108 protein-coding genes and 1 pseudogene (2 of these 109 only partly in view) are annotated in these 113,033 nt (G+C 57.0%); 64 read left to right on the top strand and 45 right to left on the bottom strand.

The window, feature by feature from the left end; all coding sequences use genetic code 11:
• Both ABEA08_RS07030 and ABEA08_RS07025 read left to right on the top strand, forming a co-directional pair.
• Nucleotides 1-307, top strand: partial view of an aryl-sulfate sulfotransferase gene (locus ABEA08_RS07030; RefSeq protein WP_345334583.1) — the 3' portion only. 1,493 nt of this gene lie to the left of the window's left edge; only the last 307 of its 1,800 coding nucleotides appear in the window; its start codon lies off the left edge, out of view; it ends in the stop codon at nt 305-307.
• A 363-nt stretch (nt 308-670) separates the two neighbouring features.
• Nucleotides 671-1,372, top strand: a complete 702-nt coding sequence (locus ABEA08_RS07025; protein ID WP_345334582.1) for a TetR/AcrR family transcriptional regulator — start codon at nt 671-673, stop codon at nt 1,370-1,372.
• A gap of 135 nt (nt 1,373-1,507) precedes the next feature.
• On the opposite strand, the pseudogene ABEA08_RS07020 reads toward ABEA08_RS07025, so the two are convergent.
• The 4 genes and pseudogenes from ABEA08_RS07020 to ABEA08_RS07005 all read right to left on the bottom strand — a co-directional run.
• Nucleotides 1,508-1,781, bottom strand: a pseudogene (locus ABEA08_RS07020) (transposase); the annotation flags it as partial.
• A 12-nt stretch (nt 1,782-1,793) separates the two neighbouring features.
• On the bottom strand, nt 1,794-2,366 hold the full coding sequence (locus ABEA08_RS07015; protein ID WP_345334581.1) for a transposase: 573 nt from the start codon (nt 2,364-2,366) through the stop codon (nt 1,794-1,796).
• 148 nt (nt 2,367-2,514) lie between these two features.
• The gene (locus tag ABEA08_RS07010; RefSeq protein WP_345334580.1) at nt 2,515-3,081 is read right to left on the bottom strand and encodes a hypothetical protein; all 567 of its coding nucleotides are present in this window, start codon (nt 3,079-3,081) and stop codon (nt 2,515-2,517) included.
• Nucleotides 3,082-3,789: 708 nt separating this feature from the next.
• Nucleotides 3,790-5,214, bottom strand: coding sequence for a sulfatase family protein (locus tag ABEA08_RS07005; protein WP_345334579.1), 1,425 nt, complete (start codon nt 5,212-5,214; stop codon nt 3,790-3,792).
• A 415-nt stretch (nt 5,215-5,629) separates the two neighbouring features.
• Here ABEA08_RS07005 and ABEA08_RS07000 point away from each other — a divergent pair, with 415 nt between their 5' ends.
• Both ABEA08_RS07000 and ABEA08_RS06995 read left to right on the top strand, forming a co-directional pair.
• Nucleotides 5,630-7,015: a sulfatase family protein gene (locus tag ABEA08_RS07000; RefSeq protein WP_345334578.1), complete on the top strand. Its 1,386-nt coding sequence runs from the start codon at nt 5,630-5,632 to the stop codon at nt 7,013-7,015.
• Nucleotides 7,016-7,388: 373 nt separating this feature from the next.
• The gene (locus ABEA08_RS06995) at nt 7,389-8,042 is read left to right on the top strand and encodes a cupin domain-containing protein (protein ID WP_345334577.1); all 654 of its coding nucleotides are present in this window, start codon (nt 7,389-7,391) and stop codon (nt 8,040-8,042) included.
• A gap of 299 nt (nt 8,043-8,341) precedes the next feature.
• Here the strand turns inward: ABEA08_RS06995 and ABEA08_RS06990 are convergent, their stop codons facing one another.
• The 3 genes from ABEA08_RS06990 to ABEA08_RS06980 all read right to left on the bottom strand — a co-directional run bounded on the left by ABEA08_RS06990 (nt 8,342) and on the right by ABEA08_RS06980 (nt 11,608).
• Nucleotides 8,342-9,826: a sulfatase-like hydrolase/transferase gene (locus ABEA08_RS06990; protein ID WP_345334576.1), complete on the bottom strand. Its 1,485-nt coding sequence runs from the start codon at nt 9,824-9,826 to the stop codon at nt 8,342-8,344.
• 353 nt (nt 9,827-10,179) lie between these two features.
• A complete protein-coding gene (locus ABEA08_RS06985; RefSeq protein WP_345334575.1) occupies nt 10,180-10,416 on the bottom strand; it encodes an RNA recognition motif domain-containing protein in 237 nt (78 codons plus the stop codon).
• 445 nt (nt 10,417-10,861) lie between these two features.
• Nucleotides 10,862-11,608: an HAD-IIA family hydrolase gene (locus ABEA08_RS06980; RefSeq protein WP_345334574.1), complete on the bottom strand. Its 747-nt coding sequence runs from the start codon at nt 11,606-11,608 to the stop codon at nt 10,862-10,864.
• Between the two features lie 457 nt (nt 11,609-12,065).
• Between ABEA08_RS06980 and ABEA08_RS06975 the strand changes: the two genes are divergently transcribed.
• Nucleotides 12,066-12,359: an energy transducer TonB gene (locus ABEA08_RS06975; RefSeq protein ID WP_345334573.1), complete on the top strand. Its 294-nt coding sequence runs from the start codon at nt 12,066-12,068 to the stop codon at nt 12,357-12,359.
• A gap of 737 nt (nt 12,360-13,096) precedes the next feature.
• Here the strand turns inward: ABEA08_RS06975 and purN are convergent.
• Nucleotides 13,097-13,744 (bottom strand): phosphoribosylglycinamide formyltransferase, encoded by a 648-nt coding sequence (purN, locus tag ABEA08_RS06970; protein WP_345334572.1) that lies wholly within the window; start codon nt 13,742-13,744, stop codon nt 13,097-13,099.
• Between the two features lie 41 nt (nt 13,745-13,785).
• A complete protein-coding gene (gene purM / locus ABEA08_RS06965) occupies nt 13,786-14,823 on the bottom strand; it encodes a phosphoribosylformylglycinamidine cyclo-ligase (RefSeq protein ID WP_345334571.1) in 1,038 nt (345 codons plus the stop codon).
• 248 nt (nt 14,824-15,071) lie between these two features.
• Here purM and upp point away from each other — a divergent pair, with 248 nt between their 5' ends.
• The 5 genes from upp to ABEA08_RS06940 all read left to right on the top strand — a co-directional run bounded on the left by upp (nt 15,072) and on the right by ABEA08_RS06940 (nt 19,518).
• Entirely contained in the window at nt 15,072-15,698 is a 627-nt protein-coding gene (upp, locus tag ABEA08_RS06960; RefSeq protein ID WP_345334570.1) for a uracil phosphoribosyltransferase, read from the top strand.
• An 84-nt stretch (nt 15,699-15,782) separates the two neighbouring features.
• Nucleotides 15,783-16,991, top strand: a complete 1,209-nt coding sequence (locus tag ABEA08_RS06955) for a uracil-xanthine permease family protein (RefSeq protein ID WP_425557342.1) — start codon at nt 15,783-15,785, stop codon at nt 16,989-16,991.
• 86 nt (nt 16,992-17,077) lie between these two features.
• The gene (locus ABEA08_RS06950) at nt 17,078-18,136 is read left to right on the top strand and encodes a DUF2066 domain-containing protein (RefSeq protein WP_345334568.1); all 1,059 of its coding nucleotides are present in this window, start codon (nt 17,078-17,080) and stop codon (nt 18,134-18,136) included.
• 49 nt (nt 18,137-18,185) lie between these two features.
• Nucleotides 18,186-18,893 carry a DnaA inactivator Hda gene (hda, locus tag ABEA08_RS06945; RefSeq protein WP_425557341.1) on the top strand — a complete coding sequence of 236 codons (708 nt, stop codon included), beginning with the start codon at nt 18,186-18,188 and terminating at the stop codon, nt 18,891-18,893.
• A gap of 82 nt (nt 18,894-18,975) precedes the next feature.
• On the top strand, nt 18,976-19,518 hold the full coding sequence (locus tag ABEA08_RS06940) for a TrmH family RNA methyltransferase (protein ID WP_345334567.1): 543 nt from the start codon (nt 18,976-18,978) through the stop codon (nt 19,516-19,518).
• Nucleotides 19,519-19,546: 28 nt separating this feature from the next.
• Here ABEA08_RS06940 and ABEA08_RS06935 read toward each other — a convergent pair whose 3' ends face one another.
• Nucleotides 19,547-20,272 carry an HAD family hydrolase gene (locus ABEA08_RS06935; RefSeq protein ID WP_345334566.1) on the bottom strand — a complete coding sequence of 242 codons (726 nt, stop codon included), beginning with the start codon at nt 20,270-20,272 and terminating at the stop codon, nt 19,547-19,549.
• Between the two features lie 142 nt (nt 20,273-20,414).
• Here ABEA08_RS06935 and ABEA08_RS06930 point away from each other — a divergent pair, with 142 nt between their 5' ends.
• Nucleotides 20,415-21,203 carry a class I SAM-dependent methyltransferase gene (locus tag ABEA08_RS06930; protein WP_345334565.1) on the top strand — a complete coding sequence of 263 codons (789 nt, stop codon included), beginning with the start codon at nt 20,415-20,417 and terminating at the stop codon, nt 21,201-21,203.
• A 68-nt stretch (nt 21,204-21,271) separates the two neighbouring features.
• On the opposite strand, the gene ABEA08_RS06925 is transcribed toward ABEA08_RS06930, so the two are convergent.
• The 4 genes from ABEA08_RS06925 to bepA are packed head-to-tail and all read right to left on the bottom strand — an operon-like array spanning nt 21,272 to nt 25,476.
• Complete coding sequence (locus tag ABEA08_RS06925) at nt 21,272-23,176, bottom strand: hypothetical protein (RefSeq protein ID WP_345334564.1); 1,905 nt, start codon at nt 23,174-23,176, stop codon at nt 21,272-21,274.
• Nucleotides 23,177-23,230: 54 nt separating this feature from the next.
• Nucleotides 23,231-23,635, bottom strand: a complete 405-nt coding sequence (locus tag ABEA08_RS06920; protein ID WP_345334563.1) for a DUF2069 domain-containing protein — start codon at nt 23,633-23,635, stop codon at nt 23,231-23,233.
• Nucleotides 23,632-23,985 (bottom strand): arsenate reductase (glutaredoxin), encoded by a 354-nt coding sequence (gene arsC, locus ABEA08_RS06915; RefSeq protein ID WP_345334562.1) that lies wholly within the window; start codon nt 23,983-23,985, stop codon nt 23,632-23,634. The genes ABEA08_RS06920 and arsC overlap by 4 nt, the downstream gene beginning before the upstream one ends.
• Before the next feature lie 27 nt (nt 23,986-24,012).
• Complete coding sequence (gene bepA / locus ABEA08_RS06910; protein ID WP_345334561.1) at nt 24,013-25,476, bottom strand: beta-barrel assembly-enhancing protease; 1,464 nt, start codon at nt 25,474-25,476, stop codon at nt 24,013-24,015.
• Nucleotides 25,477-25,618: 142 nt separating this feature from the next.
• Here bepA and ABEA08_RS06905 point away from each other — a divergent pair, with 142 nt between their 5' ends.
• On the top strand, nt 25,619-25,828 hold the full coding sequence (locus tag ABEA08_RS06905; RefSeq protein ID WP_345334560.1) for a sulfurtransferase TusA family protein: 210 nt from the start codon (nt 25,619-25,621) through the stop codon (nt 25,826-25,828).
• A 24-nt stretch (nt 25,829-25,852) separates the two neighbouring features.
• Nucleotides 25,853-26,926 carry an AI-2E family transporter gene (locus ABEA08_RS06900; RefSeq protein ID WP_345334559.1) on the top strand — a complete coding sequence of 358 codons (1,074 nt, stop codon included), beginning with the start codon at nt 25,853-25,855 and terminating at the stop codon, nt 26,924-26,926.
• Between the two features lie 359 nt (nt 26,927-27,285).
• On the opposite strand, the gene ABEA08_RS06895 is transcribed toward ABEA08_RS06900, so the two are convergent.
• From ABEA08_RS06895 to ABEA08_RS06835, 13 genes are all read right to left on the bottom strand, one after another.
• Nucleotides 27,286-30,000, bottom strand: coding sequence for an SH3 domain-containing protein (locus tag ABEA08_RS06895; RefSeq protein ID WP_345334558.1), 2,715 nt, complete (start codon nt 29,998-30,000; stop codon nt 27,286-27,288).
• Between the two features lie 5 nt (nt 30,001-30,005).
• Nucleotides 30,006-31,781, bottom strand: coding sequence for a VWA domain-containing protein (locus tag ABEA08_RS06890; protein ID WP_345334557.1), 1,776 nt, complete (start codon nt 31,779-31,781; stop codon nt 30,006-30,008).
• Nucleotides 31,778-32,833 (bottom strand): VWA domain-containing protein, encoded by a 1,056-nt coding sequence (locus ABEA08_RS06885; RefSeq protein WP_345334556.1) that lies wholly within the window; start codon nt 32,831-32,833, stop codon nt 31,778-31,780. Before ABEA08_RS06885 ends, ABEA08_RS06890 begins: the two co-directional genes overlap by 4 nt.
• Nucleotides 32,830-33,687, bottom strand: coding sequence for a hypothetical protein (locus ABEA08_RS06880; RefSeq protein WP_345334555.1), 858 nt, complete (start codon nt 33,685-33,687; stop codon nt 32,830-32,832). Before ABEA08_RS06880 ends, ABEA08_RS06885 begins: the two co-directional genes overlap by 4 nt.
• Entirely contained in the window at nt 33,680-34,582 is a 903-nt protein-coding gene (locus tag ABEA08_RS06875; protein ID WP_345334554.1) for a DUF58 domain-containing protein, read from the bottom strand. The genes ABEA08_RS06880 and ABEA08_RS06875 overlap by 8 nt, the downstream gene beginning before the upstream one ends.
• 2 nt (nt 34,583-34,584) lie before the next feature.
• Nucleotides 34,585-35,583 carry an AAA family ATPase gene (locus tag ABEA08_RS06870; protein WP_345334553.1) on the bottom strand — a complete coding sequence of 333 codons (999 nt, stop codon included), beginning with the start codon at nt 35,581-35,583 and terminating at the stop codon, nt 34,585-34,587.
• Between the two features lie 536 nt (nt 35,584-36,119).
• Nucleotides 36,120-36,629: a DUF3299 domain-containing protein gene (locus ABEA08_RS06865; protein ID WP_345334552.1), complete on the bottom strand. Its 510-nt coding sequence runs from the start codon at nt 36,627-36,629 to the stop codon at nt 36,120-36,122.
• Between the two features lie 9 nt (nt 36,630-36,638).
• Nucleotides 36,639-37,889: an ABC transporter permease gene (locus ABEA08_RS06860; RefSeq protein WP_345334551.1), complete on the bottom strand. Its 1,251-nt coding sequence runs from the start codon at nt 37,887-37,889 to the stop codon at nt 36,639-36,641.
• A complete protein-coding gene (locus tag ABEA08_RS06855; protein WP_345334550.1) occupies nt 37,883-38,590 on the bottom strand; it encodes an ABC transporter ATP-binding protein in 708 nt (235 codons plus the stop codon). Before ABEA08_RS06855 ends, ABEA08_RS06860 begins: the two co-directional genes overlap by 7 nt.
• Nucleotides 38,590-39,351 (bottom strand): ZrgA family zinc uptake protein, encoded by a 762-nt coding sequence (locus ABEA08_RS06850; protein WP_345334549.1) that lies wholly within the window; start codon nt 39,349-39,351, stop codon nt 38,590-38,592. The genes ABEA08_RS06855 and ABEA08_RS06850 overlap by 1 nt, the downstream gene beginning before the upstream one ends.
• Before the next feature lie 35 nt (nt 39,352-39,386).
• Nucleotides 39,387-39,686 (bottom strand): hypothetical protein, encoded by a 300-nt coding sequence (locus ABEA08_RS06845; RefSeq protein WP_345334548.1) that lies wholly within the window; start codon nt 39,684-39,686, stop codon nt 39,387-39,389.
• A 3-nt stretch (nt 39,687-39,689) separates the two neighbouring features.
• A complete protein-coding gene (gene bcp / locus ABEA08_RS06840) occupies nt 39,690-40,148 on the bottom strand; it encodes a thioredoxin-dependent thiol peroxidase (RefSeq protein ID WP_345334547.1) in 459 nt (152 codons plus the stop codon).
• Between the two features lie 89 nt (nt 40,149-40,237).
• Entirely contained in the window at nt 40,238-40,771 is a 534-nt protein-coding gene (locus ABEA08_RS06835; protein ID WP_345334546.1) for a glycine cleavage system transcriptional repressor, read from the bottom strand.
• Nucleotides 40,772-40,941: 170 nt separating this feature from the next.
• On the opposite strand from ABEA08_RS06835, the gene dapA reads away from it, so the two are divergent.
• The 4 genes from dapA (at nt 40,942) to ABEA08_RS06815 (ending at nt 47,306) form a co-directional block, all read left to right on the top strand.
• Nucleotides 40,942-41,820 (top strand): 4-hydroxy-tetrahydrodipicolinate synthase, encoded by an 879-nt coding sequence (gene dapA / locus ABEA08_RS06830; RefSeq protein ID WP_345334545.1) that lies wholly within the window; start codon nt 40,942-40,944, stop codon nt 41,818-41,820.
• Between the two features lie 9 nt (nt 41,821-41,829).
• On the top strand, nt 41,830-42,912 hold the full coding sequence (gene bamC, locus ABEA08_RS06825) for an NlpB/DapX family lipoprotein (RefSeq protein WP_345334544.1): 1,083 nt from the start codon (nt 41,830-41,832) through the stop codon (nt 42,910-42,912).
• A 237-nt stretch (nt 42,913-43,149) separates the two neighbouring features.
• On the top strand, nt 43,150-44,214 hold the full coding sequence (locus tag ABEA08_RS06820; RefSeq protein WP_345334543.1) for an efflux RND transporter periplasmic adaptor subunit: 1,065 nt from the start codon (nt 43,150-43,152) through the stop codon (nt 44,212-44,214).
• Complete coding sequence (locus ABEA08_RS06815) at nt 44,214-47,306, top strand: efflux RND transporter permease subunit (protein WP_345334542.1); 3,093 nt, start codon at nt 44,214-44,216, stop codon at nt 47,304-47,306. Before ABEA08_RS06820 ends, ABEA08_RS06815 begins: the two co-directional genes overlap by 1 nt.
• 105 nt (nt 47,307-47,411) lie before the next feature.
• On the opposite strand, the gene ABEA08_RS06810 is transcribed toward ABEA08_RS06815, so the two are convergent.
• Nucleotides 47,412-47,768 carry a RidA family protein gene (locus ABEA08_RS06810; protein ID WP_345334541.1) on the bottom strand — a complete coding sequence of 119 codons (357 nt, stop codon included), beginning with the start codon at nt 47,766-47,768 and terminating at the stop codon, nt 47,412-47,414.
• Nucleotides 47,769-48,062: 294 nt separating this feature from the next.
• Between ABEA08_RS06810 and ABEA08_RS06805 the strand changes: the two genes are divergently transcribed.
• The 5 genes from ABEA08_RS06805 to ABEA08_RS06785 all read left to right on the top strand — a co-directional run bounded on the left by ABEA08_RS06805 (nt 48,063) and on the right by ABEA08_RS06785 (nt 58,293).
• Complete coding sequence (locus ABEA08_RS06805; protein ID WP_345334540.1) at nt 48,063-49,145, top strand: efflux RND transporter periplasmic adaptor subunit; 1,083 nt, start codon at nt 48,063-48,065, stop codon at nt 49,143-49,145.
• Nucleotides 49,142-52,267, top strand: a complete 3,126-nt coding sequence (locus ABEA08_RS06800; protein ID WP_345334539.1) for an efflux RND transporter permease subunit — start codon at nt 49,142-49,144, stop codon at nt 52,265-52,267. The genes ABEA08_RS06805 and ABEA08_RS06800 overlap by 4 nt, the downstream gene beginning before the upstream one ends.
• Nucleotides 52,268-52,453: 186 nt before the next feature.
• Complete coding sequence (locus ABEA08_RS06795; RefSeq protein ID WP_345334538.1) at nt 52,454-53,773, top strand: sulfatase-like hydrolase/transferase; 1,320 nt, start codon at nt 52,454-52,456, stop codon at nt 53,771-53,773.
• Nucleotides 53,774-54,082: 309 nt separating this feature from the next.
• Nucleotides 54,083-55,171, top strand: a complete 1,089-nt coding sequence (locus ABEA08_RS06790; RefSeq protein ID WP_345334537.1) for an efflux RND transporter periplasmic adaptor subunit — start codon at nt 54,083-54,085, stop codon at nt 55,169-55,171.
• Nucleotides 55,171-58,293: an efflux RND transporter permease subunit gene (locus ABEA08_RS06785; RefSeq protein ID WP_345334536.1), complete on the top strand. Its 3,123-nt coding sequence runs from the start codon at nt 55,171-55,173 to the stop codon at nt 58,291-58,293. Before ABEA08_RS06790 ends, ABEA08_RS06785 begins: the two co-directional genes overlap by 1 nt.
• A gap of 67 nt (nt 58,294-58,360) precedes the next feature.
• On the opposite strand, the gene ABEA08_RS06780 is transcribed toward ABEA08_RS06785, so the two are convergent.
• From ABEA08_RS06780 to ABEA08_RS06765, 4 genes are all read right to left on the bottom strand, one after another.
• Nucleotides 58,361-58,561 carry a hypothetical protein gene (locus tag ABEA08_RS06780; protein ID WP_345334535.1) on the bottom strand — a complete coding sequence of 67 codons (201 nt, stop codon included), beginning with the start codon at nt 58,559-58,561 and terminating at the stop codon, nt 58,361-58,363.
• Nucleotides 58,562-58,814: 253 nt separating this feature from the next.
• Nucleotides 58,815-59,021, bottom strand: coding sequence for a DUF2897 family protein (locus tag ABEA08_RS06775; protein ID WP_345334534.1), 207 nt, complete (start codon nt 59,019-59,021; stop codon nt 58,815-58,817).
• Nucleotides 59,022-59,050: 29 nt separating this feature from the next.
• Complete coding sequence (locus ABEA08_RS06770) at nt 59,051-59,635, bottom strand: cysteine hydrolase family protein (RefSeq protein ID WP_345334533.1); 585 nt, start codon at nt 59,633-59,635, stop codon at nt 59,051-59,053.
• Nucleotides 59,636-59,646: 11 nt separating this feature from the next.
• Nucleotides 59,647-60,006 (bottom strand): hypothetical protein, encoded by a 360-nt coding sequence (locus tag ABEA08_RS06765; RefSeq protein ID WP_345334532.1) that lies wholly within the window; start codon nt 60,004-60,006, stop codon nt 59,647-59,649.
• A 307-nt stretch (nt 60,007-60,313) separates the two neighbouring features.
• On the opposite strand from ABEA08_RS06765, the gene recC reads away from it, so the two are divergent.
• From recC to ABEA08_RS06745, 4 genes are all read left to right on the top strand, one after another.
• Nucleotides 60,314-63,754 (top strand): exodeoxyribonuclease V subunit gamma, encoded by a 3,441-nt coding sequence (gene recC, locus ABEA08_RS06760; RefSeq protein ID WP_345334531.1) that lies wholly within the window; start codon nt 60,314-60,316, stop codon nt 63,752-63,754.
• Nucleotides 63,755-63,759: 5 nt separating this feature from the next.
• Nucleotides 63,760-67,497 carry an exodeoxyribonuclease V subunit beta gene (gene recB, locus ABEA08_RS06755; protein WP_345334530.1) on the top strand — a complete coding sequence of 1,246 codons (3,738 nt, stop codon included), beginning with the start codon at nt 63,760-63,762 and terminating at the stop codon, nt 67,495-67,497.
• Complete coding sequence (gene recD / locus ABEA08_RS06750; RefSeq protein ID WP_345334529.1) at nt 67,487-69,535, top strand: exodeoxyribonuclease V subunit alpha; 2,049 nt, start codon at nt 67,487-67,489, stop codon at nt 69,533-69,535. The genes recB and recD overlap by 11 nt, the downstream gene beginning before the upstream one ends.
• A 116-nt stretch (nt 69,536-69,651) precedes the next feature.
• A complete protein-coding gene (locus tag ABEA08_RS06745) occupies nt 69,652-70,098 on the top strand; it encodes a hypothetical protein (RefSeq protein WP_345334528.1) in 447 nt (148 codons plus the stop codon).
• Here ABEA08_RS06745 and ABEA08_RS06740 read toward each other — a convergent pair.
• On the bottom strand, nt 70,074-70,460 hold the full coding sequence (locus ABEA08_RS06740; protein ID WP_345334527.1) for an MAPEG family protein: 387 nt from the start codon (nt 70,458-70,460) through the stop codon (nt 70,074-70,076). The genes ABEA08_RS06745 and ABEA08_RS06740 overlap by 25 nt on opposite strands.
• 632 nt (nt 70,461-71,092) lie before the next feature.
• Between ABEA08_RS06740 and ABEA08_RS06735 the strand changes: the two genes are divergently transcribed.
• The 6 genes from ABEA08_RS06735 to queE all read left to right on the top strand — a co-directional run bounded on the left by ABEA08_RS06735 (nt 71,093) and on the right by queE (nt 77,243).
• Nucleotides 71,093-72,016 carry a polyprenyl-phosphate transporter gene (locus ABEA08_RS06735; RefSeq protein ID WP_345334526.1) on the top strand — a complete coding sequence of 308 codons (924 nt, stop codon included), beginning with the start codon at nt 71,093-71,095 and terminating at the stop codon, nt 72,014-72,016.
• Between the two features lie 1,122 nt (nt 72,017-73,138).
• On the top strand, nt 73,139-74,026 hold the full coding sequence (locus tag ABEA08_RS06730) for an aspartoacylase (RefSeq protein WP_345334525.1): 888 nt from the start codon (nt 73,139-73,141) through the stop codon (nt 74,024-74,026).
• 194 nt (nt 74,027-74,220) lie between these two features.
• The gene (gene htpX / locus ABEA08_RS06725; RefSeq protein ID WP_345334524.1) at nt 74,221-75,096 is read left to right on the top strand and encodes a protease HtpX; all 876 of its coding nucleotides are present in this window, start codon (nt 74,221-74,223) and stop codon (nt 75,094-75,096) included.
• Nucleotides 75,097-75,263: 167 nt separating this feature from the next.
• The gene (locus ABEA08_RS06720; RefSeq protein WP_345334523.1) at nt 75,264-75,578 is read left to right on the top strand and encodes a cytochrome c3 family protein; all 315 of its coding nucleotides are present in this window, start codon (nt 75,264-75,266) and stop codon (nt 75,576-75,578) included.
• A 588-nt stretch (nt 75,579-76,166) separates the two neighbouring features.
• Nucleotides 76,167-76,463 (top strand): cytochrome c3 family protein, encoded by a 297-nt coding sequence (locus ABEA08_RS06715; RefSeq protein ID WP_345334522.1) that lies wholly within the window; start codon nt 76,167-76,169, stop codon nt 76,461-76,463.
• 108 nt (nt 76,464-76,571) lie between these two features.
• A complete protein-coding gene (gene queE, locus ABEA08_RS06710) occupies nt 76,572-77,243 on the top strand; it encodes a 7-carboxy-7-deazaguanine synthase QueE (RefSeq protein ID WP_345334521.1) in 672 nt (223 codons plus the stop codon).
• A gap of 57 nt (nt 77,244-77,300) precedes the next feature.
• Here queE and queD read toward each other — a convergent pair whose 3' ends face one another.
• Nucleotides 77,301-77,663 carry a 6-carboxytetrahydropterin synthase QueD gene (queD, locus tag ABEA08_RS06705; RefSeq protein WP_345334520.1) on the bottom strand — a complete coding sequence of 121 codons (363 nt, stop codon included), beginning with the start codon at nt 77,661-77,663 and terminating at the stop codon, nt 77,301-77,303.
• A gap of 206 nt (nt 77,664-77,869) precedes the next feature.
• On the opposite strand from queD, the gene ABEA08_RS06700 reads away from it, so the two are divergent.
• From ABEA08_RS06700 to ABEA08_RS06680, 5 genes are all read left to right on the top strand, one after another.
• Complete coding sequence (locus ABEA08_RS06700) at nt 77,870-78,088, top strand: hypothetical protein (RefSeq protein WP_345334519.1); 219 nt, start codon at nt 77,870-77,872, stop codon at nt 78,086-78,088.
• Nucleotides 78,089-78,168: 80 nt separating this feature from the next.
• Nucleotides 78,169-79,071 (top strand): bifunctional methionine sulfoxide reductase B/A protein, encoded by a 903-nt coding sequence (locus tag ABEA08_RS06695; protein WP_345334518.1) that lies wholly within the window; start codon nt 78,169-78,171, stop codon nt 79,069-79,071.
• A gap of 99 nt (nt 79,072-79,170) precedes the next feature.
• Nucleotides 79,171-79,710 (top strand): heme NO-binding domain-containing protein, encoded by a 540-nt coding sequence (locus tag ABEA08_RS06690; protein WP_345334517.1) that lies wholly within the window; start codon nt 79,171-79,173, stop codon nt 79,708-79,710.
• A complete protein-coding gene (locus ABEA08_RS06685) occupies nt 79,707-81,404 on the top strand; it encodes a response regulator (protein WP_345334516.1) in 1,698 nt (565 codons plus the stop codon). Before ABEA08_RS06690 ends, ABEA08_RS06685 begins: the two co-directional genes overlap by 4 nt.
• A gap of 711 nt (nt 81,405-82,115) precedes the next feature.
• Complete coding sequence (locus ABEA08_RS06680) at nt 82,116-84,425, top strand: NACHT domain-containing protein (protein WP_345334515.1); 2,310 nt, start codon at nt 82,116-82,118, stop codon at nt 84,423-84,425.
• Between the two features lie 226 nt (nt 84,426-84,651).
• On the opposite strand, the gene ABEA08_RS06675 is transcribed toward ABEA08_RS06680, so the two are convergent.
• The 7 genes from ABEA08_RS06675 to ABEA08_RS06645 form a co-directional block, all read right to left on the bottom strand.
• Entirely contained in the window at nt 84,652-85,770 is a 1,119-nt protein-coding gene (locus ABEA08_RS06675) for a tyrosine-type recombinase/integrase (protein WP_345334514.1), read from the bottom strand.
• Nucleotides 85,763-85,990, bottom strand: coding sequence for a hypothetical protein (locus ABEA08_RS06670; RefSeq protein WP_345334513.1), 228 nt, complete (start codon nt 85,988-85,990; stop codon nt 85,763-85,765). The genes ABEA08_RS06675 and ABEA08_RS06670 overlap by 8 nt, the downstream gene beginning before the upstream one ends.
• A 2-nt stretch (nt 85,991-85,992) precedes the next feature.
• Nucleotides 85,993-86,436, bottom strand: a complete 444-nt coding sequence (locus tag ABEA08_RS06665; protein ID WP_345334512.1) for a hypothetical protein — start codon at nt 86,434-86,436, stop codon at nt 85,993-85,995.
• Nucleotides 86,426-86,680 carry a hypothetical protein gene (locus ABEA08_RS06660; protein WP_345334511.1) on the bottom strand — a complete coding sequence of 85 codons (255 nt, stop codon included), beginning with the start codon at nt 86,678-86,680 and terminating at the stop codon, nt 86,426-86,428. Before ABEA08_RS06660 ends, ABEA08_RS06665 begins: the two co-directional genes overlap by 11 nt.
• A 565-nt stretch (nt 86,681-87,245) precedes the next feature.
• On the bottom strand, nt 87,246-88,025 hold the full coding sequence (locus tag ABEA08_RS06655; protein WP_345334510.1) for a PP2C family protein-serine/threonine phosphatase: 780 nt from the start codon (nt 88,023-88,025) through the stop codon (nt 87,246-87,248).
• Nucleotides 88,018-88,791, bottom strand: a complete 774-nt coding sequence (locus ABEA08_RS06650) for a protein kinase domain-containing protein (RefSeq protein WP_345334509.1) — start codon at nt 88,789-88,791, stop codon at nt 88,018-88,020. The genes ABEA08_RS06655 and ABEA08_RS06650 overlap by 8 nt, the downstream gene beginning before the upstream one ends.
• 345 nt (nt 88,792-89,136) lie before the next feature.
• Entirely contained in the window at nt 89,137-89,820 is a 684-nt protein-coding gene (locus tag ABEA08_RS06645) for a S24 family peptidase (RefSeq protein ID WP_345334508.1), read from the bottom strand.
• Between the two features lie 96 nt (nt 89,821-89,916).
• On the opposite strand from ABEA08_RS06645, the gene ABEA08_RS06640 reads away from it, so the two are divergent.
• From ABEA08_RS06640 to ABEA08_RS06600, 9 genes are all read left to right on the top strand, one after another.
• Nucleotides 89,917-90,141 (top strand): Cro/CI family transcriptional regulator, encoded by a 225-nt coding sequence (locus tag ABEA08_RS06640; protein WP_345334507.1) that lies wholly within the window; start codon nt 89,917-89,919, stop codon nt 90,139-90,141.
• Nucleotides 90,128-90,577, top strand: a complete 450-nt coding sequence (locus ABEA08_RS06635; RefSeq protein ID WP_345334506.1) for a phage regulatory CII family protein — start codon at nt 90,128-90,130, stop codon at nt 90,575-90,577. Before ABEA08_RS06640 ends, ABEA08_RS06635 begins: the two co-directional genes overlap by 14 nt.
• A gap of 153 nt (nt 90,578-90,730) precedes the next feature.
• Complete coding sequence (locus ABEA08_RS06630) at nt 90,731-91,597, top strand: replication protein (RefSeq protein WP_345334505.1); 867 nt, start codon at nt 90,731-90,733, stop codon at nt 91,595-91,597.
• A 2-nt stretch (nt 91,598-91,599) separates the two neighbouring features.
• The gene (locus ABEA08_RS06625; protein ID WP_345334504.1) at nt 91,600-92,247 is read left to right on the top strand and encodes a replication protein P; all 648 of its coding nucleotides are present in this window, start codon (nt 91,600-91,602) and stop codon (nt 92,245-92,247) included.
• Nucleotides 92,235-93,491, top strand: a complete 1,257-nt coding sequence (locus tag ABEA08_RS06620) for a tyrosine-type recombinase/integrase (protein WP_345334503.1) — start codon at nt 92,235-92,237, stop codon at nt 93,489-93,491. Before ABEA08_RS06625 ends, ABEA08_RS06620 begins: the two co-directional genes overlap by 13 nt.
• Nucleotides 93,492-93,531: 40 nt before the next feature.
• Nucleotides 93,532-93,729 carry a hypothetical protein gene (locus ABEA08_RS06615; RefSeq protein WP_345334502.1) on the top strand — a complete coding sequence of 66 codons (198 nt, stop codon included), beginning with the start codon at nt 93,532-93,534 and terminating at the stop codon, nt 93,727-93,729.
• 23 nt (nt 93,730-93,752) lie between these two features.
• The gene (locus tag ABEA08_RS06610; RefSeq protein WP_345334501.1) at nt 93,753-93,986 is read left to right on the top strand and encodes a helix-turn-helix transcriptional regulator; all 234 of its coding nucleotides are present in this window, start codon (nt 93,753-93,755) and stop codon (nt 93,984-93,986) included.
• Between the two features lie 66 nt (nt 93,987-94,052).
• Nucleotides 94,053-95,408, top strand: a complete 1,356-nt coding sequence (locus tag ABEA08_RS06605) for an AAA family ATPase (protein WP_345334500.1) — start codon at nt 94,053-94,055, stop codon at nt 95,406-95,408.
• Nucleotides 95,409-95,422: 14 nt separating this feature from the next.
• Nucleotides 95,423-95,776 carry a hypothetical protein gene (locus ABEA08_RS06600; protein WP_345334499.1) on the top strand — a complete coding sequence of 118 codons (354 nt, stop codon included), beginning with the start codon at nt 95,423-95,425 and terminating at the stop codon, nt 95,774-95,776.
• Nucleotides 95,777-96,034: 258 nt separating this feature from the next.
• Here ABEA08_RS06600 and ABEA08_RS06595 read toward each other — a convergent pair whose 3' ends face one another.
• The gene (locus tag ABEA08_RS06595) at nt 96,035-97,705 is read right to left on the bottom strand and encodes an MBL fold metallo-hydrolase (protein ID WP_345334498.1); all 1,671 of its coding nucleotides are present in this window, start codon (nt 97,703-97,705) and stop codon (nt 96,035-96,037) included.
• A gap of 625 nt (nt 97,706-98,330) precedes the next feature.
• Nucleotides 98,331-99,290, bottom strand: a complete 960-nt coding sequence (locus tag ABEA08_RS06590) for a hypothetical protein (protein ID WP_345334497.1) — start codon at nt 99,288-99,290, stop codon at nt 98,331-98,333.
• A 434-nt stretch (nt 99,291-99,724) separates the two neighbouring features.
• Here ABEA08_RS06590 and ABEA08_RS06585 point away from each other — a divergent pair, with 434 nt between their 5' ends.
• From ABEA08_RS06585 to ABEA08_RS06525, 14 genes are all read left to right on the top strand, one after another.
• Complete coding sequence (locus tag ABEA08_RS06585; RefSeq protein WP_345334496.1) at nt 99,725-99,949, top strand: phage holin family protein; 225 nt, start codon at nt 99,725-99,727, stop codon at nt 99,947-99,949.
• Entirely contained in the window at nt 99,933-100,457 is a 525-nt protein-coding gene (locus ABEA08_RS06580) for a lysozyme (RefSeq protein WP_345334495.1), read from the top strand. Before ABEA08_RS06585 ends, ABEA08_RS06580 begins: the two co-directional genes overlap by 17 nt.
• An 80-nt stretch (nt 100,458-100,537) precedes the next feature.
• The gene (locus tag ABEA08_RS06575; protein WP_345334494.1) at nt 100,538-100,873 is read left to right on the top strand and encodes a hypothetical protein; all 336 of its coding nucleotides are present in this window, start codon (nt 100,538-100,540) and stop codon (nt 100,871-100,873) included.
• On the top strand, nt 100,870-101,076 hold the full coding sequence (locus ABEA08_RS06570; RefSeq protein ID WP_345334493.1) for a hypothetical protein: 207 nt from the start codon (nt 100,870-100,872) through the stop codon (nt 101,074-101,076). Before ABEA08_RS06575 ends, ABEA08_RS06570 begins: the two co-directional genes overlap by 4 nt.
• A gap of 279 nt (nt 101,077-101,355) precedes the next feature.
• On the top strand, nt 101,356-102,030 hold the full coding sequence (locus tag ABEA08_RS22010; protein ID WP_425557340.1) for a phage tail protein: 675 nt from the start codon (nt 101,356-101,358) through the stop codon (nt 102,028-102,030).
• A 164-nt stretch (nt 102,031-102,194) separates the two neighbouring features.
• Nucleotides 102,195-102,698 carry a DUF1441 family protein gene (locus ABEA08_RS06565; protein WP_345334492.1) on the top strand — a complete coding sequence of 168 codons (504 nt, stop codon included), beginning with the start codon at nt 102,195-102,197 and terminating at the stop codon, nt 102,696-102,698.
• The gene (locus ABEA08_RS06560; protein WP_345334491.1) at nt 102,695-104,839 is read left to right on the top strand and encodes a phage terminase large subunit family protein; all 2,145 of its coding nucleotides are present in this window, start codon (nt 102,695-102,697) and stop codon (nt 104,837-104,839) included. Before ABEA08_RS06565 ends, ABEA08_RS06560 begins: the two co-directional genes overlap by 4 nt.
• Complete coding sequence (locus ABEA08_RS06555) at nt 104,836-105,039, top strand: hypothetical protein (protein ID WP_345334490.1); 204 nt, start codon at nt 104,836-104,838, stop codon at nt 105,037-105,039. The genes ABEA08_RS06560 and ABEA08_RS06555 overlap by 4 nt, the downstream gene beginning before the upstream one ends.
• A gap of 7 nt (nt 105,040-105,046) precedes the next feature.
• The gene (locus ABEA08_RS06550; RefSeq protein ID WP_345334489.1) at nt 105,047-106,582 is read left to right on the top strand and encodes a phage portal protein; all 1,536 of its coding nucleotides are present in this window, start codon (nt 105,047-105,049) and stop codon (nt 106,580-106,582) included.
• Complete coding sequence (locus ABEA08_RS06545; protein ID WP_345334487.1) at nt 106,569-108,662, top strand: ClpP-like prohead protease/major capsid protein fusion protein; 2,094 nt, start codon at nt 106,569-106,571, stop codon at nt 108,660-108,662. Before ABEA08_RS06550 ends, ABEA08_RS06545 begins: the two co-directional genes overlap by 14 nt.
• 68 nt (nt 108,663-108,730) lie before the next feature.
• On the top strand, nt 108,731-109,060 hold the full coding sequence (locus ABEA08_RS06540; RefSeq protein WP_345334486.1) for a capsid cement protein: 330 nt from the start codon (nt 108,731-108,733) through the stop codon (nt 109,058-109,060).
• A gap of 33 nt (nt 109,061-109,093) precedes the next feature.
• Nucleotides 109,094-109,408, top strand: coding sequence for a hypothetical protein (locus tag ABEA08_RS06535; protein WP_345334485.1), 315 nt, complete (start codon nt 109,094-109,096; stop codon nt 109,406-109,408).
• Nucleotides 109,405-109,845 carry a hypothetical protein gene (locus tag ABEA08_RS06530; protein ID WP_345334483.1) on the top strand — a complete coding sequence of 147 codons (441 nt, stop codon included), beginning with the start codon at nt 109,405-109,407 and terminating at the stop codon, nt 109,843-109,845. Before ABEA08_RS06535 ends, ABEA08_RS06530 begins: the two co-directional genes overlap by 4 nt.
• A gap of 86 nt (nt 109,846-109,931) precedes the next feature.
• On the top strand, nt 109,932-110,234 hold the full coding sequence (locus tag ABEA08_RS06525; RefSeq protein ID WP_345334481.1) for a hypothetical protein: 303 nt from the start codon (nt 109,932-109,934) through the stop codon (nt 110,232-110,234).
• A gap of 181 nt (nt 110,235-110,415) precedes the next feature.
• Here ABEA08_RS06525 and ABEA08_RS06520 read toward each other — a convergent pair whose 3' ends face one another.
• Nucleotides 110,416-110,781 (bottom strand): helix-turn-helix domain-containing protein, encoded by a 366-nt coding sequence (locus ABEA08_RS06520; protein ID WP_345334479.1) that lies wholly within the window; start codon nt 110,779-110,781, stop codon nt 110,416-110,418.
• Nucleotides 110,782-111,007: 226 nt separating this feature from the next.
• Here ABEA08_RS06520 and ABEA08_RS06515 point away from each other — a divergent pair, with 226 nt between their 5' ends.
• Together ABEA08_RS06515 and ABEA08_RS06510 are read left to right on the top strand one after the other, a co-directional pair.
• The gene (locus ABEA08_RS06515; protein ID WP_345334477.1) at nt 111,008-111,163 is read left to right on the top strand and encodes a hypothetical protein; all 156 of its coding nucleotides are present in this window, start codon (nt 111,008-111,010) and stop codon (nt 111,161-111,163) included.
• Entirely contained in the window at nt 111,163-112,095 is a 933-nt protein-coding gene (locus ABEA08_RS06510; protein ID WP_345334475.1) for a phage tail tube protein, read from the top strand. The genes ABEA08_RS06515 and ABEA08_RS06510 overlap by 1 nt, the downstream gene beginning before the upstream one ends.
• On the opposite strand, the gene ABEA08_RS06505 is transcribed toward ABEA08_RS06510, so the two are convergent.
• Entirely contained in the window at nt 112,092-112,484 is a 393-nt protein-coding gene (locus tag ABEA08_RS06505; RefSeq protein WP_345334473.1) for a hypothetical protein, read from the bottom strand. The genes ABEA08_RS06510 and ABEA08_RS06505 overlap by 4 nt on opposite strands.
• 25 nt (nt 112,485-112,509) lie before the next feature.
• On the opposite strand from ABEA08_RS06505, the gene ABEA08_RS06500 reads away from it, so the two are divergent.
• Together ABEA08_RS06500 and ABEA08_RS06495 are read left to right on the top strand one after the other, a co-directional pair.
• The gene (locus ABEA08_RS06500; protein ID WP_345334471.1) at nt 112,510-112,857 is read left to right on the top strand and encodes a hypothetical protein; all 348 of its coding nucleotides are present in this window, start codon (nt 112,510-112,512) and stop codon (nt 112,855-112,857) included.
• An 8-nt stretch (nt 112,858-112,865) separates the two neighbouring features.
• Nucleotides 112,866-113,033, top strand: partial view of a hypothetical protein gene (locus tag ABEA08_RS06495; RefSeq protein ID WP_345334469.1) — the 5' portion only. 129 nt of this gene lie beyond the right edge of the window; only the first 168 of its 297 coding nucleotides appear in the window; its start codon is at nt 112,866-112,868; the stop codon falls past the right edge of the window.

Genomic DNA, 113,033 nt, shown 5'->3' with positions numbered 1-113,033 from the left:
TGAGTACAAGGTCGACGAGGAGAACATGACTGTTGAGCAGCTCTGGGAGTATGGCAAGGAGCGTGGCTGGGAGTGGTATAGCCCTGTGACTTCCAACGCCGAATACCGCGCCGATCGCGATACTATGTTTGGCTTCGGCGGCTCCATCGATATGTTTGACCCGTCAACACCGACCATCGGCCGAATCAATGAGATCGACTACAAAACCAAAGAGGTCATGGTTGAGATCGACGTCATGACCCTCAAGCCTTTGGATGGTCACTATCGCTCCGTGATTGTTACTCCGAAAACCCTGTTCGGTAAGTAACCGAGTCTTGCACTCTAGCGTCAGCCTGACTGAGACTCTTCAGTCAGGCTATTAACTTCTTATTACACCATCGAAGCCTGAATGAAAAAGAAGATCCATTTCGTCATTGTACTGCTCGCCGTTGCTACCAACCCCTACATCACCTTGAAATATGTCCAACGCAGCAAGAATCTTGATGGCAATTAACACGTCACACTTACATTTGGGCAAATAGTTCTCCTTGGCGTGAATCTTTGTCGCTTCAGTTGGTGTTCAAGGTGGTGAGGTTCACATAAAAATAGCTTGGCTGACACTATGTTGTGAATGAAGCATACGACATGCTATGTATACTTTTTCTAGTATGTAAGCCTATTGGTAAAATTAATGAAGCTACAGTCGTTGTCACCTAAAGAACGTGTTTTAAAGATTGCGGAAAATCATATTAATGAGAAAGGTGTTTGGGATGTTAGTATTAGTGAGGTAATCAAGGAGGCTCATGTATCAAAAAAAGCATTTTACCGATTATTTTATAATAAGCAGTCTATGCTGGTATATCTCTGTGCGAAGAGAATGAAACGTATGACGAACTGCTTAGAAGAATTGTCAAAGCGTGTTGATAACAAAGTGGAAAGAGTCATCGCGCTGGCTATCTTTAGTATTATTTGCAATGAAAGTGATGGCAGCAAAGTCCCCCTCTATTTTTTTGCCAGCAACAAAGCCTTGTGGAAAAATTGTTTACCAGAAAGTGAAAAAGAGTTGGAGCAGGCATTTTGTTCCCTTAACTATGCGTATACTAAATGCATCAATGATATTCTTCCCTTCGCAAAGAGTGAAGAGGAGTTACAAAAGGCTTGGAAGCATGTTGGGAGATATATGAGAGGAACCATAGCCATCAACAATAATGCTATTACAGGCGACCTTAATCTCTGCATGCAATCAATACACGATGAAATCGATAGCCTGATCACGCTACTCCAACCGGCAATAAAGGAGACAATCAAGATTGATAATAAACTTATGGTTGTCAATTGTCGAAGTATTATTGACCAATACAACATCGATTATCGCAATTCGGTTTGCTTCTAAATAACTGTACCGAAATGTAGATCACTGAATGCTCCGATATGGAGGGAGCTGAGGGTGTTCATAACTCTGTGTCAGTAATCTAATTCACAAGTCGATGTATTGAGGGTGTTCATAACTCTGTGTCAGTAATCTAATTCACAAGTCGATGTGTTCGTCCAATCGACCGTCAAAGTGGATCGACAACTGAGACAGCGTCAAATTCCAATTATGGATGGTGCGACCAGCGCTCCGACGCCTTCAATATACCGGCGTAGAGAAGCTTGAGTAAACCGTTCTCGCTGGCAAAACCACCTTTGGTTTTGGTCAACTTCCGAAATTGGCGGTGCACGGCCTCAACAGCATTAGTGGTGTATATGGCTCGTCGCACGTACTCCGGGTATCTAAAGTACGCTGAGAGCAGCGCCCACTCATAGCCTGAACCTTAAGCATTTAGGTGCTCCCAAACGGCCTCCAAACTGTTGGCCTGCTTGGCTTTTGACTGCTGGGCCCGGTGGCAGTTAGTTGCAATGAAATCAATTGCCCAACTCAAGTCAGCCCGTAGCTGACTTAATGATTTGGATGCCAGTGACTTCATCACCGGCTCGAACCAGCCTTGAGTGGACTTGGCAATTTTCAACATGGATAGGCGCATGTTCAGCCGCTGTTGCGCTACGCGGCCAATGAAACGCTTGACCAGCAGGCTCAGCAAACTGGCCCAGGTCAAGCCTCTCACCATGTGCTCCTGGCGGGTGACAAATCGCTTCAGGTTGTTAAAACTTTGCCATTCCTTGAATAGCAACTCGATTTGCCAGCGAACTCGATAGAGCCGCATGATGTCCTCTGTGCTGAACTTTTCGCGGGGAAGGTTGGTCAGCCACCAAAGATAGCGCTTCTCTTTTTGATGCCAGAACAGAACCATTCGGCATTGGTAGTGTGGCCAACTGACATCAACATCGAGCACCGGCGCCCGTCCTCCTCGACGGCTTTGCAGCGCTTTTAGCTTGAGGCCAGCCATAGATTTGATTGGCTTCCCCTTGGCGTTGAGTGCACGGTCGATGGTTGGATTGAGTTGTTAAGTTGAGCGCATCAGATAGTAACCTCCGTGCAGCTCTACATTTGCCATGTGCTCAAGGCCTACATAACCCGCATCAGCTAACAACAGTTTATTTTTCATAGTGTTGGCAGCGGGTGAGATAGTCTCTTTCTGAGGCGGTATCCGCTGAAATCCCCAGCTGCAATGGCTGCTCATCGGTCAGGAACATTGTCATGTGGCACTCTACCGCCGCCGGGGAGCGGCCCTTGAAGCGATTAGGAAAGGTATCAGCTAAGTCCGGGTGCAACGCAAACGACGATCCATCTTGTATTAGGATTTGCTCAAACTGCTGCAACTTAGAAGGAAGTTCTTCGGTTAACTGCTTGCCGAAAACTGCGATTGCCCGACTCACAACGGTCTGCATGAACTCAGCAAACTCTGGCTTACGTAACTGGTTATGGAACGGCTTATAGGCAACGCTTGCGTCAGAGTTCACGCGGATCCCATCGAACGTTCGGTGCAAGTCGGCAATCGCATCCACATTTCCATCTCCAAACGCAGAAACCAGGCTGGAAATCAGTTCCAGCGGTCGAATGTTACGCAAACGCTTGCAGAATCCTTGCTGTTTGGCGGTTTTGTTCAACCATGCTTCATTGAACAGTTGTATCAGTGGCTTGGTCGCGGTGATAATCGGCATCGGCTCTTCGGTTGTTTGATGATTTGGTTTGGCGATTAAATCTGCTCACACCAAGAGCCTTTTTTCTAACTATTTCATGCGCCTACGCTAAAGATCCTGTCTATGACGCCTTATTAAGTGCTTTCACGTCAGCCAGAGCTTAACCAACCTAAGCATCGCAGTCTCGCAGGCTCGCCTTAGGGCTGATAAGGAACATTGTCTGGGGTAGGGCGGTATTAGCGCGTTGTTCAGCGCACGGTGCTGAAAATATGGTGCCATATGATTTCAAGGAAAAGACGGACCGCATTTCAATGCACCATCTCATGGCGGATTACGCGCGCTTCGCGGCTAATGCCGCCCTACTCTCGAAGACCAGCTCGAGGCGTGAGCTGGCGGCCGCTGATGGGCATCATTGTCTGGAGTCGGGCAGTATTTGCGCGGCTCATTGCGCACGGTGCTGAAATGATGCTGCCAAGCGATTTCAAGGAAAAGACGGACCGCATTTTAATGCGCCACCCCATGGCGGGTCACGCTTGCTTCGCGGTTAATGTCGCTCTACGTTAGGCGGTTGCAATGGGGCGTTCGCTGCCCGTGAGGGACAGACTGGCTCTGGACTGTTGACGACGGAGTGCCGAGGCTCGCGTCCTGCGCCAACACGAGTTTGCAGCGACATCCATATTGATGAGTCCTGCCCACGTCACGTGTAATGTGACGCGGGCGGGCGAGGTATTATTGCTGACTGACGAAGTGCGGCCGGGCTTCCTGTTCCATACGCGCATCGAAACGGGCCATCATCGCCTTCATGGTGGCGGCGCGCTCCGGGTGTTTGCTGATCAGGTTGTTCGATTCGGCGATGTCGGTCTTCAGGTTGTACAGCTGGGGGACTTTCGGGCCGTTACGTTCTTCGGCGATCTCCAGATATTTCCAGTCTTCCCAACGCACCCCGGCCATGGTGCCGTGACGGCTCTCATAGAAGTAGATGGCCTCATGAGAGGAAACTTGGGTATCGGGGGAAGTCAGCAGCGGCCAGATATCGACGCCGTCGATGGGCCGGTCGGCCGGTAGGGGGACACCCGCCAGTTTACTGAAGGTGGGCAGCAGGTCCATATTGCTGACGATCCCTTCATGTACTTTGGGGGCGATGAATTTCGGTGCCCAGATCAGGGCCGGGACCCGAAACCCGCCTTCATATTGGCTGCCTTTGCTGCCGCGCAGCGGATCGGCCCGGCCGACGCGGGCATCCGGCGCTTCGCCGTAGCCCCAGGGGCCGTTGTCGGAGGCGTAAACCACTACAGTATTGTCGGCCAGATCGTGCGCTTTGAGCGTATTGAGAATTTCACCCACACTCCAGTCCAACTCTTCCACGGCATCGCCATAGGGGCCGAACGCAGATTTACCTTTAAAGGCCGGGCTGGCATCCACGGGCACATGGGGCATGGGATGGGCCAGATAGAGAAAGAAGGGATCGTTGCTGTCCTGGGTAATGAAGTCGATGGCCCGCTCGGTGAGGCGTTGAGTGAGCATGGATTGATCGGTTGGATACTCAATCACCTCATTGCCCTCCATCAGCACGCCCTGGGGGTTACCGCGTTTTTGGAAATGCACGCCGGGGGCATCATCGGGGCGGCGGACATAGTCCGGGGAGAGGGTGAGCAGGGGACTGAGCTTCATATCGTTGCTGTAGGGCAGGCCAAAGAAGCTGTCGAAGCCTTGGTTTAGCGGCAGCAGTGCGGGTTCAGCGTGACCTAAGTGCCACTTGCCAATGAGCGACGTCCGGTAGCCTGCTTTCTTCAGTTGCTTGGCAATGGTGACTTCGTCAGGGTGCAAACCGTGCTTGTCGCGATCCATCACAACGCGATATTGCATGCTGACCCGCCGAGGGTAGGAGCCGGTGAGCAGGGCGGCTCTGGACGGCGAGCACTTGCCACTCATCACGTAGAAGTCGGTAAAGCGGATCCCTTCATCGGCCATCTTATCGAGGTGGGGAGTTCGGATGTAGGGCGAGCCATAACTGCCCAGATCGTTGTAGCCCTGATCATCGGTGTAGATCACGATGAAGTTGAGGCCTTCTGTTGTCGGCTGAGCGTGTACAGCGGGCGCCATCAGGGAAGCGCACAGGGCTGCGCCGACGGTGAGAGCAGGCAGGGTTCGCATAAAGAGATCCTTTTTCTTTATCTGTTGTTATTGATCACCAATGCCTTGATGGCATGCAATGAAATACACTGCTAAACAGCTAGTGACATTAAGGCTCGAGCAGTATGCCTGAGCCCCAAGGGGGCCAAGTATCGAACGCTTGAAACTGTGAGGTGAGTAAGGCGGGTTTCTGGGGCAGATATGAAGTTCATCGGTTGAGCGTGATTCATGGGTGATGACGCATTGTGGTGGGCTTGGAGCCTGCAGCAGGGCAAATGCTGGTAGTCTGCGTGGGTGTTTAGGGGGGACCCGACGACACGCGGAGTGACAGCGATAATTTCTCACAGGTAGAGTCAGCATGGACAACAGCGCCCCAAGGCATAAAAAAACAATCGGGCTACTCGCCGCTACGGCCATGAGCCTAACGGCACCAGTGATGGCCGAGTCCACACATACCAATTTCATTATCGTCCTAGTGGATGATTTGGGTTACGACGAAGTGGGCTTTATGGGCTCCGATGAGATGTTCAGTCCCAACCTGGATGCACTGGCCGCCGAGGGCACCATTTTCCGCCAGGGCTATGTGACCTCTTCAGTGTGTGGCCCGTCCCGAGCTGGACTGATCTCCGGACGCTATCAGGACCGCTTTGGGATCTGGGGTAATTTTGGCGGTCAGGCCCAGAAGGGCTTTCCGCTCAACCAACCGATGCTGCAGGACACCCTGAAGCAGGCGGGCTACACCACCGGAGCGGTGGGGAAGTGGCACTTTGGCCACGGGGAGGATCACTACCGTCCTTGGCTGCGCAACTTCGACTATTTCTACGGCTTTTTGGCCGGTGGTCATGACTACTATCGAGCCGGCAAGGATTATTCTGGCAAGACGCCGTTGTGGCCTATTCACCGTAATGAAGCGATTGTTGACTATCCCGAGGGCAACTACCTGACTGAGGAGTTCAGCCGCGAGGCGGTGGCATTTATCGAGCGGAATAAAGAGGAGCCGTTCTTCCTCTATCTGGCCTATAACGCGGTGCACCATCCCTGGGTTGCGCCCCAGTCCTATCTCGACCGGGTCGCGCAGATGAAGGAAGGCGAGTTTGAAACCAAAGAGCGCCAGTTGTTGTCCGCCATGTTGCTGGCGGTGGACGATGGCGTCGGGGCGATCCGCGAGACCCTCAAGGCTCATGATCTGGATCAGAACACTGCCATCCTCTTCCTGTCGGATAACGGCTACCAGACTTCGATCCGCCGCACTGAAACTGCCAACACGCTGGACTTCGAGGCGGATCTGCGCGGCTTTAAGGGCGACACCTATGAGGGTGGGATCCGGGTGCCCTTTATGATCCACTGGCCTGAGCAGGTACCGGCCGGTCAGATCTACGATGAACCGGTGATCGCTCTGGACATTGCGCCGACCATCACCCGTTTCCTCGGTCTGGATGACCCCCAAACCGGCTACGATGGCACCAATCTCATTCCCTATCTCAATGGCAGCAAACCGGAAGCACCTCATGAGTGGCTGTTCTTCCGCTACTTCCACGATATTGCCTATCGCAAGGGCGATTGGGTGCTGACCTGGAATGATCAGGAGAAGCGGGCGACAGTGGGGGCCAGCCGCAAACAGCTGAATATGGCGGAGGTGGACGCCATGCTGTTTAACCTGAGTGATGACCCCATTCAGCGCCAGGACGTGCGTCGCCTGTATCCGGAGAAGTTCCAAGAGCTGCACAACGATTATCTGCGGCTGATCGCTGAATTCCCAGAGCCTGCGTTTCCCGCCCTATTTGATACTCCCTACAGCGTGGAGTACGCCGAGGATCTGTAACTGCGCTCGCACTTCTGGCAAGCGCGGCATTGCTGGCGTTTTTTATCGGTCGAGACGGATTAATGGATGCATTGTTCGGGGCTTGAAGCGACGGCACTACATCGATGGTTTACGCCGTCTCGAACGACGGCAGGACCGGGATATTGGCTTTGTTAGTGGACTGGCCAAGTGGTCACTGACTCTCAATTGGGGTGGGCCGGCAGCGTGGGTAAACTGAGCCCGCTTTGATCCTCGTGGGGATCTTAGCGTGCGCCGGTGTGGAGCGTTACGGTAAGGCTCAATACGCTCAGAGCGGAAAATAAATGCAACGAACCGGGATGACGTGCGGTCATACCAACAGAGCATTGAGCAATCAGCATTGGAATTCGTTGAAATGAAAAGTCCCTTGGTGGCGAATGAAGTGGAGGTCGTAACCGGCGATCAGCTGGAGTGGCAGAGCAGCCCTTCGGAAGGCGTGCTGCGCAAGCGTTTACGCCATCTCGGTGGTATCGAGTCTGGCATGGTGACCTCGTTGGTGCGCTATCGTCCCGGCTCGCACTTTCCACGCCATTATCATCCGGACGGCGAGGAGATCTTCGTCCTGGAAGGGGTGTTCTCCGATGAACACGGCGATTATCCGGCAGGCAGCTATCTGCTCAACCCCCATGGCAGCAGCCATCGTCCTTTTTCCCAATCCGGCTGCATGTTGCTGGTCAAACTGCGTCAATACGTCGGAGAGGGGCGCCAGCAGTTGGCGATCGATACCTCGCAGATGGATTGGCAGATCTTGAACATCCCCGGCTTATCCCGCAAACAGCTGTATCGGCAAACGGGTTTTGCCGAGCGCATCAGCTTGATGCAGCTCAAGCCCGGCACGCAACTGCACGATTTTACTCACCCTCAAGGCGCGGAGATCTTTGTGATTGAGGGAGAGGTGCAGGATGGCGAGCAGACGTATGGGCCAGAGACCTTGGTTCGTTTGCCTGCAGGCCACACACACAGTCCGGCTAGCGCGTCGGGCTGTGTGATCTACCTAAAGCAGGGATGAATGTGTGTAAGGAAGCTTGTCGAGAGTGCTCTCGGGCGCGATAAGGTTTGTGCTTGGAATAAGAGCGAGAGGGGAAACCTCTCGCTCTTTTGCGTTACGGCTCTCGTCATTGTGCTGACAAGAACGAGGATGAGTGTTCGGTGCGCCGATGGCTAAAGGCGCATTGCGCTTCGATACCCCTTCGACTGCACAAGGGCAGCAGCGGAGATCGAGCATAGAAAATGCCAGTTGGTGGAACCGACTGGCATTGCGCTTAATGGTTGGGATTGGACCCGATGACTGGGTTGAGCCTATCCGAGTTAGAGTACGCCCAATTGGGAGAGCTGCGGGCGCAGATCCATCGGGTCGTTCATCTTTTTCTGCTCATTCAGTAAGGTCTGTACCATCGCTTTGATCCGGGCCTGCTGTTTGGGCTCATCAGCCCGGTCGTCCAACTCGTGGGGATCGGCAGTCAGATCAAACAGGCGCAGCTTGTCGGCCTGGGGGTAGATCATCAGTTTCCAGCCATCTTCCACCACCATGCGGCTGTTATCGCGGAAGCCGCCATAGATAGGGCGCTGGGCCAACTGCGCCTGCGCTTCAGGCGACTCGGGTAACAGGTTGCTGAAGATCACATCTTGCAACTGCTCAGGCTTGGCGCCAGCGATGGACAGTGCCGTGGGCATCACGTCCTGGATATAGACCCGTTGTTGGCTGGTAACGCCCTGTTCAATGCCGGGGCCTGCGATGATCAGTGGCGCCGCCAGGCTGTGATCGTACATGCTCTGCTTGGTCATAAAGCTGTGGTTGCCGAGGCTCAGGCCATGATCGGCGCTGTAGATCACTATGGTGTTGTCCGCCAGCCCCTGCGCTTCTAGGGAGTCCATGATCCGGCCGATCTGCGTATCCAAGTGACTCACCAGAGCATAATACTCTTTGCGGTGGGTCTTGATGGCGAACTCGGTACGAGGCGTGGGCGCCAGGCCTTCACCGCGGATCCGGGCGATCCCGAGCTCTTCGGTGTAGGGGTAGCTCTCCATGTAAGCCGGTGGCAGAGGGATGTCCTCCAGTGGGTACATGTCCAGATACTCCTGGGGAGACTGGCGCGGATCGTGCGGGGCGTTGAAGGCGATATAGGCAAAGAAGGGCTGGTCTGCGTCGCTGCGTTGCTCAAGGTACTCGATGGCGTCATTGGCGGTGCCGACCGACCAGTGGGTGCCGCCGCGCCAGTAGCCTTGGAGGGATGGATCGGCTGGGTTCCAGGTATCCGGCTGGCCCTGAATAGGACGGTTGTGATCGCCCTTGGTGTTGGGCATACCGCGATCGCGTACCAGGCCGCGTTCATCGAATACGGTCTTGAAGTCGTAAGCCTTCACGTGCCACTTGCCGGTGATATAGGTGTCGTAGCCCAGATCGCTCATGCGCTGGGGCCAAGACGTTGGCAGCTGAATATCGGTACCGTCGTCACGTTGGGCTTCCACCGCTTGCTCATGGTAGCGAAAGGCATCCCATAGCCCTCTACCGGTCATTAACTGGGTGCGGCTGGCAACGCACACGGCACCGGCCCAAGCACCTTGGTTATAGGCGCGCACATAGTGGGTGCCACTTTGCGCCAGCGCATCCAAGTGGGGCGTCTTGACTGCGCTGCCAAGCCTACCCATCGACTCATAGACATGGTCGTCGGCGAAGATAAACAGGATATTGGGTTGGGTTTGGGTGGCTTGTGGCGCACTTGCTGGACAAGGGGCACTGGCCAAGGCACTGCTGGCCATCACAAGGCTCAGCAATGAGTATTTAGCTTTCATTTTATTATCAGTCTTTTGCTAAGGGAACGGGCTGCCGGAAGCATGCCTTTACGCTACGTTACCTGAGCCGAGGACGGAGCCGGTTAGACTTTACGTTTGCTTGCTTTTCGCTGTGAGTTGGGCCCCTTTTATCGAGACTGAAGGTGCTTAGTGATGTGTAGGGAGCTTGGCTTGTGACTTACCGGCGGCAAATCGGGTATTTGTGAAAACCATCGACTGGCGGCATGCCGGTTAAGTTCAGTATTGGCATGAGGCCATCACGTAAACGGTGCCTGCTAGGAGGAAAAATGCCGATCAGCGTGACTGACCGGCATGAGCGCTTGGGCTGAGCTTTGGGATGGTGATGGCTGCGGTTATTCGGCCAATTTTACTCGAATGAGGCTTCCGTTCACCGGCTTGCCGTTCAGTGTCAGCATCGCCTTTTTCGCTTTGTCGTACTGAGGCATCTCAACAAAGCCGAAGCCTTTAGACTCGCCGGTTGCTTGATCCAAGACAAGATCACAGCTGGTGACATCGCCAAACTTCTCAAAAATGGCCTGGAGCTCCTGCTCTGTGGTGGTGCGGGCAAGATTGCGTACTAGCAGTTTCATAAGTGCCTTAAAGGGGGAAGGGGAACTGTATAGAGTACTGCAAGTTGTCAGGAAGTTAGGATATTTCGCCAAGGAACGTCGGCTCACGCCGGTACTGGCCCGTTTCGTCGTTCCCCGACTCGGTCAGTGTGGTCGTCAGCAGCCGAGCTGACGGTGAGCTGCTTTGGGCTCTGACGCTTTGAATACAGAGGGACAGGGAATCGCGGTGGGCAACCGCCTCGCCATTTCCGGCTTCGGGGCTGCAGGGGTCGTGTTTGCTCGTCGTGGAGATATGCGCTTGCAGATCGACGCCAAGGCTGTGAGAGCGCCAACGCCTGCACCAGATCCGTCATTGTCGGTGCCGGTGTGCTCTGCGCCTCAGTGCGCTGCCGATTGGGGCGGGAAAGGGGCGTAAACAGGGGCAAAGCCGGAGGTGTCCGCTTCCGGCTTTTTCCGATATTGCGCCTTAAACGACGTCGATCTCGGCGGCGCAGGGGAAGATGTGATTGGGTCGGAATGGATGTTTGTCCAGATCGGCCATTTTACTTACGCCGGAGAGTACCATCACGGTTTCCAGACCGGCCTGAAAGCCTGCCAGAATGTCGGTGTTGAGGTTGTCGCCAACAATGATGGTGTCGGTAGCGTGGCTGTTCAAGTGGTTGAGGGCAGAGCGGATGATCCAGGCGCTCGGTTTGCCGACATAAAAGGGTTTTTTGCCGGTGATCCGCTCGATGGGGGCGCACAGCGCTCCGCAGGCGGGGCTGTGATTGGGCCCATGGGTGTCCGGGTTGGTGGCGATAAAGCGGGCGCCTTCGGCGACGAAGCGGGCGCCGCGGTGGATCATGTCCCAGTTGTAGCTGCGGGTTTCGCCGACAATAACGAAATCCGGGTTGATGTCGGTGATGGTAAAGCCCTGCTTATAGAGTTCGTGGGTCAGCGCGCCCTCGCCGATGACGTAGGCCTTTTTGCCGTCTTGATGCTTTAAGAAGTCGGCGGTGGCCATGGCGGAGGTGTAGAAGTGCTCTTCGCCCAAAGGCAGCCCGGCGGCGCCGAGTCGATTGGCCAGATCTTTCGCGGTTTGGGCGGGGTAGTTGGTTAGGCAGATCAACGGGTTGCCCTGATCCAGCAAGCGCTGGATAAAGGTGTCGGAGCCGGGGATCAATTTGTTGTCATGCAGCAGTACGCCATCAATATCGCAGATCACACTTTTCATCGGCTCTCCTTGAGCGCAGACATTCCTGACCGTCAACTTAGCGCATTTTAATGACAGAGTGCAGCGTGTTTCTCTGGTCGTTGGGCTGGGGCAAGATCAGAGCTTGCCGGGTTGACGCGACGTTGATGCCAGCGCGGTCGTGGGATTTTAATGCGGCCAATGGGGTGTTGCGATGCTGACTGTTAGCGAATTTGGCTCGAATGTCAATCTGGGTAAAGTGTTGTATTTGGGCGCAACTTTTGCGCCAGAAAGGCGGATCTTGGGGTCTTTTTGTGCGAAAACGACTATCGCGGCTTCGGGACTTGCGGGAGAGATCATGGCGAACTTGACCTTTACGCGTGCCGAGGAAGCAAAAGTTGTCATTGATTTACAATTGGAGAGGTTGATGTTGAGAGCTCTGGTGGTTTTTTTATCTGCGATGAGTCTGATGGGGTGCGCTTCGTTATTCGGAGGTGATGTGTATACCGAATCGGAGGTGAACCGCGCACCGCAATTGCGCGGTCAGGCCCGGTCGGTCAATCTGCCGCCGAAATACGTCCGACACACCAGCAAGGCCGACGCAGTGGTGTCTTTTGTCGTGGACGCAGACGGCCAAGTCAAGTCGCCTAAGATCGTCAGTTCAACGGGTTACCAAGGGTTGGATAAGCAGGCATTGGATACTGTCGAGCGTTGGCGCTTTAGTCCGGGTCGACTGAAGGGTGAGACTGTGGCGGTTCGCATTGAGCGGCCCGTGGAGTTCCGACGCCGATAGTCTCGGGCGGGTTGGGTCGCGCCGCATTGCCAAGCCTAAGAGTCAACGAGAGCCGAAGCCGGTTATGGGCTTCGGCTTTTTGATTTCTAGAGTCGGCAGTCAGCCTGCGCGCAACACCCATGGTTAAGGTTGGGCAAGGGCCACCGCGCGTCGCGATCTTGCCGAGAGCGCTAGGGGCAGTGAGCGCATCGATCCGCCATTAACGCAGTAAGAGATTGTCCCGTTCGGGTAGGGGCGATCACCGCGTTGTCGCTTGCTGCCGCAAGTGAGGTTGGTTTTCTGACTCAGATCGCCGTTTTGTGAACGGGTGTCACTATCATGACGCCGACAAAAAAGTGGCGCCTATCAGCGCTAGGCTGATGTAACGAAGAGCAGAGAGCAGAGGTGAAGGTAGTGATAGCAGTGATCACGATGTTGGTGGCCGTGAGTCTGGTGTGGGGCGTACGGGAACTGTTGGACTGCCGGCGGATACAGGCGCATTTAACAGGAAGCCGAAGTCCCTCTGGTCGGCGGGTTGGGATCATTGCCCAGGAGACCGGGTTGCCGCCTTCGCGGGTAAAAACGCTGTTGGGCCGCTATCGGTTTGGCCGGAAGTAATACGAATACCAATATTAAGACCTATTGTACTGCGTATTTGCTCAGTGCTGCCCATTAGGCTGATGAGGACATTGGTCATGGGATTGGCACTACGAAAAAGGCACCCGTTTGGGTGCCTTGATGCGTTCTTGCCAATGGGCTTACTCGTCGGCAGCGTAGCCGGCAACGGGTAGGATCTGGCCATCCATGATGGCCTGGCCATCGGTCATGGTCACCCGATCTTCGGCAAACCATTTGAGCACCAGCGGGTAGATGCGATGTTCCTGGCTGTGCACGCGCTCGGCCAGATCGTCGGCGTCGTCGCCTTCAAATACCGGTACCTTGGCTTGCAACACGACAGGGCCGCCATCCAGCTCAGGCGTAACAAAGTGGACGGAGCAGCCATGTTCGGTGTCGCCGGCGTCCAGCGCGCGCTGATGGGTGTTCAGCCCGGTGTACTTAGGCAACAAGGAAGGGTGGATATTGAACATCTTGCCTTCGAAGGCCTGGACGAACGAGGCTGAGAGGATCCGCATAAAGCCGGCAAGCACCACCAGATCGATGTTATGTTGGCTTAGCTCGGCCAGCAACCGTTGGTCGTAGGCTTCACGGGCTTCGCCCTGCTCGCTGGCCACAACGATGCTGGGCACGCCGGCTTCACTGGCGCGGGTTAGGCCGTATACGTCGGCTTTGTTGCTGATCACGAGGGCGACGTCGCCGTTGATGTCACCGGATTGGCAGGCATCCAAAATCGCTTGCAGGTTGCTGCCGTTGCCGGAGATCAGTACGGCAATGCGGATCTTTTCCATCGTGCTTCCTTTGTCGAATAAGTCGTTTGTAGCTAGGGATCTTAGTTGATTTCAACCTGGGCTTGATCGCCTTCGCGCTCGGCGATGGTGCCGATCAGCCAGGCGTTCTCGCCTTCGGCGTTAAGCAGGTCAATGGCTTGCTCGGCTTGGTCGGCAGGCAGGGCGATCACCAGGCCGACACCACAGTTGAAGGTGCGGTACATCTCGTGCTCGGTGATGTTGCCGGTTTCCTGCAGCCAGTTGAATACGGCGGGCCACTGCCAGCTGCCACCATCGATGATGGACTTGCAGTTGTCGGGCAATACCCGTGGGATGTTTTCCCAGAAGCCGCCGCCGGTGATGTGAGAGATGGCGTGGATGTCGCACGCTTTCATCAGTTTGAGAACGGATTTGACGTAGATCTTGGTGGGCGCCATCAGGGCGTCGATCAGCGGTTGATCGCCGACGGTCACTTCGGATGGGTTTTCAACCCGCTCCAGCACTTTGCGGATCAGGGAGTAGCCGTTGGAGTGTGGGCCGGAGGAGCCCAGGGCGATCAGCGCGTCACCGGCGGCGGTCTTGCTGCCGTCGATCACTTCGTCCTCTTCGACCACGCCGACACAGAAGCCGGCCATGTCGTAATCGGCGCCTTCGTACATGCCAGGCATTTCAGCGGTCTCACCGCCGATCAGGGCTGCACCGGACAGCACGCAGCCATCGGCGATGCCGGAAACGACGGAGGTAGCCACATCTACATCCAGCTTGCCAGTCGCGTAGTAATCGAGGAAGAACAGTGGCTCAGCACCTTGTACGATCAGATCGTTGACGCACATGGCGACCAGATCGATGCCGACGGTGTCGTGACGGGCATGGTCAATGGCCAGGCGCAGCTTGGTGCCGACGCCGTCGGTGCCGGAAACCAGCAGTGGCTTCTTGTAGTTGGTTGGCAGGCGACACAGAGCGCCAAAGCCCCCAAACCCCCCCATCACTTCCGGGCGCTTGGTGCGCTTCACGGCGGATTTGATGTTGTCGACCAGGGCGTTACCCGCATCGATGTCGACACCAGCGTCTTTGTAGCTCAGTTGGGTAGTAGTAGTCACAGAGGCCTCGTTATGATTTTTATATCAAGTGTAGGGAGGTATTATTTTTGCGCGGCATTCTACCAGTTGTGGCCGACAGGCCCAAGCTTTTGCGCTGCTTGACGAAAAGTGCGGTCAGTGGGCGTGAACCGATCTTCTCGGGATCACATTTTGGAATAAAATCTTTGGTGAGGATCTATCACTAAGCGGCCAATAAGGGCTAAAATCCCGCTAATTTGTCCGATAAAAGCAAGATCTTGGAGATGGCGATGAAAGTCACCGAAGTAAAGCACCCGTTAATTCAACACAAGCTGGGCCTGATGCGCGAAGCTGAGATCAGCACCAAGCGTTTCCGCGAGTTGGCCAGTGAGGTGGCTGCGCTTCTGACCTATGAGGCGACCGCTGACTTCGAAACTGAAGAAGTGACCATCGATGGCTGGAACGGCCCGATCCAGGTCAACAAAATTAAAGGCAAAAAAGTGACCGTGGTGCCTATCCTGCGTGCCGGCTTGGGCATGATGGACGGTGTGCTGGAGCACATCCCTTCCGCCAAGGTGTCCGTGGTTGGGATCTACCGTGATGAGGAAACGCTGGAGCCAGTACCTTACTTTGAGAAGCTGGTCTCCAATATCGACGAGCGTATCGCGTTGGTGGTGGATCCGATGCTGGCCACCGGTGGCTCTATGATCTCCACCTTGGATCTGCTGAAAGCCCGTGGTTGTACCCAAATTAAGGTTCTGGTTCTGGTGGCTGCCCCTGAGGGGATCAAGGCACTGGAAGAAACCCACCCGGACGTAGACTTCTACACCGCGTCGGTTGATGACTGCCTGAACGAACAGGGTTACATCCTGCCAGGTCTGGGCGACGCCGGTGATAAGATCTTCGGTACCAAATAATTAAATGCGTTAAATGAAAGGCGTCGGGTTCGACGCCTTTTTTGTGTGACTTTGAAAAGGATAAAAATAATGAGTGAACTGCAACTGTCGCGGCCAAAGCAGATTTTGGCGGGTAGCCAGATGCTGTTTGTGGCGTTTGGCGCGCTGGTATTGGTGCCACTGCTGACGGGGCTGAGTGTCAGCGTGGCGCTGTTCACCGCGGGGATCGGCACCTTGATCTTCCAGTTGGTGACCAAGGGCCAGGTGCCGGTGTTTGTGGCCTCCTCCTTTGCCTTTATTGCCCCTATCTCCGCCGGCGTGGCGCAGTGGGGTGTATCCGCCACCATGGGCGGATTGATGGCAGCGGGCATGGTGTACATCTTGCTGTCTCAGATCGCGCGGGTTGGCGGCGTTGAGACCATCAACCGTTATCTGCCTCCTGTGGTCGTTGGCCCGGTGATCATGGTGATCGGCCTGTCTTTGGCTCCGGTCGCTGTGGGCATGGCGCTGGGTTACCAGGGCGACGAGCAGGTCTTTTCTACTGCGACCGCGTTGATGGTGGCGCTGCCGACCTTGCTGACGGCGCTGCTGGTCTCAGTGTTTGGGCGCGGCATGTTGCGTTTACTGCCTATCCTGTGTGCCATCATCGTCGGCTACAGCCTGTCGTTGATGATGGGGATCGTGGACTTTGCCCCGGTGCGTGAGGCAGCGTGGTTTGCCCTGCCAGATTTCGTTGCGCCAAGTTTCCATTGGGCGGCCATTTTGTTCATGATCCCAGTGGCGATCGCCCCGGCGGTTGAGCATATCGGCGATATGGTGGCGATCTCCAACGTAACCGGTAAAAATTACCTGAAGAAGCCAGGCTTGCATCGCACCTTGCTGGGCGACGGTTTGGCGACTACGGCGGCGGCCAGCTTGGGCGGTCCACCGAACACCACCTACTCTGAAGTGACCGGTGCGGTAATGTTGACCAAGAACTACGATCCACGGGTGATGACCTATGGCGCTTGTTTTGCGATTGCACTGGCGATGATCGGTAAGTTCGGCGCCTTGCTGATGACCATCCCGACTGTGGTGATGGGGGGGATCATGATCCTGCTGTTTGGCTCGATTGCGGCGGTGGGGATGAACACCTTGGTAAAAAATCAGGTGGATCTGGGTGAGTCTCGCAACCTGGTGATCGTGGCGGTGACCCTGGTCTTCGGGATCGGTGGCATGGTGTTCCCATTTGGTGACTTTAAGCTCGAAGGGATCGCTTTGTGTGCCGTCACTGCGATCCTACTGAATTTGTTGTTGCCTCGCGCCGCTAAGTAAGTACATTCGACAGGGATCGGCTAAGCGATCCCTGTTCATGGGCTGTGGTACACTCAGCCTCTCATTTGCTTGGGTTGGAATTGATGTTGCGTTCGTTACTTTTCGTTTTTGCGCTTTGTCTGGGTTGTACCACTGCCAGTGCGGCCACGGTAAAGGATCTCTATCGCGGTCAGGTCGATGTGGCCTCCCGGAGTAATCAGGATCGGCAGTTGGCGATCCGTGATGCGATGGCGCAGGTGCTGATCCGGATCAGTGGCGATAAGGATATTTTGCAGCATGACGCCAGTCGAAGCATGGTGCGTCAGGCGGATCAGTATCTGCTGTCTTACAGCTATCGCGGCGCGGCACAACTGCAGGTCGATTTCGATAAGGATCGGATCCAGCGGCAGCTGCAGCAAGCTCATCTCCCGGTTTGGGGCGCTCAACGGCCACAGACCTTGGTCTGGTTAGCTGCGGAGGACCCTAGTGGTGAACGTGGTTTGGTCGGGGAAAACGATGAGCTAGGCAGAGCACTGACAGATCAAGCTCAGATCACTGGCCTGCCATTGACGCTCCCCTTGCTGGACCTGGAAGACAGCATGGCGATGCAGTTGAATGATGTGTGGGGGAATTTCCCTAGCCCTGTGCTCGACGCCAGCGAGCGTTACGGTGCCGACTTTATTGTCAGTGGCCGCTTAGCTCAATTCGCCAGTGAGTGGCAGTTCATGCTGTTGTTGTACCCGCCGGCGTCGACGGATGGCAGCTATCGCGCGCCACGGCCGTTGTTGCGTCGCAGTGGCAGCGCCGCAACCGAAACCGAGGCGCTTGAGGCGATGTTGGCTGAGCTGGCCAAGTATTACTCGCAGCGATATGCCGCGGTGGCCAGTGATGAAGCGGGCCATACTCAGTTGGTGTTTGAGCTGGCTGGCGGCATTGAGCAGTTGGTGGCGCTGGAGCGTTACTTGACCAGCTTGACGCCGGTCAAGGCGGTGCAGATCTCGCAAGTGTCGGGCCGTGAAGTGGTTCTGGAGCTGGATCTGATCGGTGGCATCAACGAAGTGGAGCAGCTGATGGCGTTGGATCAGCGGATCTCAACGCTGCCGGTTGACGATGTTCTGAACGAACGCGCCCGCTATCGCTGGCAAGCGCGCAGCTCTCGTCGCTGAGCGTGTTACAATTGAAGCGTTCTATTGATTTGAAGGAAATCCCTCTGCCGTGATCCCGAGCTCGCCGATCCAGCTGTCTTTGGCCGTCCACTTGCCGGATGATGAAACCTTTCAGAGTTATTATCCCGCGGGCAACCAGCAATTGATTGAAAGCCTTAGGTTGGCCGCGGCTGGCCAAGGAGAGCGCATCACCTATCTGTGGGGGGCGGCCAAATCCGGCCGGACCCACCTGCTGCATGCGGCCTGCGCATTGGCCAATGAGCAGGGGCGGCAGGCGTTCTATCTGCCCTTAGGGATCAACGCTTCGATGTCGCCGGACATCCTGGAAGGGCTGGAGAACATGGCGCTTATCTGCTTGGATGATATCGACGAGGTCAGTCGTCATCCGATCTGGGAAGAGGCGCTGTTTGATCTCTACAATCGCGTTGCTGAGAAGGACGATTGTCGCCTGGTGGTGTCGGCGCGCGCTGCGGCCAGTCAGGTGGGTTTTTTGTTGCCCGATCTGGTGTCACGTCTCAATTGGGGCATTCAGTATCAGCTGCATCCGTTACCGGATGACGCCAAGTTGGTGGCGCTGCAGCGCCGTGCCAAGATGCGCGGACTGGAGTTGCCAGAAGATGTGGGACGTTTCATGATGACCCGCTTAGCGCGGGATCTGCGTACGCTGTTCGATGTGCTAGACCGACTGGATAAGGCTTCCTTGGTGGCGCAGCGCAAGCTCACCATTCCGTTCGTCAAAGAGACGCTACACCTGTAAGCGGCTACGATTGCTCAACAAGGCTCAATGGTCTCCACCGTTGGGCCTTTTTATTGTCATTGAAGGTGGGAACCCCAAACCTATGGTTACAAATTTTGCCCTGCTCAACCCCCGCTCCCGGGAGAATATCGCCACCTTGCTGCGCTGCGCGCAGAACTTCGGGGTGGCGTCGGTCGCGGTGATCGGGGGCGCGATCCGGGACAAGTACAAGGGCAACATCCATAAGTTTTCTCATCAGATGGATACCCAGGACGGCCTGTCGCATGTGGCCGTGTACTATTTCGAGACACTGGCCGATTACCTGAAGCATCTGCCAGCGCAAACCACGTTGAACGTGGTGGAAACCGTTGCCGAGGCGGCGTTGCTTGAGTCGTTTGTCCACGCGCAGAACGCCAGCTATTTGCTGGGGCCCGAGTTATCCGGGTTTACTTCGGCGGAGCTGGCGCAGATAGAGCGTCACTTTGCCCAGCTGCACGATGAGATCCCAACCGAGCATCTGGCCAGTACGCGCAAAACGGCGCATCTGCGTTATTTGAAGATCGACACACCGGCGTCATTGAATGTGGCGGTGTGCGGCGCCATTGTGATGTACGACCGCCATGCAAAGGCGCAGGGCGGTCGCTAAGGGCTACTGAGGTGGCTGCTGGCCCGATTTAGCGACGGGGCAAGGCGTCGATGTAAGCCGCAAACTCGGCGGGCGTGGTGACCGCGTGGGTTGGGGTGTGCTCGGTGTCGTTGACCGTGCCGTGGCTGATCCAGAGCGAGGCGATCCCCGAGGCGTTGGCTCCGGCAATATCGGCGCTGAGTGAATCGCCCACATGGAGCGCCTCATGGGCTTCACACTGAGCCAGTGACAGGGCTTTGTGGAAGATACTGACCGCCGGTTTCTGCTCCGGCTCCTGGCCACCGATAAGGATGTGATCGACGTGATCGGGCAGGGCGACGATGTCGACTTTGGCTTGCTGCGAAAAGACCGGGCCATTGGTGATCACCACGAGGGTGTAATGCTGGCGCCATTGGGCCAGTTTGGCTTTGATCCCGGGAAAGAAATCGAAGCGCTGGCTGCGGGTTTGATCGAAGCTGTGTTGCAGTCGTTGCGCGGTATCACGGGCCGGTTGCGTCTGGCCCATCTGCTGCAGGATATCGGCGATCAGTTGCAGGCGGAACGCACCTTCATCGTCGATCGGCAGGTAGCGGGCGCGTTGTTGCTCGCTAAACTGGCGATAGATCCCGCTGAGGTAGCGCTGGGCAAACTGGCTATCATCGATGGTCGGGAACAGGGATCGGGCCTGTTGCGCCATCGCCTGCAGGGCTTGGTTGTTGGCACCGGTGGTGTCGCACAGGGTTTCATCCAGATCGAGCAGAAGGGCTTTGTACATGCAGCGGAGTTCCTTAATCAATGGCTGGCGGCAGTATATCAAATTGGTCACCGCGGCGGTCCCACTCGCGTCCGTCAGGCTGGTTTTTGAGCGATGTAGCTGCTAGCGTCTGCGCACGCACCAGTCTTAGGAGTGACGAGGGATGGACCACCTCACGATGAATCGGCGCGGTTGGGATCAACGCACCGCGATCCATATCGAATCCAAGTTTTACGACGTGGCGGGTTTTGTTGCCGGAAACAGCAGCCTGAATCCGTTGGAGTTGACGCTGCTGGGGGATGTCTGTGGCCTGCGTCTGCTGCACCTGCAGTGCCATTTTGGCTTGGACAGCCTCAGCTGGGCGCGGTTGGGCGCTGAGATCACCGGGGTGGATCTGTCGCCGGTGGCGATCGCGCAGGCCCGGCAACTCAGTGCTCAGATCGGGATCCCGGCGGAGTTTGTGTGTGACGACGTATTGGCGTTTGGTCAGCGCGCCTCGGCCGAATACGATTGGGTGTTTACCTCTTACGGGGCCTTATGCTGGCTGCCGGATCTCGCTCTGTGGGCACAAGGGATCGCCAATGCGTTGAAGCCCGGCGGCCGGCTGGCTTTGGTGGAGTTTCATCCGGCCATCGATCTGCATCAGGGCTACAGCTACTTTCACCAGCGCGAGGCCGATGTGGCGGAGGAGGGCACCTATACCGAGAACTGCCCGGGGGATACGGCTGCGTTTGCGCTCTGGGGTCACAGTATTGGCGAGACGGTCACGGCGTTGTTAACGGCGGGGCTTGTCCTGGAGCAGTTGCAGGAACACGACAGCAGCCCGTACCGCTGTTTTGATGGCATGGTTGAAGCGCGCCCGGGCTGTTTCCAGCTGCTGCAGCAGGGCCATCCGCTCCCCATGCTCTACAGTCTGGTGGCACGAAAACCTGCGCCTTCGCAAGCTCCCTAACCGGTTGGTTAAAGGCGCACGCCCTGCATTGGCAGGGCGTGCTGGTTGTAGCGGTTGCCACGGGGCGTCTAGTGAGGTGTCCTTGGGGCATGGCGCGGTCCGAAGTGGGTCACGCCCTGCAGCGGCTGTGCTGAATGCAGTGCAGCGGGACGGGCCTGATCCGCTGCGGGCTCCAGCTCAAGGTTGTCCCACCAGTTTAACCCCGGCGTCATTGGGATCGGGACGGGCAGATCTTGGCTGAGCTCTGCGAGCTCGGGGAAGAGCTCGTGCAGTACCAGATCCAGTCGGGGTGACAATGCGGCCTCACCGATGCGGCCGCGCTGTCCCTGGGCCACGATGACGTTCTGGTCGGGATCGTCAGAACGATTTGAGCTGACGGCCACATCCCGGCGAATGCCATAGCGGTGTTGCATCATCGCCTCTTCAAACAGCATGGCTAAGTCTTCGCGTGTGCTGGAGTAGCCGTAGTAATCCGATGCTCTATCGTCAAAAAAGAGTTGGGCAACATCCTGCGGCGATAGCGCTTGCTGCGCCGGTGTGACGCTGTTGCCATGGAAGCTGACGCCAGCCAGATCAAACATCGCTTCACTGGCCAGCGGGTAGCTGGCGGCGAGTTGATCCGACGGAAGGCTTTTGGATTGATTCCGTTGCGACCATTCGTCCAGCAGGGTATCGGCGCTAATGCTGCCGTGCAGGCTGCGGGGGAAGTAATCATTGGCGTGGGCCAGTTCGTGATACATCAAGCTGGCCAGATCGGGCGTGATCTGGGTCCAGGGTCGATCCCAATGAGAATGCGGTGGGTAATACAGGCTGGCGTAGTCGTTGCCATCGACGTAGCGCCAGGGGATCAAAAACTGCAGGGCATTGCCAAAGCCGCTGCGATAGTCCGGATCTTCGTTGATGGTGTTGCGCTGCCAGTCCGTCGTCCAGAGGTTTTCTGGATCCAGGTAGATGGCGCCGGTGACCACCCAGTAAAACGAGGGGCGGATATCGTAGCTGAGCACGACTGCGGTGACAGAGGAGAGTAGCTTCAGGAAATCACCGCTGCTGTCTTGTTCGCGCAGAAAGGTCTCAAACTGTTCGCCCATCCATGGGTGGGAGACCAGCACGCGGTCCATCACATCCTCAATACCGGGATCCGGGCTGGTTTGCCCCAACAGTGGCAACTCATCGACCGTACAGGGGTTCGGGTGGGCAATTTGGGTTGAATAAACGCAGCGTTCCATCGCCTCGGCCCAGGGAGAGTTGGCTCGATAGGCCTGCACTTTGGCGATAGGGGTATCGAAATACGCGTTAGCGACCGGCGCTGCTGCCGGTTGAACCACGACATAAACGCTGTCCCGCTCAGTGTTGCCAAAGACCGTCCCAGTCAGTTCAAACTGCAGCAGGGTTGGGCTGTCGACTTCGGGCGCAGTAAAGGTGTACAGCAAAGGATCTTCGTTGCCGACATCGGCAACACTAGGACCTCCTATTTGTTGCCATGCCAGATTGCTAGGTTGGCTGACGGCTCCTGCGTCATCCCAATCCAAAGCTTTGGCTCGTAGGCTGACGCGTCCGCCTGAGACCACTTCATGGTCCCGCAATATCGCGAGTTCCCCGCCTGTTTGGTTGACCACAAACTCGACGGTATCGGTATTGACGAAATTGCCGTTGGAAATGCTGTACTGCAGCACATAGCTACCGGTTTGTTGAACATCAAATGCGGCCACACTGCTGGAAGGGTTGGCGATATTCAGGGTTGGCCCACTAAGTTGTTGCCAAGAGGTTTCCCAGACTGAAGAGGAATTGACCGGAATGATGGCGAACGCGGTGGCGCTATCTGCAAAGACCTCTGTAGCGCCAAATAAATGGAATGACAGGTTTGGATTGGTACCAGGATCTGGCGGTTGAGGGTCACCGCCATTTTCACTTCCTCCACCGCCACAAGCAGCTAAGGCAAGGGTTAACAGCCCACTATAGATCACTCTTTGCATAATAGAGCTCCGTTCTTGTTGTTGTCCGGATCGCCGTCCTCGGATCCGTTGAGTTTAGCTAATTGTCGTTTCCTTGTGCTTTTTCAGGCCAAGGCCCAACTCTCTGCCTCGGTAACGGGCGTAATAGGTGCTGGCCAACAGCCACAGCAGTAAAGTGGCCACCACCAAGCTGGCCATGACGCGTTGGTCACTGTGAACCCACCAGCCGGTAAGGCCCCACAACAGATACAAGCTGGCAATAAAGCCGGACCATGCGTGGGTATAGGGCTTACCGCACAATAACCCAGCCGCCGGGCTTAGCAGCGGCAGAAGTAGCAGCAGTTGAAAGCCTAGTGAGTAGCTCGGCTGGGCTGGGTATAGCCACATCCAAAGCGGGATTAGGGTTAGACTGGCAAGGTATCCAAAACGGGCGGCAAGTAGACAACGCCGGGTATTGGCAGCCATTGTGTTTTGGCTCATGACAGGATCGCCAGTACCGCTTCTGGCGGTCGGCCGATGGCCGCTTTGCCATTGGCCAGCACGATTGGGCGCTCTATCAGCTTGGGCGTATTCAGCATCGCTTGCAGCAAGGTGGCATCGTCGGCCTGAGCGAGCCCTTGAGCCTTGTATTCCGCTTCGCCGGTGCGGATCAGTTGACGTGGGCTGAGGGCCAATAGCCTCAGTACCTGCTCCAGCGCCGGTTGGCTCGGCGGGGTGTCGAGATATTTAATGATCTCAATCGGCTGATCCTGCTGCTCAAGCAAGGCCAAGGTTTGTCGGCTCTTGGAGCAGCGCGGGTTATGCCAAATCTGGATCGGGGTAGGGCTCATAAAAACATCCTTATTTTTAGTTCACTGTTATAGGTTGCGCATCTGTTGCTCGGCGCTGCGAAGCTGCTTGATGCGGGCATCGATCCGGGCCAACTGTAGCGCGTTGCTGCGTGACAGCCGATAGGCGTGTTGCAGCTGATCGATGGCGCGGGGGTAATCGGCTCGCAAGGCCAGGATCTCCGCCTGGATCATGTGACGCTCCGCCGGCATATCCAGCTTCTGATAGGTCTGGGCCAGCAGGTCATAGACCACCAGATCGTCTTTCGACAGCACCAGATGGCGCTCCAGGATCGCGCGGGCTTGCTTCGGCTGGTTCGATTCCAGATAGGCGTTGGCCAGATTGAGATCGATCACCGAATTATTGGGGCGGTTTTTGCGTGCCCGCTCCAAGGTTTCAATCGCGCTGTCGTGACGATCGGTGGCAAGCATGATGTCGGTGTAGGTGTCCAGATAGAACAGGTTCTGCGGCTCCTTGGCGAGCAAGTTGACGATCAGCATTTCGGCTTCGGCAAAGTCGTCCATGCGGAAATGGGCCAGTGCTTTGCCGTAATGGGCCGCGTCTTTGAACGGGTAGGTCGGCTGGCGTAGCTGGCGGTCAAACACGTCCATCGCCCGTTCGGCGCTGTAGTTGGAGAAACGCACCTGCGCGCGCGCCTTGGCCAGTTGGAACATCAGATTGTCTGGGATATTGCGCTGTGGGTAGCGCGCCGCGCGGTTTCGGGTGTCGGCGATCCGTGACTCCGGCAAGGGGTGGGTCATCAGCATCGCTGGCGGCTTGCTGGCAAAGCGGTATTGTGCCGCCAGCTTGCCGAAGAAGCTGGGGGCGGCGTAGGGATCAAACCCAGCGGCCACCATCGCTTGCATGCCGATGCGATCCGCTTCCAGCTCGTTGCTGCGAGTGTAGTTGATCTGGGCCTGTTGCCCCAGCGCCAGGGTGGATTGCAATGCCGCGATCCCGGCCTCCGGGGCCGCCATCGCCAACAGGATGGAGCCAAGTACGCCGGCGAGCGTCGCCGGCGCGTTCTTTTGCTGGGCCTCCATCGAGCGGGCGAGGTGGCGTTGGGTGACGTGGGCGACTTCGTGCGCCAGCACCGAGGCCAGTTCGCTTTCGCTGTCCGCGTGGTGGAACAGGGCGGTATGAACGCCAACGTGCCCGCCGAAAAAGGCAAACGCGTTGATGTCCGAGTTATTGACCAGGAAGAACTTAAACGGGGTTCTGACGTTATTGGAGTTGGCGACGAGCTTGTAGCCGACGTCATTGAGATACTCGTTCATCACCGGATCGCTGACGATGGGGAGTTGGTTGCGCAACACCCGCATGTAGAATCCGCCCACCTCGATCTCTTTTTCGATGGTGAGGGTCGAGACGGCAGCGGTGCCAAGATCCGGTAAGGTGTTGGCACCGGCCACACCCACGGTCGTTGCTGCAGAAAGTATCAGTAATACAGGGGCAATAAGCCGGGCCCGGAGGCGAGTTAAATGCGTTTTCACAAGTACGTTTCTTAGGACAAATCCGCTGTAGTGTATCGCTAAAAAAAACCGTTGTACCAGACGTTTGTGGTTTTGCCTATGGCGGGCAATAATAGGCGCCAACCGCGACTTAGCAAATCGCCGAAGGAGGGCAAGGATGCCAATGTCTGGCGAAACAGTCGATCTGCGTCAATTGCGCTGCCCACTCGCGTTTGTGCACGCCAAACTGGCGATCCAGGCTCGGGCTGACGGCAAGCCATTGACACTCCTGATCTCAGACCCCGGAACCGCAAAGGATGTTCCGCGTTGGCTGGATAAAATAGGATCGCGCTATGAATGGCTTGAAGCGGAGCGGATCTTACGTGTTTATTAATGATTTTTTACGAGAGAAAACAAGATGCTGAATATGGTTCGGGAGTGGTATCAGGAAAAGTTTTCTGATCCCCAGGCGGTCACCTTGGCCGTGATCCTGTTGTCGGGCTTCGCCATCATCTATTTCTCCGGCAAGCTGTTGATGCCGCTGTTGGTGGCGGTGGTTTTGGCCTACATGCTGGATTGGCCGGTTGGCCGCTTGGCGCAGTTCGGGGTGCCGCGAACCGTTGCCGCCAGCCTGGTTCTGATGCTGTTTTTGATGCTGATGACCATTACCGTGCTGGTGATGTTGCCGGCGCTGTGGCATCAGGGCATGGCGTTGGCCGGAGAGTTGCCGGCCATGGTGAGTCAATGGCAGGCGCTGTTGATGACACTGCCGGAAGAGTATCCAAACGTGATCGACGAGGTGCAATTGCGCACCTTGGTATCCAGCTTTAACAACTCCCTGCTTAAATGGGGCCAAGGTCTCCTGTCGATGTCGCTGGCCTCTCTGGTGGATCTGGTGGCACTGATGGTGTACGCGATCTTGGTGCCGCTGCTGCTGTTTTTCTTCCTCAAGGACAAGGCGGAGCTGCTCGACAGCCTGACTCGGTTTGCGCCGGACAATCGGGAGTTGGCGAATAAGGTTGCCAGTGAGATGAATGTGCAGATCGGCAACTACATCCGCGGTAAGGTGATCGAGATCCTGATCATCGGGATCAGCAGCTTCGTGATGTTCTACTTGATGGATCTGCGTTATGCCGCCCTGCTCAGTGTGTTGGTGGGACTGTCCGTGGTGATCCCTTATATCGGTGCTACGGTGGTGACCATTCCGGTGGCCCTGGTCGGTTTTTTCCAGTGGGGGATCTCGCCGGAGTTCGGCTACCTGCTGCTCGGGTACGGGATCATCCAGGCGATCGATGGCAATGTCCTGGTGCCGCTGCTGTTCAGTGAGGCGGTCAACCTGCATCCGGTGGCCATCATTCTGGCGGTGCTGATCTTCGGTGGCCTGTGGGGCTTCTGGGGGGTGTTCTTTGCCATACCGCTGGCAACCCTGGTCAAAGCGGTGATCAATGTGTGGCCGCGCCGTACTGTTGAGGCGGCCTCAGAAGCGATGTAAGTCGGCCGAGCAAGGGTTATCATTTAAAGGCGCCTAGGGCGCCTTTATTGCTGTGTAGTGGTCAACTTCACCCGCGAAGTCGCGTTGGCGACGGCAAGCCATCTTTGTGAAGGCATCTTTGTGGCGGCATCTTTGTGAAACCGTGGGGGGCGAGCCCTCTGCACACTCCCTATCGCTGCGTTTCGCTGTGCCCTCGCTTTGGGTGCGATCCAACAGTCATGCTGAATGCTCCCCCTTACGTCGAGAGGCCAAGGCAGAGGTCAGCCGTTGGGGGCACCGAGATGGCGAGCCTGCTGGGACTTGGCATGAAAAAGGCCCGGAGAGGATCTCCGGGCCTTTGGGGTCGATTGGACTTGGCGTTAACGCTGCGCGTCTTCGTCAAACACCGCGATGGCGCGGTTGGGCAGCCAGCCCTGCAGGCCATTGCTGAGCTGCACCTCGAGCCAGTCGGTTTGCTGTTGCAATAGGATAAACTCGGTGCCCTGATGCAGCGGTGTGGTGAAGGCTGGGGCGAACACCAGACCCGGGCCTTTGCGGCCCACCACTTCCTGACTCATCACCACCCCATCAGCGGTCTTGGGGGTATGACTCAGGTTCAGAGCCTGACTCAGCCCGGCCAACAGCAACAGCGCCGCGGCGACGATCAGGCTCCCGCGCAGACTCAGGGAGACGGTTTCCTGTGGCCGGCGCGTGCCAGTCAGGGCGCGTTTGGCGGACGCCGTGCGCTGCAGCCGATCGGTCAGCCACTGATACAGGGTCCACCAGAATGCCAGATAGATAGCCGCGCAGATCGCCAGCCACAGCGGATGTTGGCTCACTTGATAGAGCGGTGACCACCAGTATGTGCCGAACGCGATAGGCAGCTCATCCACTCGCTCTGCGCGCGCTTCGGCCAGGTTATGGCGGATCCGCTCATCGTTGGGCGCCAGACGTTCGGCCCGGTGCAACCAGAGGATGCTGGTGCCAAGATCGCCGGCGTGAAAGGCGCTGCTGCCGATGTTGTAACGCAGTGACGCCGGATCGAAGGCGGGGTCGTCGACGAAGGAGGCCAGTTTGGCGGCGATCTTGGCGTGCTCGTTGCGGCCCCGTTGTGGGTGCTCTTCGCTCAGGCGCAGCGCTCGCTGATGCTGCTGTTGGACGGACTCCATGCTCAAGGACGCGGGGGCGCTGTCGGCGGCGTCTGCCGTGAGCGGGATCGCCGCCGTGGTCACGAGCAGCAGTGCCAGCGCGAAGGATGTGGCGGATCTGGCCAGGCGTTTATCCAATTGCTTGATCCAATGCAGGAGCTGCGCCGTGTCCGCTTGACCGGCATGGGTTTGCTTGCGATCGGCAAAGCGCTGCTGATCCTGTTCCAGCCACTGGGCTAAGGCTTCACCGGCTTGTGGCGCACTGCGGGCCAACTGCTGCCGCAGGCGATCGGCACTGAGGGTTGAGGGCGCGATCCCCAGACGTTGCTCACAGTAGCGGCTGAGCGCCAAGAGGGGATCCCCCTTGCTCTGCAGTGCGGTCTTGAATTGGATCAAGGGGCGCTGACGTCGGCGCGCCTGCCACTGCTTAAGGTGTGGCTTGGCCAGTAGCGACAGCATCGCCAGCGGGGGCAGCAACAAGATCAGGGCCAGTAACCGCTGAGGCCAAGGGCTGGCGTGCGCGGGCTCGCGTTGAGCGTCGAGCCGGTCGCCCCAACGGTGTGCCCAGATCCCTTCCGGATCTTGCTCGACTCGGTTGGTCAGCTTGATCCCGTCGGCAAACTCCGCATCCGACAGACTAAAGACCTCATTCTCCGTGATCTCGAGTGGGATCGCGTCGATCTGCATCTCGCGGTACGCGTTGTTGGCCGGATCCCAGTAGCTGAGGGTCAGTGCCGGGATGGCGTCGATCTCTGTATGTTTGGCAAACAGGGTTTGCGTCAGGTGTTTGCGGCCGTCGCGATAGCGTGCGGGGCCATTGTTGCTCGCCAAGGTGAAGTCGTTGGTAAAGGCGTACTGGCGGTCCAGCGCGGGCAGTTCGATCGCTTCGATGTCCGGGTGAGCCAAGCTTACGGTATAGGGGATAGGCTCGCCCTGTGACACGCTGTGATGTGGCACGCTGGCCTCGATCACCGGTCGGCCGATGATCCCGCTGAAGTTGTCGGGCGCCGGTTGTGGCAGGGCGTGGACCGTCAGTGTCAGCGGTTGGGCCACGGCCATAATGCGACGGGTGTTGCGGCTGTTGCCATCATCGAAGAAGTCGTTATCAAAGTAGGCCGGGTAGCGTGAGCCGGTGAACCGGCGACGCGGCAGTTTGGCGGTTTCGTTATCCAGACTGGCCATCAGGATCGGCGCTGGGAAGGAAAACTCGCCCGCTTCGGTGGGTTGAATGACCATGCGAAAGCGGATCTGCAGCTGTTCACGATCGATTTGATCCCACTGGGCGATCACCCGGCGGCCGGACACCGGCAGGCCGATGCTTTCTAATGCGTTGTCGTCGGGTCGATCCCACGGCGACAGCACCCGGATGTGATCCTGCTGGAGCTCGGGGAGCAGGATATCGACCGCTTTGAGGGCCTGGATCGGGTAGCTGAAGGTCCAAACGCCCTCCAGACTGATGCTTTGCCCGAGTGGGATCTCAGTGGCGCTGCGGCGGATCTCAAACTGCATCTCCTCCACCAACTCCGGCTGGCTCACCTCGATGCGGTGACTGTCGCTGCTGCGACTGTGCTCGCCCAGCCGCAGTTGCACTGGGGGTAGTGCCAGGGTTTGGGCGCTCAGTGGCGTGAGCTGCAGGGTATAGGCCATGCCGCTGTGGCTTTCGCCGCGAAACGGCACGGGATCGGAGCTGACCAACTGGAAGGCGTCACTTTGTGGTAGCACCAGCTCGACCTCGCCTTCCGGGTGGTTGTGGGACAGTAGCAGCCACTCGCTGGTTTGGCCGAGCCAAAGGGTCTGGCTCGGCGGATCCAGCGTTAGCTGCCAATCGTCTGTCGGTTGGGCGGTCAAAGCCAGCGCCTGTGTCGGCAGCAGTGCACAGCTGCCAAGCAGCAGCGTCATGGCTCGACGTTTTAGCCTGTTGATCATCGCGTTAATGTTATTCTTCATCGTTATTACCAGTCCCGCTCGACCGGAATGGACTCACGTTCCACCGGCTGACGTTGTTGTTGGTCCCGTTGGCGGGCCTGTTCCAGAATGTCTTCTTGAGATGCTGTCGGCGGTGGCAGCTGGGGCGCTTGCTCAGACAGGGTATCGGCTTCGCCTTCTTGATCGCCCTGGCTGTCGCTCTCTTCGGTTTCGCCTTCGCCGTCGTCTTGCTCCGAGTCGTTGTCGTTTTGCTCACTCTCCGAGGTGTCGTCGCCTTCGTTGCCCTGATCGTTCATCTCCATGGCCGCCTGCTCGTTGTCCTCTTGCTCTGTCCGGCGTACGGTCAGCCACTCCAGGTTGCGGGCGCTGCCCTGATGATCCGGGCGTTGGCGCAGCACCAGACGCAGGACCTCGCTGGCTTCGTCAAAATACCATTCCGGCGGGGTGAAAAAGTCGGGATCGTCCGGATCGAACAGGGTGGGATCGATCTCGCCATTTTCATCCAACATGCGCTGTTTGCGCTCCAATTGATGGCCCGCCTGGATCAATGCGGTGCCCAGGTTGTAGTTGGCGGTGATGGCGGTCTCGAGATCCCGCGCGTCGGCGGCAATGATCCGGTAGATCCCCGCTGCACCCAGTGCATCCATGTTGTCGATCCGGGTCAGGGCCAGGGCATGTTGTTCGGTCAGCGACAGCTCGCGCAGTTGCGCGTCACTGAGATAGCCATTGAGATCGGCCGTCGCGCCAGCGTGAAAGCTCAGCAGTAACAGGCCGGCACTGAGGGCACCGCGGCGCAGCAACAGCAACAGTAGGCTGAGCAAGGCCAGCGCCAGCAGCCAAGGGTAGCCCTCGGTGTAGCGTAGGATCTCGCCCTCTTGTCGGTCCGAGCCGGGCCAGAGTAGGCGCAGCTTGGACACCATGTCGGCCAGATCCAGGCTGGCGGTCCCGACCGGAAAGAACACGCCCTGCTCGGCGCCTTGGGCCAAGCTACGTAAGAAGCGGGTGTCCATCCGGCTCCAGTGCTCCTGGCCGTTATCCAGGGTCCAGCCTTCGCCGTCACGGCTTTGTGCGTCGCGTGCGGGAACCCGGGCGCCGCGTTGGCTGTCGCCCAGGCCGATCACCATCAGCCGCACGCCCAGCGCATTGAGCTGCGCCAGGGCATGGTCCTCCTCCCCTTCACCGGCGGGCCGATTGGGATCGCGCTCGGTCAGATCTTCGCCGTCGCTGATCAGGATCAGATCCACCGCCGGGGCGTCCTCTTCTCGACTGATCATGGTGCCGGTGACGGTCAGTAGGGCTTCTTCGATGCTGGTGCCTCCCTGCGCGACCGAGTGAGGGCCCAGCGTATCCAGCAGGTTGTTGAGGAAGCGGCTGTCATTGGTCAGTGGCGACAAAATGGCGGTCTGGCCGGCAAAGACTGCCAGGCCAAAGCGGTCATTGTTGTTGCCGTTGACCGTTTCGCGGATCGCGTGGCGCGCCACCTCGAGTCGATTGGGCCGGGCGTCGGCCGCCAGCATGGAGCGGGAGACATCGAGCAGGAAGATCACGTCGCGGCCCTGCTCATTGATCCCGCTGGGAGACGGGTTCCAGCCGGGGCGCGCCAATGACAGGATCAGCGAGCCCAGGCACAGGGCCAGCAATGCGGTCGTGCGCAGCTGCCACTGGCCGCGGATGGGCCGATCCCGAAACTTGGCCAGATCGCGCTTTTGTTGGCGGCTCTGATAAAGGAACAGGATCCCCAGGGCGGGTAGCAGCCACAGCAGCCACAACCAGGCCGGCGATTGAAAGACGAATGTGTTCATCCGTTGCTCCTTAGCCAGGTGGCACTCAATAATGCCGACAGCACTAAGCTCAGCAGCGCCAGTAAGGCAGCAAACTGAAAATGGGGGATGCGATCCTCAAACAGGACGGTCTGCAGTTGCGAGGTCTCCAGGGCGTCGATGGCGTGATAGACGGTATTGAGCGACTCGTAATCGTGGGCGCGCTGGAACGTACCGCCGGTGGCGTCGGCCATGGTTTGCAGCTCGATGTCCGCCGCCGAGGTGGCGTCGCTCAAGCGGAGGGTGCCCTGCGCACTGTCGATCTCGCTGAGGATGGGATCGCTCAGGCTGATGGTGTAGACCTTGATCCCCCACTCGGCGGCCATGGAGGCGGCCATCAGTGGGCTGTAGTCGCCGGCGTTGTTTTCGCCATCGGTCAGTAGGATCACGATCTTATTTTTGATGCTGTCCGCTTCCAGCTTGAGGATCTCTTCGTACTGGCTCAGCTGCGCCGCGGCCAAGGCGACGGCATCGCCATAGGCGGTGCCGTCTTCACCGGGACGGTGCTCCGGCTCGATGTCGGCAGCGATGGCGGCTAAGGCGCGGTGACTGGTGGTCAGTGGCACCAGCGTATCGGGATAGCGGGCAAAGGTGATGACGGAGATCAGATCGTTGGGGCGACCAAAATGGGTTTCGCCATCGCCCAACACAAACTCCTGTAGCACCCGTTTGGCGCCCTCCATGCGGGAGATCCGCTGCTCACTGGCATCGGATGCATTGTCCATATTGATGTGCATGGAGGTGGAGATATCCACCACCAGCGCAATGGCGATCCCTTGGGCTTGATCCGAGTGAACGGTGTCGAGCTTATAGGGTTGGGCCACGGCGACGATCACGCTGGCGACGGCCAGCAGTTGCAGCGCGGTGGGCAACCAGAAGAAGCGCTGACGCTCACTGTGGGGCAGTCCCTCCAGCAGCGGCAGGTGGGCGTAATCGTGACGCGCATCGCTGTGCTTTAGCCCGTGCCACAGATATGCGGCGAGCGGCACCAGCAGAAGCAGCAGCCACAGCAGGGCGGGGTATTCAACATTCATGATAATCGTGCCTCACACGCTTGGCACAGGCGGATGAACGCCGCTGGGCGTGGTTCGGGGGCGTTGTTATTGGGGCGCGGTGCGGCAAAACGAGCCTGCTGATAACGCTGTAACAGCTCGATGTGCGCTGCGGGCAGGGCGGCGGCCGAGTCGGGCGCGAGCGCTAACGGATCTTGGCCGGTTTGGGCTTGCATCCATTGGCGTAGCGCTTCCCATTGTGGCGTCTGATCGGCCTGGCATTGTCGCGCCAAGTCCGCAGGCGTTGGTGGTGTGATCTCTGCGACAGTGGCGGCGCTGCGGCGGCGAGCGCGCTGCAGGACGGCAAGCGTGATGAGCAAGCCTGCGCCAAGCAGGATGGCAGCCAAGAGCCCTTTGGGCAGTGCGCCCTCGGACGGGATCTCACCTTGCATGCGCATAAGAGGTTGCTCTTGGGCGTCCTGCTCGAAGCTGCTGGCGACGTGGATCTGCGCCGGTGCCAATTGTTGGCGCTGGCGCTGTTCGCCTTCGACGATCTCCACCCACAAGCGGGGCAGAGCATAGTCACCGGCTTCTGGCACCAACAACTGCAGCTCAAACTCCTGGCGCCACACGCCCTGATCCCAGCGGGCGGGGTAGGCTTGGGTTTCGACCAGCTGGAGGGGGCCCCATTCGTTGCGAGGCGGCGCGGTGAACTCGGCATCGGCTTCATCGGCATACTGCACGGTAAAGCGCAGCTGGATCTGCTGGCCTGGGGTGATCTGAGCCGGACTGATCTCAACCGGGATCAACGGTGCTGCGGTGCTTGCCGTGCTCAGTAGCATCAAGAGCAGCAGCACCGAGCTCAGCACTTTGCTGAGCGGGATAGGGTTAGCCATGTTCCTCTCCTTGCGTGCCGCTTTGGCGATGCTGGAAAAAGCTGAGCAAGCTCTCGGCGGGATCCTGCGCCAGTGGATGGATCAGGAGATCGATACCCAGATCGGCAAAGAAGCGTTGGCGCTGTTGCTGTCGCTCGTGGACACGCTGGGTAAACGCGTGATGTACCGGGGCGTGATCGAGATCGATCCAGACACTGCCGCCGCGCTCGGCGTCGGTCAGTTGGATCAGCCCCCCCTCGGCCAGTTGCTGCTCTCGTTGATCGTCCATGGCAATGGCCAAGACCTGATGGCGTTGTGCCAGCATGGCCAAGTTGTCCTGCAGGGTTTGCGAGTTATCCAGATCAAAGAAGTCGGAGATCACCACGATCAGGGTTTTCTTCATCTTCTGCTGATTGAGGAAGGTCAGTGCTTGGTTGAGATCCGTGCCCTGACCGGGCTCTATCGGCGCCAGCAGCTTCGCCAGGCAGCGCATCAGGTGCGGCCGTCCTTTGCTGGCGGGCACATAGGTTTCCAACGTCTCGTTGAAGCGCAATAGGCCGATACGGTCGTTGCTGCGCAGCGCGGCGTTGCCGAGCAAACCGCACAACTGCGCGGCGATCTGCTGTCGTCCCGGGGCCTGACTCGACCAAGCGAAGGAGGCGGAGGCGTCCACCACCAGCATCAGGTTCAATTCACGCTCTTCAATAAAGCGCTTGATGTGCACTTCGCCAGAGCGGGCGGTGACGTTCCAGTCGATGGTGCGGACGTCGTCCCCCGGGGTGTAAGGGCGCACCTCATCAAACTCCAACCCCTGGCCTTTGAACGCCGAGGTGTAGTGACCACTGAGTAGGTGATCCACCTTATGGCGACAATAGAGCTGCAGCTGACTGAGCTGCTGATCCAGTTCGAGCGGCATGATCACTGCTCCGGAATGGCGACGTGTGCTAGCAGCTGCTCGATCAACTGTTCGGAGGTGATCCCGCGGGCCTCAGCCTTATAGGTCAGCGCCACACGGTGGCGCAGCACGTCCGGGGCCAGTGCGCGGATATCTTGTGGCAGTACGTGGTCGCGGCCGTGCAGCACGGCGCGGGCACGAGCGGCCATTGCCAGGCTGATGGTGGCGCGAGGCGAGGCACCGAAGCGGATCAGATCCGCCACATCCAATTGATAGGCCGCAGGATCGCGGGTGGCGGAGATCAGATGAACGATGTACTTCTCCAGAGCGGGGTCCAAGTAGATCTCATCCATGCGGGCAGACAGGGCTTCCAGATCATCACGGCTAAGCACCGAGTTGACGGTGGGCTTCTCCGCCGGCTTGGATTGGCGACGCATCACCTCCAGCTCTTCATCAAACGTCGGGTAGCTGACCTTGAGCTTGAACATAAAGCGGTCGACCTGGGCTTCCGGCAGCGGGTAGGTGCCTTCTTGCTCAACCGGGTTCTGGGTGGCCAGTACCAGGAAGGGGTGTGGCAGCGGGTTGACCGCCTGACCTAAGGTCACCTGCTTTTCCTGCATTGCTTCGAGCAGCGCGGATTGCACCTTCGCTGGTGAACGGTTGATCTCATCGGCCAGCACGATGTTGGCAAAGATCGGCCCTTTTTGGGCGTTGAACTCACCGCTGGCGGGGTTGTAGATCAAGGTGCCGGTGACGTCACCGGGCAGCAGATCCGGGGTAAACTGAATGCGACTGAAGTCTAGGCCGAGCGCACGGGACAGGGTGTTCACCGTCAGTGTCTTGGCCAGACCCGGGATCCCTTCGATCAGGACGTGACTGCGGCACATCAGGGCTAGGATCAGCCCGTCGACCAGATCTTGCTGACCCACGATGACTTTGGCGATCTCCTGGCGCAGCGCCTGGATCTTATCGATAGGTTGGGGCTCGCATTCGGGACTGAGGATCTTGCGCTCTTGCTGCATGGAACAACTCTTCTTATGGGGAACTTATCGAAGCGGCAGTATAGAGAAGGCTTGGGGGAAATTTTGTGCTCTTTATTCTTTTTTACGTTAACTGGATTCGCTTGAAGCTGCTCAAGTTGTGCGGAGAAATGTGACCTGATAAGAAAGTTTATCAAGCGGGGGCTGGGCTGATAAATTGCGCCGACAAAACCTCGCGGTTGCTGGCCGTTTGTGGCCAGCAACCGCCGCGCATTGCGGCCCGGCTCTTTTGCCTTTTCCTGTGTTTGAACATGACCGCCATGGGCGTCAGCGTGGGGATATGTCTGCCTTGCCGATGCGGCTGGCCGCCCGTGCTGTGGCAATGGGGTCGCGCCCCTATGCGTGGCGGCGTGAGGATGGGGCGAGCCGAGCCGTTGCGGGTGCCTCACCATGACAAGGAGTCGGGCTCTGTTGATGTCAGGTGTTTGGCTTATGGCGGAGACAGGAGAACGCGGCGCAGAGGGGAGCAGCAAAAAGGCGAACCTGAGCGGTTCGCCTTTTGTCTTGATATCGCGCCTTTAGCCTTCGTCGTAGGGGTTGGCTAGGGTGGCTTCCATTGAGTAGCCGGCGGTGAAGTCTTCGACGTTGAAGTCGACGGTGCTGATCTTACCGGTAACCCAGACTGCGTCCCAGATGATGTCCAGTGGGATCCCCTCCGGGTAGTTGACGTAGATCAGCTGGTTGGTTGGCGGCGGCGGCACGTGCACGCAGGCGCCAAAGTAGGGCACCAACAGGAATTCGGTCACCTTGGTTTCGTCGCCCTCCAACGGCACGATAAAGCCGGGCAGACGGACGGTTTTGCCATCCAGCTCTGGCACGACCTGACCGATAGGCTGAACCCAATCGGCGGGGGCGCTTTCATCGGCGAAGGGATCGCCCATGTGGGGATTGAGCGGGGCCAGCACGGCGTCGCGCTCGGACTGGGGCCGCAGATCGTCCCATTTCAGGACTTGGACTTCAGCCTGGGCTGGCAGCAGCAGGGCGGGTAGCAGAACCGCGCTTGCCAGGAGTTGTTTAAACCACTTCATTATTGTTCCTTACAGTCTTTGGGTCAGGCCATCGGCCAGGGTGTGACGGTAGGCGCGCCATGCCGGCACGAGTCCGGCCAGTGAGCCGGCGATCTGTACCGCCACCATCATCCAGGCGACGGAGCCTGTGGGCAGGCCCATGCTCAGCACTAGGCCGTATTGTGCCAGTGCTAAGGGGGCGAGCGCCACAATGGTGAGTTGCGCCAAGAGGTAACCCAGCACGGTGCCGAGCAGGGCAAGCAGCGCGGCTTCGCTCCACAGCAGTAAAAAGACGTGGCGCGGGCCGGCGCCCATGGCTCGTAGGATCGCCATCTCCCGGCGTCGCTCATTGAGGCTGGCCAGCAGGGTGGTCAGCATGCCAGTGAGGCCGACGGCGACGACAAAGGCGGCCACGATCGCGAGGGCTTTTTCCGCTTGGTCCAGCAGGGTCCACAGCTCGGCCAGTGCCATGCCGGGCAGCACGGCTGACAGCGGCTCGCTCTTGTTGGTATTGATGGCGCGCTGGACATTGAGCAGCTGGAACTTGCTTTCCAGGCCGACCAAGAAGGCGGTGAGGGTCTTGGGCGTTAGATCAAACTGGTCGATCTGCGCCAGATCGACGCCTTGGGTACGAGTACCGCCCTGCCAGCCGAGGTGGATCGCCTCGATCGCCTCTAACGACACGTGCAGGCTGCGATCCACCGGGGTGCCCGTGGGGGCCAGAATGCCCGTCACGCTAAAGGGCATGTCGTCGTGTTCGGAGAAGCTGGTGGAGCCGCCGGCACCGTGCGACAGCACGATGTGATCGCCCAGTCGATAGCCCAGCTTATTGGCCACTTCGGCGCCGAGCACCACATCAAACAGATCGTTAAACGGCTGGCCTTGGGCCAGTGTCAGCGACTGTTGCCGACCGTATTGGTAGTGGCGGAAGTAGTCCTGATTGGTGCCCACCACCCGGTAGCCGCGGTGGGAGTCGCCTAGCGCTAGGGGGATGGTCCAGGCCACCCCGCGGCTTTGACTTAACCGCTCGTAGGTATCGTAGCCAATGTTGTTGGTGGGGTTGCCGAGACGGAACACCGAGTAGAGCAACAGGTTGATGTTGCCGCTGCGAGCGCCGACCACCAGATCTGTGCCTGAGATGGTGTTGGCAAAGCTTTGCTTAGCTTGAGTTCGCACCAATTCCACGCCGATAAACAGGGCGACGGAGATGGCGATCACGGTCAGGGTCAGGCTGACGCTGGTCAGTCGATTGCGCATGCTGCGCAGCATCAGGCTTAACATGGTCGTACCTCCGTCCCTGTGTCGCTGACGTGAAGCAGGTACTCACTGTCGACCACTTTGGCCAGATCCGGATCGTGGCTGACCAACAGCAGGGCCGAGCCAGCGGCCTGGCATTGGCTGGCCAGCAGGGCCATAAAGCGATCACGGGCGATTGGATCCAGTGCCGAGGTTGGCTCGTCGGCCAGGATCAGCGCCGGGGTGCCGATCAGGGCGCGGGCCACGGCGACGCGTTGCTGTTGGCCGACCGACAGCTCGGTTACCGAGCGGTTGAGCAGGCTCAGATCCAGCTCCATCGCTTGCAGCAAGCGGGCGGTTTCTTGCTTGGGATCGTTGACCCTAGCGCGGCGCTTAGGGGCGAACTTCAGCGGCAGCAGGATGTTCTGCTCCACGCTGAGGTAGGGCAACAGGTTAAATTGTTGAAACACGATCCCCATGGCGTCGGCGCGCAGTTGATCGCGCTTGGCTGCGCTCATCTGTTGCAGCGGCTGACCCAGTAGGGCCAGCTCGCCAGCGTCGGGGGAGAGCACGCCGCTGATCAGGTTGAGTAGGGTGGATTTACCGCTGCCGGAGGCGCCCCGCAGCATGGCGCGCTCGCCGGCACGCAGCGTCAGCTGCGGCACGGTGAGGGTGCGTTCGCCACCGGGCCAGCGATAGCTGAGCCCGGCGATGGTCAATTGGGTTTGGGATGGATTGTGGATCATTACCAGCTCATGGTTGGGTGTTGTGGAGTCAGGGTGGCGCCGCCACTGCCGTTGAGTGTCAGGCGTTGGGCCGTGAGTTTATGCAGTTGTGGGTAGTGTTTGAAGAACTCGACCTTGACTTGGTTTAAGTCGGTCACCTGCTCGCATTGCCAGCGCCAATGGGCTTCGAGCTCCATATGGCCACTGTAGCCTGGGGTGTCCAGCCCTTGCGGTGGGATGATCTCGACGTCTTGTGGCTGGCACTGGGCGCGGCCGCTGAGCGCGAAGAAGCGGTGACCGGCACTGAGCTGGCCCAGCACGCGGCGGATCAAGGCTTCCTCTTCGTCGTTGGCTGGGGCGCGTTCGAAGCCCCACAGGCTGTCGGTGGGGAGGAGCAAGCTGATCTGGACCTGATCTAGATCCTGGATCAAAGTCATCTCCCCTTCGCCATGGACGTGAGCACCATAGCCGCCTTGAGTGGCATGGTCTGAGTCGTGGTCATGCTCGCATTCGTCGCTGTGTTGATGCGCCTCATGAGCGTGGCTGTGCTCATGGTCGTGATCATGGGCGTCATGAGTTGGCGCGTGCTCATGGTGCTGCGCATGACCGTCATGGGACGCCTCGTTGGCGCTTTGAGCACGGAGTGCGCTGGCGTGCGCGGGCTCGGAGGGCGCATGGGCATGATGATCGTGTTGATGTTCGCCACTGCACGCGGACAGGGACAAAGCGCTGGCAACGGCCAGTGCAATTAGGCAGGGCTGGGCTTGGGCTGATAACTTCACAGCAAACTCCGGTTGTTAAATTAGATCACTTAGTTTTATGAGTGGAACAACGGGAGTGGTGGCGGATCGCGATTGCCGGTTTGTGCTGGCGCGGGGACGGGCGCGGCATAGGGCTTTAGGGCAAAGCGCAGGGGCTGGCCGCCGAGGGCGACGAAGGCATATTCGCTGGTGCCGATGGCCTGATACCAGTGCTCGATCAGCAGGGATTGCGCACAGGGAACGCTGTGATCGTGTTGATGAAACTCTTCCGCCAACGCCAAGGTGGCCAAGCCGGACAGTCCGGCTGACCAAAGCAACAAGGCGAGGGCGATGGAGCGGAAGAGCAGAGGTGACATGGCTTACAACAGGCCCAGCACCACGTCGTGGTGATCTTTGGTTTTGAATTTATTGATGAAGTGTTCAATGGTGCCGTCCGGGCCGATCAGGAAGCTTAGACGGTGAATGCCGTCGTATTCCTTGCCCATGAACTTCTTCAAGCCCCAGACGCCAAAGGCGTCGGCCACCGCGTGGTCTTCATCGGATAACAGGTGGAAATTCAGCGCATCACGCTCGGCAAACTTGGCCAGCCGTTTGATCGGATCTGGGCTGATCCCCATGACGATCACATCCTTCGCTGCTAAATCAGCTTGGATGTCACGCAGTTTTTGCGCCTGTACCGTGCAGCCCGGGGTCATCGCCTTGGGATAGAAATAAACCAAGACCCGCTTGCCGGCAAAGTCGGCTAGGGTGATTGTTTCATCGTGTTGATTTTGCAATGTAAAGGATGGGGCTTTGTCACCAGCTTGCAGCGGATTCATGCGGTTCTCCTTGGCATACGTTCTTGTCTTCCATAGCGTGGTGACCTTGAGACCACGCAAGGCAATCAAAATTCACCGTAAAGGCTGATTTATTTGGGATCTTCCATACGACGCACCCGGCATGTCAGGCCGATGTCGGTGGCCAGCGTTCGCAGACTCTGCTCTAAGGCATCGATGTCGACCCGATCGGTGACATTGATCCGAACCTCCACCTGTTGCAGTCCGGTGTCGCCTTCGCCTTTGTTGGCACTGGAGCTGAACCCGGCCAGATCCAGCTCTCTGTCGGCTAGGAACTGGGTGATCTGGCGCATGGTGCCTCGCTTGTCGGCGCCGGACAGTTCCACCACCAGTCGGCCGGTGAAGTGGGGAGTCTGATGCTGCGAGGTGCGCTTGCAGATGGTCATCAGTTCCAGTTGGGCGGCGTGCAGCGGCAGCTCATTCTCCAATCGGGTGATGGCGCTGTAGTCGCCGCCGACCAGCATGATAAGTGAGAATTCGTTGCCAAAAATGGCCACTCGGCTATCGATGATGTCGCAGTCACAGGCGGCGGTGAGCTTGGCCAGCTCATTGACAATGCCCGGACGGTCGGTGCCCATGGCCGTTACGGCCAAAAACTGCGTCATAACCTTCCCTTTTTTGTTGTGTTTTTTTCGGATATTTGAGTGGTAGCGGCCAAACATGGGATCGGCGCTGTCGGCGGCTATGCTAGCACAACTGAGGTTTGATGTTTGCTCCCTTGTCATCGCTGAAGCCCACCAGTACCATAGCGGGCTCTAGCGTAAGGGATAAAAGCATGTTTCGCGGAAGTATTGTGGCGTTGGTGACGCCGATGACCCAGGACGGCGCAGTGGACTTTGAGTCCCTGGAGCAACTGGTTGAGTTTCATATTGAAAACGGAACCGATGGCATTGTTGCGGTCGGAACTACGGGGGAGTCTGCCACGCTGTCGGTGCCTGAGCATATTGCGGTGGTGGGGGCTGTGGTGAAACGGGTTGCCGGCAGGATCCCGGTGATCGCCGGTGCGGGCGCCAATTGCACCGCGGAAGCGATCGAGCTGACAAAGGCGATGGATGCCATTGGCGCCGATGCGATGTTGACCGTGGCCCCTTATTATAACAAGCCGACTCAAGCGGGCTTGCTGGCGCACTTTAGCGCCATTGCCGCGGCGACGGAGAAACCTCAGCTCCTATACAACGTCCCCGGTCGCACCTGCTGTGACATGGAAACGGCGACCGTAGCGGAACTTAGTCAGATTAAAAACATCGTAGGTATCAAGGATGCCACCGGCGACCTGTCGCGGGTGACGCCATTGCGCCAACAGTGTGGCGAGGATTTCATCCTGTTGTCTGGAGACGATCCAACCGCAATGGCCTTTATGCTGTCCGGTGGTGATGGGGTGATCTCGGTGACCAATAACGTGCGTCCGGCGGAGTTTAAGGCGTTGTGTGATGCGGCATTGGCGGGCGACATCGCCACGGCGCGTCGTATGGATGCGCAGCTATCTCCTCTGTACAGCGCGCTGTTTGTCGAGGCGAATCCGATCCCGGTGAAGTGGGCGATGGAAGCGTTGGCGGTGACCACCCAGACGCACTTCCGTCTGCCCCTGATCAGCCCATCCGAATCAACTAAAGAAATTGTGCGTGAGGCGCTGGACGCTTCACGCAGCGCTTGAGGGAACTGCATGAAACGGAGTCTAGTGGCACTGACGGTTGTCGCCTTGGCGGGGTGTACCACTCCGCTGGAACGTCGTCAGGCCAGCGGCGGTTTTGATTATTTGAATGAGGCTGCCGGGATCGATCTGGTGGTGCCCGCTCATTTGAAGACGCCAAGGTACAGTACGGAATTTGAGATCCCGCAGATCAGTGATGAGGTCGATGCCGACGTGGTGGGTCAGCGCTTGGATGTGCGTCCACCATTGCAGGTGCTTCCTCTGGCTGATGGCACGCGACTGCAGGATGGGGTGGACAGCATCACCATCTTGATCGAGAGCAACGAGGATGAGGTGGATCTGGCCAATGAGATCCAGCAGACCCTGACGCAATTTCTGGCGGAGCGGGAGATCGCGGTTGCCAGCGAAGATGCCGGGGTGATACAGACCGAATGGATCGAATCCAATGAGGTGATCGGTCGTTCTTGGTGGCGTGAGAAGGTGTATCAGGTACGCCAGCGCTATCAGTTCGATACTGCGGTGAAGGATCACGGCCGCACCGGCTCGATCACCATTGAGCTGATCGATCATGAAGAGGGTCTGGACGGGATCGATGACTCGGTGGTGTTGACCGATGCCGATCGTCGCCGTTACGCCATCGATATGCTCAATAGCGCGGTGGCCTACATGAACTTCGAACGCCAGAAGCGTCGTCATCTGGCCGAGTTGCGCGATGGTCGGGGCTTCAAGGCGGAGCTGGGCTTTGACAGCAGCGACAATACCGCCATCGTGGCTGATGGTAAGTTTGATGCGGTGTGGTCGCGCATGGGTAAGGTTTTGCCTGCGCTGGGTTTCACCGTACGTGACTACGATAAGAATTTGGCGACCTATTTCGTTGAGTACGATGGCGCGACCGGCTTCTGGTCGTCGCTGTGGGGCGGCGAAGATGGATTGGCGATCGACGATGGCAGCTACCAGATCTTGCTTGACAAGATGGGAGAGCGTACGGCGATTGTGCTGCTTGACAGCGACGCCAAGCCGCTGGATACGGCAACCATGACGGCGTTGTACAATGACTTCGCTGACGTGCTGCGTAAAGAGGCGCGTCAACTCTAAGTCACAGTGTCTGTGGCCCTGTAAAAAGCACCGCGAAAGCGGTGCTTTTTTGTTGTTATATGCACGCACTGCGGGCGGTTAAATTGCGCAGGGCGGGTGTTCTCATAACAGGAATGTTGTTCATTAAATAAAGGTTGAACAGGAGCTAGACCTAGCTTCAGAAAATGACAATTGGTTACTTCTTTTGCCCAGATGCTGGGGTACCATTCGAGCACTATTTTGGAGTGCTGTATCCTCATGTTGAAGAAAACCCTCGCGATCGCCCTGCTTGCTGCAGTGGCTGGCGGCTATTTTTGGCTGCAAAACGGCAATGAAGCTGAATCTAAAGGCCCACGTGCACAAACTACGGAAGTGAAAACACAAGCAGTGGAGGCCGCGATGCTGCCTCGCAAGTTGGCCCTAGTGGCTAACCTGGAAGCTTGGCAGGCGGTCACCATTGCACCGGAAGTTGCAGGGCGCTTGGCGGTGTTGGCGGTGAACAGTGGCGATAGGGTTGAGGCAGGTCAGTTGTTGGTGCGCTTAGAGGACTCTTTACAGCGTGCGCAGCAGGCGGAAGCCAAGGCGGCCTTGTTGGACGCCAAGCGTCAATTGTCAGAACGAACACGGTTGGCGCATAGCGGTGCGGTGAGTGCGTCGGATCTGGCCAGCAGTGAGGCTCAGGTGGCAATGGCCGAGGCGCGCTTGGCCAGCAGCGAAGCGGAGTTGGCCAAACGTACGCTGACCGCGCCCTTCGACGGCGTGGTTGGATTGATCAGCCATGCTGTTGGTGCACAGATCAGTGCGGGGGAAACCCTGATGAGCTTGGATCAGATCGAGATGTTGCGGATGGACCTATCGGTGCCACAGCGTTACCTGGCGGATCTGGCCGAGGGTCAACAGATAGGTATCGGGATCGATACCTACGCCGAAGAGTCGTTCTTTGGTCAACTGATGACGATTGATAGCCGAGTGGATACGCGCAACATGGCAGTGTCGGTACGGTATGGGGTCGATAATGGGGCACTTCGCCTCAAGCCAGGCATGATGGCTCGGGTTGGGCTGGAGATCCCGGCGTTGTATCGCCCGGTTGTACCGGTTCAGGCGTTGGAATACTCCGGCTCGGATCGCTACGTCTATGTGGTTGATGAGCAGGATATCGCCCATCGCACCTTGGTTGCTATTGGTGACCGTCTGGGCAATACCGTGACCATTGAGCAGGGATTGGAAGCGGGCGAGCGCATCGTAGTGCAAGGTTTGGTGGCGATCCGTGATGGTGCCAAGATCACTGAAGTGAATGGTGGCGGTACCGAGGTGTCGCGCTAATGTTGCTGTCGGATGTTTCTGTAAAACGGCCAGTGATGGCCGTCGTTCTGTCGATACTGATGACCCTGTTTGGTCTGGTGGCGTTCAACAAGCTGGCAGTACGTGAGTTGCCGGATGTGGATCTGCCGGTAGTAACGGTCTCGGTGCGTTATGAAGGTGCCTCGCCGGCGGTGATGGAGAGTCAGATCACTCAGGTGATTGAGGATCAGCTGTCGGGGATCTCTGGGATCGATGAGATCGAATCCATGAGCCGCACCGGTATTTCGCGGATCACCGTTAGATTTGAGCTGGAATGGGATGTCATGGAGGGCCTGTCGGACGTGCGCGATGCGGTGTCGCGGATCCAGGCCCGCTTACCCGAGGACGCTGATGAGCCGATTGTGGTGAAGGCCAATGTCAGTGGTGATGCGGTGATCCGTTTATCTCTGCGCAGCTCCGAGATGGATAACATCGATCTAACCGATTTTGCCGATCGGGTTCTGGTCGATCGTTTCTCTTTGGTCAATGGCGTTAGCCAGGTCGATCTGTACGGAAATCTGGAGCGGGTGATCTACCTGGAACTCGATCCCGGCGCGATGGCGGGCTTGGGCATTACTGTGCCGATGGTGGAAACCGCGCTGCGCAATCAAAACCTGGAGCTGCCCGCGGGTCAGATGCGAAACCGCGATCAGGTGATGCCGGTTCGACTCGAACGGGTGATGACCAGTGTGGCGGATTTCGCTCAGATCGTGGTGCGTTATGACACCTCGGGCAGTCCTGTCTATCTGGCGGACATTGCACACATCTACGATGGGGCCAAGAGTGAGACCACTTCGTATAAGAGTAACGGCCTGAATGCGCTGGGCTTTGCCATTGGAGCGCAGTCTGACGCCAACCCGGTGACGGTGGCGAAAGGGGTCACTGCATTGGTTGACGCGCTGCAGCCGACCTTGCCTGCTGGGATGGAGCTCGAGGTTGCTTTTGATAGCACAACCTTCATCGACCGTTCCATCGAAGAGGTGTTCCAGACTCTGTTTATTACAGCGGGTCTGGTGGTTTTAATCCTGTTTGTCTTTTTGGGTCAGGCGCGTGCGACCTTGATCCCGGCGGTGACGGTACCGGTCTCGCTGATCTCTTCCTTTATGGTCGCTGCGTTCGCCGGTTTCTCTCTGAACTTGCTGACTTTGATGGCGCTTATTTTGGCCATCGGTCTGGTGGTGGATGATGCCATTGTGGTGGTGGAGAATATCTTTAAGCACCTGGAGCGGGGTGCGACGCCTTTGGTGGCTGCTTATGAGGGCACCCGTGAGGTGGGCTTTGCGGTGGTTGCCACCACTGCTGTGTTGGTGATGATCTTCCTGCCGATCGCATTTGCTGGCGGTATGGTGGGCAAGTTCTTTACTGAGTTTGCGGTTACCCTATCAGTTGCGGTGATCTTCTCCTCCATTGTCGCGCTGACGCTGACACCGGTATTGGGTTCTTACTTGCTCAAGACCAATGTCAAACCTGGGCGTTTTACCGCTTGGGTTAACTGCCAGTTTGGGCGTCTGGAACGGCGGTACAAGCAGGCACTGCAGTCGATGCTGCGCTTTGTCTGGATCGGTCCGGCGATCATCGTGTTGGCCTTGGTGGGCATGGTGGTGATGTTTCCTAACGTGAAGACGGAAATGGCACCTAAGGAAGACCGAGGTGTGCTGTTTATCTACGTGAAGGGCCAAGAAGGCACGGCTTATGATCGCATGGTAAAGAACATGGAGGCGATCGAGGCGAAGTTATTGCCTTTGATGGAAGCGGATGGGCCGTTGCAGGGGATGAACTTCTCGACGCCGGCTTTTGGTAACCGCGGCGACGCCACCGGCTTTTTCGTTCTCTTGTTGAAAGAGTGGGAGCAGCGGGAGCAACATTCGGAAGAGATCCTAGCGCAGTTGCGTCGTGATATGCGCGGTTTCTCCGACGTGCGTTTGTTTATCATGGGCCCCGGTTTCCGTGGTGGCTCCAGTGATCCGGTGCAGTTTGTCCTTGGCGGAGCCGATTATGGTGAGCTGGATATGTGGGCCAATAAGGTGATCAATGCGGTGCAGGATCGCAGTGAGTTGGGGGATCTTGACACCAACTACAGCGAAGATACGCCGGAACTGCTAGTGCATCCGGATCTGGACGCTGCGGCGCGCGTCGGGATCTCGCCACGGGAGATCGCCACGACTCTGGAAGCGGTCTTAGGTGGGGTGAGCCGAACCACTTTTGTGGAGCGGGGCGAAGAGTACGATGTGTTCTTGCGTGGTGATCTGGCCAAGTTCAATGATGCATCGGACCTGTCTTCAGTCTATTTGACCACGCTGGATGGCGAACGAGTCAGTTTGGCGTCGTTGGCCACCTTCGAGGAGGTGGGCAGTGCGGCAGCTTTACGTCGTTATCAGCGAACCAAGGCGGTGACCATTACGGGTCAGATCGGCGAAGGTCACACTATGGGTGAAGCCTTAATCGTGCTAGAAGAAACTGCACGGGAGATCCTACCACCGGGGATCACCATTGATTATGCCGGTGAGTCGAAGAGCTACAAAGACAACCAGTCCGATACCCTGCTGGTGTTTGGTTTGGCATTGGTGGTCGCTTATCTGGTGTTAGCAGCCCAGTTCGAGAGCTTCATCAACCCGATGGTGATCATGCTGACGGTGCCGCTGGGGATCGCCGGTGCGCTGCTTGGCTTGTTGATCACCGGGGAAAGCCTGAACATCTATTCGCAGATCGGCATGATCATGTTGATCGGCATGGTGACCAAGAACGGCATTTTGATCGTGGAGTTTGCCAACCAGTTGCGTGATAAGGGCTACGCCTTTGAACAGGCCATCATCGAGGGCTCGGCTTCGCGCCTGCGCCCTATCTTGATGACGGCGTTCACTACCCTATTCGGTGCGGTGCCACTGCTTATCGCCACTGGTGCGGGGGCGGAAAGCCGCTACGCCATTGGCGTGGTGATCTTCTCTGGCATGGCGCTGTCGACGGTGGTGACCCTGTTTGTTATTCCGGCGATGTATCGCCTGATGGCGAAGAAGACCCACTCACCCGAGTATCGGGCGCAACTGCTAGAGCAGGAGCTCGCGGCTAAGGCGTAATTGAGCTGGCAATAACCCCCCCCGTATCGGCGCGCCGATGCGGGGGTTTTTGTGTTTAATAGCAGCTATCAGCTATCAGCTATCAGCTATCAGTGAACAGCACTTTTAGTCTTTCTTCACCGCGGCCACCACGGAGATCTCCACCAGCAGGGCGTCGCGCGCCATGGCGGCTTCGACGCAAGCGCGGGCCGGGGCATAGCCTTGCGGTACCCAGGCGTCCCAGACGGCATTCATGGCCCCGAAATCGTCCATGGTCTTAACATAGATGGTGGCCGACAGCATGTGCTGGCGGTCGGAGCCCGCTTCCAGCAGCAGCGCGTCGACCTTATCCAGCATGGTTTGGGTTTGTTCGGTAATGCCTTGGGTGGCGTCGGCACACACCTGACCACAGAGGTAGATGGTGTCGTTGTGTTTGACGATCCGGCTCATTCGTTGGCCAGTCTGCATGCGTTCAATGGTCATAGGGATCTCACCGTCGATAAAAATGGCGCCAGTCTAAGGGAATTTTGCCCCAGCTGCCTATCAATATGTGCCAAGTTTGTCGGTTTTGCCGCGCGAGATGGGTGTGAGCGTAACCCGTTGCCGCGGCGCCTTACTGTCTTTTTTTGGTGGTGTTTTGAACGCCAGTCGCGGAGCTTGTGCGATGTCGATCACGACCTGGCTTGCTTGGGGTGTAATGCAACGTAAATAGCCGTTGTTTCACTACTGTTGCGCAGTAAACTGACCGCCTCGCTAGCGCTTCGAGCAAAAATTATAATGAAAAATTCTCTTATCATCGGGTTGATCCTGTTCCTGACTTTGGCTGGCGGCGTCTGGCTTAAGGACTTTATTAAAGAACGCGAGCGTATCGTGCGAGAAAGCCGAGAACGACTGACTCGGGTGGTGGTGGAAGATGCGCGCGTGTCTTCGGTCACCCGCCAGGTTGAGGCGTTGGGCGATATCAATGCCCGCGAGTCGGTCACCATCTCCTCCAAGATGACTGAGACGGTGAAGGCGCTCTATTTCGAGAGCGGTCAGCAGGTGCAGCAGGGTGAGTTGTTGGTCCAGTTGGAGAACGGCGTGCAGCAGGCTCGGGTGCGCGAGGCGAAGGCCAAGTTGACCGATCATCAGCGCGAGTATGAGCGTATTGAAGAGCTGGTAAAGGTGCATACCATTGCCCGTAGCCAACTGGATAAGTTGCAAACCAGCATCGAGGTGGCCCAAGCCGAGGTGGCTCGGTTCGAGGCGGAGATGCGAACGCGTGAGATCCGTGCGCCATTCGATGGCTTGTTGGGCCTGCGCGAGGTGAGTTCCGGGGCGCTGGTGACCTCGAATACCTCGATCACCACGCTGGATGATCTCGAGGTGGTTCACCTGGATTTCAATGTCCCTGAGCGTCATATGTCGGTGATCCGTCCGGGCAAGCCGGTGGTTGGCCAGGTTTCCGCGTATCCGGAGGATCGTTTCTTCGGCACTGTGGTCAGCATCGACAGCCGGATCGATCCCACGACCCGCTCGGTGATGATCCGGGCTGAGCTGAACAACCGTGAGCTGAAGCTGCGCCCCGGCATGCTGATGACCCTGCGCTTGATCACCGATGAGCGTGAGGGGATCGTGGTGCCGGAGGAGGCGATCATGGTGCAGCGTCAGGATCAATACCTGTTCGTTGCTGGTGATGACGACGTGATAGAGCGGCGCCGAGTCCGCGTCGGTTGGCGTACCCGAGGAAAGGCCGAGATCTTGTCGGGTTTGTCTGAGGGCGAGCGTGTGGTGATCCGCGGGATCGATCGGGTGCGCGGCGGTCAGACCGTTGAGGTGACCTACGCCGAGCGCTTTACCCATATGGGAGAGCGCGGATGATCCTTACTGACGTTTCGGTCAAACGCCCGGTCTTTGCTTCGGTACTGAGTATCCTGCTGGTGGCGTTTGGTCTGGTGGCTTTTGGCAAGCTGCCGCTGCGAGAGTACCCCAATATCGATGTGCCGGTGGTGAACGTCAGCGTGGGCTACCGCGGAGCGTCAGCCTCGGTGATCGACAGCCGGATCACCCAGCGCATTGAGTCTCAGGTCTCGGGGATCGAGGGGATCCGCAATGTCACGGCCAACAGCCGCGATGGCCGGGCGTCGGTCAACATCGAATTTAACAGCAATCGGGATATTGATGTCGCCGCCAACGACGTGCGCGATAAGGTGTCCCGTATCGGCCTGCCGCAGGAAGCCGATGCGCCGCGGGTGACCAAGGCCTCGGGTAACTCCGATGTGATCATGTGGTTGAACCTGATCGCAGGGAACATGGATAACCTGGAGCTGACCGATTACGCCAAGCGCTACATTGTCGACCGTTTCGCGGTGATCGATGGCGTGGCGGAGGTGCACATGTCCGGCTCGCGCTCCTATGCGGTGCGGGTGTGGCTCGATAACGAAAAGATGGCGGCGCGGGGATTGACCGTGGCCGACATTGAAAATGTGCTTCGCAGCGAAAACGTGGAGCTGCCCGCTGGCTCGATGGAGTCCAAGCACCTGCAATATTCGCTGCGGGTGCAGCGCAGTTTCCGCGACATCGATGATTTCGCCAAGATGGTGGTGGGCAGCGGCCGAGACGATTATCTGGTGCGCTTGGCCGATGTGGCGCGGGTGGAGATGGTGGCCGATGAGGATCGGCGGATCTTCCGTGCCAATGGTGAGAATGTGCTCGGCTTGGGGATCACCCGCCAGTCCACCGCCAGTACGCTGGATGTGGCCAATGAGATCAACAAAACCATTGCCCAGATCAACGACGGCTTGCCGCCGGGCATGGAGTTGATGGTCAGTTACGACAGCTCGGTGTTCATTCAGTCCTCCATTGATGAAGTGTACTCCACCTTACTGATCACCATGATGTTGGTGGTGTTGGTGATCTACCTGTTCCTGGGCAGCGTGCGGGCGGTATTGATCCCGGCGGTGACGGTGCCGGTCTCGCTGACAGCCAGTTTTATGGTGCTGTACGGTCTAGGTTATTCGCTCAATCTGATCACCCTGCTGGCGATGATCCTCGCGATTGGCATGGTGGTGGATGACGCCATTGTGATGCTGGAGAACATCCAGCGCCGCATCGAAGAGGGCGAGCAGCCGTTGATGGCCGCCTTCTTGGGCGCCCGTCAGGTCGGGTTTGCCATTGTCGCTACGACATTAGTGCTGGTGGCGGTGTTCCTGCCTATCGGTTTTATGGAGGGGGATCTCGGTCGATTGTTCCGCGAGTTCTCGGTGGCGATGTGCGCTGCGGTGATCTTCTCCAGTCTGATCGCCCTGACGCTCAGCCCGATGATGGCCTCGAAGATCCTCAAGCCGAATCCGTCGACCCCGTGGATCGTGACCAAGGTCGACGGTGCGCTGGAGCGGGTGAAGGTGCGCTATCGCTCAGTGCTGTTGACCTGGAGCAAACAGCCTATCTTAGTGGCGCTGCTGGTGACGGCCGCGTGTTGCGGCAGCTATTACTTCGCCGACAAGCTGGGCAGTGAGTTTGCTCCGCGGGAGGATCGCGGCACCATTAACATTCACTTCGGCGGGCCGCAGGGCGCGACATTCGAGTACATGCTGCCTTATGTCGAAGAGGTGGAGTACCGATTGCAGCCCTATTTAGAGAGCGGTGAGGTGGTTAACCTGTCGACTCAGGCTCCCAATGGTTGGGGACGAATGGCGGACTTTAACAATGGCCGCATTACCTTGCGCCTCGCCGAATGGGGTGAGCGCCGCAGCGCCCATGTGATCCAGCAGGAGCTGCGCGAATTGTTCCGCGACATTGCCGGGGTCTGGGTCGGGGTTGGTATGCCTCAGCCGTTCGGGCGGGGCTCGGGGGCGCCGGTGCAGTTTGTGATCGGCGGGGGCACCTATGAGGAGCTGAGCCAGTGGCGTGACATCATCATTGAAGAGGCGGAGAAGAATCTGGGTCTGCGCAACATCAACCATGATTATCATGAAACCAAGGCTCAGTTGCGGGTGATCATCGATCAGGAGCGGGCCAACGATCTGGGCGTGTCCATTCGTGATATCGGCCGCACCCTGGAAACCATGCTCGGCTCTCGGGTCGTAACCAGCATGGAGCAGCGCGGCGAAGATTACGACATCATCCTGGAGGGCTTGCGTGAGCGACAGAATACCGCGGAGGATCTCGACAACATCTACGTGCGCTCCAAAAACAACCGTGCGTTGATCCCTTTGTCGAACCTGGTGACCACGCAAGAGTTTGCCGACGCCAGTCGTTTGAACCGGCATAAGCGGATGCGTTCGGTCACCATTACGGCCAACCTGACCGAGGGTTATGGCTTGGGTGAAGCGCTCGAATATATGAATGGCTTGGTGGAAGATCTGCTGCCAACCGACGCGATGGTGAGCTACAAAGGGCCGTCACAGGATCACTTTGAGTCCGGCTCATCGGTGGTGTTTGTGTTTGCGCTGGCATTGCTGGTGGTCTTTTTGGTGCTGGCGGGTCAGTTTGAAAGCTATATCCACCCGTTTGTGATCATGTTGACGGTGCCACTGGCGGCTTTCGGCGCTCTAGTGGGTCTGTACTTCACCGATCAGAGTATCAACCTGTACTCGCAGATCGGCATGATCATGTTGATCGGCTTGGCGGCGAAAAACGGCATTTTGATCGTCGAGTTTGCCAACCAGTTGCGCGATGAAGGCGTGCCGTTTGATGATGCCATCATCGAAGCGGCGCTGGCACGTTTGCGCCCGATCATCATGACCGGGATCACCACGGTGGCGGGCTCCATTCCGTTGGTGATGGCCAGCGGTGCCGGGGCGGAAACCCGCTTTGTGATCGGCATTGTGGTGCTGTTTGGGGTGGTGATCGCCACCTTCTTTACCTTGTTGGTGATCCCGGTGGTCTACCATCTGCTCGCCAAGCACACCAACAGTCCGGAGTTTGTTAGCCGAGAGTTGGCTCAGCAGTTGGCTAAGGAGAAGCCGGCGGTTCCCTTGCCGACCAAGGAAGCCGCGTAGTGACCAACGCCCCGCATCGCGGGGCGTTGTTGTTTCTGCTGTCAGAGAGTCTGTTATGCATTTCTCAGACTGTTCTGAAAAGCAAGGTTTTGCAAATAGCGTAGACGCTCGCTCAGGGCATGATAGCGTTTGCTGCAGTTGTGGGCGCTGACGGCGCCGTTCCCTTAAAAGTAGATAGAAGACCCTATGTTGAAACCCAAACACCTGGCCTTATCGGCCTGCGCTGGTGCCATGCTGGTTGCGGCGCCTCATGTTGTTGCTCAGGATACGCCGCCGGTTAACTTTATCTGGATCGTGGCCGACGATCTGGGCTACGGCGACACCGGCTTTAATGGCTCGACCGAGATCCTGACTCCGCAGATGGATCGCCTGGCTGACGCGGGCGTGAGCATGGCCACGGCCTATGTCTCCGCGCCGGTTTGCGGTCCGTCCCGTGCGGGCTACCACACCGGGATGTACCAGCACCGCTTTGGTCACGAGGATCTGGTGGGCAACAGCAACATGGGCACGCCGACCGATGTGCTGATGATCCAGGAGTACCTGAAGACGTTGGATTACCGCACCGGTTTGGTGGGGAAATTCCACGATGGTAAACCTGAGCAGTACCAGCCATGGAACCGCGGGTTCGATGAATACTATGGTTTCAATAACGGGGCCTTGACCTATTGGGTTGGCGACAATGAAGAGGAATATCTGTATCGCAACGATCAGTTGGTCGAGCATGAGGCGCGCTACCTGACGGACGCGTTTGGTCAAGAGTCGGTTGACTTCATTAACCGCTACGCCGATCAGCCGTTCTTCCTCGAGGTCGCGTTTACCGCACCGCATGCGCCGATGGAGGCGACGGAGCCGAAGCTCAAGGCGTTTGAGCATTTAGGCGATCGTCAGGCGCTGGCGGCGATGATCTCCAGCATGGACGATAACATTGGCCTGATCTTGGATGCGCTGGAAGAGCGGGGCATTGCCGAGCACACCATGGTGGTGCTGTTTTCCGATAATGGCGGCAAGTTCCAGCACGGTGGCAGCAATGGGGTGTTGCGTAGCCAAAAAGCGACGACCTTTGAAGGGGCATTGCGAGTGCCGTTTGCGGCCAAACTGCCTGGCGTGATCCCTGAAGGGACCCGTTCGGATGTGATGATCAGTGCGCTGGATCTGTTCCCGACCACGGTGAAGCTGGCCGGTGGCGAGTTGGATCCCGAGTGGACGTTGGATGGAAAGGACATTCTGCCGGTGCTCTCTGGTGAGAGTGAGGTGTCGCCGCATGACCGTTTGTTCTGGCGTTTTGGCGCGCACTGGGCGCTGCGTGACGGCGACTGGAAGCTGATGCGCAACCCGCGTGAAGGCCTGTTCTTGTTCAATCTGGAAGAGGATATCAGTGAAGAGCATAACCTGATCCGTCAATTCCCTGAGCGCGCCGAAGAGATGCGTAAGACCTGGGATGAGATGAGCGAGGCGGTGGGACCCGCGGCTTGGGGTCGGTTTGAAGGGACGACCGAGCGCAAGTAACGCGCGGCGAACCTGTGTCCAGAGTTAACGGCCACCCTTCGGGGGGGCCGTTTTTCGTTTGGGCGCGGTAAGCGGGATCGGCAGCCTTATTGGCGTGGATGGCTGTGCTGATGCGATCACGCGGTTGAGTGTGTCCGTCGCGCGCAGCGATCTCTGCTGCCCGTTCGGCTTGATGGCGTGGGTTTCGCTGTTTGAGTCGCTTGAAATCCTGTTCAGATAAAACTAACTGTAACGAGATGTAATATCGGTTGTTTCGATAATGTAGCCGTTTAAACTTGGGGTCATCATACGGATTGGATGACAGCGACGATGGATCGAACAGGGATCGCGGCTTTGGTTTTGCTGGCGGCATTGGCCGGCGGTGTGGTGTACAAGGAAACGGGGCGACAACCGTCGGGCCCAGCCACGCGCGGCGGTGGCAGCACTAAGGTGGTGGTGGCGCCAGCCGAGTATCAGCCGATGCAACGTCAGGTTGAGGCGCTGGGGACCGTTAAGGCGCGTGAGTCGGTGTTGGTGGCGGCGCGGATCACCGAGCGGGTGCAACAGGTGCACTTTGATGATGGTGATCGAGTCCGTCAGGGCGCGTTATTGGTCACGCTGCGCGACGCGGAGCAGCGCGCCAAGTTGCAAGCGGCGCAAGCGAATCTGCTGGAGCAGCAACGCGAGTATCGCCGCATTGAGGGGTTGGTCAAGGCGCAGACCGTCGCCAGTAATGAGTTGGATAAGCTGCTGACGCGCATTGATGTGGCCAAGGCCACGCTGGCGCAGTATCAGGCCGAGCTGGATGCCCGCTATATTCGTGCCCCCTTCGATGGCCTGCTGGGCTTTCGTGAGATCAGTCCCGGCGCCCTAGTAACGCCAGGCACCACACTGACCACCTTGGATGATCTGGCGGTGGTTAAGCTGGATTTCACCATTCCTGAGCGTTTCCTGTCTCAGCTCACTCCTGGCAATGAGGTGCAGGCGCGGGCGGCGGCTTACCCTGAACAGGTGTTTCGCGGCAAGGTGCGGGGGATCGACAGTCGAGTCGATCCTCAGACCCGCGCCGTTGTGGTGCGGGCCGAATTGGCCAACCCGGATCTGCAGCTGCGCCCCGGCATGTTGATGACCTTGTCGCTGGTGGTGGAGCAGCGTCACAGCATTGTGGTGGCGGAGTCGGCGCTGGTGCCCCGTCAGGACAAACAGTTTGTCTATGTGGTGGATGGCGAGCAGAAGATCGAGCAGCGCGAGGTCGTGCTGGGGCTGAGGCGCAAGGGTGAAGTGGAGATCCTATCGGGATTGGCCGCGGATGAAGCCGTGGTGATCCTCGGTACTCAATCGGTGCGTCCGGGACAGGCAGTGACAGTGGAGCTGACTGAGCGCTTTGGCGTGACGCCAGCGATGGCGGAGGCGAGCTGATGTTACTGACGGATCTGTCGGTTCGGCGCCCGGTGTTTGCGTCGGTGATCAGCTTGCTGTTGATCGCTTTTGGTTTGGTGGCGTTCGACAAGCTGCCGCTGCGGGAATACCCGAGTATCGATCCGCCGGTGGTGGATATCCGCACCAACTACCGCGGCGCGTCGGCCGCGGTGGTGGAGAGCCGCATTACCCGCCTGATCGAGGATCGAGTGTCCGGGGTGGAGGGGATCCGCGATATCGTCTCCTCCAGTCGAGATGGTCGTTCGTCGGTCACCTTGGAGTTTGATATTGAACGCGACATCGATGCGGCGGCCAACGATGTGCGGGATCGGATCTCGCGCATTCTCAATAATCTGCCGGAGGAGGCGGATCCACCAGAGATCAGCAAGGCTTCCGGCAGCTCGGAGGTGATCCTCTGGCTCAATCTGGTGTCGGATCGACTGGATAATCTGGCGCTGACGGATTTTGCCCGGCGCTATCTGCAGGATCGCTTTTCGGTGCTCGATGGCGTTGCCAACGTTTATCTGGGTGGCGCTAAGAGCTATGCCGTGCGGATCTGGGTGGACCGGCAAAAGCTGGCGGCGCGGGGACTGTCGGTTAGCGACATTGAGTCGGCGCTGCGGGCCGACAATGTCGAGTTGCCCGCTGGTTATATCGAGTCGGAGGATCGGGTGTTCTCGGTGCGGGTGCAGCGCAGCTTTCTGGAGCCGGAGGCGTTTGCTCGTCTGGTGATCGGCGCCGGGGCGGACGGCTACCGGATCCGCCTGTCTGACGTGGCGAAGGTGGAGCTGGGGGCCGATGAGGAGCGCTTGCTGTTTCGTGGCAATACCCAGGACATGATCGGGATCGGGGTGACCCGCCAGTCCACCGCCAACACCCTGGATGTGGCGCGGGCGGTCAATCGCTTGGTTGATGAACTCAATCAGACCCTGCCGGATGGGATGGAGATCAAACGATCCTACGATTCCTCGGTGTTTATTCAGGCCTCGGTGGATGAGGTGTACCGCACCCTGTTTATTGCGATGGCGTTGGTGATCGCGGTGATCTATCTGTTTCTGGGCAGCGTTCGGGCCATGCTTATCCCGGCGCTGACGGTACCTGTGTCGCTGATCGGCACCTTCATTGTGCTCTATGCGCTGGGCTTTTCCATCAACTTGTTGACGCTGCTGGCGCTGATCCTCGCCATTGGCATGGTGGTGGACGACGCCATTGTGATGCTGGAGAACATTCATCGCCGCATCGATGCGGGGGAGCCGCCACTGCGCGCGGCTTTCCTAGGTGCCCGGCAAGTGGGCTTTGCCATCGTCGCCACCACCTTGGTGTTGATCGCCGTCTTTCTGCCCATTGGGTTTCTGGAGGGCGATCTGGGCAAGTTGTTCCGTGAGTTTTCCATTGCGATGTGCGCGGCGGTGATCCTGTCGTCTCTGGTGGCGCTGACGCTCAGTCCGATGATGGGCTCAAAACTGCTGCGCAAGGTGGAGCAGCCGCCCTGGATGGTGCGGCAGATCGAGCGGGGCATGGTCCACCTCAAGGCCTATTACGGGCGCTTATTGCAGTATTGGGTCAAACGGCCGGCACTGGTGATCACCGTCGTCGTCGCGGCACTGGCGGGCAGCGGCTGGCTGGCACAACAGTTGCCGAGTGAGTTTTCGCCCAAAGAGGATCGGGGCTCGATGTTCGTGGTGGTCAACGGCCCGGAAGGGGCGACCTTTGCGTTTATGCAGGCGTATATGGCGGAGATCGAGCGGCGATTGTTGCCGCTGGTGGAGGCGGGCGAGATCAAGCGCCTGTTGATCCGGGCGCCCCGATCCTTTGGTCGTACCGAGGATTTTTCTGGTGGCATGGCCATTGTTACGCTGGAGGATTGGGGCGAGCGTCGCAGCGCGTTTGCGATCGTCAGTGACATCCGTCGACGCCTTGCCGATCTGTCCGGGGTGCGTGCGTTTCCCGTGATGCGACAGGCGTTTGGCCGCGGGGTGGGCAAGCCGGTGCAGTTCGTGATCGGAGGCGGCAGCTACGAGGAGCTGGCCGAGTGGCGTGATACCTTGTTGCAGCACGCGGTGGATAACCCCGGTTTGTTGGCGCTGGATCATGACTATAAAGAGACCAAGCCCCAGTTGCGGGTGGTGATCGATCGTGAGCGCGCCGCCGATCTGGGGATCACGGTCAGTAATATTGGCCGGACGCTGGAGTCGATGCTGGGCTCGCGTTTGGTGACGACCTTTGCCCAGCGGGGCGAAGAGTATGATGTGATCATCGAGGGGGAGCGGGCGCGGCAGAACACCGCGGCGGATATGGGCAGTCTGTATGTGCGCTCGGATCTGACCGGTGAGCTGATCCCCTTGGCCAATCTGGTGCGGATCGAGGAGTTTGCTGATGCGCCGCGACTGAACCGCTTTAATCGCCTGCGTGCCATCACCCTTGAGGCCAATCTAGCCGAGGGTTATACCCTGGGCGAAGCGCTGGGCTATCTCAATGGGTTGGTGGCCGAACATCTGCCGGAGGAAGCCAATGTGAGCTATAAGGGCGCCTCACGGGATCTGCAGCAATCCGGCTCGGCGGTGATCTTCATCTTTGCGCTGGCGCTGGTGGTGGTGTTCTTGGTGCTCGCCGCCCAGTTTGAAAGCTATATCCACCCCTTTGTGATCATGCTGACGGTGCCCTTGGCGACCTTCGGCGCGCTGCTCGGGCTGTACTTCACCGATCAGAGTCTCAATATCTATTCGCAGATCGGGATCATCATGCTGGTGGGGCTGGCGGCCAAAAACGGCATTTTGATCGTCGAGTTTGCCAACCAGTTGCGTGATCAGGGGCGGGCCTTCGATGCGGCGATCCTTGAGGCGGCTCAGGCGCGGCTGCGGCCGATATTGATGACCGGGATCACCACAGCGGCAGGCGCTATTCCTCTGGTGCTCGCCTCCGGTGCTGGGGCCGAGACCCGGTTTGTGATCGGTGTGGTGGTGCTGGCGGGGATCACGGTGGCGACGGGCTTCACCCTACTGGTGATCCCGGCGGTCTATCATATGCTGGCCAGGCACACCAACAGTCCAGAGTTTGTGACGCGTCAGTTGGAGCAGGAGTTGGCGGTCGACAATACGCTGCTGTTTAAGAAACGCGGCTAACGCTGGATGTGACAGAGACAACAAGGCCCCGTGTAAAAACGGGGCCTTGCCGTTTTTGGGGATAGCGTTATTTCGTGGGGATCAGGGTGTCGTGATCGTAATCACAGTGGAGCAGTTCACACAGCTGATGGGTACGGCCATGATCTTTCATGCTGTGGGTGTCGTGCAGGGGATCGTTTTCTGGACGGCAGTTGGGCTCAAACTGGGAGCGCTGGCTGGGGGCTTCGATGATGGAAGCAAACATCTTGATGCGGTGCAGGCAGGTCATAGGGACTCCTTGGAAAAAATTTTTGACGGTATTTGATAACCTCAAATGTCTGTGTGCAATACAAATGTAACAAACATACGCTAGGCCTGCCAGTGATCGGCCTCAAATATTCCTTGTTTGTCATAAAGATGCAATATTCCCCTGCTAGAGGGGCAAGGAGAAAAAGCGCTGAGGTGGTCGTGAGCAGGCACAGAAGGGCGGTAGGACGGCTCACCCGGATGTGAGCCGAAAGGGAGAATGAGATAGGGGACGTTTAGTCGTTGTTGTCCCAGCTGTCTTTGTCCCACTCTTTTTGCTGCTGTTGTCGCTCGGCGATCTTCGCCTTTTGCTCGGGCGTCAGTTTACTCTTGGATAGGAACGGCGGCAGCTTGATGTGGGCCGTTTGCTTTAGCAGCATGATGTTGCTGATGATCACCCCAATAACAACGGCGATCAGCAGCCAGAGTTCCCATTTATCCATGATCTCGCCTTGGTCTTGTCGTCGGATCTTCAGTGTACGCTTTTTCCTTGCTCGGCCCTAGCGTCATGGCCCAGCCACTCGAGCCAGTCATTCACGCTGATGCAGCGCACGCCTCGCTGCGCCATCTCCTGTAGATTGGCGTCGATGAGCGCATCTGATCGCGCTGAACAGCCATCACTGAGCAGGGTGACGGGATGGTTTCGCTGGAGTGCGTCGATGACGGTGCTGCGAAGGCAGGTGGGTAACGGCGTACCGCAGATCACCAACTCCTTGTTGGGGTGATCGCTCAAATGGCTGGCGAGCTCCGTCCGCTCAAACGCACTGCCTCTTGGTTTATGGATGACCATTTCATCCGCCTTGGGTTGCAGTTCGGGCACTGGGCTCGCTCCCCAGCTCGTCTCGATGCAGGCCGTCGGTCGGTGTGACTGAGGCTTAGGCTGGGTGGGGCGCTCAGGCGGTTGCCGGTGGACATGGATCACCAACCAGCCTTGGCGGCGGGCGTGGTGCAGGGCGGTGGCGATCACGCTGACTGAAGGCAAGGCACCGGCGACACAGGCACTGCCATCCGGCGAGACGAAGTCTTGCTGCATCTGGACGATCATCAAAGCGGGCACGAACGCTTCCTTTAGTTTTCACTCGCATTGTCTGGCATTTGTATCATATTTGCGCTGAGTTCGCTGTCAGGCGTTTGCGGCCTTAAGGCGGTTAATCTCTCTAGCAGTTGCTGTTGGTGGTGTGGGAACTCTGCCGTAAAGGCTCGGGCATGCTGGCAGTGGTGCAGCGCCCAAAACGATTTCTCAGTTTGCGCGGCCTGAAACAGTCGGCGTCCTCGCTCGAGCGAGATCAGATCGTCGTCAACACAGTGGCTGATCAGCAGGGGCAAGTCGTCCAGTTGCTTGATGGTGTCAATGGGTGAATGGCTATCGTCGATCAGTGCTCGGGCAAGTTGGGCGGGTAGAAAGGCAAAGCGGTAGTCTGAGATCACGTCGTAGGCCAGCTTAGAATAGGTATCAAATGAGCTGATCGATGATCATCAGGTCAAAGACGGCTTCGAGATTTTTTGATGCCAGAAACGGACTACGAGATCCGGTTGTTGTGCTGATAGCCGCCAGCGTTGATACCGGATGGCGAGACACCTCTTTCAGGCGGCCAAAAACTATGATCGATCAGTGAGACAGTTCGTAACTGTCCCAAAAAGCGACAGTTGCCTGTCACTCAAGCACGATGACATGGCCTCTTGTGTGTCGGCGCGGTTATGATGAAGCCCTATTGATTTCAAAGAGCTGCTCGAGATGATCCCAGATCCCGCCCTCAACCCCGGCCTGATGATGCTGCACAGCAACCGCATGGAAGATTTGCGTGAGCTGGTGGTGCAGTGGCTCAAACGCTACCCCCTGGCACCACTGGAGGAGGAGATCTTCCTGGTACAGTCCAACGGCATGGCCCAGTGGCTCAAACTGGCCATGGCCGCCGATGAGGGGCTGGGGATCGCTGCCGGGCTGTCGCTGCAGATGCCGTCGCGGTTTATCTGGCAGATCTACCGCAGCGTGCTGGGCGAGGATGCGGTTCCCAAGGATTCGCCGTTTGATAAGCCCCAGCTGCGCTGGCGTTTACTGCGGCTGTTGCCGGATCTGCTGGATGATCCAGACTTTGCCCCGCTACAGCGCTTTTTGAGCGACGATGCCGACTTGCGCAAACGGGATCAGCTGTGCGAGCAACTGGCAGATCTGCTGGATCAATACCAGGTGTATCGGGCCGACTGGCTGATGGCCTGGAGCGAGGGGCGCGATGTGGTGCTCAGTGCCGCGGGGTTCGAGGTTGATGTGCCTGTCGAGCAGGCGTGGCAACCTAAGCTGTGGCGCGCCATCCTGGCGGACTTAGACGAAGTGGATCGGATCAACAGCCGCGCCACCCTGCATCAGCGCTTCCTTGAGCGGATCGCCAGTGGCGAGGCGCCTCAGGAGTTTGCCAGGCACTTGCCACGGCGGTTGGTGGTGTTCGGCCTCAGCGCTTTGCCGCAGCAGAGCATCGAGGTGCTGGCGGCGCTGGCCCCCTATTGCCAGGTGTTGTTGTGTGTGCAAAACCCCTGTCCCCACTACTGGGGCGATATCATCGAAGACAAGGAACTGCTGCGCCAAAGGCTGCTGGCGCCGCGGCATCGGCGCAAACCCGGCTTGCCGGAGCAGTTGGATCCCGCCCTGCAACACAACCTGGTCAATCCCCTGCTGGCGGCCTGGGGCAAGCAGGGCAGGGACTACATCGGCATGCTCTATGAGTACGATCAGCCCGAGCTGTATCAGGGCCGCTTCGATCGCATCGATCTGTTCGTCTCGCCGCTAGAGGGGGCTGAAGGGGAGGGCAAGCCAAGTCTGCTGCGTCAACTGCAGGCGGGGATTTTCGAGCTTGATCCCGTGCCATCGCCCCCCCGTGCCATCGCCCTTGAGGATGACTCGGTGCAGTTTGCCCTGGCCCACAGCCGCCAGCGCGAGGTGGAGGCACTGCAGGATGCACTGCTCAAGCGCTTTTGCGCCGATCCCGGCCTGCGGCCCACGGATGTGATCGTCATGATGCCTGACGTCAGCGCCTACGCGCCTCATATCCAGGCGGTATTTGGCCAAGTGTCACGGGACGATCCCCGTTTCCTGCCGTTCTCCATCGCCGATCTGCCCGAGCGCGGCTTTGACGTGCTGGTGCTGGCGCTGGAGGCGCTGCTTAACCTCACCGACTCCCGTTTCGCCGTCTCCGAGCTGCTGGATCTGCTGGCGGTACCGGCGTTGCGGGCCCGCTTCGCCATCGATGAGGTCCAGTTGCCACTGTTGCAACGCTGGGTCGAGCAGGCTGGCGTACGCTGGGGGCTGGATGCCGAGCAGCGTCACAGCCTGGCACTGCCCGATGACTTAAGTCAGAACACCTGGCACTTTGGCCTGCAGCGCATGCTGCTGGGCTACGCCGTCGGACGCGGGGAGCCCTGGTCCGGGATCGAGCCATTTGATGAGATCGGCGGGCTGGACGCGGCGCTGGTGGGCAGCCTGTCCCGCCTGCTCGCCGAGTTGGGGGCCTTGTGGCAGGCGCTGCAGCAACCCCGCTTGCCCCATGAGTGGGTCAGCCTGTTGCGCGATGCCACCACCCGCTTGTTTGCGCCCCAGGATGAACACGAGCAGCAACTGTTGCTGCGTCTGGAGGAGGCACTGATCCAGTGGCAGGAGCGCTGCGAGCAATCCCAACTGGATGAACCCCTGCCGTTGACCGTGGTCAAGCCTGTGTGCTTGGCGCCCTTTAGCGATGGCGGCGTCAGCCAGAAGTTCCTCGCCGGACGCATCAATTTCTGCACCCTGATGCCGATGCGGGCGATCCCGTTTCGTCAGGTGTGCTTGCTGGGGATGAACGATGAGGATTACCCCCGCAGCCGGCCACCGATGGATTTCGATCTGATGGCGGATCGCACCCTGGGCGTCTCTGCACGGCCCGGGGATCGCTCCCGCCGCGAAGACGACCGCTACCTTTTCCTCGAGGCGCTGCTGGCGGCCCGCGACGGCCTCTACATCAGCTACCTGGGCCGCAACGCCCGGGACAATGGTGAGCGCACCCCGTCCGTACTCTTGGGCCAGTTGCAGGATCACATCAAACAGGGTTATCGCCTGGCGGGTGACGAGGAGAGTGGCAGCGCCCTGCTGGCTCACCTTACCGTTACTCATCCGCTGCAGCCCTTCAGCCGCCGCTATTTCGACGGCAAGGATCCACAGCTCACCACCTTTTCCCGGGAGTGGCGGGCCATACACGAAGGGCACAAGGCCAGTGAGCCCGTGTCCTTGTCGCCCTGGCAGCCTGAGGCGGCCATCGGCCTGGCGGAGCTGGCGGCGCTGTTTAAAGATCCCGTGCGCCTATTGCTGACCCGGCGACTGGGCATTTGGTTGCAGAGTGACACCGACACCGCCGACGATCTCGAGCCCTTCGCCCTGGACGGGCTGGAGGCGTACCACATTCGCAATGAACTGATGAGCACCCTGAGCGCGGCGGCAACCCAGGAAGAGGATGAGCGGCAGGCACGATTACAAACACAGATAGACCGGTTGCGCGGACGCGGCAAGCTGCCCATGGGGGCTTTTGCCGACTTGGCCAGCGAGGGGCTGGCCAAACCTGCCCTGGCGGCGTTTGAGCGGGCCCAGGCTCAGCTGCAGGGCAGTGAGCCGGTGGAGGCACTGGAGTGTTACCACAAGACGGGGACGCTGGAGTTAGCGGCCTGGCTGACGGATCTGCGGCAAAACCGCGACGGCCTGTTGCGATTGGAATGTGAGCCCAAGGCCCTGAGCGATGCCAAGGGGGAGCTGAAAAATCCCCTGGCGTTGATCGGCCTCTATCTGGCCCATATTGCGGCCTGTAGCGAAGATAAAGTGCTCACCAGTTTCTACGCCGGCAGTGACAGCTTATGGCGGATCGAGCCGGTGGAGGGGGCCGAAGCCCGTGCGCAGTTGGATGGTTATCTGGCCCTGTACCAGCAGGCGATGGATGCGCCCCTGCCTGTGGGTCCCCGGGCCGCTTTGGCCCTGCTTGGCGGCAAGGAGCCGCAACCGGCCTTCGACGGTGGCGGATTTGTTATGGGGGATCGGGATAGAAGCCCCTATATCGCCCGTCAGTTTGCCGATTTCTTCGAGCTGGATGAGGCCCGTTTCGCCGAGTTGGCGGAAGAACTGTACGGCCACCTGCTGGCCACCCTGAAGCGCGTCGAGGAATGAATTCGATGACCCACAGTGAAACCCATACCCCTACGGAGCTCAGCACTGGCGCCGCCCCTGAGATCCTGCAGCCGTTGCGCTTTCCCCTGGCAGGCACCCGATTGATCGAGGCCAGTGCCGGCACCGGCAAGACCTTTACCATCGCCGCGCTCTATCTGCGCCTGGTGCTGGGCCACAGCCATGAAAAAGGCGGCAATGACGAGCCGCGTCCCCTGAGCCCGGAGGAGATCCTGGTGGTGACCTTCACCAAGGCCGCCACCGAGGAGCTTAAGGATCGCATTCGTCAGCGTCTGGTGGAGGGCGCCGCCTGTTTCCGCGGCCTGTCCGAGGGCGATGACTATCTGCAGTCCCTCAAGGCCGAGTTTGAGCCCGCCGAGCACCCGCGCTGCGCCCTGTTGCTGGATCTGGCCGCGCAGTTGATGGACAACGCTGCCATTCATACCATCCACGGCTGGTGTCAGCGCATGCTGCGCGAGCACGCCTTCGACTCGGGGGCCCTGTTCGATACCGAGATGGAGACGGACAGCAGTGCCCTGCTGGAGCAGGCGGTGCAGGATTACTGGCGCAGTCAGTTCTACCCGCAAAACCGCGAGACCCTGGTGGCGGTCCGCGAGCTGTACGGCTCCCCCGAGGCGCTGCAAAAGGCGGTGCGTCCGCTGCTGGGCTTGGCGGCTGGGGGCGGACTCAAGCGCGAGGCCGATCCCTTCGAGCTGGTGGCCAAGCGCAACGCTGCCGTGGCCCGTTGTAAGGATCTCTGGCGCATCGAATGGCCGCAGTTTTGTGAGCTGTTCGAGCAGTCGCTGGCCCAGGGCTGGGTCAAGAAGAATATGGTCAAGCCGGAGCAGTTGGGCCGGTTAGAGGCCTGGCTCGACGGTGATGGGGCGCTGCCGCTGGATGGCCGTGGCGCGGTACTCAGCCGCTATACCCCGGGCGAGATGGAAAAGGCGCTGTCGGCAGCGGGCAAGAAGCAGGAGCGCTCGTTGGCCGAGTCGCCCCTGCTGTCGGCGCTGGAGAACCTGATCCGGGAACTGGACAAGTGGGATCTGAAACCGGCCCTGCTGATCGACGCGGCGCTCTGGATCCAGCAGCGGATCGAGGCGGCCAAGCAGCGCCTGGCCCAGCTGGATTTTGACGATCTGATCCAGCACCTGGGCCGGGCCTTGCAACAGCCGGAGCAGGGTGATCGCCTGGCCCAGTTGATCCGGCGCCAGTTCCCGGTAGCGCTCATCGACGAGTTTCAGGATACGGATCCCACTCAGTATGGGATCTTCCAGAAGCTCTATCTGGCTCAGCCGGATACGGCGCTGTTGATGATCGGCGATCCCAAACAGGCGATCTACGCCTTCCGCGGCGCCGACATTCACACTTACCTGCAGGCCCGCCGTGACACCGCCGGACGCCATTACACGTTGGACACCAACTATCGCTCCACTAAGGCGATGGTGGCCAGTGCCAATGCGCTGTTCGAGCTGGGCCACCGCCACCCCCGCAACACCTTCCTCTATGGCGAGGAGATCCCCTTCGAGCCGGTAAAGGCCAAGGGCAAAGGCAAGAGCCTGCAGTTTGAGGGTGAGGTGCATCCGGCGCTGACCCTGTGGTGGGACGAGAACCCGGATAATGTCTGGAATAAACAGATGTATCTGGCGCGCCAGGCCAAGGGCTGTGCCGATCGGATCACCGCCATGCTCAATGGCGCCCAAAGTGGCACCACGGGCTTTGCCGAGGGGGACGCGCTGACACCGCTGAAGGAGTCCGACATCGCCATCCTAGTGCGGGATTTTACCGAGGCGCGGGCGGTGCGCTCGGCGCTGGCGGCCAATGGCGTGCGCTCGGTCTATCTGTCGGACAAGGATTCGGTGTTTGCCAGCGAACAGGCGCAGGATCTGATCTTCATCCTCGAAGCGGTGGCTCACCCGGAGCGGGAAAGCGGCGTTAAGGCGGCGCTGGCGACCCGCACCCTGGGATGGGACTGGGCCCAGATCGACAGCCTGAACGACGATGAGCTGGCCTGGGAGTCGCTGCTGGAGCAGTTTCGTAACCTTCGCCTGTGCTGGCAGGGGCAGGGGATCTTGCCGATGATCCGCCAGGTGCTGGAGCGGTTCAATGTGGCGACGCGGGCGCTGAGCGATCCCCGCTCCGGCGAGCGCAGCCTGACCAACCTGCTGCATCTGGCCGAATTGTTGCAATCCGTGTCCGGCCGCTTTGACGGAGAGCTGGCGCTGATCCGCTACCTGACCGAGCAGTGCGAGTCCGGCGGTGAGCTGGGGGACGATCAGATCCTGCGGCTGGAAAGCGACGCCGAGTTGGTCAAGGTGGTGACCATCCACAAATCCAAGGGGCTGGAATACCCCGTGGTGTTCCTGCCCTTTATTCTCGGCTACCGCCAGGCCAGCGATCAGAATGGCTTGCTGTTCTATCGCGACAAGAACAATGACAAGCAGCTGACGTTCAACGCCGATGACGAGGCGCGGGAGCGGGCGGACTTCGAGCGATTGGCGGAGGACATTCGCCTGCTCTATGTGGCCATGACCCGGCCCAGCTTCGCTTGCTACCTGGGGCTGGGGCCACTGAAGCTGGGCCAGCGCGGCAAGCGCGGTGAGCCCAACACCCACCTGGGTGCCTTGGGCTGTCTGCTCGGAGCCGGGGCGGCCCAGAGCAGTGAGCAGTTGCTTACCGAGCTGCAGGCGTTGGCCGGTTCTGATCTTCAGGATGTGGCGGACGCTGGCAGCGGCATCGTATTGGCGCCGCTGCCCGAACCTGAGTTTGATCGCTATATCGGTGCGGCGCAGGAGGGCACATTGGCCCCGGCGCTCACGCCGCCGAGCCGCGCTCCCCGGGCCTGGTGGATCGCCTCCTATTCCGCGATGCTCAGGGGGATGAGCCATGGCAACGAGGCGGGGCCGGATCCGCGCAGCGAGCAGCTGCTGGAGATCGCCGACGAGGCCGAGCAAACGGCGCCCAGCGCCGAGCTTCTACCCGCCGAGGGCAGTATCCACGCCTTCCCCAAAGGGGCGGCGCCGGGCACCTTTCTGCACGATCTGTTCGAGTGGGCCGCTGAGCAGGGGCTGGCCAAGCAGGGCAGGGGCTTTGCTGGGATCGATCCCCAGGCCTTGACTCAGGAGATCGATCAGCGTTGTGAGCGCCATGGCTATGCCGGCCAGGAGACCATGCTGCTGCCCTGGTTTGAACGGGCCCTGACCGTGCCCATCCCGTTGCCCGGCGGCCAGGCGCCCAGCCTGCTGGAGCTAGAGCAGGTGCAGGCGGAGCTGGAGTTCTGGATCGCCACCGCCCGGGTGGATACCGAGCAGATCGACCGTCTGGTGACCGAGGCGATCTGGCCCGGCGAAGCCCGTCCGGCGCTGCAGGGGGTGACCCTCAACGGCATGCTCAAGGGCTTTATCGATCTGACCTTTTGCTACCAGGGCCAGTTCTTCGTGGCCGACTACAAGTCCAACTACCTGGGGCCGGATGAAAGTGCCTATACGCCCCAGGCGATGCGTGAGGCGATGTTGGCGCACCGCTACGATCTGCAGGCGGCCCTGTATGGCCTGGCCTTGCACCGGTTGCTGGCGTCGCGCCTGCCGGACTACGACTTTGACCACCATATGGGAGGTGCCGTGTACCTGTTTCTTCGCGGGCTGGATCCGGATCGTCCGGGCAACGGGGCTCTGACCCTGGCGCCGGACAAAGCGCTGATCCTGGCATTGGACAGCTTGTTTCGCGAGGTGAGCCATGTTGCCTGATCTGCACTCCTCCATCGCCACCCTGTCCGCCCCGGTGCTGCCGCAGCTGGACGCCTACGTCGAACTGCGCTGGCTGCGGGCGCTGGATCTGGCCTTCGCCCGCCTGCTGGCGGCCGAAGCACCGGACACCCCAGATCCTGTGCTGCTGTGTGCCGCTCTGGCCAGCCATCAGCTGGGCCGGGGCCATATCTGCCTGGATCTGACCGGCCTGCTGGGCGCACCTGAGGCCTTGCTCTCCCTGCCACCGGAGGGCCGGGAGTGGGAGGCACAAAGCCGGCCGGGCCAGTGGCTGGCCGATTGGCGGCTCGACGCGCTCGAGGCGCAGCTACTGGCCTCGGATCTGGTGGATGGCGATGAGCAGGGCTGTGCGCCTTTGGTGCTCTCCGGCGATCGCCTCTACCTGCGGCGCTATTTCGAGTACGAATGCCGCATCGCAGGCGTATTGAAGGCTAAAGTGGCCCAGCGCTTCGCGTTGCCGGATGATCTCCCTAAGCGGCTGGCAACCCTGTTTGATCCCCTAAAAGACGCTGCCGAGCTGGCAGGCGAGACGCCCCATTGGCAAAGCATCGCTGCGGCGCTGGCGGCACGGGGCGGCGTAACGGTGATCTCCGGCGGACCGGGCACGGGCAAAACCACCACCGTGGTGCGCCTGTTGGCCCTGCTGCAGTCCCTGGCATTGGAAGCTGCCGAGCGTGGTGAGGGCAGTGAACGGGGTCTGCGCATCGAGTTGGCGGCGCCCACCGGCAAGGCGGCGGCCCGCCTGTCGGAGTCGCTGGCGGCGACCCTGTCGGGCATCCGTGCCGGCACGGTGGCGGAGATCCCGCCGGAAGTGGGCGCGCTCATTCCTGCGGAAGCGGGAACCCTGCACCGCTTGCTCGGTGCCCGGCCGGATACGCGGCACTTCAAACATCATGCCGGCAACCCCTTGCATCTGGATCTGCTGGTGGTGGATGAGGCCTCCATGGTGGATCTGGAGATGATGGCGGCACTGCTCGACGCGGTCCCGCCCCATGCCCGGCTCATTCTGCTGGGAGATAAGGATCAGCTCGCCTCGGTGGAAGCCGGCGCCGTGCTGGGGGATCTCTGCCTGCACGCGGGCACCGCGCGCTATCAGGCTGATACCCGTGGTTTTGTCTTTCGAGCGACTGGGGTCGATCTGGAGGACTGGCAGGGCCCGGGCGGGGCACTGGAGCAGCAGATAGTCATGTTGGCCAAGAGTCACCGCTTCGATGCGAAGTCGGGCATTGGCCAGTTGGCCTTTGCGGTTAACGATGGCGACATGGGGCGGGTGCGCCAGGTGTGGCGCCAGGGCTTTGGCGATATCGGCTGGCTGCAGCCCAAGGAGGGACGGGATCCGGCCCTCAAGGCGCTGGTGTTGGCGGGGGAACATGCCCACCTGCACCCCAAGGGAGAGAGCCGTCCGTGTGGCTATCGCCACTACCTGGAGGTACTCCAAGAGGGCAGGGGCCAGGACAGCGAGGCCTGGTGCCGCAAGGTATTAACCGCGTTCGGTCGCTTCCAGCTGCTGTGCGCGGTACGCGATGGCGACTGGGGCGTCGAGGGAATCAATGCCCAGGTCGCTCAGTGGCTGGCGCAGGCGGGTCTCATCACCAGCACCGAGGGGTGGTATGCCGGCCGGCCGGTGATGATGACGCGCAATGACTACAGTCTGGGACTGATGAACGGCGATATCGGGATCTGCCTGCCCTTTGAGCAAGATGGCGAGACGCTGCTTCGCGTGGTGTTCCCCCTGGCCAGTGGTGCCCTTAAGCGGGTGCTGCCGTCGCGCCTCAACTCGGTGGAGACGGTGTATGCCATGACAGTGCATAAGTCCCAGGGCAGTGAGTTTCAGCATACGGCCATGGTATTGCCGGAGCGGGGCAGTCCGGTATTAACCCGGGAGCTGGTGTACACCGGCATTACCCGAGCGCGGGACTGGTTCACCCTGGTGGCGCCCCAACCGGCCCTGTTGTCGCAGGCGGTGTCACTGCGCACGCAACGCGCCAGTGGGCTGGCGGCGCAGTTGATGAGCAGCTAGGGGATCTTATGGCAGCGGTTTGCGGCCGCTGAAATCGGCTGGGTTGTCATGACGCTTGGGTTTTGAGAGGTTAAGGGAGCGGTCGATAACCTTGGGCAAATGATGCGGGAGAGACTATGGAGTCAGCGGGACATGAGCTTCGGCGTGAGCGCGTCGCCTGTTTTGAGCTGATCGTTTGGCAAGACGATCTGTTTGAGGTGCTGGTGGATGCCGAGACGGAGATCTCCGCCAGCCAATGTGACGCCATCAACGCGCACTGGCAGTCTCGTACGCGGCCTTTTGTCCTATTGCTTAGCTGTTCTCAGCCCTTTTCATACAGCTTTGAGGCCAGCCGTCGTCTCGGTAATAGCCCGATGCAAGGGATGTTGGCGGTTTATTGTCCTAACTCGGTCAGTCGGTTATCTCAGGAGGTCGCCATTGGGGTGAATCGGTCTGAGCATGATCATAAGATCGTACGGATCTTTGAGCAGCGAGATGAGGCAATGGCATGGTTGCAACTCGGACTGGAGCAGATCCGATGTGCAACGCGCGTTGATGTTCAGCCTGCCCAAGCGGCTAAGTAGAGGCCGAGCCCTATTCCGATCACCACGGTCAGAGAGCGAGCGGGAGGCCAGTCACCGATGTAGAAGATCGGGTGAAGGAGCCGGGTGATAAAGAACAAAATGGCGGGGGTAGTCAGTGTTTGTGGGGGGACTTCTCGTAATAGGGCGGCCAGCACACAGGCACTGAAGAAGCCAAGTGCTTCCCAAGCATTGCGTTGCGAAGCGGCGATCCGATGGGCCTTGTTTTCCAAGCGTGCGTCTTGCTGGCGCGGGTGGTGCATGTCTATCCCGCCAAGGTGTTGCCTTTTATAGAGGCCGTTGTAGCCGGCTAACAGATAGGGCAGCAGGGCTAAACAGATCACGACGAGAACAACGGTGGCCATAAGCGGCTCCGGCGGCTGAACTTTGTCTGAGTATAGAAGCGTTTGGATGATGGCGTCTTGGGCGCCGCAGATCTGAGGTCTCGCTGACATGATGCAGAGAAAAATGCCGCAGCGGGTTCAGCCGCTACGGCAATAAAAACTTCGCCTTTGATTTTGGTTCTAACCGCGCCTTTCCCCTTAAAGAGACGGTACGTTGGCGAATGCAAACACGGTATCTAACTCACCGGCAAAAGTCCGCTGAAACTGAAGCTGGATGTTTAAATTGTGGAGAGGTTCACTCTCGTGATAACGAGGTGTGAGCAGCGTCACTGTGGGCGGGTATCGAGGTAAGAAAAAGCCGCTGTGACGGGCATCACAGCGGCTGAGTTGGGTTTCGTCTTGTTTATTATCGTATCGTCGCTTTCCCCTAAAAGTTACGACCGTGGGGACGAATGCGCGCAGAATAAACAGATGGTGAAGAGATGTCCGTTTTTATTTCGTTCTGTGGTCATTTTTGCGTATTGGTTCACGCAGTGCGGGGCGGGGTGTGATCTGTGTGGGTGTTGCTGGGTGCTGGATTCCGGGGAGTGCGCGTGGTTTTTACCGCTAAAGTCGATATAATCTCGCGATAAATTTTAGGGGTAGTATGTTTAATGGCAGTTGATTTTCGCACGTTTTTCAAAGGAATGGCGATGGGGGCGGCGGATGTCGTGCCGGGCGTTTCCGGAGGCACCATCGCCTTTATTAGTGGGATCTATGATCGCCTGTTAGAAAGCATACGCCGGATCAATCCGTCGGTACTGGTCAAGTGGCGCCAACAAGGGTTTGCCGCCGCCTGGCAGCATATCAATGGCACCTTTTTGGTGACGCTGTTTGCCGGGATCGGGACCAGTATTCTGTCCTTGGCGCGGGTGATCTCCTATCTATTGGTGGCACACCCGATCCCACTGTGGAGCTTCTTTTTCGGCTTAATCACCATTTCTTTGATCCATATTGGGCGTCAGATCCCGCGTTTTGATCTGGCCAATGGCGCCGCCGCTGCCGCCGGTTTCGGTCTGGCCTGGCTGCTGACGGTGTCCAACCCGCTGATGTTGGAGCCGACCGGATTGAATCTGCTGTTCGGCGGCATGCTGGCCATCTGTGCGATGATCCTGCCAGGGGTATCCGGTAGCTTCATCTTATTGTTGCTCGGGCTGTATGCGCCGGTGATCGGGGCGATTAAGGGCCTGGAGCTCACCACCTTGGCGATCTTCGCGTGTGGTTGCGTGTTGGGGCTGCTGAGTTTCTCCCACGTGCTGTCGTTCTTGCTGCGCCGTTTTCGCAGCATGACACTGGCCTTTTTGTGTGGGCTCATGCTTGGCACCTTGAATAAGGTCTGGCCTTGGAAAGTCGCCTTAACCACCCGCATCGACTCCAGTGGCAATGAGGTGGCGGTGACTGAGCAGGTGTTGAGCCCATGGGCATTTGAAGCAAGCACCGGGGAAGCCGCTCAGATCCTGCTGGCAATGACCGCAGGGCTGTTAGGGTTTGGTTTGGTTTGGGCGTTGGAGCGCTTTGCCAAAGAGCAGGGACAGTAGCACTCAGTATCTGGCACCGCGGGGTGTCAGCATGCTGGGACAATCGACTGGCACAGCGGTATGTTGCTGCCGAGGTCATCAATAAGAGAGCCGACTCTGGCGCTACTGATTGAGCGGCCCATGTCGTTTAACGGCATGTTAGCTAGGTGCAGGAGATCGGCTCCGACACTTGGCTGAGATGCGGCGCATGCCGGAGCTCAGCCAAGTGCTCAGTTATCTGGTACTGATCGCATCGGCAATTATGTTGGCTGGCAGCTCGTCCTGAGCGATGCCCACACGCGTGCGCGGTATAAAGAACCGGACGGGCCCGAGTGGCCTGTTGACAGGCTGAGTCTTAGTCAACGGCAGTTGGCTTTTTTAGGTTTTACTTCACCCTCGCAACGCTTTTGAGTCGAAGCCATGTTGGCGACGGCAAGTCCTCTCGGTGAAAGCCCTTTTTGTTATAGCCATCGGGTGCGCGTCACGCTGCACTTTGAACTTTGAAACGTCCCACGCTCTGATCCCCTCGCGGTAACGCCGTTCCAGCGTTGTGATAATGTCGGCATGAGATCGCCGATTTAGCTGCGCTGTGTCGTGAGGGAAGGCGATCGCGAAGCGGCGCTCGGACTTCGGGGCGAAAGGCGCGTAGCGGATCCCCCCCGTCGCTGTTGGCAAGAACCAGAGCGATACGGCTCGTGGTTTAGCGTCGTTGAGACCGTGATTTGTAACCATTGGCGTTGCGCACAGGAAGCCGTTTTCCTAGCGCGTGTGTCGAAGGACGTGACTAATCCCCGTTGCATCATGAGACAAATTCAACAGTGACTTCGCTTGCCCACTTTGGCTCCATTTGTGTCACGATGGCCTTGCGCTGCTGAGAATACACACATAAGCCAGAGGATTATCAAACAGTGATCTGGCCTGTGAGTCGGCCTGCGCAAAAAAGACGCAGCGCGCAGAGCCAGCTGTGCTGCGGGAGGAGATAGTTATCCACAGAGTTAATCCCAGATTTTGTGGGTAACCTGGTTCGGCGGTGGAAAGTCACAAAAAGCCTGATATATAGTCAGTTACCCACGCAGGTGCTTGCTCTCGGCGGGAATAATGATGCACCATTAAAGCATAACTATACATTTTGGAGTGTTTGGGATGGAAGCAGTGAAAGTGGCCATTGTCGGGGGAACCCATGGCAATGAGTTTTCCGGGATCCAACTGATTAAGCAATGGCGCCAGGATCCGTCCTTATTGGCGCAGCTGGGCATTGAGTTGGACTTGGTTTGGTCGAATCCCAAGGCGCATAACGACAACCGTCGTTATCTGGATGTGGATCTCAACCGTCAGTTTGAACCCGCTCGATTGGCGGATCCCAGCCTGCGTGATTACGAGGCGTTGCTGGCCAAATCACTCGATCAGCAATTGGGTCCCAAAGGGGCGGCTAAGACGGATCTGGTGATCGATCTGCACAACACCACCAGTCATATGGGCCCGACCTTGATCCTGATCGACACCGGTCTTTGGGAGCGACAGCTAGCGGCGTTCGTCAAAAGTCGGATGCCCGAGGCGGTGATCCTGCTTGAAGACACCAAAACTCCGCAGGAGTGGGGATATTTGTGTTCGCTCGGAAAGCGGGGAGTGATGGTGGAAGTGGGGCCTCAACCCCAGTCAGTGCTGCGTCAGGAGGTGCTGGATCAGATGGCGCTGATGACGCAACTGATCGTCGAGTTTGCGGCGCTGGAGCGCGCTGAACGCCTACCTGACTTACCCGCAGAGACCCAAGCGTACCGCTATGTTGAGACTCGCCAGTTGCCGCTGGACAGCGACGGGCAACCGCTGGCGATGATCCACCCTCGGCTGGACGGCAAAGATTTCGAGGCGTTGTCGCCGGGAGAGCCGATCTTCCAGTTTTATAATGGCGAGGTGGGGTACTTTGACAGTGAGGTGATTATGTATCCTCATTTTATTAATGAGGCGGCTTACTACAACAGTCATAACGCCTTCTCTTTGGCAGAGCGTTGTGTCTTGACGCTCGAAGCCTGAACAGATGAATGAGCGATCGGCCTGTCCGTGCCGATCGCCATTCACCTTCTTGTCGGCGTCTGTTGGGGGGCGTTTGCTCTGTCGACATATCGTCATACATAACTTTACGTTTTATCCCTTGAAATTGGTTCGGAACGACCCAATTATTGCTCCATATCAGCGTGACAACGCTGAAGCGCAATTTAGGAGAAGTAATGAAGCGTATCGTTCTATTTCTGTTGACCAACCTGGCCGTTATGCTGGTGTTCTCGGTCGTTCTGTCCATTTTGTTGTCCGTGTTTGGTGTTCAGTACCATAGTGTTGCTGGCTATGGCATGGCTGCGGTATTGGTTGGCATGTCCGGCTCGATGATCTCTTTGGCAATGTCGAAGACGATGGCGAAGAAGGGCATGGATCTGCATGTGATCGAACAGCCGCAGGATGAGATGCAGCAGTGGCTGGTGGATACCGTTGCGCGTCAGGCTCAGCAGGCGGGGATCAAGATGCCGGAGGTGGCGATCTACTCCGCACCCGAGATGAATGCTTTCGCGACCGGTCCGAGTAAGAACAACTCTCTGGTTGCGGTATCGACGGGCCTGATGTACGGCATGAACCGCGACGAAGTGGAAGCGGTTCTGGCACACGAAGTTAGCCATGTAGCCAACGGTGACATGGTGACCCTGGCGCTGGTTCAGGGCGTGGTAAACACCTTTGTGATCTTCATTGCTAAGTTGATCGCCGGTCTGGTCAGCGGTGCGTTGAGCAGCGATGACGAAGAAGGCAGCGATTACAGCTTTATGACCTTTATGGCGGTGGAGATCGTCCTGCAGATCGTCTTCGGCATGTTGGCCTCTATGGTGGTGATGTACGTCTCCCGTCAGCGTGAATTTAAGGCGGATGCTGGCGGTGCGGCATTGGCCGGTCGTGAGAAGATGGTTGCGGCATTGGAGCGTTTGCGCCACGGTCAGGAAAGCACCATGCCACAGAATATGGCGGCGTTTGGGATCAGCGGTAAGAAAGGCTTGTCTGAGCTGATGATGACCCACCCGCCACTGGAGCAGCGTATTGATACCTTGCGCCGTGGTGCGTAAGCGTTATTGATGTGTAAAAAAGCGACCTTCGGGTCGCTTTTTTTGTGATAGGGCACAGCTCCAGCTCATGTGCCTAGGCTGTTGCCAAGTTGTGACTTTGCCTCGCTTGCGCTAGTTTAGTCTGGTGTGAGTAACGAAGAGCCGTTGGCTCTAAAAAGGAGCAGAGGATGAGAAAGTGGTTGATGTTGTTATTCTGCTGTAGCTTTGCCGTCAGCGCCGTTTCGGCTGAACTATTGGCGGATATGCATGCAGATATGGCTGGGTGTGAGTCGTGCCACGAAGATGGAGAGCCATCGAGCGATTTTGCCTTTGAAAATGAACAATGCCAGACCTGTCATGGTGCAATGACAGAGCTGGATGGTGAGCATCATGCCATCCACGATGGGATGTTGGTGTGCTCCGATTGTCACAGTCCGCATGAAATGGAAGTGGGCCAGCAGCCAGGCTGTGATGATTGCCATGATGATGGCCGTACGCCATAACCGCGAACAGCGCAGATCTTAATAAGCCGGTGGTTTCGCCGGCTTTTTTGATCGGTGTGCGACATGATCTCGAGTCGAACGCCATGTTTGTCATTTAGAGCAACCCTTTAGTTCGATTGCCTTTCTCTGTGTTTGGTTGAGGCTCGTTGCGTCTCGGATGAGAAACAGTCGGAGGGCGCCGCCCAGCTCCCCTTCCGGCTCCGTTGCCAGTCAGTGCCCTCAAAGGCACCTATCTGGACTGACGCCATCATGATTTACGGCCTCATTGCGCATAGCGCACGCCACATGTGATAAGTCGGCCCGATCACTCTATAACCCTCAGTATCGATACGGTACGCGTTGGCTTGAATGCGGCGCAAACCAGAAGCGGGGCCACGCCGATCGGTTTGTTCATTGGACTCACTTCTTTTTGAACGTAATTGTGCAACCGCTTAAAAATTATCGTTTTAGCGGAAAAATTGAGATCCAACCAACGGTTTAGATTCACTTGCCCTGATAAAGTCTGCGCTGCCCCGAGAAATCGATGAGTTTGATCGGCCGACCGTTTCGGGGCCGATCTCTCGGGTTCAATTGTGTGAGGATGAGAATATGTTTAAGAAGTTGCTGGTTGCCGTTTTCGGTATCGGTATGGCGTTCGGTGCGGCTGCATCTATCGCAGACAACCACGCTGACATGGGCGGTTGTGAGTCTTGCCACGCCGACGGCATGCCGTCTGCAGATCTGGCCCACGAAGCGGAGCAGTGCGCTGCTTGTCACGGTGGTTTGGCCGATATGGACGCTGTTCACGCTGCGCACGACGGTATGATGACCTGTAATGATTGCCACGTGTCTCACGAGCATGAGTCTGGTGCTGACGCCAACGCTTCTTGTGACACTTGTCACTAAGAGCCGCGTCTGATAAAACGCCGACCTTAGGGTCGGCGTTTTTGTTTGTCTTCTTATTACTCTTTGTCGCCAGCTCGGCCTAGAATAGCCGGCTATTCAGGAGGGCGTATGCAATACCCAGTCAATGAGATCTTTGAAACGCTACAGGGCGAAGGCTATTTCACCGGCGTTCCTGCGGTATTTATCCGGTTACAGGGTTGCCCGGTCGGCTGCAGTTGGTGTGATACCAAGCACACTTGGGAGTGTGCCGCCGAGCTTAAAGTTGAGCCGGACCAGGTCATTGGCGTGGCTAGCGAGCAAGGCCATTGGAGTGAGTGGTCGCTCGAACGCGTGCTCGCGCATCTGCAAAGTGGTCAATATCACGCGCGCCATCTGGTGATCACCGGCGGTGAGCCGTGTCTGTACGATCTGACGCCTTTGACCCAGGCGATGACCGAGGCAGGATGGCAGTGCCAGATCGAAACGTCAGGGTGTTTTGCCGTCCAAGCGTGTCCGAACACGTGGGTGACCGTCTCCCCGAAGCAGGGGATGAAGGGGGGAATGGCCCTGGACAGCAGTGCGCTGCTGCGTGCTAATGAGATCAAGTATCCGGTCGCGACCGAGGCGCATATTGACAGCTTGAAGCAGCTACTGGCTCAGCTTCCTGATGACGCCAATCGAGTTGTCGCACTGCAGCCCATCAGCCAGTTGCCGCGTGCTACGGCACTCTGTATCGAGCAGTGCATTAAGAACAACTGGCGACTATCGGCTCAGGTGCATAAGTATCTGGCCATTGCCTAATGGCGAGCGAGTAAAACAAAACAGGCAGCCTCTGGTTGCCTGTTTTACGTTTGAGATTCACTCGCCGCGGTAGCGGCAACCCGAAGTGCAGGTCTCCATGATCTCGACCCCACTCAACTCAGGCAGGTCCGGTTTGAGCTGCTCCCAGATCCAGCGGGCCAGAACCTCGCTGGTGGGGTTTTCTAGCCCAGGGATGTCGTTGAGATAGTGGTGGTCCAAGCGCTCCCAGATCGGCTTAAAGGCCGCTTTGAGATCGCTGAAATCCATGATCCAACCGGTATGTGGGTCAACCTCGCCGCTGATGCAGATCCGCACCTTAAAGGAGTGGCCATGAAGGCGTCCGCACTTATGCCCCGTCGGAACATGGGGCAACTTATGGGCCGCTTCAAAATAAAACTCTTTGTAGATCTCTGTGGCCATTGCCTTACCCTCATTTCAATCAGGCGGGGAGTGTGCCACGGTATCTCTTGGCTGACAATATTCAGGGTTGAGTGGCGTTACGTGTGGCCAAACAGACAGTTCGGAATATCCGTATTCAGTGGCAGGCTATAATCGACTGGTTTAAGTAACTGAATTCATGTAGAACTGCCTCTAATTATTTTATCGAATACCTGCAGGAGAAAAATGTGAAGAAAACACTGTTGGCAATGGTCTCTGTGGCGACTGTGGGCTTAGCGGGTTGCGGAGCGCCTGAGGCCGTTTGGGTACACGACAGTAAAGATAATCAAGGCTTTATGACGGATCGTGATTTCTGTAACCGTCGTATCGACCCGAATCAGGCAGGATTTAAAGAGCGATTTGAAGGCTGCATGACCCAGTTTGGTTGGCGCCAAGAAAGCAAATAATGAAAGAGGCCTTGAGCCTCTTTTTTTGTACCTACAGGGGCGTGTTGTTATCTTGATGTTATACGCATCAAGGAGTTCCTATGAAGCCACTTCCTCTATCCGAGCCAGAGCGGCAAGTGCTGCATGATAAAGCCACCGAGGCACCATTCAGCGGTCGGTTTCTCTATCTCGAGTCAGGCGGTCTTTATCGCTGCCGCCAGTGTTATGCGCCGCTGTACCGCTCTGACAGTAAGTTTGATGCGGGCTGCGGTTGGCCCGCGTTTGATGATGAGATCGAAGGCGCGATCCGCCGCCAGTGCGATGCTGACGGACGTCGAACTGAGATCCTGTGCCGATCCTGCGGTGGGCATTTGGGCCACGTATTTGAAGGCGAACGACTGACTGATACCAACGTCCGACACTGCGTTAATGCGCTGGCACTCGAGTTTGCGCCTGAGTGCGATAACAAGGAGGAGATCGCTGTGTTTGGTGGAGGCTGCTTCTGGTGTCTTGAGGCGTTGTTCCAGCGGGTGGTCGGGATCTACGAAGTGCTGAGTGGCTATTGCGGCGGTGAGCCTGAGACGGCTCATTACCGTACGGTGTGCGGTGGTCAGTCCGGCCATATTGAAGTGATCCAGATCCGGTTTGATCCTAGTCAGCTCAGTTTTGGTCAACTGCTGGAGTTGTTTTTTGATTGCCATGATCCCACCAGTGTTGATCAGCAAGGCGCAGACAAAGGCAGCCAGTATCGCAGTGCGATCTTTTGTCAGAATGTGCGTCAGCGGCGTGCATCCGAGGCTTACATTCAGCGTTTGCAGCAAGGGGAGCTCGGCCACAACCGGATCGTAACCCAACTGCTGGATCCGTCTCGGTTCTACCCCGCTGAGAAAGAACATCAGGATTACTTTGAGCGCAATCCACAACAGCCTTATTGCGCGGTGAATATCCAGCCCAAGCTCGTCCGGCTGGCACAGAAATATGCCGATCGGATCCGTCCGCTCTGACTTGAGCAAAAGCGTGCTGATTGGCGAACGGGAGAAGGACTGCCTAAGCTCGAGGGAACAGGCAAGTCATAATGCGTTGAAATATGGAGAAAGGTTTGCATGAAGGGGATCATCTTTACCGAGTTTCTCGATCTCGTTGATTCGACATTTGGCATTGAGGTTACCGAGGCGATCTTGGAGCGTGCCCAAGTGGCCAGTGGCGGTGCCTACACCCAGGTTGGCGATTATGGCCACGGTGAGATGGTGCAGTTGGTGGTGGCCTTAGCCGAGGAAGTGAAGGTACCCATAGAGCAATTGTTGATGCTTTATGGCAAGGCTCTGTTTGCCCGCTTAGTGGCTATCCATAAGGTCGATATGAGCCAATACAACAGTGCCTTTGGCTTTTTATTGCGGGTTGAAGACGACATCCATCGGCAGGTACGAAAGCTGTATGACAAAGCCACACCACCGACCTTCCTGTTTGATGAGATCGGTGAGCAAAGGATGGTGCTGCGTTATATGAGTCATCGCGGATTTGGTGCGGTTGCCCACGGATTGATCTTGGGCTGCGCTGCGTATTATGGCGAGGATCTCGTGATCGAGCGGACCGCGCTAAATGAAAGTGGCACTGAGGTTCGCTTCGTACTGGAGCGACAGTGAGTATCAACTGGCAAAGGCGTTGCGAGCGCGAGCGCAGCGCACGATTGGCGGCTGAAGCCCTGTTGGAAGAGCGCAGCGAGCAGCTGTATGAAGCCAATCTGGAGTTGCAGCGCCTCAATCAGGAGCAGAGTCATCAGCTCGCCGATCAGGGCAGTGAATTGGCGCGACGACGCAACTATGAAGGGATGCTCAACCGGATCTACACACTGCTCTTAGAAAAGTCCTTTACGGCGACACGCCAGGCGATCAGCTCAGTGATCGAGAGCATCGAACAGATCCAGCCAGGTTGGCGGGTATTGATCTGCTGGCGAGGTCAGTGGAGCGGCAACTCGGCGCTCGCAGTGACGCCGACATGGCGTCAGGTTGAGCTCACACGACTGGACAGCCAACAGCCGGAATTGGTCGCTCATGGAGCCCGCAGCGGCTTGTGGTGTGCGGCATTGGAGCAAAAGCTCGCGATCCTAGTGACAAGTGAGCAGCGGGTGCCCTGGGATGAAGTGGAGTACTGGTTCTTTCGTACCTTGATGGCCAGCCTCAAAAGCTACTTTGTTAATGTGCAGGCGTATCACAAGATGGCAGAGGCTGAGCGTGAAACCCATCGATTGGCCCAGATGCGCTATCGATTCTTGGCGTCGGTGACCCATGAATTGCGTACACCGCTGAATGGCATGTTGGCGGGCGCTGAACTCTTGGCGGAAAGCGCATTGAGCCCAGAGCAAATGGAGCTGCTCGACATCGTGTCGGACTCCGGCAATAGCCTATTGGCCTTGATCAACGACGTACTGGATTATGCCAAGATTGAAGACGGCGAGTTCGCCATGTCACCGGTGCCAACCTTGGTCCAGCCTCTGCTCGATGAGATCTACAATATTGTCCTGCCCGCAGCACAAGAGCGAGGGAATGCTCTCGAGTTTACATGGCAGAGTGAGCCCGTAGATTGTTTGCGATTGGATCCCCTTAGAACCAAACAGATCCTGCTGAATCTGTTGAGTAATGCGATTAAGTTCACCCAAGAGGGCGCGGTTTCCCTGACGATGGAGTGGGAGCCACGGTTAAGCCAGCTTAAATTAGTGGTGAGCGATCAGGGGGTTGGAATGACTCGAGAGTTGGTCAAGCGGATCTTTGAGCCCTTTGCTCAAGCTTCAGGGGCCGAACATAGAGGGACCGGCTTAGGGCTGGCGATCTGTAACCACCTTTGTGCCGCGATGGACGCTGATATAGAGGTGTTGTCAGAGCCCGGTTTGGGAACGGAGTTTCACCTTGCGATCCCCACCGAGCGTGCCCATTTACCGAAGATCTCGCTTCCGGCAGAGCAACGTCGCGGTCATGGAGCCCATTTGTTGTTGGTTGAAGATACTCGGGCCAATCAGGTGGTTGCCAAATTGGTGCTGGAGAAAGCCGGGTTTACCGTAGAGCTGGCAGGCAATGGGGCGGAAGCGGTTCGATGTGTCGAAGAACAAGCGTTCTCGTTGATCTTGATGGACTGCCGAATGCCGGTGATGGATGGCTTTGAGTGTACCGAGCAATTACGGCAGATGGGGTACAGTGGCCCGATTTTGGCGCTGACCGCCACCACCACGGAGGAGGATCTGCGCCATTGCCGTGATGTCGGCATGGACGACGTGCTAGTAAAGCCCTTTCAGAAGCGGGCATTGCTCGCCAAGATCGATCAATGGCTGGTCGATCCTGGCTGATCCTGACAGGTTTGAACAACAATAAGAATAGGGAGCATCACAATGCAAACTAAAAAACTTCAGCAAGTACAGTCGATTCTGTTGGTTTGTATGGGCACTATCTGACCGTACGTAATGCACTGATTTAATTTAGTATTTACGGCGTTACCAAAGATTACCAAAGATCTCCAAAAGAAGGGCCGTATTCAAACGGGCTGTGCATGGCACCAAGGCGGTGGACCGTGGCTCGTTGCAGGCTCTTGGGGGACGGGAGTGACAGGCCCGATCGTGGCAAATACATACTGATCGACACCTCTCGAACGTCGCACTTCCCTGTCTACACATTGTTTGTTCAACTCTTGTCGCTTGGCTGGTAGGTTTCGATGAGTAGGCAATGACTTTCGTTGTGCGTATGAGAAAGTCCAGTGTAAGCAGGGAATGCTCATGTGTGCCCGCAAAGGTGCCAAAACCGACCGCGGATCTTGTGAGGGGGAAGCTGGCTATACGATCGTTGACCTGAAGGGGATTTCACTTCACCCTGATACCATTGATGCAGTTTGATTACGGCCGCTAAGGAATAGCAAAAGTTAGTAGGGTCAGCATTGAAATTGATAGCCTCGGAGACAATGCATCAGTTTTGAGGTTAATGGTCGGCTGGTGGCGCGATCACTATTGAGAGTGTGGCTTCAGCACAAGGAATTATCTTTAAAAGATAATCAGTGAGGGAATATAATGGACAAAATAAAACAAAGAAGATTGATGGAAATACGTGATGAGGTTCGAGATTTTCATCCGTTACTAAGGACGCTTTTTAATAAAATACCAAACATCAAATCCGTTCTATATACGCAGGGGCCTAATGAAATGGGCGCTGACTTCATTCTTGTAAAGGATGATGACATATTAGGGATTGAGATTTATATAGGTTGTGTGGTTAAGGTCGGTCAAATAAAGCAGGACCACACAGAGATAAACCGGCAAATTGAAGAGTGCAAGATTGAAAGAGTAATTGAGAGTGGAAAAAAAAGGATAACACTGAACGAGATTTGGGTGGTGTCAAACGCAAATATAACCCAAAACGCTCAAAAGAAAATCAGCTACAAACATGATTCGTCAAATGTTAAGTTTATCGCTTTTGAAACTTTAGGTAAGTTGATTGATATTCATTATCCGGCATATTGGGATGATATTGACCAGAAGACAGGGTTATATCTCGAAGCAGTTAGAAAACTTGCTGACAACCTATGTAGAAGCAATTTAATAAGTGAGTCAACAGGAAGAATTGACTACATTGAACAGAGACTTCAGAAGCTGAGTGTAGATAGACAAATAAGTGATAAACAAAGATTTAGAAAGAGTGACATTAAGCAAGTAATAGCTAGCTCTGATTTATTGTTTATTGAAGCTGTAATGGGCACAGGGAAATCGACGTTGCTTGCGAACTTGGCTATAGAGCTAGCTACCGTTAGCAATTACAACGTTAATAAAACCATACCCGTACTGCTGCCATTTAAGGAATTCATATCGGACTTTGATTGTAATATAGGTAGGCTTATCGAAAATGTGTCTATAGAAATTGATAAGGAGCCTGTAGAAAAGTTCCTAGTGATGCTCGATGGACTGGATGAAACTAAGCTCTCCGGTGGAGAAAAGCTCAAAATTATAGAGACGATTGTATCTACTAGGCCTCAGGGGCTTGATGTTAGTATCATAATAACCACGAGGGGATTTGATGACCCTGAATTGGAAAAAGAGATTGAGACCAAATTTGATCGTTATACTTTGTGTTCATTAACAATTAAGCAAGTTGTATCGTTGATTGGCCAAGTATGTAAGGCTAGCCTGGGTAATAGAAACTTATTGAAAGACTTGGATAAGTCTCCTTTGATGAAAGTCTTACCAAAGACGCCAATTTCAGCACTTTTGCTTGCAAAATTACTCAATGAAAATATTCAAGAAATACCATCAACAATGACCGATTTGTATACTAAGTATATGGAGTTAAGCCTTGGGAGATGGGATATGGACAAAGGTTTACAATCTCAGCAAGAGTACGATGTAATCGGTAGTGTGACTATTGAGCTGGCAAAGTTCATGATGGATCACTCGCTGTATGAAGTGTCGTTAGGGGATGCTGAAGCGCTGGTAAATCAATATGTCACGTCCAGAAATCTAGGTCTGGATAAAGATGAAGTGTTCGAGTTGTGGATGGGAAAGACAGACATCCTTGCTATCAATAAACACAAGAATACAATTCGCTTCAGGCATAGAACTTTTTCCGAATACTTTTATGCAGCAGGTTTGGATAAAAATAATACAGCAGTTATATCCGAAGATATATTTGATACGTATTGGTCGAACACTTACTTCTTTTTCGTGGGGTTGCAAAGAGACTGCCCTGAACTGCTTGAATCAATTAGCAATATTGAATTCACCTCGGAGGCATTGAAGCTGATGAAAATATTTCACTCGGGTGAATTTATGTTGGCTGCCTACCTGACACCTTACGATTCTATTAAGAAATTTCTCAATAGATCTGTAAGTGATGCGGCAAAGATTTATTGCGACACCGTGCAAGGGAAAACCAAAGATGGCCTTTCGTCTCTCACCACAATCTCCCTTTTATGTATTATGACGCATACGCTTTGTGACACTCTTGGATTTGAGTATTTCAGCGAGGCTATAGATGAGAGGTCTTTGGAGCTTTGCACTCGAGGGGTACCGAATGATATTGAGTGTGTTGAGCTTTTTTGGCTTAATAGCATTCAGTTATCAATGGGGGACAAAAATGCATATGACAAGATGCTTGAAAACTATGGTGACTCAATACCATTAGCTTTGCAAAGAGGTATTGTGGAGCATGCAAGCGACGTATTGAAGAACACTAAAGGTCACACAATAATAGATAGGTTTATAAAAAACCACGAAAGGAAGTTGAAGAAAAACTTTAGCTTAAATCAGAGTGTATACAACTTATACATGCAGCCTATTTTGCCAGAAAGCGAACTGGAATTGAAGTCGGACATTGTAGTCAGCGGGTGAGTAAAAGGAACGAAAGACTCTAATAACTAGTGAATCGAGCGACAGATTAAGATTCTGATAGTTAACTATAAAATTCAGCTTTCCATTGCTTTAGCGCGCATGAAGGCAGGAGGTGTTCATAGTACGCACCCATTGTTTAGGTGTGAAGCAGAGAGGTTCTATTCATGAGACGCTAGCAAATGAACGATCGCTCCGGGGCGCGAATCGGAACCCACAAAGCAAACCATCACACTGCCAGCGTGATGTACTCGACGCCTCGGCTGTCGCGGTATTTCTCGGTCATCCGCGGGTCTTTGTGGCCCAGTAGGGTTTGGGTGTCGATCCCTTGCTCGTGGTAAAGGCGTGCGGAGAGGGAGCGCAGCTCGTGGAAGCTCGGTGGCGTGCCTTCCCAGCTTAGGCCGCTTTCGTTGCGGGCCAGTTGGAACGAGCGGCTGATGGTGTTCTGGTGAACGGCGGCGCCCGGTGGTGCATTGTTTGAATTGCGGGTGTGGTGGATTAAGTGGCGGGATAGAACCCGATCACGGCATTGGCTGATCACATCCCCCAAAGACATTCCCAGCACGTCGAGGTGCAGCGCCAATGGCAGTGCCAAGCGGGTGCCGGTTTTTGCTTGCTCAAACTTGAGAAAGTCCCCCTCGACATTGGCAAACTGCAGCGCATGAATGTCCGAGACTCGTTGGGCCGTGACGAGAGCTAGGCGCATCGCATTGCCGCACCAAGGCTTTCGCTTGTCGGCTTCGGCAAGTATGACCTTGGCGTCGTCCCAGGTTAGGCGCGACCGCTCTACTTTCACCCGAACACCCTTAGTGGCGGCAGCTGGGTTATGGCCACCTTCCAACTCACCGCGGTGGCCCGCTTCGATAAACACATCAATCAAGGTACTGCGCAGCGCGGATGCGGTGCGGTGCTTCCCTTCTGACTTAACCTCCTCCAATAACTCAAACACAGCTTTGGTGTCGATGGATTTCAGCGGCAGTAGTGCCCATTTGTGCCTCGCTATCTTAATCAACGAACGGCGCGTCTTGATGGTGTTGGGCTTGAGCTCCCCAGTCTGTTGCTTCTGCTCTTGGATTTCCATATACCGGTCGAGCCAGTCGCCGGTGGTGATCCCTCTGGCCTTTCGTGCCATCGGAGTTTGCTCGATGATGGCGCTGAGGTGCGAGGTGACCTGTTCCTGCACCAAGCGATTCAACTCGACGGCGTCGGCGATGGCGCGGTCGGGATCGCTGCCCATGCCATGAAACCTGGCGGTGCGCGGGTCGCGCCATTGGAAGTAGGTGCGACCGTTGGCCCGCTTGGTGGCATAGAGGTTCTGGGGTAGGTAGATATCGCGCCGTCTAACCATGTTTGAAGATCCTCGATACGCGGTCATTGCTCGGGCGCGTGGCGATGGACTGCTCCGGTAGCACCTGCGCTTCGCGTGGCACCCACCAGGTACGGCCGACACGTTGGGGCAGGGGCGCAATGCGCCCGTTCTTACGGAGGCGGTGCAGCGTCGTCATGTTGGGCGTTTCGCCTTCAAACACCTGCTGTGCCCAGTCTTTGAGTGGCATTAAATGTTGCATGCTCAATGTTCCCCTTGCTGTGGTTCGTTGTAGCATTTGGCGGTGACTTCCACTCCCTCCGGCCCGTAACGCTTACCGCTGTCATTCACGGCGAACGCGCCAATCAGACGCTGTCCTTGCGCGGGACTGACGCCAAACTCGCGTTGGCAACGCTTGTTGCTCCACCAGCCGCCACGGGACACCATGCACGCCTTCATCTGCTCCACCTGTTTATCGGGCAGGCGCGGATAGTCAGATGTTTGGGTTCTCGGCGCGCCCGCGAGCAACAGCCCTTTAGAGCGAGGAATCTCAGCGCTAGGATCGTCAAACGCATTGTTGATGGCGCGCATGCGGCGACGGTCTTGCAGCGAGTCGATAGCGCGCCAATGACGACGGCCCGGTGTGGCGCACGGCTGTGGCGTGCTCAACTCGTCCATTAAGGTTTCAAAGGTGCGATCACTTATCATCTTGTCCTCCTTGGCATTCATGGCTCGTGTAGGTTGTGGTGTTACAGGACAGCAATGCATGGCGCTTGGGGCCAGTGCATTGGCTCCGATGAAAGCGCGCACGCCGCTCAGCCTCTTGCTTGGCTTGTTTGACCCAAGCGTGATGTGCGGTGCCTTGATAGAGCTTGAGGTAGTGGCCGAGTCGATCAGCTTCTTGCTGCCAGCGCACTGCACGACCTTGGTGGATCGCGATGGGGGTCGTCATGTGCGCCTCCGGCAAGGTTTGGGGCCGCGACGATAGTCAGGCTCTGTCTTAGGGGGCAGCAGTTGGCGGCTGCTTGCGGTGACACTGATACCGCAGTGGTTGCAACTGGCGCGCCAGCGACCGCTGTTACTGGTGGGTGCGTAGGCGTAGCACTGCATCCTGCAGCTGGGGCATTCGATCCGTTCCATGGTTCGTCCTCAATAGTGACTTACCTAAATGTAAGTTAACTTACATCGCTGGTCAAGTAATCGATATAAATCGAGGAGGATCGAATCCTCTTGTTTTTTGGGCTGGGGTTTAAGGGGAGAGGCCTCAATGGGGCAGGGATACGAGTGAGTGATTAGTTGCGAGCGGGCATGGAAGCGCAGCAGTCCAATACCAAAAAATTATCGCCGTTTGGTACCGGCATACTTGCTGACGACTGCTTTCTAGAGGAGGTGCTATCGGCTCTGTAGTAGCCGATAGCACCTTCAAAGTCCACTGCTATGGACAGCTAGAACTGATGCTCAAGATTAATTAAAGTTAACTTCCCTTAGCTTTTGGAAAGTTAATCGAGCCTGTTATATCAAAGTAAAACCAGGTCACGGCTATCATCTAAATGTATCGTCAACCCTACGGCAGAATAATCATCGGAAGGACCGTGATACCTCACCCTCTTGATTAACGTGTACAAGGTTGATGTTATGTTTGAGACCGTCGTCTCTACAATTCTACGCCGTTTATCCCAAGCGCCGTGTGTTCCGTCGGACATAATGTAAAGTGAAACTTCCCCACTACAATCAACCAGGTTTTTGACTGGTAACCTGAGTGTGTCGTATTCCATAGTAACATTGCTTGATATGGCAGTCGTCAAGATACTTTTGGCTTTCTTGTCTTCTAAGAATTTCTTTGTGAAAACTTTGTTTTCAACTAGTTCCTGATAACGAGTGTGATCACGAGTAATCTGTTTTAGTTTACGGTCTTTTTTTATGTAAAGCCTACAGTCACCAATGTGGCCAATTACAAGCTCATTAGAGTCTATATAGCCATATGTCAGTGTGGTTGCTGCGCTAGATAAACTGTCATCTATCCGACTTAGTTGGGTTATTTTATGCTTTATCGAATTGAAAACAAAGGAAGCGTCACAAATATCATTGGCACTGGTAAGACTCTCTAAAAACTCAATTGCAATGCTGGAAGCCTGTTCGCCACCAGCGTATGAGCCCACACCATCTGCAACAGCAAAAAGATAGCCGTTATCAACTTTCTTGGGAGGTAGAACGGAATCTTGATTCTTTCTTTCAGCCGTCTTTGGGAAAGAGAATGATCCTGACTCAATAATGTTTGTTAACTCACGGTTAAGCATGGCGGACACCTCTTTGAACTTGAAGGCTAGCTACATCTTGAATAAAAGCGTCAATGCTATCATATCTTTGCTTTTCGTCCATGCTTGAGCAGCCTGCAATTAACTGTCTAAAATCATCGTCCTGTATATTAAGGTCTTCCGCAACCTTTCCCAGCGAGAAAATGTCTGTTTTTATTGAATATTCTGCATTGTATAGTATTTCTGGCGCCATATATCGCGGCGTTCCCATGGCTTGGCCTATGGCCGTTAGTGCTGTGGTGTTTGCTGCACTATCTGTATTCTTTACCAGGCCAAAATCACTTATGGCATAGGCACCGCTAGGCATCCTTAGAATATTTTGAGGTTTTAAGTCCCGATGTAAAAAACCTTTATTGTGAATTCTCAAAATACCTTGAGAAATCATTTTGACCACTTCAATTTTTTGCAAGTCGGTTAGAGCACAATTGGTAATGTCAGAGGCGAGGTCACAGACGGCAAGATCCATAACAAAGTAAGGGTTGTCTGCATGTTTGTTTAAAAGGCAGATGTAGTTAACGTTTTTGTGAGTGCATTTGGACTGATACATTGCCTCTCTAATGAATCGCCTTTTTAAATCATCCTTTGATACTTGAGCTAAAACACTACTACTAGGAGAGAATACTTTTCTAGCAAATGTTCCACAAGGTGACATGGTGGAATTATATAGTTTTATTTTTTCAACATACCCAAACCCGCCTTGCCCGATCTTCCCTAACGGTTCGATGAAGTAACTTCCAAAATTTTCCATTGATAACCTTGCCAACCCTATCCACTAACTTGTGCATTTATTAGTCATCACTCATATTATCGTGCCCTGTTGGCTAAGTGCAACAGGGTACTGTCTATTGTTGAAGAGAGTTAAAGGGGGGCTAGAGGGTTCTAAGCGACAAGTAACCGTTATTGATGGTGATGCTAGCATTGTCAGTCAAGCCCTTGACACCTAGGTTAAGGCTGGCCACCACGGGGAACTCACGGTACAAAGGGGTTAAGAAGTAGGTTCACAATAAATTGCTAGATTCACAGCGCTACTAAGACGTTAGTGCTGGTTGTCAACGTTACTAACGGGAGCAGACACCCATACAGCAGCGCGCCATCAAATCAGAACGGAGTACCAGAAGACGCGTCCCAGTACGCGGAACTGCTCCATGTCATCTTTGGTGATCATCCGGGTTGGGTGTTCTTCACGATTAAAAGAGTGTAGTTCGATGCCTTCAGGCTGTCGGAACAGGCGTTTCACCAACAGCATGCCGTGATACTCAACCGCGTACATTTTGCCGTCGGCGATCTGGGTATCGGCGGTATTGATCCCTACCGTTGCGCCGTCGGGTAATACGGGCTCCATGCTGTTACCGGAGACACGCACGCAGGCGGCACTTGCTTCAGGTACGCCGCTTTTTCTCAGCGTGCTTTTGGCAAAGCGCAGCTTAGGCCCAGGATTTTCATTCACGGCGTATGTACCGCTGCCTGCTGATAACTCGACTTCGCTGAAGAAGGGCACTTCCACTTCATCTGCATCTAACGTCGTGTTGTTATCCCAAGCGCTGATAGGCATCAGTTTGCTGGACTTGGGGGCCTTGGACTTGTCGCCGTTCACCAGCCAGGCAGTATCGCATTGCAGCTTAGCGGACACCGCGACAAGGTTGCTCCCCTTTGGGCTGGTTTCACCGGATTCCCATTGGGTGACCGAAACACGACTTACCCCCACAACTTTCGCAAGTGCGGCTTGAGTCAGATTAAGTTCCTGCCTTCTCTGGCGGATTCGAGTTCCTATGTTCATGTAAGTTAGCTTACACCGCCTCATGGTCGTTTATCTTGACACTAAAGGTAAGTAAACTTACCTTTAGTTCGTTAACGGTTGATCAAAAGGGTTCTGATGCTCAAGGAAAAGGCGATAACTCACTTCGGCTCCGTGACGCAGTTGGCAAAAGTTCTCGGAATACGTCCCCAGTCTGTCAGCCAATGGGGAGTCGAAGTTCCTCCGTTACGGGCGCTGCAACTGGAAAAGATAACCCAAGGGGTTTTGTCGTCCAGCGAGTCACCCACGAAAACACCGTGTCAGATTAGCTTACAAGGAAGGTTTGCAAATGATAACGAGTAACGACGTGTCACAGGTTTTGGCGGCTGCGCATTCATTTGCGTTGGTGCATGGCGCCAATGCGCTTTCAGATCATGTGGGGAGTTCACCCCATATCACCTCCAATCGCTTCAATCCCCACAACACGGATCACCATCTTCGTCTGGCCGATGCGGTTGCTGTGTCGGTGGCAACCGGTGACGCGCGCATTGTGTCGGAATTTGCCCGGGTGTGTGGCTATCGGCTGGAGCCGCTGGAGTCGATAGCGGGGGATGCGCAGCAGGTGTTGCAAACCGTGCTGGCGCTGGAGTCGGGCAAGGGGGCGCTGGCCAATACCTTGCTGGAGGCGATGGCTGATGGCCGCATTTCGCCGCGAGAGGAGCAGGAACTGGCGGCAGCAGTGGATTCGCTGCAGGGACAAATCGCCAAGCTGGCGCTGCGTCGCGGCCAGTTGCGTTAACGCAGTTCGACAGATTGTTGTTGGGGGAGGGGCGTATGCTACGGCATCGAAACGGCTGCTATTACCACTATGGGTTTGCCATCTCGCGCAGCGAAGCGCGACGTTACTGGGCCTTGTTCGCTCGCCTGATTGCCGCTCGGCAGGGAGTGGGTGATGGGTGCTGAAATTCACGATTTCCCCGGCGCGGGCCAAGCAAGCCTGAGCGAGGGGTATACCCGAATTGCCAATAATCTGCTGGATCACTTGCTGCGCACCGAACTGTCCGGGCTGCAACAAAGGGTGATGCTGGCTGTGCTGCGGCTGACCTATGGTTATGGCAAATCGTCGGACTGGTTGAGTCCGGGGCAGATCGCCGAGGCGCTGGCTTATCAGGGCGACATCGCCAACCTGCGGCGCGAGTTGCGCCAGTTGGTGACGCGCGGTTTGCTGTTGAAGCAGGGCAGAGCGATAGGGCCGAATCCCAACTTGTCGCAATGGCAGTTGGGCAAACGGGTCAAAACTGACCCGAAAACGGGTCAAAACCGACCTTTAGCAAACGGGTCAAAACTGACCCGAAAACGGGTCAAAACTGACTCGAAAACGGGTCAAAACCGACACCCACCAAAGAAAGATCAAGATCAAGATCAAGAGATCCCCCTAAATCCCCCAGCGGTTTCGAAGCCCGATCTGACTGAGCCGGTTCGGCAGGTGATCGCCCATCTCAACGTGGCGACCGGTCGACGCTATGCGCCTCGGCTGGATGGTGCGTCGGGCAAGCTGGTGGTGGCGCGGTTGAATGCGGGCGCGTCGGTGGATGACCTGTTGCTGGTGGTCGACTGCATGACGGCGCAATGGCTTAACCACCCCACGATGGAACGCTACCTGCGGCCAGAGACTTTGTTTCGGGCCAGTAAGTTTGAGGGATACCTGGTGGAGGCGTTGCAGTGGCGCGAGCGTGGCCAGCCTCGTGCTTCGCCGCCGAGCCATGGCGGGTTGGACCACACGGATATGAGCTGGATTAACGGGGATTGGAGCGAATGACGATGCACTCAGTGAGGGATTATGCGGTGAGCGAGCTGGTGGGGCAGGGCGGTGAGCAGGCTGCGCGGCCGCAGCTCAGTCCCAATGACGGGGCGTTTATCAACAAGCTGTTTGGCGAGCTGATGGCTATCTGCCCCGCGTGGCATCGCAGCTACCAGACGGCGGAGAGCCTGGCGCAGGCCAAGCGGGCGTGGACCAAGGCGTTGATGGAGTCGGGCGTGACCCAACCAGCGCAGTTTGCCGTTGGTTTGAAAGCGGCGCGGGCAGCGGGGCGGGCGTTCTTCCCATCGCCGGGGGAGTTTATCGACTGGTGCACCGGCGCCGATAGCGCTGCGGACTTTGATGCGATGATCGCCAAGCGGCCCTGTCGCGATAACGCCGAACGTCGTGCCCGTGAACGGGTGGCGTGGCGTTGCCGCACTCAGCTCGATGAGAATCGTGCCCGCCGTGTCTATGCCGCGGCGTTGAGTGAGGAGCGCGCCAAGCAGCGCCGGGGCGAATACCTAGCGGAGATCCGCCCTGAGCTGCCCGCGAGATCGGCGATGCCGGAATTGACCCGCAAGGTGATGGCCCGTTGTGGCGGTGCCACGGAAATCGAGCGGCGGATGGCGGCGATACGGCAGCGGGGGCGCGGTGTATGTCCACGCTAACCGGCAGACTCAGTGAGGCCAGCATCAAGCGGGCGATGGCGGATGCGACGGTGACGGCGTTAACGGACCCGCGTTACCCGCTGACCCTGCGGCCGCACCGGGCACGACGTTCGGCCAGTTGGTATCTGGTGCTCAATCAGCAGGGCAAGACCCGTCGCTTCAAGCTGGGGAGTTGGCCTGCGCTGACGGTGGCGGCGGTGCTGGACGAGCTGCCGTCGTTGATCGCGATGTTCGCCAAGGGGGAGCAGCCCAACCTCAACGACTGGACGACGGTGGGCCAGCTGCTGCGCTGGTACCGCGACCGAGCATTGGTCGATCGCAGTCTCAGTGATAAGCGCCGCACCAACATTAAAAGCAGCGTCGATAAGCACCTGCTACCCGCGTTGGGGGCAGAGCGTATCGATGAGCTGAGCCACGCACTGGTGGATACCGAGTATTTCCTGCCGATGCAGTCACGCTATGGCTTAGGAACAGTGCGCGCTCACTTTGCGGTATTGAAGCGGGCGTTTCGGCAGGCCGATAAGCTGCAGTTGTTGGCGCGTAACCCACTGGCGAGTTTGGTGTTCTCCGATTTTACCGATGGGCAGATCCGCGCCAAGGCGAGCCGCCTGAAGTCCGGCGACTTACCCCGATTGATGGCGCAGTTGGCGCGGGCCACTCATGAAGGCCAGACCCTGTGCGGGGTGATGTTGGCGTTGGGGACGCGCATTGGCGAGACCCGGCAGTTGCGCTGGCGTCATCTGGATGAGGCCAGTGGCTTGTTGGTGATCCCCGCGGAGCTGACCAAGTCCGACCGTGAGCATCGCTTACCGGTGACGCCGTACCTGACTTCCATTCTGCAGGCACACCGTTTGTGGCAGGAGCGCATGTTGGCGTATTACGGCCCGTTTCTGTTTCCCCGCCGCAGCGCCACCTCGCGACTGCCGTTAACGGAGACGCAGGCCAATGACTTGGTGCGCTGTGTCAGTGGCGGCGAATGGACGGCGCACGATTTGCGTAAGTTAGCCCGCACCAGCTGGGCGGATTTAGGCGTGGATTATCACGTGGCGGAGTCGTTGCTGAACCATGCGTTGAGCAAGCTGGATCAAGCCTACATCCACAGTTACGTCGAGGAGCAGAAACGGTTGGCGTTGACCCAGTGGCACACCCATCTCATTGCGATATCGCGAGGGGCTGACTCCGACACGATGCCGACACCGACGGAAAATAGCATCCCGCCGCAGAGTGCGCCGTTACTGGGCTGAGTGGGGTTTTGGCACATCTTTCACAGAGGAAGATATTTCGATGGATAGAAACGCAATGCAGTTCACCAGCAACCTGGGCCAACCGATGGAAGAGCTGGTGCGCCAGCTGCTGGTGGAGATGGCCGAGGGTAAGCACGATGACAATGCGATTGTACTGGGCCTTGGGCATCATCTGGGCCAGCCGCTACAGCTGCAGTTAATCGTGACCACGGCGGTGGAAGACTTCTTGGATGAGTGAGCAGACGAGTAGGTGAGGGGCGAATGGTAACGGGACGCCGGTTAATCAAAGAAGCGCGTAAGCGCCGGGGCATGACGCAACTGGATTTGGCTGAGTTTGCGGGCATGTCAGAACGCCAAGTGCGTCGGCTGGAAAGCGGTGAGGCGGCGGTGTCCTTCAACCAGTTGCGCTACATCGTTGAGGAGGTGTGTCGCCTCAATTTCATCGAGCTGCAACGGGAGCTAGCGAATGAAATCGTTGAAACAAGTCCGGTCTGACAAACCCTTGGTTAAGAAATGCACTGTTGTTATTGTGGGCGATGGGTATACAGGGAGGTTGTTCTAATGGCGATTGCTGGTTTTACGCGAATTCAGGTACTTGAACGTCTCTATGAAGTCTCAAGTGCCAGTCAGCCTATCCATTCACCTGAACGTTTGTTCGGGCGCGATGCCGAGTTGGAGAAGTTGGAAGATGCGCTGCATGCGCCGGGTCGTCATGCATTCATCTATGGTGAGCGGGGGGTCGGAAAGTCGTCACTGGCTCATAGTGTCGCCTGCCAAGTGCAATCGAGCGATAACAGTCCAATCTTGGTTACGGCAGGCCCTACGGCAACGTTAGTGTCGATTCTGCGAGATGTGCATGCGCAAGCCCAAGCTTCGTGCCGCGCTTCGACGGTGAGAGTGGATAAAGTTAGTGTTGGAATTGCTGGTCTGAAGTATGAGTCTCAGTGGCAAGCAGAGCAGCAGCGCCTAGAGGTAAACGACATCGGCTCTGCATTACTGATGCTTAATCAGCTCAGTACGTGGCACTCGACCCGGCCCGTTGTGGTGATTGACGAATTCGACACCATTGAGTCGTCAGCTGAGCGGGAGATGTTTGGGACGTTGCTGAAGCACTTGGGTGATGCGCGCAGTGGCGTAAAGCTCATCTTTACGGGTATCGGTGACTCGCTCAATTCTTTGATCGGCGGGCATCTGTCGAGCACTCGGCAGTTGCATCAGGTTTCGCTAGAGCGGCTGAACTGGGATGGCCGGTATCAGATCATTGACTCAGTCATGGAGGCGTTTGGCTTGCAGTTGCCTGACGAAATCCGTTTTCGCATGGCGGGGATGAGCGATGGTTTCCCCAGTTACATTCACCTGATGGCGGAGAACATCGTGTTGGCCGCACACAGGGCGGATCGTGTGGTTGAGAGCATCGATTTTGACCTGTTTCTCATTGCGCTGGATGAGTCGGTTAAATCGGCGCTAGAGACGTGGCGTGACGGCTACGATAAGGCAACGTTAGGGCGACCGGAGCACATGGCGCATCTGTTGTGGGCAGCGGCGGATTCGGCTGACCATATTCGTCAGACTCAGCATATTGAGCACTCCTACAGCAGCATCTGTGAGTCGCTGCATGTCGAGCCACTGGGCGACGCGGAGTTTAAGCGGGAGTTTGCCAAGCTGAGGAAACCTTCGCATGGTGAGATACTGCAACGTGGCTTGGCAAACCGACCCGGGTGGTTCGGCTTCAGTGAAAGCATGATGCGCGGTTTGGTGCGGATGCAGGCACAGTTGAATGGCATCGTGGTCGATTTTGAGCGCCATTTTGTTTCCAATACGACGACGGTAAAGGCGACGGCCAAGCACGGCTACTACCAACCCTTGACGCAAACCGAAGCGAACGTCGCTCGACTCCGTCGCGAACCCACCTATTAGCGCGGAGCTGGCGAATGAAAACGCTGAAACAAGTCCGGTCTGATCTCCGTGTCTGGGGCAAGGTTATCGCCGCCAGTAGGGAAGGGCAGGGCTGGCCGCGCACCAACAGCATTGAGCGGATACGGGACATTGCACAGACGGGCGTCATTAGCGCCGGCACACAGCACCTGTTTAGTCACCAAGCGGAAGCCATCTACTATCCAGAATGGGTGGAGCAGACAACGGCGGCTGTCGACGCCGTGTCGTTTGCTCCAGCTCGACTCATGCTGGTTCGGCATTACGTCCAAGGCTACCCGCTGCGGCTGCTGGAACGGCACGAACGGACGTGGCTCAGAAGCGGTGAGGCCGAGGTGATGGGGCTGCTGTGAAGCAGGTTTCGGCCCCAACTGGCGGTGTGGAAAATTCAATCACTCTGCTCCCTAGAACCTTAGTTGTTCCACTTAAAATCGGCTTCCCTCCGGAGCTATGCTGCTTAGGAACTAACCCACATCAGGCGGCTAACTGCCTCAGGGCAAAAGCATTCAGTTCTTAACCTGTACTGGAAAAGGTAGTCAATGTGGGCTCCGCAGAGGTACCTAGCACAGAAATCTGGACACCCTCAGATACGCACCTCTTATCGTCATTATTTATTTTGAAACCAAATTCAATAAGATGTCTATCTTCTCATGTAGCAAGGTGATTTCTTTCTGTATATCAAATTCTTCAACGTGAAATTCCTCACCGGTATTGAGGTCAAACCATTCATGACTACCGTCTAGCGTAATAACTTTGGCAATTTTTCTGTCATTTTCTTTTTCCTTACTCGCTCTGTCTTCAATAGCTTTCTTTAAGTCACTTTTCGAACTGTCAGTGCCGTGATTTATAAAAATAGTCGTCTTCTTTCCTAAGTCAGACCCACTTAAGTAGAATAGAAATTTAATCAGTCCATCTTCATCAGCATGGGCTGAATAATACGAGGATAAATTTATAACTTCGCCTTTGATAGCCTCATCAGCACTTTCTAGTATCGCTCTTCCACGACTACCTGCAGCTTGAAAACCTGTCATAACAACTGTGTTTTCCACGTCTTGCCCAAATTCGTCAAGGTAACTGACAATTGGTCCAGCTTCACACATCCCTGCGCTAGCAACCACAATGCATGCGCGCTTTCCTATGTCAGATGTCTCACCATATGAACTTGGCTTGCTTCTCTTTCCTTTTTTACTTGCATGCCCGGCTCTATCAATAACTGAAATAAACCCAAGAGCACCATCGCTTTCACTTTCAAAAGTATAATTGGCAGTCTCAAATATTTCTAACAAAGCCTTAGCGTATATATCGGTTACAATCCCACTTCTGTATATGTGCTTGCCGTTACGCTTTGTTCTAAAAAATTCCTCTATATATACTCTATTGGCCTTAACGGCCATTGGTGAATCGACACAAATAGCGAATTTCTTGCTGGAATAACCTTCTCGATCGTTTAAGTAATTAGGAAGGATGCCTTTTCCCATTAGAGACAACATGGTTCGATAGAGGTCGAAAATGATCTCTTGTGTTCTATGGATGGAAAAAGCGGGAATAAAAATTTTCCCACCATTATTAATCACTTTGTCAATAATTATTTCTTCTAATGCCATTAGCCTTTTTTTATCTGATTTATACTTACTTTCCCTATTCCTCCCGCCATAAGTTGACTCGATGACGATAAAATTCGTATCAGGGAAAGGGAAATGATTTGACTTTAATAAAGGTAGGTATTCATTATCATCAAAGTTACATCCTACATCGCCACTAAATAAAATGGTTTTTCCTTTGCTTTCGGGATCATCTTCAAAACCCCAGTTGATACAGATGCTACTCGATCCTAATATGTGACTTCCTCTAAGAAACGACACTCTTAAATCATTTGTTAAACAAAACAGTTTCCCCCAGCCAGAGTTATCTCTCGTGTCAATATAATGGAAGTCAACTGAGTTTACGTGTGAATAATCATAAAAATTTGAATTTTTTGCACAGTCCGACATAACAACCTTGGCTAGTTCACCTGTGGCCCTTGTGCAGTAAACCTTTCCCTTAAATCCATCCTTATATAATTTAGGAATTAAACCACAGTGATCTAGATGAGAGTGAGTAAGTAAAACAAAACGTATGTCTTGGGGATTAAAGGTGAAATTATTTTTGTTTATCCAGTCTGCTTCCGCTGTACCTATATGCAATCCGCAATCTACCAAAAATAATGTATCCTGCCTCAGATGCTTCAGGAGTGTACAAGAACCGCTCACGTCCTTTGTCGCGCCAATAAACTTTATTTGCATATAAGTCCTTTTATATTCAAATGAATTACTCACTTTTCATAGTAATGCATAAGCATAGGAAGGTCATTAACTTTTCTTATCAAATCTCTGGGGGGATTCAATCGGTAAAGTACTTTCGAGTATCTACACTGTTAGCTAGTGACCTACAGCAGTCATTGGGGAATCAACACTTTCAGATGATCGATGAAGAGCCGTTCCTGCAGCCATTCCTGCCACTCACATTATCTGAAAGGTGCAGGATGACTTTCCGTTGAGCTGAGTTTTTCCCGTAATCCAAAGCCATAAGTTGCTGTGTTCTGCGTCATTGAGTAGACCGGACAGCATCCTGTCCGGTTTTTGCCCCTAAAATTCGCCATCATTTCCATAACGTGACGCGATTACCCCTTCATCGCTTTGTGTTGTTCCCTGACGTTAAAGCCCGCCTTCCTCAGGCGGGCTTTTTGTTGCCCGACTTTCTCCAACGCTTCCGATGAGGTTTCCAATGAGCGAGCCATCCAGCTTGCCACTACACGGGGGGGCAAGTGGGCTAGGTATGGATAATTAGATTAAGAGTGCCACATAGAGTACGCTGGCCGGTCCTGAGACAATAAGCTAGGCGCCGGCCAGTATGGCAAACGGAAGTGGCTTAAGTTTGTTCAGCCAACTCTGTAATTACAGTCGCATCGATGCCAATCGGCCCTTTTACGTTATTACTTATATTGACTTTAACGTCTATGCCGGCACTTAAGTTCTGACCGCCACTCAAAACAAAAAGATTATGTTTTACACCGTCGGAACTAGCGATCTCGATAAAAGAGTATCCTGAGGTAACATTGATCACACTACCTTTAATGACCTGGCCTTCAATAAATATGAAGTTTGCTCTTTCGTTTTTAGTGTCTCCCAGAGGAGGAAGAGGTTTAAATGAAACTCGGTCTCCTGGTTTACAGTCCCAGGTAGAGTTGAAGCAGTAAGATTTCTTGAAGTAATAGCTTTTTTCACCAGCCTGAATAAAACCGGTTTCTCTCTCGGTGTTCCAATTGGATATTGTGCCGAAAAGCCAACTGTCTTCACCTTCGGTGCTATTCGCACTTTCCTCGTTTTCGATGCTTTTCTTATTTTCTTGGATGCATGGTGATGAAGGAAGTGCGATTAAGTTTGCTTCTATAGACTCTTCTTGTCTAATGGCAACAATTGCTCTTTCCAGTTCTTCTTTTAATCTAGCGGAACCCGCGAAAGTGAAGTCATAAAAAATCACACGCCATTGCTTTAAGTCAAAAGGTATGTCATCTGGTCCTTGTGATAGTAGTATGACCTTTTTCCAAAGTACATGGCATAAGCCGAGTTCATACATAACATTAGGGTTTTTTCCTGTGAGATCGGCGATAATAAGTTCTGCCTCTTGTATTTCATCCCAAATGTCAGCCAGAATGCTTTGGCTTGTATATAAATCATCGGCTCTCTTACATATCAGTCCCATACTATCTACAAGAGGCTTAATGCCATGCTCATAAACAGGAAGCATTTCTTTATTAAATGGCATAAGTACGAAAGCTGTTCCGCACTTTGGCTCTTTGCTTCTAACAAAAAACTCATTCACATTCATTTTTTACACTCCTTTGTTTACTAGACGATCTTACAAATTACTTAGGTTACGATATAGGTACATGCTTATATTGATGGTAATCTATTTGCAGTAGTCAAGTCAGCCTGAGTGGGTACTCTCCTCAATGGTTGTAGATTTGCTTTTCACTACTATCTCGTCAAGTTTTGCCTAAGTCAATGTTTAGCATTTTAGATGATTGATATGACGCAACTATTGTTTGTTAAGTTCAGTGGCGAAAGTTGAGATTCGGCATTCTTGCACGCTCCGGACAAGATCCTGTCCGGTTTTTTCCCCTGAAAACTGTCATCGTTTCTCTAACGTGACGCGGTTCCCCTCTGGCGCTTAGCGTATTTATACCCCCGCGCAAATCCCGCCCTCCCAAGGCAGGATTTTTCATACGCTGTCTGTCAGCAAGCCATCTGAAGAGGTTACGGATGAATGAAACATCGAGTGCCGGTGCCAAGATCAGCGCGCTGTTTGTGACCGGATTTGGTGCCCTGACTCTACAGCAGTGGATCGCCCTCTTTGGTACCTTTTGCTATCTGGCAAGCTTGGCTCATGACATCTGGCACAAGCGGCAGATGCGCCTTATTGATGCCGACCATAAGCGGAAGATGCGCGAATTGATGGATCAAAACAATCATGAACAGAAGCGGTAAAGCAGCCGGCGGATGCGTAGTAGGCGCCATTCTCGCCATCGTCGTGTCCCTCGCCCCAGGACTGCAGATTAGCGGAGAAGGCCTGCAGATGCTGGCTGATCTCGAAGGGTGTGAGCGAGCCGCTTATCAGTGCAGCGCTGATACTTGGACTGTTGGCATAGGCCACACCATCGGCATTACTGAGGGTGGCATTCTTTCCGATGACAATATTGCCCAGTATTTGGTCACCGATGTACGCTCGGCCGAGAGGGCGGTTAACCGCTATATCAAGGTGCCGCTCACTCAAGGTCAGTTCGACGCCTTCACCAGTTTTGTTTTTAACGTTGGCCAAGGCAACTTCCGTCACTCCACCCTGGTGCGCCGGCTCAATGCCGGAGAAGGCCTTGAAGCCTGCGACGAGCTCAAACGCTGGGTATTTGTTAGCGGCAAAGACTGCCGTTTCCCTGAATCCAACTGCGCTGGCATCGTTAAGCGCCGTCAGCTCGAATATCAACGCTGTCGCAGTTAATACTGCACTCCCTGCCGGTCTGCTGTGCAGGCCCTTAACAGCCCCGCCCGGAATCGGCGGGGCCTTTTTTGGAGCAAGCTATGAAACCGATCTTCCGCAATCCGTTCTGGTTCGCCTTCCTCATCCTGGTGGCCACGTTCTTCCTTACTGCCACCATTCAGGCCGCCGAGCTGGCTGAGCCCTTCGCCATTGAACCCCTGCTCATCGCCATCTTCGGCAACGCTAGCGGGCTCGGCTGGATCGCCATTGGCCTGGCTGTTTGGGCCCATATGCGTCCCTACGTTCCTGGTGAGTGGCTGGCCAAGCTGCCGATTGCGCTGATCACCTTTCTCGACTGGCTGGCCGGCAACTATCGGCGAACCAAAAACGACTATGGCGAAGACCCAAAGGTCGTTAAACAGGCCGACTTGCGATGAAATGGCTGCGGGGATTGTTTCTGGTGTTCCAGGCGGCCCTGCGAGAGTTCGAGCGCCACCGCGCCGAGGCCAAACAGATCCGCCGGGAGAACCGAGCCAATGAGATCAAAGCCGATCCGGATGACGCTGCTGCTGACCGGGTGTCAGCCTGCTGGCCGGGTGTCAGTCACTCTCACAGATGGCGATCCCAACGCCAGCGATAGACTGTTGCCCTCAAGCACCAAGCCTTGAGTGGTACCAGACCAACGACGGCGGTGCGTTCTACCCCCGCCAGTCCCACATCAACCTGCAGCTGTATATCGAGGCGCTGGACAACTGCATCACCGACCACCAAGCGCCCTAGTTCAAACGCGGTACCGGGACACGAATGCTAGTGACATGCGTGGCCGTCGAGCCTCGCCAGGCGAAAGCCAATTAACAGCAGAGCCCGGTCACCGCGACCATTTTGTATTACATGTGTAATACAACTAAGGGAGGCAAGCGTGGCCACAGTCGCCTCCGTTGGTGCCATCAGCTTCAAGGCTGAGATAGATCAGACCACAAGGGCATTGACTCACACCCAGCGTAAGTCGATCCCAAAGGCTACGGTACAGGGTCTTAACCGGACTATTCGCTCAGTGCGTGGCCTGGCTGCGAAGTCCATCGCCACCGCCACGGGCATCAAGCAGAAAGACGTCCGCGCAGATCTATCGATGCACACAGCGAGCAGGCAGGAGCCCTCAGCCAGTATTAGGGCGCAGCGTCGTCCGCTGGCCCGAAACCTGATTGAACATGTCAGGCCCAACCGCCGAGCAACATCGGCAGGGCAGGGGAGTCCTCAGTTCTTCCGACGTCGCAGTAAGAAGCGAGTGCGCAGGGGAGGGCAGCGTCGGAGTGTTGCTGGTGACTATCGCTGGCAAGGTGTTGAGGCCAAAGCCTGGGGCACAACCAAGCAGTACAGGGGCAGCTTCATCATCAACACGACCAAAGGCCCGCGAGTAGTGCTCCGCAATGGTCGAAGCCGTAAGAAGCTAACTCTGGTCTCGGGCCCATCAGTCAAGGCCACCCTAGTACAGAACCACATCAATAAGGCGATGAGAGAGCATGCCAACCAATGCTTTCGCGTCGAATTTCGGCGCGCTCTCAACAACGACCTGCGCCGCAAAGGCCTAGCATAAGGCCTTCGCGGGTCCTTCCGACCCCTCTCCCCTGTCGTGGGGGCGCCGCAGCGCGGTATTTGCGAAATTTTCGGTCTTTTAGTGATCCACCGCAGGTGCCCTAGATCCCTATTCCCATGCGGTCTGCGACCTGAGCAACCTGAGCATTTTTAACGGAAACCCCCATGGCTAAAGACGTTTCGACTGATCCAGCGACCATGCTGTGGTCCATCTCGAAATTGGCCATCGCCTTTGGGATGGATCGCCGCACGGTCTCCAAGCGCCTCGATGGTGCCCCAGCGGCTGGGGTTGAGCGCGGTGCCAAGGTCTTCAAGTTGGCGGTTGCCGCCCGGGCTTTGTTTGGCAAGAGCGAAGCAGCTGGGGATCAGGTCGATCCCGATAAGCTCGAGCCGCAGGACCGGCTGGCGTATTACAAGTCAGAGCGTGAGCGGCTGCAGTACGAAACCGAGATCAGTCAACTGATGCCTGATCCACTCCACCGCGCTGAGTTAGCCAAGTTCGCCAAGGTGATGGTGCTGGAGCTGGAGACGCTGCCGGATAAGCTCGAGCGCGATTGCGGCCTGCCGCCGTCAGCAGTCAGTAAGGTGCAGACGATGGTGGACGATGTGCGCAATGCGATGGCCGAAGCCATTATCCACGCCGATGAACTCGAGGAGGAGAACGCGTGATCCTCCCTCCATACGCCAGCGCCGAACAAGGGCGAGTCGATACGGCCGAGATGCTGCGGGCACCCAGTCGTCTCAAAGTGGTTGAGGCCATCAAGAAATCCATGCGGGTACCGAAGGGCGCTGCTAACTCCGAAGCGTGGGACGACACCCTGACCGGCTACATGAATGAGCCAATCAATTGCTTGGCGTCACGTCAGTACGATGCGGTGATCTTCGTCGGCCCGGCCCGAACCGGCAAGACCATTGGATTGATCGACGGGTTTATCTGTTACGTCATTTACTGCGATCCCGCTGACACCCTGTTGGTGCAGCTGACGGAAGAGAAGGCGCGCGAGCACAGCAAAAAGCGGCTCGACCGTACCTTCCGGGCGTCGCCGCTGATCGCTCAGCGGATGAGCCCTATCCGGCACGACAACAACGTCCACGATAAGATCTTCAAGTCGGGCATGTACCTCAAGATCGGCTGGCCCTCGATTAACGTGCTGTCGTCATCCGATTACCGCAACGTGCTGCTGACCGACTACGACCGCTGGCCGCTGGATATTGATGGCGAGGGCGATGGCTACTCGCTGGCTTCGAAGCGGACCACCACTTTCATGTCAGCCGGCATGACAGCGGTGGAGAGCAGCCCGGGCCATGACGTGATCGATCCGCGCTGGCGTCCGCCGTCTGCTAACTCGCACGAAGCGCCGCCATGCGAAGGGATCATCAAGCTCTATAACCAAGGCGATCGCCGTCGCTTGTATTGGCCTTGCCCAGATTGTGGCGAGCACTTCCAGCCGGTGCAGGAAAACATGCAGTGGCCCGACGATAAGGCGGAGCCCGATCCGGTCCGAGCCTCAGAAGCTGCGCGGGTGGTATGCCCGCATTGCAGTCGGGTGATAGAGCCCCATGAAAAGCGGGCGCTCAATCATCCCGACACCTGCGTTTGGCTGCGCGAAGGCGAAACCATCGACCGGCACGGCACCCGCGCTGGCGAGCCGCGCCAGTCGCGCATCGCCTCGTTCTGGATGGAAGGCCCCGCCGCGGCCTATCAAACCTGGGCCAAGCTGGTGTATCAGCTGATCTTAGCTGAGCAGGAGTTTGAGCTGACCGGATCGCAGGAAACCCTCAAGGCGCGGATCAACACCGACTGGGGCCGACCCTACCTGCACCGCAACGGCCAGCAAGATTTTGCGGCGGAAGACCTGCTCGAACGGGCGGAGCCCTTCACCAAGCGAACCGTTCCCCATGGTGTGCGCTTCCTGATCGGCTCCGTCGATGTGCAAGGCGGCAGGAAGCGACGCTTTGTGGTGCAGATCATCGGCTACGGCGAAAACGGCGAGCGCTGGCTGGTTGATCGCTACAACCTCAGAGAAGTGGTTGATACCGAGAGCGGTGAGATCAGCCCCATCGATCCTGCTGGTCGGCTGGAGCACTGGGACATCCTTGAAACCGACGTGATGGACAAGCGCTACCGCTTGTCCGATGGCAGTGGTCGGCGCATGCCCGTGCTGGCCATCGCCTGCGATCACGGTGGTGAAGCGGGCGTTTCCGACAACGCCTACCGCTTCTGGCGCAAGATGCGGCGCAAAGGTCGCGGGACGCAATTCTACCTAGTGAAAGGGGAGGGCAAGGCGCAGCAGCTGATCCGCAAAAGTTTCCCAGATAACACCGACAACAGCAGACGCCGCGCCAGCGCCCGGGGCGATGTGCCGCTCTACCTGCTCGATACCGACCGCATCAAAGACAAGATCGACACCGCTCTGCATCGCGACGAACCCGGGCCGAACTATCTGCATCATCCCGACTGGCTCGGGCTCTGGTTCTTCCAAGAGCTCACCGCCGAAACGCGCGGCCCTGATGGCAAGTGGCGCAAGGTCTCTGAGAAAGCGGCCAACGAAGCGCTCGATCTGTACGGCTACGCCCACGCCGTTGCCATCGTTCGTGGCTACGAGCGCATCAACTGGCAGGCCCCGCCGCCCTGGGCCAAGGACTGGGACGACAACCCCAACATCCTGCAGCCGGACCAACCGGCCAAAGTGTATCGCGAGCCCGATCCCCAGACCGTGTCGGAGCCAGCGGCCCAACCCAAACCCGAAGACACCGCCCCGGCCGATAACTGGCTGGGCAGTGCCAACAACGACGGATGGCTGTCATGACCCCAAGCGATATCCAAGTGATGATCGACACCTACCTGCAGGCCGAAAAGGACGTACTCGACGGCAAGCAGGTCAGCTTTGGGGGCCGCACCCTCACCATGGAAAACCTCAGTGAGATCCGCAGCGGCCGCAAAGAGTGGGAAGCCCGCCTGCGTGGTACCCGTCCCGGCTCCGGCCCCGCGCAAATCGTCTTTAACTGAGGCCCCCATGAACTGGCTAGAACAAACCATCGAGGCGGTCGCCCCCGGATGGGCGGCAGAGCGTGCCCGCTCGCGGTTGTTGATCCAAGGCTACGACGCCGCACTGCCGGGCAAACACCACAAAGGCAAACGCAAGAGCAACAGTGCCAACAGCGCCATCGGCTTCGCCGGTGCCAGCCTGCGCGAGCAAGCCCGCTGGCTGGACGATAACCACGATCTGGTGATCGGCCTGCTCGACAAAATGGAAGAGCGCATCGTCGGGGCCAAAGGCATCGGCGTCGAGCCCATGCCGCTGGACTTAGCTGGCGATCGCCACGTCGAGCTGGCCAAGGAGATCCGCCGGCGCTGGGCCGCGTGGTCACTCAAGCCGGAAGTGACCGGTCGGCTGACACGCCCCAGTATGGAACGCACCGTCGCCCGCGCCTGGATGCGTGATGGCGAAGCGTTCGGCCATCAGCTGCGCGGCAACATCGCCAAACTGCAGCACCCCAGCGGGTGCCAGTACAGCATCGAGCTGCTCGAAGCTGAGTTCGTCCCGCTGGATCTGAACCTGACCAAAGAGGGCCGCGAGCTCAAACAGGGCTGCTGGCTCAACGCCTGGAACCAGATCACCGCATTCGAGGTGTACAAACAGCACCCGCGTGAATATCACAGCCGTGCCACCAAAACCGTGCCCGCGGATTCCATGCTGCACATCGCCAACCGTCGCTACCTGCGCCAGCTGCGGGGGATCAGCATCCTGCACGGCGTCATCATGCGCCTGGCCGATCTCAAGGACTATGAAGAAAGCGAACGGGTCGCCGCCCGCATCGCCGCCGCGCTGGCGTTCTACATCAAACGCGGAGACGCCCAGAGCTGGGAGGGCAGCGAAGGGCAGGGCAACGGCAAGCAACGTCAGATCAACTTCGGCCCCGGCACCACCTTTGACGATCTCAAACCCGGTGAATCGGTCGGCATGATCGAGTCCAACCGGCCCAACACCCACCTCAGCGAGTTCCGTAACGGCCAGCTGCGCGCCGTCGCCGCGGGGACCCGCTCCGGTTACAGCTCCATCGCCCGCGACTACAAAGGCAGCTACTCCAGCCAACGGCAGGAATTGGTGGAGCAGTTCGAGGGCTTCGCCGTGCTGCAGGACGAGTTCGTCGCTCAATGGGCACGGCCCAACTACCGCGCCTGGCTCGAGATGGAAACCCTGCGGCGGGATAACCCGCTGGTGCTTCCTGTCGACGTCGACCGTGACACCCTGTTCGACGCGACCTACAGCGGCCCAGTGATGCCATGGATCGATCCCTACAAAGAAGCCCAAGGCTGGAAGATGCGCATCCGCGGCGGCGCCGGTACCCAAGCCCAGTGGATCCGCGCAGCCGGTGACAACCCCGACGAAGTGCTGGCCCAGCGGGTCGGCGAGGTCACCTACAACCTCGAGCACAACCTGACGTTCGATACCGACGCCGGCCAAGTCTCCAACGCCGGGGTGGGGCATTCCGGTCAATCCAATCTTTCAGATGACAACCCCGAAGGAACCGCCAATGAAGACGAGTAAAACCTCGCTGGCCGCGGCCATGGCACTGGCCAGCGGCCTGATGCCACCCCAAGCCAGCGCCGGCCTCAATGCGGAGCAGGTCAGCCCGCTGAGTGAAACCTGGTACAGCATCAAAGCCAGTGGTAATGCGGGCGCCGAGATCTGCATCTACGACGAGATCGGCGGTTGGGGCATTAGCGCCCGTCAGTTCGCCACCGAGCTCAAAGCCCTCGGCGATGTCAGCCAGATCACCCTGCGGCTGCACTCCCCGGGTGGCGACGTGTTCGAAGGCATGGCCATCTACAACCTGCTCAAGCAACACAAAGCCCACGTCACCGTCCACATCGACGGCCTAGCCGCGTCCATGGGCTCCGTTATCGCCATGGCCGGCGGCACCATCATCATGCCCGCTAACGCCATGATGATGATCCACAAACCGTGGGGCATACAGGGCGGTGACGCCGACGAGATGCGCCGCTACGCCGAGCTGCTCGACAAAGTCGAAGGCACCTTGATGTCCGCCTACCGCGACAAAACCGGCCTTGATGACGACAGCCTGACCCAAATGTTGAAAGACGAAACCTGGATGAGCGGCGCCGAAGCCGTTGAGAAAGGCTTTGCTGATCAGCTGGCCGAACCGCTGCAGGCGGTGGCCTCCTTATCCTCCAAACGCTTACAGGAGTTTGAAACCATGCCCGAGCAATTAACCGCTCTGCTCAACCCGCAAGGGAACAGCCCCAAGCCGCCTGCCCCGCAAGCCACCCCGGCCCCGCAGGCAACCCCGCAACCCGCGCCAATCGCTGAAACCGAAGCGCAGATCCGCGCCCGCATTAAGCAGGAAGAGCAGACCCGCCGCACCAACATCGGCAACCTCGCCGCCAACTTCGGCGGTACCCGGGCTGAAGCCATCGCTAGCGTCATCGCCGAATGTCAGAACGACATGAGCTGCACCATCGAGATGGCCAAGGACAAGATCCTCGCTCATCTGGGTAAAGACAGCACCCCTAGCGGTGGCGGTCACATCCACGCCGATAACGGCAATATCGTCGGTGATAGCGTCAAGATGGCGCTGCAGATGCGTCTTGGCCATGCCACCGACGGCGAAGCCAAGGATAAGCAGGACAACCCCTACGCCCACATGACCCTGCGCGAGTTCGCCCGCGCCTCCCTGATCGATCGCGGCATCGGCATCGCCGGCATGAACCCACTGCAGATCGTCGGCCTCGCCTTCACCCACGGCAACAGTGACTTCGGCAATATCCTGATGGACGTCGCCTACAAGTCCGTGCTGATGGGCTGGGATGAAAGCGAAGAGACCTTCGAGCAGTGGACCAAGAAGGGCAGTCTGTCCGACTTTAAGGTCTCCAACCGCGTTGGCATCGAGAGTCTGCCCACCCTGCGGGAAGTGCGCCCGGGGGCCGAGTACAAGCACATCACCGTCGCTGATCGCGGCGAAGCCATCGCCCTGGCCACCTACGGCGAGATCTTCTCCATCAACCGCCAAGCCATCATCAACGACGATCTGCGCATTCTGTCCGACATGCCGATGGCGATGGGGCGCGCTGCCAAAGCAACCATCGGCGATCTGGTGTATGCCGTGCTCACCAGCAACCCGGAAATGAGCGATGGCAAAGCGCTGTTCCATGCCGATCACAACAACATCGCCAGCGGCGCGCCGACGGTGGATAACCTGGACAAGGCGCGGCAGAAGATGCGCACCCAGAAATCCGGCACTCGCCACCTCAACATCCGCCCCGGCTTCGTGCTGGTGCCCACCGCGCTGGAAGCCAGCACCCTCCAGACCATCAAATCGGTCTCGGTCAAAGGGGCCGACATCAACAGCGGCATCGCCAACCCGGTGCAGAACTTTGCCGACGTCATCGCCGAGCCACGACTCGATGACGACAGCGCCAAGAAGTGGTACCTGGCCGCGCCGAAGGGCCGTGACACCATCGAGGTGGCCTACCTCAACGGCGTCGAAGCGCCGTTTATCGACCAGCACGAGGGCTTCACCAGCGACGGCGTCGCCACCAAAGTGCGCATCGATGCCGGCGTCGCCGCGCTGGATCACCGCGGCATGGTGCAGTCCCCGGGCACCTAACCCCCATTAGGGATGTATAGCATGGCTGTTATACATCCCTCGTTTCCCTCTTCGAACAGGAAAGCCCAATGAAAAATTACGTCCAGAAAGGCGACAGCCTAACCCTCATCGCCACCGCCATCGTCACAGCCGGCACCCCAACCCAAGTGGGCGCCTTGGTGGTCGTCCCTCATGAATCTGCCGCCGTCGGCCAGCCGTTCGTCGGCATGCGCTGTGGCGTCTACCGCTGCACCACCACCATCACCAGCGATAAAACCGCGGGCAGCAAAGCCTACCTCAAAGCCGACGGCAGCATCACAGAAGTGGCCAGCGGCAACACCTTGGTCGGCGCCTTTACCCAAGATGTCAGCACCGGCGCAACCGAGGCCGAGGTACTATTCACCGGCCAGGTGGTCTAAACCGTGAGCCGCTTCGACCGCCTCAAGGCCCGGTTGGATAGCCGGGTCTTCGCCAAGGTGGGGGACAGCTGGCTGCTCGGTGACTTCTATCGGGTACCGTTGGCGCTGCAACCCGTGTCAGCGGTTCTGGTGGAAGAGGAGTTCGAGCACGACGCCGGCTACGGCCTGACGCGCATGCTGCCCATCCCCGAAAGCTGCTTTCTGGCATTGCAGCTGGAAGAGGGCGACGGCGCCCAGCTCAAAGCCGCCTATGAGTCCGGCAACCCCGACGCTACCCGCTACCACATCCGCCGCATCCCGCCGCCCCTCGACGGCATGGTGAACCTAGAGCTGGAGATCGAACGATGAACACCTTCGTGCAACCGGAGAAGCACCGCGCCCTGGAGATCATCGACGCCATCGTGGCCCTGCTCGAGCACCACCTGACCGAGCCTGTGCTGCGCAACCGCTTGGAGCCGGCGCGGCAAGTCCCCGCTGTCGCCATCAAGATCGGCAGCGATGAGGTGATCGGGCATCAAAGCCGCTTTACCGATCGCCGCCTACAGATCTACGTCGATCTGCTTATCGCCCCCGAGCAAAAAGCCGATCTCGACGCCCAGACCCTCGACCTTCGCCTCAAGGTCGAGCGGTTGCTGCTCGCTCCGGATCCGCTGAAGCTGAATTGGGTGATAGAAGTGTCCGATCCTGAGATGCTGGATCCTGACTACAACGGCGAAGGCGATATCCCCCTCGGCGCCACTCGACTGGTATTCGCCGTGAGCTATCGAGTGGAACGGGAATGCTAAATGAGTGAACTGTGGGAGAGTTGCTTGTGAGGATTTTTTGCGAACTCTAATCTGAGGACTATGACAGTCAAACAACAAGAGAAGAGATGAACTTAGCAACGTTACGAGAGATAGCTCAGCAACATCATCACCACACTCTGACTTTGATTGCAGACGCTATCGGTGGGCCTGCCATCCTCAATCCGACCAAACCCTTATCTGAAGACTTATTGAATGCGTTAGGGATCCACCCGCACCTTGTCCCGCTCTCTTGGGTAAAAGACGACGGCGAAATGAACGAACGTTTCTGGAGCGCCCTCTATCGAGCTCGTGTTCGCCACCGCAAGGACAAGCCGGGCACCTGGGTGTATCGCTTCAATGAAGATGGCCAGATAGAACGATTGAACTAGCTGTAGGGGTGGTTTCAGTATTTGGTTAAATTAGTTATTGAGTGCTTCGGAATGTGCAATAAAAAGCCCGGCAAAGCCGGGCTTTTGCTTGTATCACCGAAGTGATGCTTAAGGGCAACCTATGGCTAAGGTTGCTTAGTTTTGCCCACATTCCATTGCGGGCAGTTGGGTAAAGGTTTAATTAGAATCGGATCTGGACGTCGGTTGCGCCACGGTGCTTTTTGAGCTCTTCTACCATCTCTTCGACGCTAGCGTCCTTGATGGCCTTCAAGCGTGGATCGCTCTTAGAGCCATTGGAGTCGTCACAGGCAAACTGTTCATCGCCCAGAAGTTCGCTCAATAACTGACAGATCGCGGAATAGGTCGCTTTGGTGGGGCGGGATAGATCTCTCTCGTACCTACCGATGTTATTGACCCCGATGCTGAGCTTCTCAGCAAACTCACCTTGGCTCAGACCGGTTCTCAATCGAGCTGCCCTGAAAGCTGTTGGAAATTTTGGTTCGTGGGGCAGGGGTAAAACTACTAGTTCTTGCCAATCAATAGACATCGCAGACTCCTTGAACTGTGTAAGTGGTGCCATGCTAACCTTAATGCCACACTTTGATCAACACTTGGCTGTAAAAATGTTCTTTTTAGTGTGCTTTGTGGTGTCTGGGGTGTCCTTTGGATCGGGACCTAACCTAAAAGACACGACTTTAAAGCCGACGAAGTGAACTAAGTCCACCTCTTTCGGTGGGCTTTATGTATTACACATGTACTACAAAGGAGGCCCTATGGCCGCTAACACCAAGACGCCGCCGGTTGAGCAACCGGCCCAGGCGGGCACAGCTGTACCTGCGCGAAAGAGTTGGGCTGTGCGGCGAGGCAATGCTAAGCCGCTGCCGGGCGTCACGGAGCAGAACAAAGACCAAGTGAAGGAGTCCGACTGATGGGACTGACCAAACGCGAACTGATCTTGCTTAAACCTGAAGCCGTGACCGGTCAGGTAGAGGACCTCGACCCAGCCACCGACGCCGTTTTGGTGGAAGCCTTGGGGATCGCCAACAACGGCGCCCGCATGGTTGAACGTGGGGTGATCAAACCAACGATGGGCAAAGAGCAGTCTCTCTTTGCTGGCACGCTCAAAGAGATCACCTTCACCGCTGAGGTGAAGGGAAGCGGAGCGGCCGGAACCGCTCCAGAGATAGGCGCAGCCTTGCGTGCCTGTGGTTTGAACGAAGAGATCGCCGCCGGTCTCTCGGTCACCTATGCGCCGGTTTCGGCCGGTCATGAGTCGGTCACCATTCAGCTGTATCAAGATGGCAGCCTCTACACCCTTAAGGGCTGTCGTGGCAACGTTTCGTTCGATTTCACCGCCGGTGGCATCGCGAAGGCGAGCTTTACCTTGCGTGGTCATGTGCATGAGCACGTTGATGCCCCGTTCCCTGCAGCCAGTTATGCCAGCACCGTCCCGATACCACTGATCGGCCTCTCCAGTTTGCAGGTGGGTGGCTATGGGGCGGAGATCAATCAACTGACGTTGGATCTGGGTAACGAAGTGGTCAGCCCGGCCAGTATCCGCAGCGCCAATGGCTTCGGGGAAGTACGCATTGCCAACCGCGATCCTAACGGTCAGATAGACCCAGAGATGACCGCACTTGCCACTAAAGATTGGGAGCAGGAATGGATGGAGGGTCGTGCCTCAAGCATCGTCACCGGCACCGTCGGAAGTCAGCCGGGTAATATCTTTGCGTTGAATATCCCTAAGGCCGTATGGCGTGACGTGTCACAGGGTGAGCGCGAGCAAGTCCGCACTCTCAGTTTGCCGTTCGGCGCTTGCGAGAGTGCGGGGGATGATCAGTTCAGTTTGGTGTTTAGTTAAGCGGCAACACTGAATTTATGACCACAGTGGATGCACTGCTTACAGAATTTACTCACTGATTCGCGACACTCTGGGCAGGTTTTTGCGCCATCACCCTCAGGAAGGATCTCATTGGGGGAATATGCCTGTCTCGGGACCGGTTGAGCTGGTTGTCGCTTGGCTCTTGTATCTTTTGCGGGAGCTAATGGGGCCAGAGATGCCCACCCCGAAAGAGCGATAAGAATCAGTCCGGTCGCTATCAGTTGCTGTTGGGGAGCAACCAGTAGCAAGCCAGCGCTGACGCAGGCAAGCCAAGTGAGCATTGCTGCGCCCTGCACATTTCTGCTCCAGGCAATCACCACGACGCCAAGCAAGGTAGCCAATATGGCCAGTAATACGAATTCAATCATTCCCAACTCCTTGGAATACAACACAATGAATAAAGAATGGTACACCCCAATTCTCGAACAGCAAAAGCCTGAGGGCGAACCCCGTTTCGAAGTGCAGTTGCAGCCGCTGTCCCGCCTTCAATTATGGGAGGTGCAAAACACCGTTATCCGTCAGGGCTCAGACATGGTGATTGGCTTTGAAGGACGCCGCTTGCTGGTGCGCTACGGCATCAAAGACTGGCGTGGCCTAACCGATAAAGCGGGCCAACCCATCCCCTGTCCAGTCGGTAACGAAGTGGCCATGCTTGAGCATGTGCTGCCAGGCATCCTGCAGGAGATCGGATATCAGGTGATGAACCTCTCCAGCCTCAGTGGAGAACAGAAAAAAAACTGATCATCGCAGTGGCGGTTGCGCAGGCCCCCAAATACTACAACTGCGCCACCTGTCGGCACCGCCATTGCGATGACGCCAACCCGGCACCTTTTGCCATGTGGTCGATGGAAGGGATCGGTGAGTTCACGACTTGCCCTAAAGGGGGGATCACCCCACAAAGCGACCGTTATCTGTCG

The sequence above is a fragment of the Ferrimonas pelagia genome (assembly GCF_039543565.1).
GTDB classification, from domain to species: domain Bacteria; phylum Pseudomonadota; class Gammaproteobacteria; order Enterobacterales; family Shewanellaceae; genus Ferrimonas; species Ferrimonas pelagia.
This window is presented reverse-complemented; position numbering and strand designations above follow the sequence as displayed.

What these genes read in the sequence shown, in the direction of transcription:
- ABEA08_RS07025 (WP_345334582.1), top strand. Translation starts at nt 671, where the DNA reads ATGAAGCTACAGTCGTTGTCACCTAAAGAACGTGTTTTAAAGATTGCG.
- ABEA08_RS07015 (WP_345334581.1), bottom strand. Translation starts at nt 2,366, where the DNA reads ATGGCTGGCCTCAAGCTAAAAGCGCTGCAAAGCCGTCGAGGAGGACGG.
- ABEA08_RS07010 (WP_345334580.1), bottom strand. Translation starts at nt 3,081, where the DNA reads ATGCCGATTATCACCGCGACCAAGCCACTGATACAACTGTTCAATGAA.
- ABEA08_RS07005 (WP_345334579.1), bottom strand. Translation starts at nt 5,214, where the DNA reads ATGCGAACCCTGCCTGCTCTCACCGTCGGCGCAGCCCTGTGCGCTTCC.
- ABEA08_RS07000 (WP_345334578.1), top strand. Translation starts at nt 5,630, where the DNA reads ATGGCCGAGTCCACACATACCAATTTCATTATCGTCCTAGTGGATGAT.
- ABEA08_RS06995 (WP_345334577.1), top strand. Translation starts at nt 7,389, where the DNA reads ATGAAAAGTCCCTTGGTGGCGAATGAAGTGGAGGTCGTAACCGGCGAT.
- ABEA08_RS06990 (WP_345334576.1), bottom strand. Translation starts at nt 9,826, where the DNA reads ATGAAAGCTAAATACTCATTGCTGAGCCTTGTGATGGCCAGCAGTGCC.
- ABEA08_RS06985 (WP_345334575.1), bottom strand. Translation starts at nt 10,416, where the DNA reads ATGAAACTGCTAGTACGCAATCTTGCCCGCACCACCACAGAGCAGGAG.
- ABEA08_RS06980 (WP_345334574.1), bottom strand. Translation starts at nt 11,608, where the DNA reads ATGAAAAGTGTGATCTGCGATATTGATGGCGTACTGCTGCATGACAAC.
- purN (WP_345334572.1), bottom strand. Translation starts at nt 13,744, where the DNA reads ATGGAAAAGATCCGCATTGCCGTACTGATCTCCGGCAACGGCAGCAAC.
- upp (WP_345334570.1), top strand. Translation starts at nt 15,072, where the DNA reads ATGAAAGTCACCGAAGTAAAGCACCCGTTAATTCAACACAAGCTGGGC.
- ABEA08_RS06940 (WP_345334567.1), top strand. Translation starts at nt 18,976, where the DNA reads ATGGTTACAAATTTTGCCCTGCTCAACCCCCGCTCCCGGGAGAATATC.
- ABEA08_RS06935 (WP_345334566.1), bottom strand. Translation starts at nt 20,272, where the DNA reads ATGTACAAAGCCCTTCTGCTCGATCTGGATGAAACCCTGTGCGACACC.
- ABEA08_RS06930 (WP_345334565.1), top strand. Translation starts at nt 20,415, where the DNA reads ATGGACCACCTCACGATGAATCGGCGCGGTTGGGATCAACGCACCGCG.
- ABEA08_RS06925 (WP_345334564.1), bottom strand. Translation starts at nt 23,176, where the DNA reads ATGCAAAGAGTGATCTATAGTGGGCTGTTAACCCTTGCCTTAGCTGCT.
- ABEA08_RS06920 (WP_345334563.1), bottom strand. Translation starts at nt 23,635, where the DNA reads ATGAGCCAAAACACAATGGCTGCCAATACCCGGCGTTGTCTACTTGCC.
- arsC (WP_345334562.1), bottom strand. Translation starts at nt 23,985, where the DNA reads ATGAGCCCTACCCCGATCCAGATTTGGCATAACCCGCGCTGCTCCAAG.
- ABEA08_RS06905 (WP_345334560.1), top strand. Translation starts at nt 25,619, where the DNA reads ATGTCTGGCGAAACAGTCGATCTGCGTCAATTGCGCTGCCCACTCGCG.
- ABEA08_RS06900 (WP_345334559.1), top strand. Translation starts at nt 25,853, where the DNA reads ATGCTGAATATGGTTCGGGAGTGGTATCAGGAAAAGTTTTCTGATCCC.
- ABEA08_RS06895 (WP_345334558.1), bottom strand. Translation starts at nt 30,000, where the DNA reads ATGAAGAATAACATTAACGCGATGATCAACAGGCTAAAACGTCGAGCC.
- ABEA08_RS06890 (WP_345334557.1), bottom strand. Translation starts at nt 31,781, where the DNA reads ATGAACACATTCGTCTTTCAATCGCCGGCCTGGTTGTGGCTGCTGTGG.
- ABEA08_RS06885 (WP_345334556.1), bottom strand. Translation starts at nt 32,833, where the DNA reads ATGAATGTTGAATACCCCGCCCTGCTGTGGCTGCTGCTTCTGCTGGTG.
- ABEA08_RS06880 (WP_345334555.1), bottom strand. Translation starts at nt 33,687, where the DNA reads ATGGCTAACCCTATCCCGCTCAGCAAAGTGCTGAGCTCGGTGCTGCTG.
- ABEA08_RS06875 (WP_345334554.1), bottom strand. Translation starts at nt 34,582, where the DNA reads ATGCCGCTCGAACTGGATCAGCAGCTCAGTCAGCTGCAGCTCTATTGT.
- ABEA08_RS06870 (WP_345334553.1), bottom strand. Translation starts at nt 35,583, where the DNA reads ATGCAGCAAGAGCGCAAGATCCTCAGTCCCGAATGCGAGCCCCAACCT.
- ABEA08_RS06865 (WP_345334552.1), bottom strand. Translation starts at nt 36,629, where the DNA reads ATGAAGTGGTTTAAACAACTCCTGGCAAGCGCGGTTCTGCTACCCGCC.
- ABEA08_RS06860 (WP_345334551.1), bottom strand. Translation starts at nt 37,889, where the DNA reads ATGTTAAGCCTGATGCTGCGCAGCATGCGCAATCGACTGACCAGCGTC.
- ABEA08_RS06855 (WP_345334550.1), bottom strand. Translation starts at nt 38,590, where the DNA reads ATGATCCACAATCCATCCCAAACCCAATTGACCATCGCCGGGCTCAGC.
- ABEA08_RS06845 (WP_345334548.1), bottom strand. Translation starts at nt 39,686, where the DNA reads ATGTCACCTCTGCTCTTCCGCTCCATCGCCCTCGCCTTGTTGCTTTGG.
- bcp (WP_345334547.1), bottom strand. Translation starts at nt 40,148, where the DNA reads ATGAATCCGCTGCAAGCTGGTGACAAAGCCCCATCCTTTACATTGCAA.
- ABEA08_RS06835 (WP_345334546.1), bottom strand. Translation starts at nt 40,771, where the DNA reads ATGACGCAGTTTTTGGCCGTAACGGCCATGGGCACCGACCGTCCGGGC.
- dapA (WP_345334545.1), top strand. Translation starts at nt 40,942, where the DNA reads ATGTTTCGCGGAAGTATTGTGGCGTTGGTGACGCCGATGACCCAGGAC.
- bamC (WP_345334544.1), top strand. Translation starts at nt 41,830, where the DNA reads ATGAAACGGAGTCTAGTGGCACTGACGGTTGTCGCCTTGGCGGGGTGT.
- ABEA08_RS06820 (WP_345334543.1), top strand. Translation starts at nt 43,150, where the DNA reads ATGTTGAAGAAAACCCTCGCGATCGCCCTGCTTGCTGCAGTGGCTGGC.
- ABEA08_RS06815 (WP_345334542.1), top strand. Translation starts at nt 44,214, where the DNA reads ATGTTGCTGTCGGATGTTTCTGTAAAACGGCCAGTGATGGCCGTCGTT.
- ABEA08_RS06810 (WP_345334541.1), bottom strand. Translation starts at nt 47,768, where the DNA reads ATGACCATTGAACGCATGCAGACTGGCCAACGAATGAGCCGGATCGTC.
- ABEA08_RS06805 (WP_345334540.1), top strand. Translation starts at nt 48,063, where the DNA reads ATGAAAAATTCTCTTATCATCGGGTTGATCCTGTTCCTGACTTTGGCT.
- ABEA08_RS06800 (WP_345334539.1), top strand. Translation starts at nt 49,142, where the DNA reads ATGATCCTTACTGACGTTTCGGTCAAACGCCCGGTCTTTGCTTCGGTA.
- ABEA08_RS06795 (WP_345334538.1), top strand. Translation starts at nt 52,454, where the DNA reads ATGTTGAAACCCAAACACCTGGCCTTATCGGCCTGCGCTGGTGCCATG.
- ABEA08_RS06790 (WP_345334537.1), top strand. Translation starts at nt 54,083, where the DNA reads ATGGATCGAACAGGGATCGCGGCTTTGGTTTTGCTGGCGGCATTGGCC.
- ABEA08_RS06785 (WP_345334536.1), top strand. Translation starts at nt 55,171, where the DNA reads ATGTTACTGACGGATCTGTCGGTTCGGCGCCCGGTGTTTGCGTCGGTG.
- ABEA08_RS06780 (WP_345334535.1), bottom strand. Translation starts at nt 58,561, where the DNA reads ATGACCTGCCTGCACCGCATCAAGATGTTTGCTTCCATCATCGAAGCC.
- ABEA08_RS06775 (WP_345334534.1), bottom strand. Translation starts at nt 59,021, where the DNA reads ATGGATAAATGGGAACTCTGGCTGCTGATCGCCGTTGTTATTGGGGTG.
- recC (WP_345334531.1), top strand. Translation starts at nt 60,314, where the DNA reads ATGATCCCAGATCCCGCCCTCAACCCCGGCCTGATGATGCTGCACAGC.
- recB (WP_345334530.1), top strand. Translation starts at nt 63,760, where the DNA reads ATGACCCACAGTGAAACCCATACCCCTACGGAGCTCAGCACTGGCGCC.
- recD (WP_345334529.1), top strand. Translation starts at nt 67,487, where the DNA reads ATGTTGCCTGATCTGCACTCCTCCATCGCCACCCTGTCCGCCCCGGTG.
- ABEA08_RS06745 (WP_345334528.1), top strand. Translation starts at nt 69,652, where the DNA reads ATGGAGTCAGCGGGACATGAGCTTCGGCGTGAGCGCGTCGCCTGTTTT.
- ABEA08_RS06740 (WP_345334527.1), bottom strand. Translation starts at nt 70,460, where the DNA reads ATGGCCACCGTTGTTCTCGTCGTGATCTGTTTAGCCCTGCTGCCCTAT.
- ABEA08_RS06735 (WP_345334526.1), top strand. Translation starts at nt 71,093, where the DNA reads ATGGCAGTTGATTTTCGCACGTTTTTCAAAGGAATGGCGATGGGGGCG.
- ABEA08_RS06730 (WP_345334525.1), top strand. Translation starts at nt 73,139, where the DNA reads ATGGAAGCAGTGAAAGTGGCCATTGTCGGGGGAACCCATGGCAATGAG.
- htpX (WP_345334524.1), top strand. Translation starts at nt 74,221, where the DNA reads ATGAAGCGTATCGTTCTATTTCTGTTGACCAACCTGGCCGTTATGCTG.
- ABEA08_RS06720 (WP_345334523.1), top strand. Translation starts at nt 75,264, where the DNA reads ATGAGAAAGTGGTTGATGTTGTTATTCTGCTGTAGCTTTGCCGTCAGC.
- ABEA08_RS06715 (WP_345334522.1), top strand. Translation starts at nt 76,167, where the DNA reads ATGTTTAAGAAGTTGCTGGTTGCCGTTTTCGGTATCGGTATGGCGTTC.
- queE (WP_345334521.1), top strand. Translation starts at nt 76,572, where the DNA reads ATGCAATACCCAGTCAATGAGATCTTTGAAACGCTACAGGGCGAAGGC.
- queD (WP_345334520.1), bottom strand. Translation starts at nt 77,663, where the DNA reads ATGGCCACAGAGATCTACAAAGAGTTTTATTTTGAAGCGGCCCATAAG.
- ABEA08_RS06695 (WP_345334518.1), top strand. Translation starts at nt 78,169, where the DNA reads ATGAAGCCACTTCCTCTATCCGAGCCAGAGCGGCAAGTGCTGCATGAT.
- ABEA08_RS06690 (WP_345334517.1), top strand. Translation starts at nt 79,171, where the DNA reads ATGAAGGGGATCATCTTTACCGAGTTTCTCGATCTCGTTGATTCGACA.
- ABEA08_RS06680 (WP_345334515.1), top strand. Translation starts at nt 82,116, where the DNA reads ATGGACAAAATAAAACAAAGAAGATTGATGGAAATACGTGATGAGGTT.
- ABEA08_RS06675 (WP_345334514.1), bottom strand. Translation starts at nt 85,770, where the DNA reads ATGGTTAGACGGCGCGATATCTACCTACCCCAGAACCTCTATGCCACC.
- ABEA08_RS06670 (WP_345334513.1), bottom strand. Translation starts at nt 85,990, where the DNA reads ATGCAACATTTAATGCCACTCAAAGACTGGGCACAGCAGGTGTTTGAA.
- ABEA08_RS06665 (WP_345334512.1), bottom strand. Translation starts at nt 86,436, where the DNA reads ATGATAAGTGATCGCACCTTTGAAACCTTAATGGACGAGTTGAGCACG.
- ABEA08_RS06660 (WP_345334511.1), bottom strand. Translation starts at nt 86,680, where the DNA reads ATGACGACCCCCATCGCGATCCACCAAGGTCGTGCAGTGCGCTGGCAG.
- ABEA08_RS06655 (WP_345334510.1), bottom strand. Translation starts at nt 88,025, where the DNA reads ATGCTTAACCGTGAGTTAACAAACATTATTGAGTCAGGATCATTCTCT.
- ABEA08_RS06650 (WP_345334509.1), bottom strand. Translation starts at nt 88,791, where the DNA reads ATGGAAAATTTTGGAAGTTACTTCATCGAACCGTTAGGGAAGATCGGG.
- ABEA08_RS06645 (WP_345334508.1), bottom strand. Translation starts at nt 89,820, where the DNA reads ATGAACATAGGAACTCGAATCCGCCAGAGAAGGCAGGAACTTAATCTG.
- ABEA08_RS06640 (WP_345334507.1), top strand. Translation starts at nt 89,917, where the DNA reads ATGCTCAAGGAAAAGGCGATAACTCACTTCGGCTCCGTGACGCAGTTG.
- ABEA08_RS06635 (WP_345334506.1), top strand. Translation starts at nt 90,128, where the DNA reads ATGATAACGAGTAACGACGTGTCACAGGTTTTGGCGGCTGCGCATTCA.
- ABEA08_RS06630 (WP_345334505.1), top strand. Translation starts at nt 90,731, where the DNA reads ATGGGTGCTGAAATTCACGATTTCCCCGGCGCGGGCCAAGCAAGCCTG.
- ABEA08_RS06625 (WP_345334504.1), top strand. Translation starts at nt 91,600, where the DNA reads ATGCACTCAGTGAGGGATTATGCGGTGAGCGAGCTGGTGGGGCAGGGC.
- ABEA08_RS06620 (WP_345334503.1), top strand. Translation starts at nt 92,235, where the DNA reads ATGTCCACGCTAACCGGCAGACTCAGTGAGGCCAGCATCAAGCGGGCG.
- ABEA08_RS06615 (WP_345334502.1), top strand. Translation starts at nt 93,532, where the DNA reads ATGGATAGAAACGCAATGCAGTTCACCAGCAACCTGGGCCAACCGATG.
- ABEA08_RS06610 (WP_345334501.1), top strand. Translation starts at nt 93,753, where the DNA reads ATGGTAACGGGACGCCGGTTAATCAAAGAAGCGCGTAAGCGCCGGGGC.
- ABEA08_RS06605 (WP_345334500.1), top strand. Translation starts at nt 94,053, where the DNA reads ATGGCGATTGCTGGTTTTACGCGAATTCAGGTACTTGAACGTCTCTAT.
- ABEA08_RS06600 (WP_345334499.1), top strand. Translation starts at nt 95,423, where the DNA reads ATGAAAACGCTGAAACAAGTCCGGTCTGATCTCCGTGTCTGGGGCAAG.
- ABEA08_RS06595 (WP_345334498.1), bottom strand. Translation starts at nt 97,705, where the DNA reads ATGCAAATAAAGTTTATTGGCGCGACAAAGGACGTGAGCGGTTCTTGT.
- ABEA08_RS06590 (WP_345334497.1), bottom strand. Translation starts at nt 99,290, where the DNA reads ATGAATGTGAATGAGTTTTTTGTTAGAAGCAAAGAGCCAAAGTGCGGA.
- ABEA08_RS06585 (WP_345334496.1), top strand. Translation starts at nt 99,725, where the DNA reads ATGAATGAAACATCGAGTGCCGGTGCCAAGATCAGCGCGCTGTTTGTG.
- ABEA08_RS06580 (WP_345334495.1), top strand. Translation starts at nt 99,933, where the DNA reads ATGAACAGAAGCGGTAAAGCAGCCGGCGGATGCGTAGTAGGCGCCATT.
- ABEA08_RS06575 (WP_345334494.1), top strand. Translation starts at nt 100,538, where the DNA reads ATGAAACCGATCTTCCGCAATCCGTTCTGGTTCGCCTTCCTCATCCTG.
- ABEA08_RS06570 (WP_345334493.1), top strand. Translation starts at nt 100,870, where the DNA reads ATGAAATGGCTGCGGGGATTGTTTCTGGTGTTCCAGGCGGCCCTGCGA.
- ABEA08_RS06565 (WP_345334492.1), top strand. Translation starts at nt 102,195, where the DNA reads ATGGCTAAAGACGTTTCGACTGATCCAGCGACCATGCTGTGGTCCATC.
- ABEA08_RS06555 (WP_345334490.1), top strand. Translation starts at nt 104,836, where the DNA reads ATGACCCCAAGCGATATCCAAGTGATGATCGACACCTACCTGCAGGCC.
- ABEA08_RS06550 (WP_345334489.1), top strand. Translation starts at nt 105,047, where the DNA reads ATGAACTGGCTAGAACAAACCATCGAGGCGGTCGCCCCCGGATGGGCG.
- ABEA08_RS06545 (WP_345334487.1), top strand. Translation starts at nt 106,569, where the DNA reads ATGAAGACGAGTAAAACCTCGCTGGCCGCGGCCATGGCACTGGCCAGC.
- ABEA08_RS06540 (WP_345334486.1), top strand. Translation starts at nt 108,731, where the DNA reads ATGAAAAATTACGTCCAGAAAGGCGACAGCCTAACCCTCATCGCCACC.
- ABEA08_RS06530 (WP_345334483.1), top strand. Translation starts at nt 109,405, where the DNA reads ATGAACACCTTCGTGCAACCGGAGAAGCACCGCGCCCTGGAGATCATC.
- ABEA08_RS06525 (WP_345334481.1), top strand. Translation starts at nt 109,932, where the DNA reads ATGAACTTAGCAACGTTACGAGAGATAGCTCAGCAACATCATCACCAC.
- ABEA08_RS06520 (WP_345334479.1), bottom strand. Translation starts at nt 110,781, where the DNA reads ATGTCTATTGATTGGCAAGAACTAGTAGTTTTACCCCTGCCCCACGAA.
- ABEA08_RS06515 (WP_345334477.1), top strand. Translation starts at nt 111,008, where the DNA reads ATGGCCGCTAACACCAAGACGCCGCCGGTTGAGCAACCGGCCCAGGCG.
- ABEA08_RS06510 (WP_345334475.1), top strand. Translation starts at nt 111,163, where the DNA reads ATGGGACTGACCAAACGCGAACTGATCTTGCTTAAACCTGAAGCCGTG.
- ABEA08_RS06505 (WP_345334473.1), bottom strand. Translation starts at nt 112,484, where the DNA reads ATGATTGAATTCGTATTACTGGCCATATTGGCTACCTTGCTTGGCGTC.
- ABEA08_RS06500 (WP_345334471.1), top strand. Translation starts at nt 112,510, where the DNA reads ATGAATAAAGAATGGTACACCCCAATTCTCGAACAGCAAAAGCCTGAG.